The 115343-nt window shown below is 69.3% G+C and carries 105 protein-coding genes (2 of these 105 running past the window's edge); 51 read left to right on the forward strand and 54 right to left on the reverse strand.

Translation table 11 applies throughout. The features are described 5' to 3' along the window. From LSF15_RS08630 to LSF15_RS08680, 11 genes are all read right to left on the reverse strand, one after another. On the reverse strand, window positions 1–904 hold the 5' portion of the coding sequence (locus tag LSF15_RS08630; protein ID WP_372459954.1) for a sugar ABC transporter ATP-binding protein. The gene continues 719 nt to the left of window position 1, outside the view; 904 of the gene's 1623 nt are visible here — the first part of the coding sequence; its start codon is at window positions 902–904; its stop codon lies off the left edge, out of view. A gap of 104 nt (window positions 905–1008) precedes the next feature. Further along, complete coding sequence (locus tag LSF15_RS08635; protein WP_232498119.1) at window positions 1009–1995, reverse strand: ABC transporter substrate-binding protein; 987 nt, start codon at window positions 1993–1995, stop codon at window positions 1009–1011. 231 nt (window positions 1996–2226) lie between these two features. Further along, on the reverse strand, window positions 2227–3378 hold the full coding sequence (locus tag LSF15_RS08640; RefSeq protein WP_232498120.1) for a LacI family DNA-binding transcriptional regulator: 1152 nt from the start codon (window positions 3376–3378) through the stop codon (window positions 2227–2229). A 26-nt stretch (window positions 3379–3404) separates the two neighbouring features. Continuing rightward, on the reverse strand, window positions 3405–4928 hold the full coding sequence (gene araA, locus LSF15_RS08645) for an L-arabinose isomerase (protein WP_232498121.1): 1524 nt from the start codon (window positions 4926–4928) through the stop codon (window positions 3405–3407). 131 nt (window positions 4929–5059) lie between these two features. Beyond that, on the reverse strand, window positions 5060–6670 hold the full coding sequence (locus LSF15_RS08650; RefSeq protein ID WP_232498122.1) for a xylulokinase: 1611 nt from the start codon (window positions 6668–6670) through the stop codon (window positions 5060–5062). After that, complete coding sequence (locus tag LSF15_RS08655) at window positions 6667–7413, reverse strand: L-ribulose-5-phosphate 4-epimerase (RefSeq protein ID WP_308188452.1); 747 nt, start codon at window positions 7411–7413, stop codon at window positions 6667–6669. The genes LSF15_RS08650 and LSF15_RS08655 overlap by 4 nt, the downstream gene beginning before the upstream one ends. Before the next feature lie 301 nt (window positions 7414–7714). After that, window positions 7715–8959: a multiple monosaccharide ABC transporter permease gene (mmsB, locus tag LSF15_RS08660; RefSeq protein WP_232498123.1), complete on the reverse strand. Its 1245-nt coding sequence runs from the start codon at window positions 8957–8959 to the stop codon at window positions 7715–7717. A gap of 26 nt (window positions 8960–8985) precedes the next feature. Next, the gene (gene mmsA / locus LSF15_RS08665; RefSeq protein ID WP_232498124.1) at window positions 8986–10515 is read right to left on the reverse strand and encodes a multiple monosaccharide ABC transporter ATP-binding protein; all 1530 of its coding nucleotides are present in this window, start codon (window positions 10513–10515) and stop codon (window positions 8986–8988) included. Between the two features lie 170 nt (window positions 10516–10685). Then, window positions 10686–11759: a multiple monosaccharide ABC transporter substrate-binding protein gene (gene chvE / locus LSF15_RS08670; RefSeq protein WP_232498267.1), complete on the reverse strand. Its 1074-nt coding sequence runs from the start codon at window positions 11757–11759 to the stop codon at window positions 10686–10688. 164 nt (window positions 11760–11923) lie between these two features. Then, window positions 11924–12649 carry an L-ribulose-5-phosphate 4-epimerase gene (locus LSF15_RS08675; RefSeq protein WP_232498125.1) on the reverse strand — a complete coding sequence of 242 codons (726 nt, stop codon included), beginning with the start codon at window positions 12647–12649 and terminating at the stop codon, window positions 11924–11926. Between the two features lie 258 nt (window positions 12650–12907). Continuing rightward, a complete protein-coding gene (locus LSF15_RS08680; RefSeq protein ID WP_372459956.1) occupies window positions 12908–13882 on the reverse strand; it encodes a LacI family DNA-binding transcriptional regulator in 975 nt (324 codons plus the stop codon). Between the two features lie 259 nt (window positions 13883–14141). Here LSF15_RS08680 and LSF15_RS08685 point away from each other — a divergent pair, with 259 nt between their 5' ends. Then, window positions 14142–14813 carry a hypothetical protein gene (locus LSF15_RS08685; protein ID WP_232498127.1) on the forward strand — a complete coding sequence of 224 codons (672 nt, stop codon included), beginning with the start codon at window positions 14142–14144 and terminating at the stop codon, window positions 14811–14813. An 84-nt stretch (window positions 14814–14897) separates the two neighbouring features. On the opposite strand, the gene LSF15_RS08690 is transcribed toward LSF15_RS08685, so the two are convergent. Together LSF15_RS08690 and LSF15_RS08695 are read right to left on the reverse strand one after the other, a co-directional pair. Next, the gene (locus LSF15_RS08690; protein WP_232498128.1) at window positions 14898–16340 is read right to left on the reverse strand and encodes an MFS transporter; all 1443 of its coding nucleotides are present in this window, start codon (window positions 16338–16340) and stop codon (window positions 14898–14900) included. Window positions 16341–16389: 49 nt separating this feature from the next. Then, the gene (locus LSF15_RS08695; protein WP_232498129.1) at window positions 16390–17220 is read right to left on the reverse strand and encodes an aldo/keto reductase; all 831 of its coding nucleotides are present in this window, start codon (window positions 17218–17220) and stop codon (window positions 16390–16392) included. 187 nt (window positions 17221–17407) lie between these two features. Here LSF15_RS08695 and LSF15_RS08700 point away from each other — a divergent pair, with 187 nt between their 5' ends. Beyond that, complete coding sequence (locus LSF15_RS08700) at window positions 17408–18178, forward strand: SDR family NAD(P)-dependent oxidoreductase (protein WP_232498130.1); 771 nt, start codon at window positions 17408–17410, stop codon at window positions 18176–18178. A 74-nt stretch (window positions 18179–18252) separates the two neighbouring features. Here LSF15_RS08700 and LSF15_RS08705 read toward each other — a convergent pair whose 3' ends face one another. The 4 genes from LSF15_RS08705 to LSF15_RS08720 all read right to left on the reverse strand — a co-directional run bounded on the left by LSF15_RS08705 (window position 18253) and on the right by LSF15_RS08720 (window position 23309). Continuing rightward, a complete protein-coding gene (locus tag LSF15_RS08705) occupies window positions 18253–19233 on the reverse strand; it encodes a cyclase family protein (protein ID WP_232498131.1) in 981 nt (326 codons plus the stop codon). Next, window positions 19230–20564 carry an APC family permease gene (locus LSF15_RS08710; RefSeq protein WP_232498132.1) on the reverse strand — a complete coding sequence of 445 codons (1335 nt, stop codon included), beginning with the start codon at window positions 20562–20564 and terminating at the stop codon, window positions 19230–19232. Before LSF15_RS08710 ends, LSF15_RS08705 begins: the two co-directional genes overlap by 4 nt. Before the next feature lie 185 nt (window positions 20565–20749). After that, on the reverse strand, window positions 20750–21919 hold the full coding sequence (locus LSF15_RS08715; protein WP_232498133.1) for a cystathionine gamma-synthase: 1170 nt from the start codon (window positions 21917–21919) through the stop codon (window positions 20750–20752). Between the two features lie 22 nt (window positions 21920–21941). Further along, entirely contained in the window at window positions 21942–23309 is a 1368-nt protein-coding gene (locus LSF15_RS08720; RefSeq protein ID WP_232498134.1) for a cystathionine beta-synthase, read from the reverse strand. A 324-nt stretch (window positions 23310–23633) separates the two neighbouring features. Between LSF15_RS08720 and LSF15_RS08725 the strand changes: the two genes are divergently transcribed. The 3 genes from LSF15_RS08725 (at window position 23634) to LSF15_RS08735 (ending at window position 25581) form a co-directional block, all read left to right on the forward strand. After that, window positions 23634–24314: a thioredoxin-like domain-containing protein gene (locus LSF15_RS08725; RefSeq protein ID WP_232498135.1), complete on the forward strand. Its 681-nt coding sequence runs from the start codon at window positions 23634–23636 to the stop codon at window positions 24312–24314. Then, the gene (locus tag LSF15_RS08730) at window positions 24311–25069 is read left to right on the forward strand and encodes a DUF305 domain-containing protein (protein ID WP_232498136.1); all 759 of its coding nucleotides are present in this window, start codon (window positions 24311–24313) and stop codon (window positions 25067–25069) included. The genes LSF15_RS08725 and LSF15_RS08730 overlap by 4 nt, the downstream gene beginning before the upstream one ends. Window positions 25070–25215: 146 nt before the next feature. Beyond that, a complete protein-coding gene (locus LSF15_RS08735; protein WP_232498137.1) occupies window positions 25216–25581 on the forward strand; it encodes a putative antibiotic biosynthesis monooxygenase in 366 nt (121 codons plus the stop codon). A 7-nt stretch (window positions 25582–25588) separates the two neighbouring features. On the opposite strand, the gene LSF15_RS08740 is transcribed toward LSF15_RS08735, so the two are convergent. The 5 genes from LSF15_RS08740 to LSF15_RS08760 all read right to left on the reverse strand — a co-directional run bounded on the left by LSF15_RS08740 (window position 25589) and on the right by LSF15_RS08760 (window position 32837). Further along, window positions 25589–27508 carry an ABC transporter ATP-binding protein gene (locus LSF15_RS08740; protein ID WP_372459964.1) on the reverse strand — a complete coding sequence of 640 codons (1920 nt, stop codon included), beginning with the start codon at window positions 27506–27508 and terminating at the stop codon, window positions 25589–25591. A 72-nt stretch (window positions 27509–27580) separates the two neighbouring features. After that, a complete protein-coding gene (locus LSF15_RS08745; protein ID WP_232498139.1) occupies window positions 27581–29305 on the reverse strand; it encodes an alkaline phosphatase D family protein in 1725 nt (574 codons plus the stop codon). Window positions 29306–29406: 101 nt separating this feature from the next. Further along, window positions 29407–30402, reverse strand: coding sequence for a carbohydrate ABC transporter permease (locus LSF15_RS08750; protein WP_232498140.1), 996 nt, complete (start codon window positions 30400–30402; stop codon window positions 29407–29409). Then, entirely contained in the window at window positions 30399–31364 is a 966-nt protein-coding gene (locus LSF15_RS08755) for a carbohydrate ABC transporter permease (protein ID WP_232498141.1), read from the reverse strand. The genes LSF15_RS08750 and LSF15_RS08755 overlap by 4 nt, the downstream gene beginning before the upstream one ends. 114 nt (window positions 31365–31478) lie before the next feature. Next, window positions 31479–32837, reverse strand: coding sequence for an ABC transporter substrate-binding protein (locus tag LSF15_RS08760; RefSeq protein WP_232498142.1), 1359 nt, complete (start codon window positions 32835–32837; stop codon window positions 31479–31481). Window positions 32838–33132: 295 nt separating this feature from the next. Between LSF15_RS08760 and LSF15_RS08765 the strand changes: the two genes are divergently transcribed. The 3 genes from LSF15_RS08765 to LSF15_RS08770 all read left to right on the forward strand — a co-directional run bounded on the left by LSF15_RS08765 (window position 33133) and on the right by LSF15_RS08770 (window position 35099). After that, window positions 33133–34155: a LacI family DNA-binding transcriptional regulator gene (locus LSF15_RS08765; RefSeq protein WP_232498143.1), complete on the forward strand. Its 1023-nt coding sequence runs from the start codon at window positions 33133–33135 to the stop codon at window positions 34153–34155. Window positions 34156–34263: 108 nt separating this feature from the next. Next, on the forward strand, window positions 34264–34386 hold the full coding sequence (locus tag LSF15_RS19190) for a hypothetical protein (RefSeq protein WP_372459965.1): 123 nt from the start codon (window positions 34264–34266) through the stop codon (window positions 34384–34386). Between the two features lie 92 nt (window positions 34387–34478). Continuing rightward, entirely contained in the window at window positions 34479–35099 is a 621-nt protein-coding gene (locus tag LSF15_RS08770; protein ID WP_232498144.1) for a hypothetical protein, read from the forward strand. A gap of 161 nt (window positions 35100–35260) precedes the next feature. Here LSF15_RS08770 and rplL read toward each other — a convergent pair whose 3' ends face one another. Beyond that, window positions 35261–35650 (reverse strand): 50S ribosomal protein L7/L12, encoded by a 390-nt coding sequence (rplL, locus tag LSF15_RS08775; RefSeq protein ID WP_153686067.1) that lies wholly within the window; start codon window positions 35648–35650, stop codon window positions 35261–35263. Window positions 35651–35700: 50 nt separating this feature from the next. After that, window positions 35701–36216 (reverse strand): 50S ribosomal protein L10, encoded by a 516-nt coding sequence (rplJ, locus tag LSF15_RS08780; protein WP_232498145.1) that lies wholly within the window; start codon window positions 36214–36216, stop codon window positions 35701–35703. A 278-nt stretch (window positions 36217–36494) separates the two neighbouring features. On the opposite strand from rplJ, the gene LSF15_RS08785 reads away from it, so the two are divergent. From LSF15_RS08785 to LSF15_RS08810, 6 genes are all read left to right on the forward strand, one after another. Next, on the forward strand, window positions 36495–36881 hold the full coding sequence (locus LSF15_RS08785) for a RidA family protein (RefSeq protein ID WP_232498146.1): 387 nt from the start codon (window positions 36495–36497) through the stop codon (window positions 36879–36881). Between the two features lie 205 nt (window positions 36882–37086). Next, window positions 37087–37560, forward strand: coding sequence for a hypothetical protein (locus LSF15_RS08790; RefSeq protein ID WP_232498147.1), 474 nt, complete (start codon window positions 37087–37089; stop codon window positions 37558–37560). Window positions 37561–37674: 114 nt separating this feature from the next. Further along, window positions 37675–38268 carry an RNA polymerase sigma factor gene (locus LSF15_RS08795; protein WP_232498148.1) on the forward strand — a complete coding sequence of 198 codons (594 nt, stop codon included), beginning with the start codon at window positions 37675–37677 and terminating at the stop codon, window positions 38266–38268. After that, window positions 38265–38789, forward strand: a complete 525-nt coding sequence (locus LSF15_RS08800; RefSeq protein ID WP_232498149.1) for a hypothetical protein — start codon at window positions 38265–38267, stop codon at window positions 38787–38789. Before LSF15_RS08795 ends, LSF15_RS08800 begins: the two co-directional genes overlap by 4 nt. A gap of 131 nt (window positions 38790–38920) precedes the next feature. Then, window positions 38921–39388 (forward strand): hypothetical protein, encoded by a 468-nt coding sequence (locus LSF15_RS08805; RefSeq protein ID WP_232498150.1) that lies wholly within the window; start codon window positions 38921–38923, stop codon window positions 39386–39388. Between the two features lie 147 nt (window positions 39389–39535). Next, on the forward strand, window positions 39536–40171 hold the full coding sequence (locus LSF15_RS08810; RefSeq protein WP_232498151.1) for an HAD family hydrolase: 636 nt from the start codon (window positions 39536–39538) through the stop codon (window positions 40169–40171). A gap of 54 nt (window positions 40172–40225) precedes the next feature. On the opposite strand, the gene LSF15_RS08815 is transcribed toward LSF15_RS08810, so the two are convergent. Further along, a complete protein-coding gene (locus LSF15_RS08815; protein ID WP_232498152.1) occupies window positions 40226–40798 on the reverse strand; it encodes a TetR/AcrR family transcriptional regulator in 573 nt (190 codons plus the stop codon). A gap of 132 nt (window positions 40799–40930) precedes the next feature. Between LSF15_RS08815 and LSF15_RS08820 the strand changes: the two genes are divergently transcribed. Next, a complete protein-coding gene (locus tag LSF15_RS08820; protein ID WP_232498153.1) occupies window positions 40931–41338 on the forward strand; it encodes an anthrone oxygenase family protein in 408 nt (135 codons plus the stop codon). A gap of 391 nt (window positions 41339–41729) precedes the next feature. Here LSF15_RS08820 and LSF15_RS08825 read toward each other — a convergent pair whose 3' ends face one another. Then, the gene (locus tag LSF15_RS08825) at window positions 41730–42506 is read right to left on the reverse strand and encodes an alpha/beta fold hydrolase (RefSeq protein ID WP_232498154.1); all 777 of its coding nucleotides are present in this window, start codon (window positions 42504–42506) and stop codon (window positions 41730–41732) included. Window positions 42507–42996: 490 nt separating this feature from the next. Between LSF15_RS08825 and LSF15_RS08830 the strand changes: the two genes are divergently transcribed. The 7 genes from LSF15_RS08830 (at window position 42997) to LSF15_RS08860 (ending at window position 48955) form a co-directional block, all read left to right on the forward strand. Then, window positions 42997–44037 (forward strand): hypothetical protein, encoded by a 1041-nt coding sequence (locus LSF15_RS08830; protein WP_232498155.1) that lies wholly within the window; start codon window positions 42997–42999, stop codon window positions 44035–44037. Further along, a complete protein-coding gene (locus LSF15_RS08835; protein WP_232498156.1) occupies window positions 44034–44459 on the forward strand; it encodes a GntR family transcriptional regulator in 426 nt (141 codons plus the stop codon). Before LSF15_RS08830 ends, LSF15_RS08835 begins: the two co-directional genes overlap by 4 nt. Before the next feature lie 368 nt (window positions 44460–44827). Beyond that, window positions 44828–45433: a hypothetical protein gene (locus tag LSF15_RS08840; protein WP_232498157.1), complete on the forward strand. Its 606-nt coding sequence runs from the start codon at window positions 44828–44830 to the stop codon at window positions 45431–45433. Further along, entirely contained in the window at window positions 45430–45972 is a 543-nt protein-coding gene (locus LSF15_RS08845; protein WP_232498158.1) for an RNA polymerase sigma factor, read from the forward strand. Before LSF15_RS08840 ends, LSF15_RS08845 begins: the two co-directional genes overlap by 4 nt. A 213-nt stretch (window positions 45973–46185) precedes the next feature. After that, on the forward strand, window positions 46186–46710 hold the full coding sequence (locus LSF15_RS08850; protein WP_232498159.1) for a methyltransferase family protein: 525 nt from the start codon (window positions 46186–46188) through the stop codon (window positions 46708–46710). 78 nt (window positions 46711–46788) lie between these two features. After that, window positions 46789–48510, forward strand: a complete 1722-nt coding sequence (locus LSF15_RS08855) for a DHA2 family efflux MFS transporter permease subunit (protein ID WP_232498160.1) — start codon at window positions 46789–46791, stop codon at window positions 48508–48510. Window positions 48511–48520: 10 nt separating this feature from the next. After that, the gene (locus LSF15_RS08860) at window positions 48521–48955 is read left to right on the forward strand and encodes a MarR family winged helix-turn-helix transcriptional regulator (RefSeq protein WP_232498161.1); all 435 of its coding nucleotides are present in this window, start codon (window positions 48521–48523) and stop codon (window positions 48953–48955) included. Between the two features lie 90 nt (window positions 48956–49045). On the opposite strand, the gene LSF15_RS08865 is transcribed toward LSF15_RS08860, so the two are convergent. The 5 genes from LSF15_RS08865 to LSF15_RS08885 form a co-directional block, all read right to left on the reverse strand. After that, entirely contained in the window at window positions 49046–50665 is a 1620-nt protein-coding gene (locus tag LSF15_RS08865; protein ID WP_232498162.1) for a sensor histidine kinase, read from the reverse strand. After that, entirely contained in the window at window positions 50662–51411 is a 750-nt protein-coding gene (locus tag LSF15_RS08870; protein ID WP_269756300.1) for a response regulator transcription factor, read from the reverse strand. The genes LSF15_RS08865 and LSF15_RS08870 overlap by 4 nt, the downstream gene beginning before the upstream one ends. 297 nt (window positions 51412–51708) lie before the next feature. Continuing rightward, window positions 51709–52896: a class I SAM-dependent methyltransferase gene (locus LSF15_RS08875; RefSeq protein WP_232498163.1), complete on the reverse strand. Its 1188-nt coding sequence runs from the start codon at window positions 52894–52896 to the stop codon at window positions 51709–51711. Window positions 52897–53111: 215 nt separating this feature from the next. Continuing rightward, window positions 53112–54200 carry an alpha/beta fold hydrolase gene (locus LSF15_RS08880; protein WP_232498164.1) on the reverse strand — a complete coding sequence of 363 codons (1089 nt, stop codon included), beginning with the start codon at window positions 54198–54200 and terminating at the stop codon, window positions 53112–53114. Window positions 54201–54232: 32 nt separating this feature from the next. Further along, complete coding sequence (locus LSF15_RS08885) at window positions 54233–54607, reverse strand: hypothetical protein (RefSeq protein WP_232498165.1); 375 nt, start codon at window positions 54605–54607, stop codon at window positions 54233–54235. A 225-nt stretch (window positions 54608–54832) separates the two neighbouring features. On the opposite strand from LSF15_RS08885, the gene LSF15_RS08890 reads away from it, so the two are divergent. Beyond that, a complete protein-coding gene (locus LSF15_RS08890; protein ID WP_372459958.1) occupies window positions 54833–55531 on the forward strand; it encodes a YqaJ viral recombinase family protein in 699 nt (232 codons plus the stop codon). Beyond that, complete coding sequence (locus LSF15_RS08895; RefSeq protein WP_232498166.1) at window positions 55528–56331, forward strand: alpha/beta fold hydrolase; 804 nt, start codon at window positions 55528–55530, stop codon at window positions 56329–56331. Before LSF15_RS08890 ends, LSF15_RS08895 begins: the two co-directional genes overlap by 4 nt. Before the next feature lie 59 nt (window positions 56332–56390). Here the strand turns inward: LSF15_RS08895 and LSF15_RS08900 are convergent, their stop codons facing one another. Then, window positions 56391–57083, reverse strand: a complete 693-nt coding sequence (locus tag LSF15_RS08900; RefSeq protein WP_232498167.1) for a Pr6Pr family membrane protein — start codon at window positions 57081–57083, stop codon at window positions 56391–56393. Between the two features lie 122 nt (window positions 57084–57205). Here LSF15_RS08900 and LSF15_RS08905 point away from each other — a divergent pair, with 122 nt between their 5' ends. Continuing rightward, entirely contained in the window at window positions 57206–58195 is a 990-nt protein-coding gene (locus LSF15_RS08905) for an NADP-dependent oxidoreductase (protein WP_232498168.1), read from the forward strand. A 36-nt stretch (window positions 58196–58231) separates the two neighbouring features. Here LSF15_RS08905 and LSF15_RS08910 read toward each other — a convergent pair whose 3' ends face one another. Further along, window positions 58232–59197: an ArsR/SmtB family transcription factor gene (locus LSF15_RS08910; protein ID WP_232498169.1), complete on the reverse strand. Its 966-nt coding sequence runs from the start codon at window positions 59195–59197 to the stop codon at window positions 58232–58234. Window positions 59198–59253: 56 nt separating this feature from the next. Between LSF15_RS08910 and LSF15_RS08915 the strand changes: the two genes are divergently transcribed. Further along, window positions 59254–60657, forward strand: a complete 1404-nt coding sequence (locus LSF15_RS08915) for an MFS transporter (protein ID WP_232498170.1) — start codon at window positions 59254–59256, stop codon at window positions 60655–60657. Window positions 60658–60703: 46 nt separating this feature from the next. After that, window positions 60704–62068 (forward strand): cryptochrome/photolyase family protein, encoded by a 1365-nt coding sequence (locus LSF15_RS08920; RefSeq protein WP_232498171.1) that lies wholly within the window; start codon window positions 60704–60706, stop codon window positions 62066–62068. 53 nt (window positions 62069–62121) lie between these two features. On the opposite strand, the gene LSF15_RS08925 is transcribed toward LSF15_RS08920, so the two are convergent. After that, on the reverse strand, window positions 62122–62673 hold the full coding sequence (locus LSF15_RS08925; RefSeq protein ID WP_232498172.1) for a GNAT family N-acetyltransferase: 552 nt from the start codon (window positions 62671–62673) through the stop codon (window positions 62122–62124). 198 nt (window positions 62674–62871) lie between these two features. Here LSF15_RS08925 and LSF15_RS08930 point away from each other — a divergent pair, with 198 nt between their 5' ends. The 3 genes from LSF15_RS08930 (at window position 62872) to LSF15_RS08940 (ending at window position 68277) form a co-directional block, all read left to right on the forward strand. Beyond that, entirely contained in the window at window positions 62872–63237 is a 366-nt protein-coding gene (locus tag LSF15_RS08930; protein ID WP_232498173.1) for a hypothetical protein, read from the forward strand. Between the two features lie 66 nt (window positions 63238–63303). Next, a complete protein-coding gene (locus LSF15_RS08935; RefSeq protein ID WP_232498174.1) occupies window positions 63304–64683 on the forward strand; it encodes an ATP-binding protein in 1380 nt (459 codons plus the stop codon). Window positions 64684–64968: 285 nt separating this feature from the next. Further along, the gene (locus tag LSF15_RS08940; RefSeq protein WP_232498175.1) at window positions 64969–68277 is read left to right on the forward strand and encodes a 3-keto-alpha-glucoside-1,2-lyase-like domain-containing protein; all 3309 of its coding nucleotides are present in this window, start codon (window positions 64969–64971) and stop codon (window positions 68275–68277) included. 138 nt (window positions 68278–68415) lie between these two features. Here LSF15_RS08940 and aceB read toward each other — a convergent pair whose 3' ends face one another. Together aceB and aceA are read right to left on the reverse strand one after the other, a co-directional pair. Beyond that, on the reverse strand, window positions 68416–70119 hold the full coding sequence (aceB, locus tag LSF15_RS08945) for a malate synthase A (RefSeq protein ID WP_232498176.1): 1704 nt from the start codon (window positions 70117–70119) through the stop codon (window positions 68416–68418). Window positions 70120–70272: 153 nt separating this feature from the next. After that, window positions 70273–71628, reverse strand: a complete 1356-nt coding sequence (aceA, locus tag LSF15_RS08950; protein ID WP_232498177.1) for an isocitrate lyase — start codon at window positions 71626–71628, stop codon at window positions 70273–70275. A gap of 237 nt (window positions 71629–71865) precedes the next feature. Here aceA and LSF15_RS08955 point away from each other — a divergent pair, with 237 nt between their 5' ends. The 7 genes from LSF15_RS08955 (at window position 71866) to LSF15_RS08985 (ending at window position 79844) form a co-directional block, all read left to right on the forward strand. Further along, window positions 71866–72234, forward strand: a complete 369-nt coding sequence (locus LSF15_RS08955) for a PadR family transcriptional regulator (protein ID WP_232498178.1) — start codon at window positions 71866–71868, stop codon at window positions 72232–72234. Between the two features lie 3 nt (window positions 72235–72237). Then, window positions 72238–73650 (forward strand): permease prefix domain 1-containing protein, encoded by a 1413-nt coding sequence (locus LSF15_RS08960; RefSeq protein ID WP_232498179.1) that lies wholly within the window; start codon window positions 72238–72240, stop codon window positions 73648–73650. A 193-nt stretch (window positions 73651–73843) separates the two neighbouring features. Continuing rightward, complete coding sequence (locus tag LSF15_RS08965; RefSeq protein ID WP_308188454.1) at window positions 73844–75013, forward strand: ABC transporter ATP-binding protein; 1170 nt, start codon at window positions 73844–73846, stop codon at window positions 75011–75013. A gap of 62 nt (window positions 75014–75075) precedes the next feature. Beyond that, on the forward strand, window positions 75076–76260 hold the full coding sequence (locus LSF15_RS08970) for a polyamine ABC transporter substrate-binding protein (RefSeq protein ID WP_232498180.1): 1185 nt from the start codon (window positions 75076–75078) through the stop codon (window positions 76258–76260). Window positions 76261–76267: 7 nt separating this feature from the next. Beyond that, window positions 76268–77251, forward strand: a complete 984-nt coding sequence (locus tag LSF15_RS08975) for an ABC transporter permease (RefSeq protein WP_232498181.1) — start codon at window positions 76268–76270, stop codon at window positions 77249–77251. Beyond that, window positions 77248–78087 carry an ABC transporter permease gene (locus tag LSF15_RS08980; protein WP_232498182.1) on the forward strand — a complete coding sequence of 280 codons (840 nt, stop codon included), beginning with the start codon at window positions 77248–77250 and terminating at the stop codon, window positions 78085–78087. The genes LSF15_RS08975 and LSF15_RS08980 overlap by 4 nt, the downstream gene beginning before the upstream one ends. 101 nt (window positions 78088–78188) lie before the next feature. Further along, the gene (locus tag LSF15_RS08985; protein WP_232498183.1) at window positions 78189–79844 is read left to right on the forward strand and encodes an amidohydrolase; all 1656 of its coding nucleotides are present in this window, start codon (window positions 78189–78191) and stop codon (window positions 79842–79844) included. Here the strand turns inward: LSF15_RS08985 and LSF15_RS08990 are convergent. Further along, a complete protein-coding gene (locus LSF15_RS08990; protein WP_232498184.1) occupies window positions 79823–80815 on the reverse strand; it encodes a helix-turn-helix transcriptional regulator in 993 nt (330 codons plus the stop codon). The two genes, LSF15_RS08985 and LSF15_RS08990, sit on opposite strands and share 22 nt — an antisense overlap. A gap of 103 nt (window positions 80816–80918) precedes the next feature. On the opposite strand from LSF15_RS08990, the gene LSF15_RS08995 reads away from it, so the two are divergent. Continuing rightward, entirely contained in the window at window positions 80919–81344 is a 426-nt protein-coding gene (locus tag LSF15_RS08995; protein WP_232498185.1) for a VOC family protein, read from the forward strand. 12 nt (window positions 81345–81356) lie between these two features. On the opposite strand, the gene LSF15_RS09000 is transcribed toward LSF15_RS08995, so the two are convergent. Next, complete coding sequence (locus tag LSF15_RS09000; protein ID WP_232498186.1) at window positions 81357–82181, reverse strand: dienelactone hydrolase family protein; 825 nt, start codon at window positions 82179–82181, stop codon at window positions 81357–81359. 295 nt (window positions 82182–82476) lie between these two features. On the opposite strand from LSF15_RS09000, the gene LSF15_RS09005 reads away from it, so the two are divergent. Further along, the gene (locus LSF15_RS09005) at window positions 82477–83964 is read left to right on the forward strand and encodes a helix-turn-helix transcriptional regulator (RefSeq protein ID WP_232498187.1); all 1488 of its coding nucleotides are present in this window, start codon (window positions 82477–82479) and stop codon (window positions 83962–83964) included. A gap of 63 nt (window positions 83965–84027) precedes the next feature. Here LSF15_RS09005 and LSF15_RS09010 read toward each other — a convergent pair whose 3' ends face one another. Beyond that, the gene (locus LSF15_RS09010; protein ID WP_232498188.1) at window positions 84028–86382 is read right to left on the reverse strand and encodes an arylsulfatase; all 2355 of its coding nucleotides are present in this window, start codon (window positions 86380–86382) and stop codon (window positions 84028–84030) included. 218 nt (window positions 86383–86600) lie between these two features. Between LSF15_RS09010 and LSF15_RS09015 the strand changes: the two genes are divergently transcribed. From LSF15_RS09015 to LSF15_RS09025, 3 genes are all read left to right on the forward strand, one after another. Further along, entirely contained in the window at window positions 86601–88052 is a 1452-nt protein-coding gene (locus LSF15_RS09015; protein ID WP_232498189.1) for an NAD(P)/FAD-dependent oxidoreductase, read from the forward strand. Next, a complete protein-coding gene (locus LSF15_RS09020; protein ID WP_232498190.1) occupies window positions 88049–88408 on the forward strand; it encodes a cupin domain-containing protein in 360 nt (119 codons plus the stop codon). The genes LSF15_RS09015 and LSF15_RS09020 overlap by 4 nt, the downstream gene beginning before the upstream one ends. A gap of 200 nt (window positions 88409–88608) precedes the next feature. Next, window positions 88609–90084 carry an HNH endonuclease signature motif containing protein gene (locus LSF15_RS09025; RefSeq protein ID WP_232498191.1) on the forward strand — a complete coding sequence of 492 codons (1476 nt, stop codon included), beginning with the start codon at window positions 88609–88611 and terminating at the stop codon, window positions 90082–90084. Window positions 90085–90126: 42 nt separating this feature from the next. Here LSF15_RS09025 and LSF15_RS09030 read toward each other — a convergent pair whose 3' ends face one another. The 3 genes from LSF15_RS09030 to LSF15_RS09040 form a co-directional block, all read right to left on the reverse strand. Next, window positions 90127–90879 (reverse strand): winged helix-turn-helix transcriptional regulator, encoded by a 753-nt coding sequence (locus tag LSF15_RS09030; RefSeq protein ID WP_232498192.1) that lies wholly within the window; start codon window positions 90877–90879, stop codon window positions 90127–90129. Window positions 90880–90892: 13 nt separating this feature from the next. Beyond that, entirely contained in the window at window positions 90893–91351 is a 459-nt protein-coding gene (locus tag LSF15_RS09035) for a VOC family protein (RefSeq protein ID WP_232498193.1), read from the reverse strand. Window positions 91352–91545: 194 nt separating this feature from the next. Further along, on the reverse strand, window positions 91546–93267 hold the full coding sequence (locus LSF15_RS09040; RefSeq protein ID WP_232498194.1) for a PucR family transcriptional regulator: 1722 nt from the start codon (window positions 93265–93267) through the stop codon (window positions 91546–91548). 110 nt (window positions 93268–93377) lie between these two features. On the opposite strand from LSF15_RS09040, the gene LSF15_RS09045 reads away from it, so the two are divergent. The 4 genes from LSF15_RS09045 to LSF15_RS18800 all read left to right on the forward strand — a co-directional run bounded on the left by LSF15_RS09045 (window position 93378) and on the right by LSF15_RS18800 (window position 99449). Further along, the gene (locus LSF15_RS09045) at window positions 93378–94952 is read left to right on the forward strand and encodes a CoA-acylating methylmalonate-semialdehyde dehydrogenase (protein WP_232498195.1); all 1575 of its coding nucleotides are present in this window, start codon (window positions 93378–93380) and stop codon (window positions 94950–94952) included. 116 nt (window positions 94953–95068) lie between these two features. Then, window positions 95069–96493, forward strand: a complete 1425-nt coding sequence (locus LSF15_RS09050) for an aspartate aminotransferase family protein (RefSeq protein ID WP_232498196.1) — start codon at window positions 95069–95071, stop codon at window positions 96491–96493. Between the two features lie 165 nt (window positions 96494–96658). Then, window positions 96659–97894: an aminotransferase class I/II-fold pyridoxal phosphate-dependent enzyme gene (locus LSF15_RS09055; RefSeq protein WP_232498197.1), complete on the forward strand. Its 1236-nt coding sequence runs from the start codon at window positions 96659–96661 to the stop codon at window positions 97892–97894. A 31-nt stretch (window positions 97895–97925) separates the two neighbouring features. Beyond that, window positions 97926–99449 (forward strand): flavin monoamine oxidase family protein, encoded by a 1524-nt coding sequence (locus LSF15_RS18800; protein ID WP_372459959.1) that lies wholly within the window; start codon window positions 97926–97928, stop codon window positions 99447–99449. On the opposite strand, the gene LSF15_RS09070 is transcribed toward LSF15_RS18800, so the two are convergent. From LSF15_RS09070 to LSF15_RS09100, 7 genes are all read right to left on the reverse strand, one after another. Next, window positions 99337–100095: a Pr6Pr family membrane protein gene (locus LSF15_RS09070; RefSeq protein WP_232498198.1), complete on the reverse strand. Its 759-nt coding sequence runs from the start codon at window positions 100093–100095 to the stop codon at window positions 99337–99339. The genes LSF15_RS18800 and LSF15_RS09070 overlap by 113 nt on opposite strands. Window positions 100096–100249: 154 nt before the next feature. Then, window positions 100250–101377: an NAD(P)/FAD-dependent oxidoreductase gene (locus LSF15_RS09075; protein WP_232498199.1), complete on the reverse strand. Its 1128-nt coding sequence runs from the start codon at window positions 101375–101377 to the stop codon at window positions 100250–100252. Window positions 101378–101464: 87 nt separating this feature from the next. After that, window positions 101465–102313, reverse strand: a complete 849-nt coding sequence (locus LSF15_RS09080; protein ID WP_269756301.1) for an amino acid ABC transporter ATP-binding protein — start codon at window positions 102311–102313, stop codon at window positions 101465–101467. After that, window positions 102300–102965, reverse strand: a complete 666-nt coding sequence (locus tag LSF15_RS09085; RefSeq protein ID WP_232498200.1) for an amino acid ABC transporter permease — start codon at window positions 102963–102965, stop codon at window positions 102300–102302. The genes LSF15_RS09080 and LSF15_RS09085 overlap by 14 nt, the downstream gene beginning before the upstream one ends. Window positions 102966–103039: 74 nt before the next feature. Beyond that, the gene (locus LSF15_RS09090) at window positions 103040–103864 is read right to left on the reverse strand and encodes a transporter substrate-binding domain-containing protein (protein WP_232498201.1); all 825 of its coding nucleotides are present in this window, start codon (window positions 103862–103864) and stop codon (window positions 103040–103042) included. Between the two features lie 149 nt (window positions 103865–104013). Continuing rightward, window positions 104014–105210 (reverse strand): acyl-CoA dehydrogenase family protein, encoded by a 1197-nt coding sequence (locus tag LSF15_RS09095; protein ID WP_232498202.1) that lies wholly within the window; start codon window positions 105208–105210, stop codon window positions 104014–104016. Then, window positions 105207–106463 carry a CaiB/BaiF CoA transferase family protein gene (locus LSF15_RS09100; protein ID WP_232498203.1) on the reverse strand — a complete coding sequence of 419 codons (1257 nt, stop codon included), beginning with the start codon at window positions 106461–106463 and terminating at the stop codon, window positions 105207–105209. Before LSF15_RS09100 ends, LSF15_RS09095 begins: the two co-directional genes overlap by 4 nt. Before the next feature lie 169 nt (window positions 106464–106632). Here LSF15_RS09100 and LSF15_RS09105 point away from each other — a divergent pair, with 169 nt between their 5' ends. Further along, a complete protein-coding gene (locus tag LSF15_RS09105) occupies window positions 106633–107997 on the forward strand; it encodes an NAD-dependent succinate-semialdehyde dehydrogenase (protein ID WP_232498204.1) in 1365 nt (454 codons plus the stop codon). 230 nt (window positions 107998–108227) lie between these two features. Here the strand turns inward: LSF15_RS09105 and LSF15_RS09110 are convergent, their stop codons facing one another. Continuing rightward, the gene (locus LSF15_RS09110) at window positions 108228–109721 is read right to left on the reverse strand and encodes a flotillin family protein (RefSeq protein WP_232498205.1); all 1494 of its coding nucleotides are present in this window, start codon (window positions 109719–109721) and stop codon (window positions 108228–108230) included. A 181-nt stretch (window positions 109722–109902) separates the two neighbouring features. Between LSF15_RS09110 and LSF15_RS09115 the strand changes: the two genes are divergently transcribed. Continuing rightward, window positions 109903–110262: an SPW repeat domain-containing protein gene (locus LSF15_RS09115; RefSeq protein WP_231047772.1), complete on the forward strand. Its 360-nt coding sequence runs from the start codon at window positions 109903–109905 to the stop codon at window positions 110260–110262. Between the two features lie 82 nt (window positions 110263–110344). Next, on the forward strand, window positions 110345–110926 hold the full coding sequence (locus tag LSF15_RS09120) for a TetR/AcrR family transcriptional regulator (RefSeq protein WP_232498206.1): 582 nt from the start codon (window positions 110345–110347) through the stop codon (window positions 110924–110926). Here the strand turns inward: LSF15_RS09120 and LSF15_RS09125 are convergent. Further along, window positions 110843–111205, reverse strand: a complete 363-nt coding sequence (locus tag LSF15_RS09125) for a hypothetical protein (RefSeq protein ID WP_232498207.1) — start codon at window positions 111203–111205, stop codon at window positions 110843–110845. The genes LSF15_RS09120 and LSF15_RS09125 overlap by 84 nt on opposite strands. Window positions 111206–111307: 102 nt before the next feature. Next, entirely contained in the window at window positions 111308–111673 is a 366-nt protein-coding gene (locus LSF15_RS09130) for an iron chaperone (protein ID WP_232498208.1), read from the reverse strand. A gap of 35 nt (window positions 111674–111708) precedes the next feature. On the opposite strand from LSF15_RS09130, the gene LSF15_RS09135 reads away from it, so the two are divergent. After that, entirely contained in the window at window positions 111709–111981 is a 273-nt protein-coding gene (locus LSF15_RS09135) for an acylphosphatase (protein WP_232498209.1), read from the forward strand. Between the two features lie 6 nt (window positions 111982–111987). Here the strand turns inward: LSF15_RS09135 and LSF15_RS09140 are convergent, their stop codons facing one another. After that, window positions 111988–113610 (reverse strand): LuxR family transcriptional regulator, encoded by a 1623-nt coding sequence (locus LSF15_RS09140; RefSeq protein ID WP_232498210.1) that lies wholly within the window; start codon window positions 113608–113610, stop codon window positions 111988–111990. Window positions 113611–113783: 173 nt separating this feature from the next. On the opposite strand from LSF15_RS09140, the gene LSF15_RS09145 reads away from it, so the two are divergent. Next, entirely contained in the window at window positions 113784–114575 is a 792-nt protein-coding gene (locus LSF15_RS09145; protein WP_232498211.1) for an alpha/beta fold hydrolase, read from the forward strand. A gap of 94 nt (window positions 114576–114669) precedes the next feature. Here LSF15_RS09145 and rplA read toward each other — a convergent pair whose 3' ends face one another. Continuing rightward, a protein-coding gene (gene rplA, locus LSF15_RS09150) for a 50S ribosomal protein L1 (RefSeq protein WP_232498212.1) crosses the window boundary here: on the reverse strand, window positions 114670–115343 show its 3' portion. 16 nt of this gene lie beyond the right edge of the window; the window shows 674 of its 690 coding nt (coding positions 17–690); the start codon falls outside the window, past its right edge — the gene reads right to left on this strand; it ends in the stop codon at window positions 114670–114672.

Raw genomic sequence — 115343 nt, forward strand, 5'->3', positions numbered from 1 at the left:
CGGCGGCGATCGGGAGGTCGGCCGGGTTGATCGCGCCGCGACGGCCGAGCTTCGACGCCGAGACGAAGGTCGCGGCATCCGATTCGTCGACGACCACCGCGTGGGCGCGCTGCTCGAGATCGTCGAGGGTGGTGAGCTCCTTGCCGATCATCTTTTGCACGAGGTCGATGCGGAGGAGCTCCTCGACGAGGTACTCCCCCACGAGCGTGCCGTTGCGCAGCACCGTGAGCCGATCGCAGATCTCGTACACCTGGTCGAGGAAGTGCGAGACGAACAGGATGGCGACATCTTGGTCTCTGAGCGAGCGAATGACACGGAACAGCTCGGCGACCTCGTCGGCGTCGAGCGACGACGTGGGCTCGTCGAGGATCAGGACCTTCGCGTTCACGTCGATCGCGCGCGCGATCGCGATGAGCTGCTGCACCGCGAGCGAGTGGTCGCCGAGCAGCGAGCCCGGGTCGACATCGAGGCCCAGGCCGGCGAGCAGCTCGGCGGACCGGCGGCGCATCGCGCGCCAGCCGATGCCGCCGAACCGGCGCGGTTCGCGGCCGAGCATGATGTTCTCGGCCACCGAGAGGTTCGGCAGGAGGTTCACCTCTTGATACACGGTGGAGATGCCCGCGGCCTGCGCCTGCGCGGGCCCGCTGAACGAGACCTGCGCGCCCGAGAGCGTGATGGTGCCGGCGTCGATGCCGTACACGCCCGTCAGGGCCTTGATGAGCGTCGACTTGCCGGCGCCGTTCTCGCCCATGAGCGAGTGCACCTCGCCGGGGAACATGCGGAAGTCGACGCCGTCGAGCGCCTTCACGCCCGGGAAGCCGATCGAGATGCCACGCATCTCCACGACGGGCGATCGCGGTACGGCCGTGTTCTCTGAGGTCACGTTGCTCACGGTGCTCTCCATCGAGTCGGGTTGTCGGTCTGCGGGTCGAGGAGCCGCGAAGCGGCGTCTCGAGATCTGTGCGGGTCGAGGAGCCGGTGTCGCGACTCCTCGACCCGCGGATCGGATCAGTACTGGCGGTCGGGCAGCGCCTCGATCGCCTGCTCCTGCGTGAAGGTGGTCTCTTCGGTGACGATGCGCTTCTCAGGCGTCTCGCCGTCGTTGACCTGCGTGATGATCTCGATGAGCTGAGCGCCGAGCAGGGGCGAGCACTCGACGATGAAGTTGATCTTGCCGTCGGCGAGGGCCTGCATGCCGTCCTTGACCGCGTCGACCGTGACGATCTTGATGTCTTCGCCGGGCACGAGCCCCGCCGCCTCGATCGCCTCGATCGCGCCGAGACCCATGTCGTCGTTGTGCGCGTAGATCAGGTCGACGCCGGGGTTCGACTTGAGCAGCGCCTCGGTGACCTGCTTGCCGCCCGCGCGGGTGAAGTCGCCGGTCTGGCTGGCGACGACCTCGAGGTTCGGGTTCTCGGCGATGACCTCGGCGAAGCCCTCGGCGCGGTCGATCGCCGGCGCGGCGCCCGTCGTGCCCTCGAGCTGGATGATCTCGACGGGCTCGGTCGTGTCGGCGTACTCGTCGAGCACCCACTGGCCGGCCTTCTCGCCCTCGAGGACGAAGTCCGAGCCGAGGAACGACACGTACAGTGACTCGTCCTTCGAGTCGACCGCACGGTCGGTGAGCACGACGGGGATGCCGGCGGCCTTCGCTTCGTTGAGCACGGCGTCCCAGCCGGTCTCGACCACGGGTGAGAACGCGATCACGTCGACCTGCTGCTGGATGTACGAGCGGATCGCCTTGATCTGGTTCTCCTGCTTCTGCTGTGCGTCGGAGAACTTGAGCTCGATGCCCGCCTCCTCGAAGGCGGCCTGGATGTCCTTGGTGTTGGCAGTGCGCCATCCCGACTCGGCGCCGACCTGGGCGAACCCGACGACGAGTTCGTCGAGGGGCTTGGGGCCGCCTTCCGCGGCGCTGCCGCCGTCGGCGCCCGCGCAACCCGAGAGTGCGAGGAGCATGGCTCCCGCGGCCGCGATTCCGATGAGCTTCTTCATCAGGTGAACCTCCTTGTTCGTCTGCCGGCGGTGAACGTGCTGCGCTCCCGGTGCGCCGGGCGGCGAGATCCATTCGCGCCGCATTCGTGATGTTAGCGCTCACTTGTGAGCGCTCACAAGTGGCAGCTTGATCACGAAATGGTTACGAGAGCCCGCCTACCATTGGGGGATCCAGATGGAGGCCTCGACGAAGCGGCCGAGAATGTGAGCGCTCCAAAGGAGCGTGGCAGTTCAGGCGCGCGGCGGTGCGGTGGTGGCGCGAACGATGAGCTCGGGCACCCGGGTCGTGCGCTCATGCGCCGGGTGCTCACCATTCACGCCAGCCGCGCCCCGGTGGCCGGGCACGCCGCCGTCGCCAGCCGCGCCCCGGTCGCCGGGCACGCCGAGCACGTCGAGCACCGTCGACATGACGTCGCGGCCGAGCGCGTCGAAGTCCTGCCGCACGGTCGTGAGCGCGGGCGTGAAGTATGCCGCTTCGGGAATGTCGTCGAAGCCGACGATGCTGAGGTTGCCGGGCACGTCGACTCCTGCGGCGTGACAGGCGTGCAGCACCCCCAGCGCCATCTGGTCGTTCGCGACGAACACGGCCGTCGCGTCGGGGTCGGCGATGAGCGCCTGCCCGGCCGCGTGGCCCGACGACGCGAGCCAGTCGCCCTCGATCGGGTCGCGAACCTCGAGTCCGTGCTCGGCCATGGCGTCGCCCCAGCCGCGCCGGCGCTCGGCGGCATCCATCGAGTCGGCCGGCCCGGTGACGTGCCGGATGGCGCGATGCCCGAGCCCGATGAGGTGCTCGGTCGCGAGCCGGGCGCCGGCGTACTGGTCGATCGCCACCCGGTGCGGCCCGGGGCGGCCAGCAGCCGCAGGCTCCGGCGGCGGAGCCGGCTCCGACGCCACCGCAACGATCGGAACTCCGGCGTCGATGCCCGACACCACCGCCACCCCGTCACGCTCACCCGAGATGAGCACGATCGCCTCGACCCGCTGCAGCACGAGCCGGTGCACCGCCTGCGTGAGCGTGTCGGCGTCGATCGACCGCATGCTCGCCTGGCTCACCGTGTAGCCCGAGTCGCGCGCGGCCTCGTTGAACCCGAGCGCCGCGTTCGACGGCCCGTAGTCGGGACGGCCGGCGAGGATCAGCCCGATCGACCCCGAACGCCGCTTCGCCATGGCCCGCGCCGCCGGCGAGGGTGTGTAGTTCAGGTCGGCGATCGCCTGCTCGACGCGCTCTTTCGTCGACGCCGCGACGCCCGTGAGTCCGTTGAGCACACGCGACACGGTCTGATGCGAGACCCCGGCTCGACGAGCCACGTCGAACATGGTCGGCACGCCGGAGGGTTCAGCCGGGACATCCGCCTCGACCGGCCCGCCCGCCTGCCTGCTCACGCGTCCCCTGCCCGGCACCCGTCGACTCAGAGGCCCTGTGCCAGTCGGAAGTAGGCCTGGTTCCAGCGTACTTCGCGCTGGAAATCGGGCAGCGTCGTCTGCTCGTCGATGACGAGCAACTCGGTCTTCGCCATCTCGGCGAAGTCGCGGAACACGTCGACGCCCACCGCGGTCGACATCACCGTGTGGTGCGCGGCGCCGGCCGTGAGCCAGGCCGCGGCCGACGTGCGGAAGTCGGGCGCCGGCTTCCAGACGGCGCGTCCGACGGGCAGGTTGGGCAGCGGATGCCGCGGCTCGACGTTCTCGACCACGTTGGCCGTGAGTCGGAACCGGTCGCGCATGTCGCTGAGCGCGACGACGACCGCCGGGCCGGGGTCGGCCGTGAAGACGAGCCGCACGGGGTCGTCCTTGCCGCCGATGCCGAGCGGGTGCACCTCGAGCGACGGGCGCGACGTCGTGAGCGACGGCGACACCTCGAGCATGTGCGCCCCGAGGATGAGCTCGTCGCCGGGCGTGAGGTCGTAGGTGTAGTCCTCCATGAGCGACGCGCCGCCGGGCAGGCCCGCGCCCATGACGTTCGCGATGCGCACGAGCACGGCGGTCTTCCAATCGCCCTCGGCGCCGAAGCCGTAGCCCTCGGCCATGAGCCGCTGCACCGCGAGGCCCGGCAGCTGCTTCAACGCGCCGAGGTCTTCGAACGACGTGGTGAAGGCGCCGAAGCCGCCCTCTTCGAGGAACGAACGCAGGCCCGACTCGATCGCCGCGCCGTACCGCAGCGAGGCATGGCGGTCGCCGCCCGTGCGGAGCGACGGAACCACGTCGTACAGCTCCTCGTACTCGGCGACGAGGGCGTCGATGTCGGCATCGGCCGTCGCATGCACCGCCTCGGCGAGCTCGTTCACGCCCCACGTGTTCACCTGCACGCCGAACCGCAGCTCGGCCTCGGTCTTGTCGCCCTCGGTGACGGCGACGTAGCGCATGTTGTCGCCGAAGCGGGCGAGCTTCAGGTTGCGCGACGCCGCGAGCCCGGCCGCCGCGCGCTGCCACGTGCCGAGCTCGGCCTGCATGCGCGGGTCGGAGGCGTGCCCCACGATCGTCTTACGCGGCACGCCGAGGCGGGTCTGGATGTACCCGAACTCGCGGTCGCCGTGCGCGGCCTGGTTGAGGTTCATGAAGTCGAAGTCGATCTCGCCCCAGGGCAGCTCGACGTTCGCCTGCGTGTGCAGGTGCGCGAGCGGCTTCTGCAGGGCGTCGAGTCCGGCGATCCACATCTTCGCGGGGCTGAATGTGTGCATCCACGCGGTCACGCCGATCACGCGGTCGTCGGCGTTGGCCTCGAGCGCGACCCGCTTGATCGCGGCCGAGTCGGTGAGCACCGGCTTCCAAACGAGTCGCACCGGCACATCGGATGACCCGCCGAGCGTCTCGGCGATGACCCTCGACTGCTCGGCGACCTGACGCAGGGTGTCCTCGCCGTAGAGCCCCTGGCTGCCGGTGAGGAACCAGACCTCGTACGCGTCGAGCGAGGTGGCGAGCGGGGTGCGGGTCATCGGTGTCTCCTGGGGTTCATGGCGGTGCGAGGTTCGGTGGTGGCGAGGTCGGTGGTGAGGTTCGGTGGCGAGGTTCGCGGTGGTGCCGGGGTTCGCACTGGGTGCGAGCCGGCCGGTGACGGTGCGGGCGGTCAGAGCGCGTCGACGGCGGCGGCCTCGGCGGCGAGCCCGGCCCGGTAGCGGTCGAGGTAGGCGGCGAAGCCGGCGATATCCGCCGGATCGGGGTCGACGGTGTCGACAGCGGCGTTCGCGAAGACGCGGTCGCGCAGGTACGCGCCGAGGTCGAGCTCGTCGGCCGTGGACAGGTACGACGCGAGCACGGCGATGCCCCAGGCGCCGCCCTCCGACGCGGTTTCGCCGACCGCGACGGGCGCCTCGAGCGCGCCCGCGAGGAACCGCTGGGCGACCCCGGCGGTGCGGAAGATACCGCCGTGGGCGAACATCCGGTCGAGTTCGACGCCCTCGCCGGCGAGCACCCGCATGCCGAGCGCCAGGGTGCCGTACACGCCGTACAACTGGGCGCGCATGAAGTTCGCGAGGGTGAGCGTGCTGTCTGGGGTGCGGACGATCAGGGGCCGACCCTCGGCGAGCCCCGCGATCGGCTCGCCGGCGAGGTGGTTGTAGGCGAGCAGCCCGCCCGCGTCGGCCTCGCCGTCGAGGGCCTCGCGGAAGAGCGCCTCGAACACGGCGTCGGTGTCGACCGAGAGCCCGGCGACCGCGGCGAACCGCCCGAACACGCCCGCCCAGGCGGCGAGTTCGCTCGCCCCGTTGTTGCAGTGCACCATCGCCACGGGATCGCCCGCGGGCGTCGTGACGACGTCGAGTTCGTGGTGGGCGTGCTCGAGCGGCCGTTCGAGCACGACCATCGCGAAGATGCTCGTTCCGGCACTGACGTTGCCCGTGCGCGGCGCGACCGAGTTCGTGGCGACCATGCCCGTGCCGGCGTCGCCCTCGGGCGGGCACAGCGCGGCCCCCGGCCGCAGTGCGCCCGTGGGGTCGAGGAGCGCGGCGCCCTCGGCGGTGAGCGCCCCGGCCGGCCGACCCGCGGGCAGTACCTCTGGAAGCAGCTCTGCGACGTGCGGCCCGAGCGCGCGGTCGGCGACGAGCCCGTCGTAGACGCCCAGCAGCCGAGCGTCGTAGTCGTTGGTCGAGGAGTCGATCGGGAACATCCCCGAGGCATCGCCGACGCCGAGCACCTTGCGTCCCGTGAGCTTCCAGTGCACGTACCCGGCGAGCGTCGTGGAGAATCGGATGTCCCGCACGTGCGGCTCCCCGTCGAGGATCGCCTGGTGCAGGTGGGCGATCGACCACCGCAGCGGGATGTTCAGGCCGAACCGCTCGCTGAGCTCGGCGGCGGCGGCGCCCGTCGACGTGTTGCGCCACGTTCGGAACGGCACGAGCAGTTCATCGTCCGCGTCGAACACGAGGTAGCCGTGCATCATCGCCGAGACGCCGATCGCGCCGAACGTCTGCGGCTCCACGTCGTAGCGCCGTCGCACGTCGGCGACGAGGTCGGCGTAGGCCGCCTGCAGGCCCGACCAGACGGCCTCGAGCGAGTAGGTCCAGCGGCGGTCGACGAACTCGTTCTCCCACTCGTGGCTGCCGACCGCGAGCACGTCGGTCGCATCGTCGCCGACCAGGCACGCCTTGATGCGGGTCGAACCGAGTTCGATGCCGAGCGAGGTGCGCCCCTCGAGGATCGCCGTTCTCGCGTCATCCGTCGACTTGGCGGTGTCGGTCATCGGCGTGCATCCCCACTCTGGCCATAGGCGTTCTGGTAGCGGTCGTAGAGGCGGTCGATCGCCTGCTGCGGGATCGGAATGAGCGGGCCCGCCTCGCGGGCGAGGTGCACGCTGCGGGCGACGTCCTCGACCATGACGGCCGCCTTCACGGCGTCCTTCGCGTTCGCGCCGATCGTGAACGGACCGTGGTTCTGCATGAGCACCGCGCGGGACCGGTGGCCCCTCAGCGTCTCGACGATGCCGCGGCCGATCGAGTCGTCCCCGATGATCGCGAACGGGCCGATCGGGATCGGCCCGCCGAACTCGTCGGCCATCGCCGTGATGACGCACGGGATCTCTTCACCGCGCGCCGCCCAGGCGACGGCGAAGGCCGAGTGGGTGTGCACGACGCCGCCGACCTCGGGCATGTGCCGGTACACGTAGGCGTGCGCGGCCGTGTCGCTCGACGGACTGCGGTCGGAGCCGGGCGTGCCCGGGATCACGTTGCCTTGGAGGTCGCAGAGGATCATGTTCTCGGGCGTGAGCTCGTCGTACGAGACGCCCGAAGGCTTGATCACGAACAGGTCGGCGCCGGGCACGCGGCCCGAGACGTTGCCGCCCGTCCAGACGACGAGCCCGTAGCGCACCAGTTCGCCGTGCAGCTTCGCGACGTCGTCGCGCACCTGCGCGATCGCCGCCTCGAACTCGGGAGCGAGCTCGGGGGCGAGCTCGGGTGCGAGCTCGGGTGCTGGGCTGGTCGTCACGCGGGGGCTCCTTCGTCACTGATTCGTTAGCGCTAGCAACGATCAATGTTAGCGCTAACGGAATGCCGCTGCAAGGGACATCCGTCGCCCGCCGGCCAACTCACCCGCGGTCCCTCCCCGCCCAGCGGGAACCTCGTGCCGAAGCCCAGTGCAGGAACTTCCGGCCCCTCGTCGGCGTGCCGCCGTGCCCCGCTCGGCGTGTCGGCCGGTGCTTCCTTCATTCGCGCCGACACGCCGACGTGTCCCCAGACGACGAGGGCCCCCGCCGGATGGCGGGGGCTCTCGGTCGTAGCGGGTGCGGTCAGTTGCCGCCCGACCGGCGCTTGTTGTACACGTCGAACGCGACCGCGAGCAGCAGCACGAGGCCCTTCACGGCCTGCTGCCACTCGATGCCGATGCCCATGATCGACATGCCGTTGTTGAGCACGCCGATGATGAGGCCACCGATGATCGCGCCGCCGATCGTGCCGACGCCGCCCTGCACGGCCGCGCCGCCGATGAACGCCGCCGAGATCGCCTCGAGCTCGAACCCGTCACCGGCCTTCGGCCCGGCGAGGTTCAGTCGGGCTGTGAAGATGAGGCCCGCGAGCGCGGCGAGCACGCCCATGTTGACGAACAGCCAGAAGTCGACCCGGCGGGTCTTGATGCCCGACAGCTCGGCTGCGTGACGGTTGCCGCCGATCGCGTAGATGTGGCGGCCGAACACCGTGCGGTTCATCACGACGCCATACACGAGCACGAGCACCGCGAGGATGATGAGCGTGATCGGGATGCCCTTGTACGACGCGAGCGAGTAGGCGAAGAAGCCGATCGCGACCGAGACGAGCACGAGCTTCGTGATGAACCACGCCATCGGCTCGACGTCCTGGCTGTACTTCTGGCGTCCGCGGCGGGTGCGCACCTGCTGCACGACGAGCGCGATGATCGCGAGCGCGCCGACTCCCAGGGTCAACGGATCGATCTCGAACTCGCCGAACACATCCGTGAGGAATCCGTTGCCGAGGGCGCGGTACTCGGCGGGGAACGAGCCGATGTTCGCGTTGCCGAGTACGACGAGGGCGAGACCGCGGAAAATGAGCATGCCGGCCAGGGTCACGATGAACGCGGGAATGCCCACGTAGGCGATCCAGAAGCCCTGCCACACGCCGACCAGCGCGCCGATGCCGAGCGAGAGGATGACCGCGAGCCACCACGGCAGGCCCCATTGCACGGCGAACACGCCAGAGCAGGCACCGACGAAGGCCGCGACCGATCCGACCGAGAGGTCGATGTGGCCGGCGATGATCACCATCACCATGCCGATCGCGAGCACGAGGATGTACCCGTTCTGCACGACGAGGTTCGAGATGTTCTGCGGGCGAAGCAGGATGCCGTCGGTGAGGATCGCGAACAGCACGACGACCGCGATGAGCGCGATGAAGATGCCGTTCTTGCCGAGGTCGGCCAGGATGTGGCTCAGGCGGTCGGTGAGCTTGTTCTCGGTCGGGTTGACGTTGCCACCGCCGACGCGGGCTTCCTCGATGGTGGGGGGATTGGGGTTCGACATGGGGTTCTCCTGGTGGTCCGCCGGGGTCAGCGGGGCTTTTCCATGGTCATGAGCTTGAGCATCGCCTCGGGTGTCGCCTCGGCGACGGGGAGCTCGCCGGTGATGCGGCCCTCGGAGAGCGCGTAGACGCGGTCCGAGATGCCGAGGAGCTCGGGCAGCTCCGACGAGATGACGATGATGCCCTTGCCCTGGGCTGCGAGCCGATTGATGATCGAGTAGATCTCGTACTTCGCACCCACGTCGATGCCGCGGGTGGGCTCATCGAGGATGAGCACGTCGGGGTCGGAGTAGATCCACTTCGACAGGACGACCTTCTGTTGGTTGCCCCCCGAGAGCTTGCCGGTCTTCACGAGCACGTTCGGCGCCTTGATGTTCATCGAGGTGCGGTACTCGTTGGCGACCTTGTACTCCTCGTTGTCGTGCACGAGACCGTACTTCTCGAGCTTCTTCAGCGATGCCATCGAGATGTTGCGCTTGATGTCCTCGATCAGGTTGAGACCGTAGGTCTTGCGATCCTCGGTCGCGTAGGCGATGCCGTGCTGGATGGCCTCGGCGACGGTGCGCGTTCGGATCTCGTTGCCGCGCAGGAACACGCGGCCCGAGATCTTCGATCCGTACGACTGGCCGAACAGGCTCATCGCGAACTCGGTGCGCCCCGCGCCCATGAGCCCGGCGATGCCGACGATCTCGCCGGCGCGCACGTTGAGATTGACCTTGTCGACGACGACGCGCGACGTGTCCTGCGGGTGGTGCGCCGTCCAGTCCTCCACGCGCAGCAGCTCTTCGCCGATGTGGGGCGTGTGGTCGGGGTACCGGTGCTCGAGGTCGCGACCCACCATGTCCTTGATGATGCGGTCTTCGGTGACATCGGTCTTCGCGATGGTCTCGATGGTCTTGCCGTCGCGGATGACGGTGACCGAGTCGGCGACCTTCTTGATCTCGTTCAGCTTGTGGCTGATGATGATCGACGTGATGCCCTGCCCCTTGAGGTGCAGGATCAGGTTCAGCAGGTGATCGGAGTCCTCGTCGTTGAGGGCTGCGGTCGGCTCGTCGAGAATGAGCAGCTTGACCTCTTTCGAGAGCGCCTTGGCGATCTCGACCAGCTGCTGCTTGCCGACGCCGATGTCCATGATCTTCGTCGTGGGGTTCTCGCGCAGGCCGACTCGGGCGAGCAGCTTCGACGCCTCGAAGTTCGTCTTGTTCCAGTCGATGAGCCCGCCGCGCCCGCGCAGCTCGTTGTTCAGGAAGATGTTCTCGGCGATCGAGAGGTAGGGGCTGAGCGCCAGCTCCTGGTGGATGATGACGATGCCCTTGGCCTCACTGTCGGTGAGGTCCTTGAACTCGACCGTCTCGTTCTCGAAGACGATGTCGCCGTTGTAGGTGCCGTGCGGGTAGACACCCGAGAGCACCTTCATGAGGGTCGACTTTCCGGCCCCGTTCTCGCCGCAGATCGCGTGCACCTCGCCGCGCGCGACCGAGAGATTGACGTTCGCGAGGGCCTTCACGCCCGGGAACGTCTTCGTGATGCCGCGCATCTCGAGAATGTCAGTGGTCATCGTTGCTCCTGCTGCTCCTGCTTGATCACCGGGACCGCCGGTCGAGTAGCGGGCGGAACCCGCGTATCGAGACCTGCCCAGAGAGATTAGCCTGCTGGGGCTCGATGCGCGGGGTTTCGAGACGCGCCTTCGGCGCTGCTCAACCCGCTACTCGACCGACGAATCACTCATCAGCCGTTGATTTCCTCTTCGGTCCAGTAGCCGCTTTCGACCAGGACCTCGGTGATGTTGTCCTTGACGACGATCTGCGACTCGAGCAGGTACGACGGCACGGTCTTCACGCCGTTGTCGTAGTCCTCGGTGTTGTTGACCTCGGGCTCTTCGCCGTTCAGGATCGCCGCGGCCATGTCGACGGCGACGGCCGCGAGCTCACGGGTGTCCTTGAAGATGGTGGCGAACTGCTCGCCCGAGTTGATCGCCTTGACCGAGTCGAGCTCGGCGTCCTGGCCCGAGATGATCGGCCAGCCCTCGCCGACCGAGTAGCCCGCGTCGGTGAGCGCCGAGATGATGCCGCGCGACAGGCCGTCGTAGGGCGAGAGCACCGCGTTGACCGTGGAGCCGTCGGAGTACGTCGAGGTGAGGATGTTCTCCATGCGCTCCTGCGCGACCTCGCCGTCCCAGCGGAGGATGGCGGCCTGCTCGAAGTCGGTCTGGCCCGACTTCACGACGAGGGTGCCCTCGTCGATGTACGGCTGCAGGGTGTCGATCGCGCCGTTCCAGAAGAACGTGGCGTTGTTGTCGTCGGGCGAACCGGCGAACAGCTCGACGTTGAAGGGCCCGGCAGGCGCATCGGCCGCCGGCTCGCCCTCGAGGTCGGTCAGGCCGAGGCCGTTGAGCAGCGAGGTCGCCTGCTGGACGCCGACGATGTAGTTGTCGAACGACGCGTAGTAGTCGACGTTCTCGGAGTCGCGGATGAGGCGGTCGTACGCGATCACGGGGATCTCGGCGTCGGCCGCGTCCTGCAGCACCTGCGTCAGGGTGGTGCCGTCGATCGAGGCGATGATGAGCGCCTCGGCGCCCTTCGTGATCATGTTCTCGATCTGCGAGACCTGCGTGGGGATGTCGTCCTCTGCATACTGCAGGTCGACCTTGAAGCCCTGCTCCTCGAGCTGCTCCTTGACGGCGTCGCCGTCCTGGATCCAGCGCTCGGAGCTCTTGGTGGGCATCGCGACGCCGATGAGGCCGCCGTCGCTGCCGCCATCGCCGCCGCCGGCGTTGCCCGAGCACGCCGCGAGCGCCAGCATCGAGCCGGCCGCAAGCGTCGCGAGAAGCACCTTCTTCGTGTTCTTCACGGTGTTTCCTTTCACTGTGTCAATCAATTGGACGTCGTTGTCTTGGTGACTGTCGGAGTCGGCTGCGTCCATGCCAGCCGCCTCCCCTCGCCGACCGCCGTTGGCGATCGCAAGTCTCATGTGGGTCTCTTCGCCGTTCGGCTGGGTTCGGTGACCTGCCCGTAGACGTTCTGGTAGCGCTCGTGGAGCGCATCGATCGCCTCCTGCGGGATCGGCACCAGCGGGCCCGCCTCGCGAGCCAGGTGCACGGTGCGGGCGACGTCTTCGACCATGACCGCCGCCTTGACGGCGTCCTTCGGGGATGCACCGACCGTGAACGGGCCGTGGTTCTGCATGAGCACGGCTCGGCTGCGATGCCCAGCGAGGGTCTCGACGATGCCGCGCCCGATCGAGTCGTCCCCGATGATCGCGAACGGCCCGACCGGAATGGAACCGCCGAACTCGTCGGCCATCGCCGTGATCACGCATGGGATCGCTTCGCCCCGCGCAGCCCAGGCCGTCGCGTAGGTCGAGTGCGTGTGCACCACGCCACCGACCTCGGGCATGTTGCGGTACACGTAGGCGTGCGTCGCGGTGTCGGATGACGGGCTGAGTGCGGCGCCGGGAGTGCCCTCGATGACGTTCCCGTCGAGGTCGCACAGGATCATGTTCTCGGGAGCCAGCTCATCGTACGAGATGCCCGACGGCTTGATCACGAACAGGTCGGCGCCGGGCACACGACCTGAGATGTTGCCGCCCGTCCAGACGACGAGGCCGTAGCGCGTCAGCTCGGCGTGCAGCCGCGCCACCTCGGCGCGGACTCGCGCCACTGCGACCTCGACCTGCGGTCCGAACGTGCTCATGCGACTGCCGCCACCGCGGTGATGCCCGCTCCTCGACCGGCGCACGGGTGTTCGTGCGGCAACGGTGCAGCGGTGGTCGGCACGGTCGGGACTCCTTCGTCGAGGGGGGATGTCGCGTCATGTTCCGGGTCAATGTGACCGTTCACATGGCGACACTCATGTTAGCCACATCGCGGAACCCTCTGTCAACTCGCAAAAGTAACGGAACGGTAACGGCCACGTGAACGGCCACGTGAACGGCCGAAGGATGCCCGGCGGTCAGAACGAGGGCCGGCCGGTCGATCCACGCACGATGAGCTCGGGCACGATGGTGCTGTGGTGCTCGACCACCGCCGGGTCGATATCGCCCAGCAGCAGGGCGACGCACCGCCGGCCGAGCTCGGCGAAGTCCTGGCGCACCGTCGTGAGCGGCGGCCAGAAGTGCGCCGCCTCGGGCACATCGTCGAACCCGATGATCGACACGTCGCCGGGCACGTCGAGCCCGGCGTCGCGCACGGCATGCATGAGCCCGAGCGCCATCTGGTCGTTCGACGCGAAGATCGCCGTGAAGTCGCGCACGGTGAGCAGCTCTCGACCCGCGTAGTACCCGAAGTCCGCGGTCCAGTCGCCGAGGATCGGCGCGGTCGTCGGCACGTCCTGCGCGCTCATCTCGTCGAGGAACCCGCGCATCCGCGCCTCTGCCTCGATCCAGTCCTGGGGGCCGGCGAGGTGATAGATGTTCCGGTGCCCCAGTTCGATCAGGTGCCGGGTGGCCAGGCGCGCGCCTGCGATCTGGTCGACCGACAGGGTGCGCACCGGCTCGTCACCGGTCGACTGCAGGGTGACGAACGGCACGTCGATCGACATCTTCGCGAGCGTCTCGAGCACCCGCACCTGCGGGGCGATCACGACGAGGCCCTCGATGCTCTGCGCGGCGAGATGGGCGAGCGCGTCGGCGATCGATGCGGCGTCGGTCGACTCGAGGTTCGCCGTGCTGATCCAGTATCCCGATGCGCGCGCCGCCGTCTCGATCGCGGCGATGCTCGATGCGGGGCCGTACTGGGTGCTCGACGCCGACAGGATTCCGATGATGCGCGAGCGGCTCGTGACGAGTGCCCGCGCGGCCCGGTTGGGCTTGTACTGGAGCTCGGCCATCACGTCGAGCACGCGCTGCTTCGTCTCGGGTCGAATGCTCGGGTGATGGTTCAGGACCCGAGACACCGTCTGGTGCGAGACCCCGGCGAGGCGCGCCACATCGCGAATGCTCGGCGCGCGAGTGCGCTGCGCTTCCCCCGACACTGGACCTCGATCACGATTTCGGCATGTTCACGGTCACACACGCCGCCGAGTCCATTATGCACACGGCATGAGGGAATGTGACAGTCACACATGTGACGGTCACATGACCGTCACATGACGTGAACGACGACGGATGACCCCACGAGGGAGCCGTCGCGGTATCGTGCTGCCATCGCACCGCCCGGTGCGATGGCGCCGACCTCGAAAGGCCCCGATGGCCGACTTCATGCACGAGCTCCCCCTCAGCTGGCGGCCCCGGCGCGACGAGTCCGACGTCACGGGCGACTGGCGCGACGCCGTCGCCGAGGTCATCGACGTCGCGGCGACGCAGCTCGACGCCGCCGAGGTCGGCGACACCACACGCGATTGGCTCGCGACCGACTTCCTGCGGGCGGCGAGCTCGCGCCGGCTGACGTTCGCCGAATCCGAACCGCAGGCCGAACCCGACGCCGACGCCCACGCCGACGTTGCATCCGCCGCCGACGCCGACGCCCACCCCGGCTCGTCTGCTCACACACCGGCCGATCGGCTCCGTGTGGCCGCCATCTTCGCGCGCAACGCTCATGCCGTGCCGGTGCGCGTGCTCGCACGCACGGTCGCCGCCTACCTGTCCCTCGCCCACGAGATCGGCGCGGCGCCGACCATCGCCCCGCGCACGAGCGGGGCCGTCGCCCTCTACCTCGCGGCGAAGGCGCCGACGCCGATTCGCGCGGTCATCAAGGGGCATACGCTGCGCGCCCGTGACGCCGACTGGGACTTCGGGCGCGGCCCGGTGCTCGAGACCGACGCCGTGCCGATGCTCGAGTTCCTGCTCGGCCGCAGCGACTCGGCGCCGCGATCCGCGCCGCCGCCCGCACCGCCGTCGGCCCCGGGTGCTCCATGGTGAGCGGGCGGCGCCGCTCGTCGTCCCTCGCCGAGCCCCGCTGACGGCGATCCGAACGCAGACGCCCGCCCACGCGGCATCGGGGATTCAGGCGTCGACGGATGCCTCGACGGGCGGCCGCACTCGCGGCGCGAGCACCACCGCGACGAACGCGATGACGACGCACACGGCGAATTCGGCCGTGAACGCGCCGCCGGCGATCGTGCTCGCCACGAGCGCCGTCACGGCGAGGGCGAACGCGGCGCCGAGCGATTCGCCGATCGAGAGCGCCGCGCTGTTGAACCCCTGCGCCGACACGGCCGAGAGGCCCAGCACCGCAACCGAGAACCTCGGGTACATGAATCCCATCGCGGCACCCGCGAGCGTCCATGCGACGAACGCGATGACGGGGTTGAGTGTGAACGCCGCGACGGCGAGCACGACGATGAGCGCCGCGGCGAGCGTGCCGGCACCGATCTGCACGGCCTGCGTGTTCGACACCCGGTCGCCGAGCCGACCCTGCAGCCATGACGCGACCGCCCACGAGACGCCTGCGCCCGTGAGCACCGCGCCCGCGAGGCTCGGTGAGAACTCGTAGCGTTCGATGAACAGGTACGGCAGGTAGATCTCACTGCCGAAGAACGCGCCCGCGACGATGAGCCGCAGGAGTACGGTCGCCGGCAGGCCGCGCGTGGCGCGGAGCGTGCCCGACGGCATGAGCGGCCGCACCGCCACGACGACGAGCACGATCGACACGACGGCGATGATCCATCGCCAGGGCTCGGCGAACTCCTTCGAGAGCGACAGCGTCAGCGCTGCGGTCGCGGTGAGCAGCGCCCAGCCGACCCGGCCGAGGCTCCACTGCACCGACCCGTCGCCCTGCACCTGGTCGCGCACCCGCAGGATTGGCGGCAGCATCATGCCGGCCGCGGGCACGAGCAGGCCGATGACGCCGAGGAACACCCAGTGCCAGCTGAACGCCTCTGCGACCACCCCGGCGAGCGCGGGCCCGATGATCGATGGGATGACCCACGCCGCAGCGAATCCCGCGAACACGCGAGCGCGCAACTGCTCGGGATATACCCGCGCGACGATGACGTAGAGCGGCACGATGACCGCCGCGCCCGAGAGCCCGTGCACGAAGCGACCGACGATGAACACGACCATGTCGGTCGCCGTGCCCGCGATGACGAGCCCGACGACGAACAGCACCGCCGAGGTGACGAGCGACGGCAGGGGGCCCGCGCGGTCGGTCCAGTTGCCCGCGATGACCATGCCGATGATGCCCGCGGCGAGCGGCACCGCGAACGCGAGCGCGAACAGCGCCTCGCCGTCGAGGTCGTCGGCGACGAGCGGCATGATCGTGGTCACCGCCATCGCCTCGAAGGCGGCGAGGAAGATCAGCGAGAACATGCCGATCGAGAGCCACCGGTAGGGCGGCGAGAGCACGCCCGTCGCGTGCGGCGGCGAGACGTGCCCATCGGGCCGTGCCGTGACGAGCTCGTCGGCTGCGGTCTGGTTCGCGGGAGTCTCGGCGGTCGGCTCGGTCACCCGATCGACCCTACGACGTCATGTGCGAACATGGGCAATTCGGGGCGCCTCAGAACTCCTCGTGCGTGTCGGGGTCGCCGCCCCACAGACGACCGCGCGACAGCGCGGAGATCGCGTCGACCTCTTCGCTCGCGAGCGCGAAGCCGAACACGTCGAGGTTCGCGCGCCGGCGCGCGGCATCGGACGACTTCGGAATCGGCACGGCACCGAGCTCGACGTGCCAGCGCAGCACCACCTGCGCCGGCGTGACGCCGTGTGCATCGGCGAGCTCGACGATCACCGGCTCCTGCATGAGGTCGCTGCGCTTGGCCAGCGGGCTCCAGCTCTCGGTACGGATCTCGTGCTCGTCGTGGAACGCCCGCAGTTGCGCCTGCGGGAAGTACGGATGCAGCTCCACCTGGTTCACGACCGGCGCCACGCTCGTCTCGTCGATGAGCCGTGTGAGCATGTCGGCGGTGAAGTTCGACACCCCGATCGAGCGCACGAGGCCCTTCTCGCGCAGCGAGATCATCGCGCGCCAGCTGTCGAGGTACTTGTCGACACGCGGCAACGGCCAGTGGATGAGGTAGAGGTCGACCCAGTCGAGGTCGAGGTTCTTGCGGGACTGCTCGAAGCTCGCGAGCGTCTCGTCGAAACCGTGGTGCCGGCCGGGCAGCTTCGTGGTGATGACGAGGTCGCTGCGATCGACGTGGGTGCGCCGGATCGCCTCGCCGACCGCCTCTTCGTTGCCATAGTTGTACGCAGTGTCGATGAGCCGATACCCGTCGGCGATCGCCGTCGTGATCGCATCGATCCCCGCCTGGTCGTCGAGCCCGGACGTGCCGAGCCCGATCGCCGGAATCGAGTTGCCGTCGCGGAGGGCATAGGCGGGAGTGGTCATCTGTCCATCCTCACGTACGCAGGCGACGGATGCCACTGCGCCGCGCAGCTCGCACGGCCGGGTCGCTCAACGCGGGCGCATGATCCGGAAGAGTATTCGTTTGCATGGAATACGGTTGCCAAATGGACGTTGAACCAAGTGGGGCCACTCGGGTTCGAGACCGCCCCGCAGATGAAAGGAACACGTCATGACATTCCCCGTTCTCCAAGACAAGGTCGCCATCGTCACCGGCGCCGCACAGGGCATGGGCGAAGCCACGGCCCGCCTCTTCGCCCAGGCGGGCGCGAAGGTCGTCGTCGCCGACTTCAACCAGGAGAAGGGCCAGTCGGTCGTCGATGACATCGTCGCCAACGGAGGCGAAGCCGCGTTCGTCAAGGTCGACGTCTCGAAGGGCGAGCAGGTCAAGGCCATGGTCGCCGCCGCGGTCGAGAAGTACGGCCGCCTCGACGTCGCCGTGAACAACGCCGCACTCACGCCCGACCAGGCACCCATCCACGAGTTCGACGAGCAGTACTGGGACCGCATCATGTCGGTCGACCTCAAGGGCGTCGCCCTCAGCCTCAAGTACGAGATCCAGCAGCTGCGCGCCCAGGGCGGCGGCGGCTCGCTCATCAACATCTCGTCGGTGAGCGGCTTCCGCCCGCAGCCCGGCAACCCCGCCTACATCGCCGCGAAGCACGGCGTCGTCGGGCTGACCAAGGCTGCTGCGCTCGAGAACGGCGCCGAGAACATCCGCGTCAACTCGGTCGCGCCCGGAGCGATCGACACGCCCATGCTGCGCGGTGCGCTCGAGGAGATGGGCATCAACCCCGACGAGTACGCGCCCCAGCTCAGCCTGCTCAACCGGTTCGGTTCGGCCGACGAGATCGCCCAGGCGAGCCTCTGGCTCGCGTCCGACGCGTCGTCGTACGTCACCGGCACCACGATCCACGCCGACGCGGGCTACACCTCGCGCTGACCGCGTCCGCACGACTCCGGGCCCCCGATCCTCGTGATCGGGGGCCCGCGTCGTCGACCCGGACGCGTCGGAGCCTAGCCTTCGGGCAGCCGCGCGAACGCCCGCACGGGGAACGTGCCGAACCCGGCGACCCGTGGCGGCACCGCGGTGAACCGCGCGCCGCGCACGGGAACACGATCGAGCGCGGTCAGGTGCTCGACGACGTGGATGCCCGCGGCGAGCAGGATCGAATGCGCCGGCCGTGTGCCGCCCGACTCGGTGTCGTCGATGTTGAGGGCGTCGATGCCGACGATCACGACGCCGGTGCCGGCGAGATGCTGCGCCCCGGCCTCGGTGAGGAACGGCGAACCATGGGCGTATTCGGGTCGCCCGAAGTGACGGCTCCATCCGGTGTGCAGCAGCACGGCGGTGCCTGAGAGGTCGCGATCGAAGAACACCTCGGCGGGAATGCCGCGCCCCGCGGCATCCGTCAATCGGAACACCTCGGCGGGCACGTCGACGAGCGTGTCGAGCGACAGGCTCGCGAGGTCGCCGCCGTCGGCGTAGCGGTGGAACGGACTGTCGAGGTAGGTGCCCGTGTTGCCCGCCATCGTGATGAGGTCGATCTCGAACTCGGTGCCCGGCGCATAGTGCGCTCGCGACGCCTCGCGGGTGAGGTGCGGCGTGATGGTCGGCACGGGAATGCCCGGGTAGGTGACGAGCCCGGCACCGATCTCGTGGCTGAGGTCGACGAGCTCGCCCCGCTCGGCAGTATGCCCGATTCGGGGATTCGCCTGACTCGCCGCTGCAGCGGGGGCACCAGACGGCGTGTCGCCCGGAATCCCCGAATCCGGCAACACACCGCGCGACCCCTTGTGCGCCTCTTCGAGGATCTCGAGGTTCGTGAGCGCCACCGTGCCGACCAGGGCGAGCCCGAGGTGCCGCACGAGCAGCTCGCCGATCTCACCCTCGCTGAGCGAAGCCGACGGCAGGTCGAGGCGGAACGACTCCGCTCGCAACGACCCTCCGTTGACGAACGCGATCTCGGCGTCGAAATGGGCGCGGTACTCGGTCACTCGGCAGTTCGCAATGCTCGTCGGGACCGCAGCCGGCGCACCACGGTGACCGCGACGGCGGCGGCGGCGAGCACGAGCGGCACGATGAGGTTCGCCCAGGCGAGCACGAGCAGGCCGGCTGTGAGCACCGTCGCGACGACGGCGAGCCACCACCCGAACGACCAGCGGCGCAGCAGCAGCGTCGCGGCGAGCATGCCGACGGCGTAGATCGCCACCATGTTGCTCGTGTGGATGAGGATGAAGCCCGTGAGGTCGAGGTCGTTCAGCAGCATGAGGCCGAAGTACACGATGACGAGCAGGCCGGTGAGCGCGAGCGCCCGGCGAGGGACCTCGCCGTCGGCGGCGCCCTTGGCGAAGAAGCGCGGCAGGTCGCCGTCGCGACCGAGGGCCGCGCCGAGCTTGCCGAACGCAGGCAGGTAGGCGTTCATCACGCCGAGCGTCACGATCGCGGCGATGATCGCCACGAACACCGGCCCGACTCCGGGCGCGGTGGTCTCGACGAGGTCGAGCAGCGGCACCTGCCCCTCACCCGCACGATCGCCGAGGACCGCGACGGTGACGAACTGCAGCGCCAGGTAACCCGCGCCGACGACCACGACGGCGATCGCCGTCGCGAGCGGGATGGTGCGCCGCGGATTGCGGAACTCGCCGGCGATGTGGGTGCCGACCTCCCAGCCGGCGAACGCCCAGACGAACAGGCTGATCGCGACCCCGACTCCTGCCCAGCCGTTCGGCAGGAACGGTTGGAAGTTCGACGCCTCGACTGCCGGGAACGTCACGGCGACCACGCTGACGACCACGGTGATGAGCAACCCGGTGAGCACGAACTGCACCCAGCCGGCGACGCGCACCCCGAACCAGTTGGCGATGAACGGCGGCACGAAGACCGCGAAGCCGATGATCGGCACCGCCGCGCGGTCGACGCCGAGCACGGCGACCACGTACTCGCCGCCGAGCACGGCGAGCACGGGCGCGCCGACGCACACCCCGAAGTAGAACCAGTAGCCCGCCATGCGAGCGGCGGTGCCGCCGAGCGCGCGGCGCACGTAGCTCGCGACCCCGCCCGCGTCGGGATAGCGCGCGGCGAGCGCCGCGAAGGTGCCGGCGAGCGGGATCGAGAGCACGAGCACGGCGGCCACCGCGACGATCGATGCCGGGCCGGCGGCTGCGGCCGCGAGCCCGGGGAGCACGAGGATGCCGGTGCCGAGCACGCTCGCGATGTAGAGCGCCGTTCCCTGCCCGAGCCCGAGCGTGCCGTGGTGGGCGCCGTCTGCGGTCGTCGCCGCGACCTCGGCGGTTGCGGTGTCGGGAGCGGGCCTGATCGAAGTCACCCGCTCATTCTGCGGCATCCCACCGTCATCTACCGATGGCAGTAGTGACACTGTCCATCAAGATCCTGCCAGCTTTGTTGCCCAACGCACCTGTGCGGCCGCCGCCTCGCGATCGATCAACCCCACGAACCTCGCCGATCGAGTCGAGCAGCGGCCCTGGGAACACGACGGGCGAGCGGATGCCGCTACAGGCGCTCGAGCGTCTGGTCGATGTCGGCCAGCAGGTCGTCGACGTCTTCGATGCCGACCGAGAGGCGCACGATCGACTCGGGCACCTCGGCTTCGGTTCCCTTCACCGACGCGTGGGTCATCTCGGACGGGTAGTTCACGAGCGACTCGACCCCGCCGAGCGACTCGGCGAGCTGGAACAGCTCGGTCGACTCCGCGAACCGGCGCGCCGCCTCGCCGCCGCCCGTGAGCGCGATCGAGAGCATGCCGCCGAAGCCCGACATCTGCCGGCCCGCGAGCTCGTGGCCGGGGTGCGACTCGAGACCGGGATAGTAGACGCGCTCGATGCCGTCGTGCTCCTCGAGCCGCCGGGCGATCGCGAGCGCGTTCTGGCTGTGCCGCTGCATGCGGATGCCGAGGGTCTTGATGCCTCGCGACGTGAGGAACGCGTCGAACGGACCCGAGACCGCACCTGCGGCGAACTGGGTGAACGTCACGCGCTCGGCGACCTCGGCGCGCTCATCGCCGGCGCCGAACACGAGGGCGCCGCCGATGACGTCGGAGTGTCCGCCGAGGTACTTCGTCGTCGAGTGCACGATGACGTCGGCACCGAGCTCGAGGGGCTGCTGCAGGGCAGGCGACGCGAACGTGTTGTCGACGACCACGAGCGCCCCGGCCTCGTTGCCGAGCTCGGCGAGGGCTGCGATGTCGCTGATCTTCATGAGCGGGTTCGACGGCGTCTCGACCCAGAGCACTTTCGTGGTGCCGAGCTCGATCGCCGCGCGCACGGCGTCGAGGTCGCTCGTGTCGACGGTCGTGTGCCGCACGCCCCAGTCGCCGAAGATGCGGCGGATGAGCCGGTGCGTGCCGCCGTAGACGTCGTTGCCGATGACGACGTGGTCGCCCGGCACCAGTACGGTGCGCAGCAGCGCGTCTTCGGCCGCGAGGCCCGACGCGAACGAGAGTGCGTGCGCGCCGCCTTCGAGCGCCGCGAGTTGCGTCTCGAGGGCGGTGCGGGTGGGGTTGCCGCCGCGCGAGTACTCGTAGCCGCCGCGCAGGCCTCCGATGCCGTCCTGCACGTACGTCGAGGTCGCGTAGATCGGCGGGATGACCGCGCCGGTCGTCGGGTCGAACTGCTGCCCGGCGTGGATCGCGCGGGTGTCGAAACGTCGGTTGTCCGTGTTCATGGTGTCGTTCTCTTCTGAATCGTCAGGCCGACAGGTAGGTGAGCAGGTCGGTTCGGGTGATGACGCCGAGCGCCTTGCCGCCGTCGGTGACGAGCATCGCGGGCGCGTCGGCGAACGCGGTGCGAGCGGCTGCCACGGGCTCGGTGACCCCGATGAGCGGAAGCGATTCGCCGACCACGCCGGCGACCTCGTCGGTGAGCTTGGCCTGACCCGAGAACACCTGGTCGAGCAGGGCGGCCTCGTGAAGCGCGCCGACGACCTCGCCGAGCACGACGGGCGGCTCGGCCGAGAGCACGAGCAGCTGCGACACGCCCGTCTCGTTCATGCGGTCGATCGCCTCGCGAATGGTCGCGGTGGGGTGCACGTAGACGAGCGGCTCGGTGCGGCCGGCCTTCGCCGCGAGGATGTCGGCGATCGTGTGGCCGGCGGGCGCGTTGCCGAACCCGTACGCGCGCATCCACTTGTCGTTGAAGATCTTGCCGAGGTAGCCGCGGCCGCCGTCGGGCAGCAGCACCACGAACACGTCGTCAGGCCCGGCGGATGCCGCTGCCTTGAGTGCTGCCACGACGGCCATGCCGCTCGACCCGCCGACGAGGATGCCCTCTTCGCGGGCGAGGCGGCGCGTCATCGCGAACGACTCGGCATCGGAGACCTCGATGATCTCGTGCGGCACCTTCGGGTCGTAGGCGCCGGGCCAGAAGTCCTCGCCGACGCCCTCGACGAAGTAGGGGCGACCCGTGCCGCCCGAGTAGACCGAGCCTTCAGGGTCGGCGCCGATGATGCGCACGGTGTCGCCCGAGACCTCGCGCAGGTAGCGGCCCGTGCCCGAGATGGTGCCGCCCGTGCCGACGCCGGCGACGAAGTGGGTGATCTTGCCCTCGGTGTCGCGCCAGATCTCGGGGCCGGTGGTCTCATAGTGCGAGCGGGGGCCGTTGGGGTTCTCGTACTGGTTCGGCTTGAAGGCGCCGGGCGTCTCGCGCACGAGCCGATCGCTGACGGAGTAGTAGGAGTCGGGGCTGTCGGGCGCGACCGCGGTGGGCGTCACGACGACCTCGGCACCGTATGCCGTGAGCACGTTGATCTTGTCTTCGCCCACCTTGTCGGGCAGCACGAAGATGCAGCGATAGCCGCGCTGCTGCGCGACGAGCGCCAGCCCGACGCCCGTGTTGCCCGAGGTCGGCTCGACGATCGTGCCGCCCGGCTTCAAGAGCCCGTCGCGCTCGGCGGCATCGATGATGCGGCCGGCGATGCGGTCTTTCGACGAGCCGCCCGGGTTCAGGTATTCGAGCTTCACGAGCACCGTGGCATCCGTCACGCCCTCGGTCACTCGATTCAGCTTGACCAGCGGGGTGTTGCCCACGAGATCGACGATGTTCTCTGCGTACTTCATGCCGTGTTCATTCCTTGTGTCAGTGCGTCTGCTGCGCCGGATGCGGTGCGCGACGCTGTAGAGAGGGTCGTCTGTCTCAGCGACGACAACACAGCAGGGAGGAGTTCACGCGCCCAGCCTAGCCCGAACGTGCACGGCGTTGCCGGACTGTCGGAGGCCGGCGCGGGCACCCGATTCGTGCCGAGGGTACCCGCGAGGGACCGTCGTGCCGCAGAATCGTAGGAACGGATGCGGACGCGCGACTGAGCGTTCTCCCAGCTGCATACGTTCGTATTGAACGAAGACGTCGTTCGATCGACCCCGTCCACCGAAAGAGGCCCACGCGTGAGCGCGACCCCGCCCGTCCCCCCGAAGGCGAAGAAGCTGTCCGTCAAAGAGCAGCGCGCTGCCGAGCGCCAGCGCAAGCTCGAGGAGTTCCGCCGGCGTGAGGCGAAGTCGCGGCGCAACCGTCGCATCGCGATCTGGAGCGGATCGATCGCCGCCGCCGTCGTCGTCGGCTTGCTCATCACCTCGATCGTGCTCACCCCCCAGGCGGCCAGGTACACCGCGGGCGGCGAAGGCGCGACGGTCGAGGGCGTCGAGACGTTCGAGAACACGTCGAACCACGTCGAAGGCGTCGTCGACTACCCGCAGACCCCGCCCGCCGGCGGCGAGCACAACCCCGCGTGGCTCAATTGCGGCGTGTACACCGAGCCAGTGCCCAACGAGAACGCGGTGCACTCGCTCGAGCACGGGGCCATCTGGGTCACCTACGACCCGAGCCTCAGCGACGCCGACCTCGAGACCCTGAAGTCGAAGCTGCCCTCGACCTACATCGTGCTCTCGCCCTTCGACGACCTTCCCTCACCCATCGTGCTGAGCGGCTGGAACACCCAGCTGCAGGTCGACGAGGCCGACGACCCCCGCATCGCCGAGTTCCTCGAGGAGTACTGGCAGAGCCAGAATGTGCCCGAGCCCGGAGCGCTGTGCACGGGCGCAATCGACGCGCCCGGCAAGGTCTCGTGACCGACGGGCACGAACACGATCCCGAGGGCGTCGCGCGCGACGCTTCCGCGGCGAGTGACGAGCACCCCGACGAGCACGAGCACCACCGCATGAACCGCGGCGCTCGCATCGCGATCATCGTGGCGGCGGCCGTGGCTCTCGTCCTCGTCGCGGTCGCGGCATACTCGATCGGCCGCCTGTCGACCCTCGCCGAACCCACGCCGACCGCCACGAGCGCCGAGGCGGGCTTCGCCCGCGACATGCAGGTTCACCACCAGCAGGGTGTCGAGCTCGCGATGATCATCCGCGACCGCACCGACGATCCCGACGTGCGACTGCTCGGCTACGACATCGCGACGACGCAGGCCCAGCAGGCCGGGCAGATGTACGGATGGCTCGCCGAGTGGGACCTCTCGCAGGCCGGTTCCGAGCCGTCGATGACCTGGATGACCCGTCCCGCCGAGGGTGGTGCCGGGCATGCCACGCACGACTCCGAGGGCTCGACGCATTCGCCCGGCGAACCGATGCCGGGGCTGGCGACGCCCGAGCAGATCGCCGAGCTGCAGGGCCTCGAGGGCCGGGCCGCCGAGGTGATGTTCCTCGAGCTGATGATCGCGCACCACCAGGGCGCGGTCGAGATGGCCGAGGCCGCGCTCGAGCGCTCGTCGAACGATGTCGTCGTCGACCTCTCGAACTCGATCGTCGCCAGCCAGCAGGCCGAGATCGACCTCATGAACGACATGCTCGCCGAGCGCGGCGCCGATCGGGTCGAGTAGCGAGCGGAGCCGACCGCACCGGCCGATCGACGTCCGGTGAAGATCGCCGATGTCCAGGTCGCTTCCCTGGTGCAGAATGGAGGGGATCCCGTTGCGGACGCAGGTCGCGTCCGCGGTGGGTGCGTCTCCCGATCGCGGAGCCGAAGATGACCGAGAAGCCCACTGAGCACGGCCCACCCGCCCAGAACGCCGATACGCGCCCGACTGAGGCGCTCCCCGATGCGGCCGCTGCCGCCGGTGCGCCCGATCCCGGGGAGGCGCCCGGGCCGCCGAAGCCGAACATCCACGTCAGCGCGCTGATCGTGTGGCTGACGATCTTCCCACTCGTCGCCATCTTCGGCACACTGCTCGCCCCCATGATGCCGGACTGGCACCCCGTGCTCAGAGCGTTCGTGCTCACGCTCATCGTCGTTCCGATCGCGGCGTACTGGCTCATGCCGCAGATGTTCCGGTGGTACGCGGCGTTCGCGCGGCATCGCGTGGCGCGGCGCGCGAATGGGAGCGCGCGGTAGCGCGGGTCTATTCGACCGACGGCGTCTCGAGCACGGGCCGCTGCTCCTGCTGGCGGTAGAGCGAGGCGTACACCCCGTCGACCCCCACGAGCTCGGCGTGCGTGCCCTGCTCGACGACGCGACCGGCGACGATGACGAAGATGACGTCGGCCGCGACCACGGTCGAGAGCCGGTGCGCGATCGCGATCGTGGTGCGCCCTCGCGCGGCGTCGTCGAGCGCCTCCTGCACCACTCGCTCCGAGATCGTGTCGAGCGCGCTCGTCGCCTCGTCGAGCACGAGCACCGCGGGATCCTTCAACAGCACCCGCGCGATGGCGATGCGCTGCTTCTCACCGCCCGAGAGCCGGTAGCCCCGCTCGCCGACCACCGTGGCGTAGCCCTCGGGGAACGACGCGATCGTCTCGTGGATGTTCGCCGCCCGCGCGGCCGCCTCGAGCTCGGCGTCGGTCGCGTCGGGGCGGGCGTAGCGCAGGTTCTCGGCGATCGTCGCGTGGAAGAGGTACGTCTCCTGACTCACGATTCCGATGTGCGTCATGAGCGACTCCTGGCTGAGCTCGCGAACGTCGTCGCCGGCGAAGCGCACCTCGCCCGATGACGCCTCGTAGAGGCGCGGCACGAGGTACGAGACCGTGGTCTTGCCGGCCCCGCTCGGCCCCACGAAGGCTGCGAACTGGCCGGGCTCGATCGTGAAGCTCACGTCGTCGAGGGTCGGACGCGATTCGCCGTCGGCGTCGGGGTACCGGAACGAGACCCGATCGAACTCCACCCGCCCGAGCGCGCCGTCGGTGGGCACAGGGCGCGCGCCCGCGGCATCCGATATCGCGGGCTTCAGGTCGAGGTACTCGAAGATCCGCGCGAACAGCGCACTCGAGGTCTGCAGGTCGAGCGCCACCCGCATGAGCCCCATCAGCGGGAACAGCAGGCGCGCCTGCACCGTCGTGAACGCCACGATCGTTCCGGCCGTGATGTCGGCGACCCCGCCGGTGACGAGCCAGCCCGCGACGAGGTAGACGATCGCGGGGATCGACGACATGAAGATGTTCACCATCGCGAAGAACCACTGGCCCGTCATCTGCTGGCGCACCTGCAGGCTGATCTGGTTCCGGTTCTCGTCGGCGTAGCGCTCGATCTCGCTGCGCTGCCGGGTGAAGCTCTTCGACAGCAGGATGCCCGAGACGCTCAGCGTCTCCTGCGTGATCGCCGTCATCTCCGACAGCGACTCCTGCGTCTTGCCCGCGATGCGCGCACGCACCTGGCCGACGCGCCGCTGCGCGATGACCATGAACGGCATGAGCACGAGCGCGATGATCGTGAGCTGCCAGTTAAGGATCAGCATCGCGATGAACGCCGAGATCACCGTCACCGTGTTGCCGAGCACGCTCGACACCGTGTTCGTGAGCACGCTCGCGACACCGCCGACGTCGTTCTGCAGGCGCGACTGGATGACGCCCGTCTTCGTTCGGGTGAAGAAGCTGAGCTCCATCGCCTGCAGGTGGGTGAACAGCCGCACCCGCAGCGTGCCCATGACCTTGTTGCCGATGTTCGCCGTGAGCCACGTCTGCCACACGCCGAGCAGCGCCGACACGATGAACACGCCGATCATCGCGAGCACGAGCGTCGTCAGCACCGGGATGTTCGGGCCGGATGCCGCGCCACTCGCATCGACCGGGAAGAGCCCGTCGTCGAACGCCCGCTGGGTGAGCAGCGGCGGGATGATGGCGAGCGCCGCACCGACGAGCACGAGCACGACCGTGGTGATGAGCGCGACCTTGTGTGCGGCGAACAGCTCGACGATGCGCCCCAGCAGGTGCGGGATCTTCGGCGCCTCGGCGTTCTCGGCGCGCTGCGCCGCCTCATCGGCCGACGCGATGCGGGTGCGCCCCTTGCCGTATCGGCCCGTCTGCCCGCCGGGCGCGCCCCCATGCATGCTCATGGATTCACCCTACGTCGCCCCCGAGCGCCGCCTCCCGCCGACGAGGGCGTGGTCGTTCGCGTTCGCTCAGCGCGTGATCGGCCGGCGCGGCGGTCGGGGCCGGCGCGACGACGCGCCGTGCGACACCAGTGCGGCCTCGCGCCTCGTCGGCACGACGACGGATGCCACCTCCGCGAGTCGGGGGCGCGCCTCGTCGCCGTCGACGATCACACCCGTGTGCCAGGTGATCGTCAGCCCGTCGGAACCGTCGCGGAGCAGCGCCAGGTTGTTGTCGAACCAGGGGCCCTTCACGGTGTGCCAACGGAACGGCGGATCGGGCACCTTCACCGAGCGTGCAACCGCCGCGCCGATCGGGGTCGCCACCCCGTACGACATGACGACGGCGAACCAGCGCAGCAGCCTCGGAAGCGGATTGCGCACCGGCGAGCAGACCGCTTGAAGGATGCGGCCCCCCGTCTGGCGTTCCACCTCCGCCAGGAAGGAGTAGTGCACGTCACCCGAGAGGAACGTCACCGTCTGCGGTGCTGGGCCGCGCTCACCGTCGGCGACCGCCGTCGCGATCCCGGCCACGGCCTGAAAGCTGTTCTGGAAGGCCGCCCAGTGCTCGAGGTCGACCGCCTGTCGCAGGCGTTCGCCGATCCATGCGGCGAATCGGCCCCACGCGCCCTCAGCGACCGCCTCATCCCAGGCCTCGACGTGGTGCAGGCCGAGAGGCAACAGGAACGGCAGCGAACTTGCCACGAGGAGGTGCCGGAGTCCACCGCGCATGCGCTCATCGAGCCATTCGAGCTCCTGGGCATCGAGAAGCCCGCGAGCCGACGGGGTCAGGTCCCTCGCCACGCGCGAGTCGACGACGATCAGCCGGACGTCGTCGAAATCCCGGCAGTAGCTCCAGCCGTAGCCGTCGGGCTCTGCGTCGCAGCGCTCCGCGAACTCGTCGATGACGTCGGTGAGGTCGAGTTCGGCGACCGCGTCGTGGCCGATGATGCGACGCCACACCTCGTCGGCCGATCGCGCTCGGGGCGACAGGTTGCCGAGGTGCTGGTACACCCAGTACGACGCCAGGCCGGCGACGATGCGACCGTGCCACCACGAGGTGGCCTCCATCTTCTGCTTCCAGTCGAGTGAGGCGTTCCAGTCGTCGCGGATGTCGTGGTCGTCGAAGATCATGGCGCTGGGAAGGGTCGACAGGAGCCAGCGATTGGCCGGGTCGGACCACGCGAGCTCGTAGAGATGCCCGTACTCCTCGTAGTCCTTGAGCTCCTTCCCCGGCTCCTCGCGGATGTCGCGCCGGCTCCGGATGAAGTCCTGCATCTCCTTCGAGGTCGAGTCCGCGTACACCTGGTCGCCGAGGAAGAGGAGCAGGTCGGGACGGTCGGCCCGGCCTTCGGCTACGGCGAGGGCGAACGCGCGCAGCGCGTCGACGCCGTGCCTGCGGTTCCCCTGCCGATCGTGGGAGACGCTGGTGCGGCACGACCCGAACGCGATGTGCACCGGGCGCCCGGGCGTGCGCGTCTCGATCACGGGCGGCGGGTATTCGGAATCCGCCTCGGGCCAGACCCGTCGGCCGTCGATCTGCACGTCGTACGGTCGCGCCGCGCCCGGCTCGAGGCCGTCGACCTCGACGAGTGCGTAGTGGTGGCCGTGCACCGCGAACGTGCGGGCGTGCCACGACCGCCCTTCGGCGGTGACGGTCACGCGGCAGCCGCCTCGCGTCTCGACCCAGATGCTCGCGGAGGTCTCGTCGACGAACCGCAGCATCGGTCCGAGCACCAGTGGGGAGGTCGCCATGCATCCCGTTCTACCGCGTTGCGCCCAACACTGCCACGGGTTGCATGGCGGATGCCGCGGCTCCCGCCCGCGGCATCCGTATCGCCCGGCCCGTCGTGGAGCTACCCCTTCGTGGCACCCGCCAGCAGTCCGCGCACGAAGTATCTCTGCAGGCTGAAGAACACGATCAGCGGGATCACGATCGAGACGAATGCCGCGGCCGTCAGCAACTGCCAGTCCTGGCCCCTCGTGCCGACCAGCTCCGCCAGCCGCTGGGTGATCGGCGCGACGTCTTGCGTGCCTCCCGAGAAGATGAGCGCGACGAGCAGGTCGTTCCAGACCCAGATGAACTGGAAGATCGCGAACGACGCGAGCGCGGGGGTCGCGAGCGGCAGCACGATGCGGAAGAAGATCTGCCCGTGCGTCGCACCGTCGACCTTCGCCGCTTCGATGACGTCGGCGGGGATATCGGAGATGAAGTTGTGCAGCAGGAAGATGGCGAGCGGCAGGCCGAACATCGCGTGTGCGAGCCAGAGCGGAAGGTAGTTCTGCTCGGGAATGATCGGCACGATGTCGTGCAGCCACGCCTGCATCGGCCGCAGCCACGTTGAGAAGATCTGCAGCAAGGGCACGAGCGACATCTGCAGGGGGATGATCTGCAGTGCGAACACGAAGATGAACAACCAGTTCACCCACTTGAACTTGATCCACGCGAACGCGTAGGCCGCCATCGCTGCGAACACCAACGTGATCAGCGTGCCGAGCAGGGTGATCGCGATCGAGTTCACGATGTAGGAGCCGAGCTGCGGTGACGACGACGACGTCGAGAAGAGCACGGTGGCGTAATTCTCGAGCGTGAAGCCGGGGTTCTGGAAGATCGTCCACCAGCCCGTCGTGCGGATGAGCTCGGCGGGGCGGAACGACGAGATCAGCAGGCCGAACGTCGGGATCGTCCAGACCACGGCGATGACGAGCGACGCGATCGTCGCGGTGCGCGAGGTGAGGCGCTGCTTGACGCGCGCCGCCTTCGTGCCGGGCTCTCTCTCGGCGAGCTCGGCGGCCTCGCCATCGGCGAGCTCCTTGTCGATCGGGAGGTCGGCGGGGGCGACGCTGCTCATCGGATCTCCCTCTGCTTGCGAAGCACATTGACGTTGTAGATGACGATCGGCAACACGAAGACGAACAGGATGAGCGCGAGGGCCGACCCTCGCCCGATCTCGCTCGCGCGGAAGGCCTGGGTGTACATCTCGTTGGCGACCACGCTGGTGTTGAAGTTGCCCGCCGTCATCGTCCGGACGATGTCGAAGACCTTCAGGGTGGCGATCGAGATGGTCGTGAACACCACCACGAGTGCGCCTCGGATGCCCGGCACGGTGACGTTCCTGAACCGTTGCCAGGCGTTCGTGCCGTCGAGTTGCGCCGCCTCGATCTGCTCGGTGGGGACGCCCTTGATGGCGGCGCTGAGCAGCACCATCGCGAATCCGGTCTGAATCCAGATCATGATGACGATCAGCAGGATGGTGTTGATCGGGTCGGTCTGCAGCCATTGCACCGGGTCGCCGCCGAATGCGACGACGAGCGCGTTCAGCACGCCGATCTGATCGCCGACGCCGTTGTAGTCGTACACGAAGCCCCAGATGACGCCCGCCCCGACGAACGAGATGGCGATCGGCATGAAGAGGATCACCTTGTAGTACTTCTCACCGCGCGACTTGTCGATGAACACCGCGTAGGCCAGGCCGATCACCGTCGAGATGATCGGGGCGAGCGCCACCCAGAGGATCGTGTTGATGAGCGTACGGATGGCGGCCGGCTGGGTGAACATCCACACGAAGTTGTCGAGCGTCCACTCGCCGGCATTGTTCTGGAACGCGAGGAAGCTCGTGCGAATGGCGGGATAGACCAGGCCGATCGCGATGAAGAGCATCGCCGGAAGCAGGAACAACGCGAGTTGCCAGTAGTCGCGGCCCTTCTTGGGCGCCTTGTCGATGAAGAAGATGAGCAGGCCGACGACCGCCGCCAGCACGGCGAGGCCCATCACCACCTGCAGGATCTTGCCGAGGAGATCGGCCGTGGTCATCGTGCCTCCCGATGTTCTTCATTGAACGCAGTCTTCGTTGAAACTGGGGTGACGAGGGGCGGGGTTTCGAAGCCCCGCCCCTCGATCATGCCGCGTACGGCGTGACGCGCGCTACTAACTCGCCGGCCAACTGGCTTCGATGGTGTCGAGCACCTGGGTGGTGTCCTCACCGCCGACCCAGGCGACGATGCCCTTCCAGAAGGAATCGGCGCCGACGGCGCCCGGCATCAGGTCGGACCCGTCGAAGCGGAACGTCGTCTCGGGATCCTGCAGGATCTCGATCGACTGCACGAGCAGCTCACTCGATGCATTCTGGGGGTCGACGCCCTTGTTGGCGCTGATGACGCCGCCGAGGCTCACGCGGTTGTTCGCCCAGGTGTCGCTCGAAAGGTAGGCACGGAACGCCTCGACCTCTTCGGCTTCGCGGAAGGCCACGACGATCTCGCCGCCACCGGTCACCGACAGCGGGTCATCGGCGTTGGCCGGCGGAAGCAGGAAGCCGAACACCGTGCCGTCGGAGGCCACCGTGTTGGCGTCACCGCCCTCGGGGTTCCAGAAGGTCTCGTAGAACGAAGCCTGATGGTGCAGCGAGCACTCGCCGTCGAGGATGGGGAGGCCGCCCGTCTGGAATGCCTCGGTGACCAGCGTCGAAACATCGCCGATGCCGCCGTTGACCATCTCGTCGCTCTTGAGGTATTCGCCGACGGCGTCGAACGCCTCGGCGACCATCGGGTCGTTGAACGGAATCTCGTGCGTGACCCACTGGTCGTACACGTCGGCGCCGTGCAGGCGCAGCATGTAGTCCTCGACCCAGTCGGTGCCGGGCCATCCGGTGGCGTCGCCGGACTCGAGGCCGACGCACCAGGGCTGACGTCCGCTGTCGGCCGCGATCTGATCGGAGAGGGCGGTGAGGTCGTCGAGCGTTGCCGGGATCTCGTAACCGTTCTCTTCGAACTCGGCCGGCGAGTACCAGACGTAGCCCTTGATGCTCGCCATGAGCGGGGCCCCGTAGAAGGTGTCTTCGAAGGTGCCGTACTGCTTCCAGTCCTCCGACCAGAACTCGTCGGTGTTCGCCTCGACGGCCTCGGATGCCGGGATGAGCCAGCCGCCTGCGGCGAGGCGGTTCATCAGGCCGGGCTGCGGCACGAAGCCGACGTCGGGCGCGTTGCCGCCCTCGGCGAGCACCGCGATCTGCGCCTCGAACTCGCTCGAGCCCTGGTAGTCGACCGAGATGCCCGTGCAGGCTTCGAAATCGGCCCACGACTCGTTGAGCCGGTCGGCCTCGATGTCGAGGATGGTGCTGGCGGCGGTGACCTCGGCGCCGTCGAAGGTGCCGTACTGCTCGTAGTCAGCGCAATCGGTGTCGGCCGCGTCTTGTTCGGCGATGTCGCCGGTACACGCCGTGAGTGCGAGGCCTGCCGCCGCGGCCAACGCCACGGGGCCGATCCAACGGCGATGCCGTGTGAGTCTCATGTCCATCTCCTCGTCGAGTGTGGTGCAGGTGGTGGTGCCGGTGTGCTGCCCAGTGTGCAAGAGGTCCGGGAACCGGTTCCAGACTCCACGCTAGGACAGGTGCACTGGCGACCACAAGGGAACACAGATCACGAATCGAGCACCAAACCGGAGTGGCTCCCCTGCTCGCAGAGAGCGCTCCCAGGACGGGAGAGGCCCACCACGAGGCATCCGATACGCCGTCTGGAATCGGTTCCACGCCGTGGTCGCAGCCATTATGCTCAGCACCGGAACTGCCCGATGGAGGGGGTTGCTGATGGCCGCGATCGGCGACGTCGCACGGCTGGCCGGGGTCTCGAAGGCGACGGCGTCGCGCGCCCTCTCGGGCCGCGGGCACGTCGCCGAGTCGACCCGCCACCGGGTCGAGGTCGCGGCCGCCGAGATCGGCTACATCGCGTCCCCTGCCGCCGCAAGCCTCGTCACGGGGCGAACGATGAACGTCGGTGTCGTGATCCCGTTCGTCAACCGCTGGTTCTTCGGCGAGGTGCTCGAGGGCATCGAGCGCGCGCTGCTCGGGGCCGGTTACGACCTCACGCTCTACAACGTCGGTTCCGCCGGGCAGGACCGCGATCGGGTCTTCGACTTCTTCCTCGCCCGCAAGCGCGTCGATGCGGTGATCGCCGTGGGGGTCGACCTCACCGAGCGCGAGACGGCCTCGCTCGATCGCCGTGAGAAGCCGCTCGTGAGCCTCGGTGGCAGCGGCGCCGGCGGCGCGCGCCTCTCGATCGACGACCGCGCGGCCGGCGCGCTCGCGACCGAGCACCTGCTGCATCTCGGCCACACCCGCATCGCCCATCTCGCCGGCGAGGGCGCGCTGTCGAACCCCGAGAGCGTGCACGGATGTCGCCGCGAGGGCTTCCTCGAGGCGATGGCGGCCGCGGGCCACGCGTCTGAGGCCGACGCGCACATCGTGGAGGCCGAGATGACCATGCCGGGCGGGTACACGGGTGCGCTGCAGTTGCTCGGCCACCCCGGTCGACGGCCGTCTGCGGTGTTCGCGGTCTCCGACGAGATGGCGTTCGGCGCCATCCGGGCTGCCGAACGACTCGGCCTCACGGTGCCCGGCGACCTGTCGATCATCGGCGTCGACGGCCACGAGTACGCCGAGATGTTCGGGCTCACGACGATCGAGCAGTACCCCGGCGCGCAGGGCCGTCTCGCCGTCGACGTGGTGCTGCACCTGCTCGGCGAGGATCTGGCCGACCCCCTGCCCGACTCGGGCGCGCCGCTGCCCACCCGCCTGGTGGTGCGCTCGAGCACGACCGCCGCACCGCGCTGAGGCGCCCCGCTCGTCTCGCGCCTCGACCTGCCGTTCCAGATGGAAGGGTCGAGTCATGGCCGATTCGACGCATGACGTGCACGTCACCCGCGAGTTCAACGCGCGCCGATCGAGCGCGTGTGGACCGCGTGGACGCAACCCGACGACCTCCGCGCGTGGTGGGGTCTCGTGGCCGTGACCGGCCACGGGGCATCCGCACGTCGCCGTGGCGTCTCAGTGGCAGCCCGGTGACGGTCCCGCGACCGCCGTCGTAGCCTCCGCATCGGGCGACCCTGCGGTACCGATCGGACCGCAAGCCGTCCGCACCGATGAAGGAGGGCGCTATGACCACCGAAACCGCTGCCGCCTCGAGCGCGGCGATCACCCCCGCCGATGGACTCACACTGCAGAGAGTGGCCCGCGCGGGCGGATACCGAGGTCCCAACGACGGACTACCGGGCGTGAACACTTGGAAGGGCCTCCAGCAGACCGTCAAGGGCTACGGCTACGCCGGACACCTCGACGGCCATCCGGGCCCGGCCACGTGGGATGCGCTGCAGCGGCTCGCCGCGAAGGGCGGATACACGGGTCCCAACGACGGCGTCATGGGCATCGCATCGTGGAAGGGCGTCCAGACCGTTCTCGCGGGATTCGGCTACGCCGGCCCTGTGGACGGCATCCCGGGACCGCTCACGAACACGGCGCTCCAGGTTCTGGCCCGCATCGGCGGCTACTTCGGCCCCTATGACGGCGTCCTCGGGCCGAATTCCTGGCGAGGCGTGCAGACGGTGCTCACCGGCACCGGGTACGCGGGCCCGATCGACGGCGTGCCCGGGATGAACACGTGGAAGGGCCTGCAGCGCATCGCCAAGCGGGGCGGCTACACCGGGCCGATCGATGGCGTCCCCGGCCCGAACACCTATGCCGGACTCGCCAGGCTGCTCCTGAGGAGCGAGCACGACTGAGCAGGACGAACGACGGATGCCCCGTGGCCGATGATCGGCCACGGGGCATCCGTGTGTTCAGGTGACGCAGGTCACCTCAAGCCGGTGCGCTCTCGCGAGCGCACGCGATTCCTCGAGGGTGACGATTGCACCCAGTGTGCTGCCCTCTTCGAGGGCGGCGACTACTTGAGGGTGACGGTCGCGCCGGCCTCTTCGAGAGCAGCCTTGGCCTTCTCGGCGGTCTCCTTGTTCGCGCCCTCGAGCACGGCCTTGGGAGCACCGTCGACGACGGCCTTGGCCTCGCCGAGGCCGAGCGAGGTGAGCTCGCGGACGACCTTGATGACCTGGATCTTCTTGTCGCCGGCAGCCTCGAGGACGACGTCGAAGGAGTCCTTCTCCTCGACCTCTTCAGCAGCAGCGCCGCCGCCTGCGGCAGCGGGGCCGGCAACGGCGACGGGGGCGGCCGCGGTGACCTCGAAGGTCTCCTCGAACGCCTTGACGAACTCCGAGAGCTCGATGAGGGTCAGGCCCTTGAACTGCTCGAGCAGCTCTTCAGTGGACAGCTTCGCCATGATTCTTCTCCTTAGATTCTTTGGTTACTCACCGCTTGAGAGGCTCGCGCCTACGCAGCGGACTCCTGCTTCTCACGCAGCGCGTCGACCGTGCGAACGGCCTTCGACAGCGGTGCGTTGAACAGATATGCGGCTCCGAACAGCGAGGCCTTGAAGGCACCGGCGAGCTTCGCCAGCAGCACTTCGCGGGACTCGAGGTCGGCGAGCTTGCCTACCTCTGCTGCGGTCAGGGGCTTGCCATCGAAATAGCCGCCCTTGACCACGAGGAGAGGGTTCGCCTTGGCGAAGTCACGCAGCGCCTTCGCGACGGCGACCGGGTCACCGTGCACGAACGCGATCGCCGACGGCCCCTTGAGGTCGTCGTCGAACGAGCTGATCCCGACGTTGTTGGCCGCGATCTTGGTCAGCGTGTTCTTCACCACGGCGTAGCTCGCGTCCCCACTGATGGACTTGCGCAGCGTCTTGAGCTGGGCAACAGTGAGGCCGCGGTATTCGGTCAGCAGAACGGCGGTCGAGCTCTCGAACAGGTTCGTGAGTTCGGCAACCGAGGCTTCCTTGTTCGCCATGGCCACTCCTTGTGTCTTCTACGTGCATCGCGGAGGCGGTGCACGGCCTGGGAGCGCTGGAAGAGTATGGAGAAAGAAAAAAGCTCCGGCGCAGTTGCGCGGAGCTCGGCCCGATTGCTCGGAAGTCTTCGTCACACCTGCGCGGGCCCTTGCTTTCGCAAGACTTCGGTCGGCATTCATTTCGGAACGCGCGACAACCAGCGGTCTTCGGCTCCGTAAAGACTAACGGATGCCGCGTGCGCGGCCAAATCGTCGGTGGCTGACGGTAGACCGGAGACATGGAGATCACACACCTCAACCCCGGCACGCTCCACACGAATCCGGCGTTCAGCCAGGGAGTGCTCGTGCGCGGCGCTCATGACACGCTGTACGTCGGCGGCCAGAACGGCACCGATGCCTCGGGCGCCATCGTTGCGGGCGGCCTCGGGCCGCAGACCGAGCAGGCGCTCCGCAACGTGCTCGCCGTGCTCGCCGAGGCGGGCGCCGACCAGTCGAATGTCGTGCGCATGGCGGTCTACGTTGGCGCCGGGCAGTCGGTCGACGAGGGCTTCGCCGCGTCGATGCGGATCTGGGGTCCCAAGCCGACCGCCATCACGGTGCTGTTCGTGGCGGGCCTCGGCCGCCCCGACGCGCTCGTCGAGATCGAGGCGACCGCGGCGATGTAGCGCCCAGACGAACATCCCTCTTGCGGTTGACGTGCCGCTTCGGGCGTGGTCACCGGGTGAGGTAGACGGGCGACACAGGGTGTGCACGACGGGCGTGCGGCCCCGCCCTGAGCCATTTTCGTGGTCAGTATGTCGCCAGGCCGATTGGGGACCAACGGCTATCGGACGGTCCGGCCATGACGTTCCGAGCAGGTACGTTGCTCAAGTGTCGATGAAGTGGCTTACCCGCGAATGGGCATCCGGCACGCTCGACGACTCTGAATGGGATTCGCATTGGCGGGACTACCAGGTGCATTGCACCGCGGTGATGCCGCGGCTACGTGACGGCGCTGAGAGGTTGGTTCAGGGGGTGAATCTGCACGATGGGCAGATCCAATCCTTCGAGTACCGACCCGACGGTGCGCTGGTCGTGCGTGCGCTCGTAGGCGATCTTCAGGTTGGCTACGAGTTCGTCGAGCTGAGCTTCGTCGACGCGGAACTGCGCTTGGAACCTGGGGCGACCATCGATTCACTGCGTTTCCATGACGCCGAGAGCGAGATCGTCTATGACGAGGTCGACGTTGAAGCTGACGGGCGCTTCGTGCATCGCGTTCTGCTTTGGCCGCAGGGCGAGTACGAGGTGGTCTTCACCGCGCTCAGCGAGCGTCGCGAGGAAGCGACATCCCGCGATCGCCGCTGAAGGAAACCGGCCACGTGAGCGCTGAGGGACCGGCTTGCGTGTCCGCGGCTCGGTTGGCATCGCACCCAGGGTGTGACGGAATGGGTTGGCCGGACATTCCTTAGTGTGGGCGATATGGATGAGGCAGGCGATGAGCAGGCGCTGTGGGCTCGGGTGCTCATCGGCGACGACATCGCATTCACGGCCATCTTCGATCTCCATGCTGCGCGCGTGCATCGGCAGGCTCGACGCCTTGTGAAGGACGAGCGCGACGCTGAGGATGTCACGGCGATGGTCTTCTTCGAAGCATGGCGCCGGCGCGGCAGCGTTCGTTTCGTGAACGACTCGCTTGCCGGGTGGCTGCTGGTGACGACCACGAACGTGGTGCGTAATCGCGAGCGTTCCCGCGTCCGCTACGAGGCATTGCTCCGGAAGGTGCGTGTCGAGACGGTTCCGGACCACGCTGATGCCGTGCTCGAATCCGTCGAGCGACCCGCGATGCAGGCACAGGTGCGAGGAGCCTTCGACCGGTTGAGTGCCCGCGACCAGGAGATCCTCACGCTGTGCGTGATCGAGGAACTCGCACCCGTCGATGTCGCCCGGGTGCTTCGGGTTCCGGCGGGAACGGTTCGGATGCGGCTGAGCCGCGCGAAGGCCCGCTTGCGCGCAGCCGTGCACGACGCGCAGCAACTGGCCGTGATGACCGAGATCGGAGGAACCGCCCCATGATCGACGACGACGATCGGATCCTCGACGGGCAGTACCGTGATCGGCTGCGGTCGACACTGCAGACCATGGTCAAGGACGAGGCGACTCCGAAACGACGGCATCTGAATCGCCCGGCGATCATCCTGGCGGTGAGCGCGACCGCCGCGGCTGCGATCGTTACGGTCGCATTGCCGATGATGGGCGATCGAGCGGCGGCTTCGCTGGAGGTCGCCTGTCTTGACAGTGCCGATCCTGTCGCGGTGGCTGGCGCCGCGACCGCTGAGACCGTCACACTCACGCCCGGGCCAGACGGGCTGACTGTGCGGGACGTGGAGGCGGCGTGCACGGCGTTGTGGGTGGCGAAGACTCGGCAACAGGGCTCTGTTGACTTCCAGTCCGGAGCACAGCCGTCGACCGGGCCAATCACCACCAAGCCCACACTCGTCGTCTGCACGCTCCCCGATGGCCGGCCCGGGGTGCTCCCGGGGCAGACGACGACGTGCACCGTGCTGGGCATGGAGTTGTGGAGGTTCGAACCGTGATCGACCTGCGACCGATCCGAGCGCTCGCCGTCATGGCGGCGGTATTGATGACCGCCGGGTGCGCGACGACCGCGCTCCCCCGCGCGACGGATGCGACGGCCCCCAGTGTCGTCGAGTACGAGGTGTCGGGCATGCTCCATATCGCGCAACAAGAAGCGGCCATCTGCACACTTCACATGCAGAGCATGCCGCCACGGTGCGGGGGCGGCGTTCCGGTAGCCGGACTCGACACGGTCGTCATCCCCTCGGGACTGCTCGCGACATACTACGGCGTGACTTGGGGAGACGCACGGCTCGTCGGCACTTTCGAGGACGGAACCCTCACACTCACGCGCGATCCACTGCCGCCCCTCAAGCTGGATGCTTCCCCGGCCGAGGTCATCCCCACCGAACCCGCCAACGCGGCCGAACTCGCGAAGATCGCCGAAACCATCGCCCACAGCAACCGATCAGACGTCCTCGTTGTCGAGTCCAGCGACGGTCAGGTCCACGTGCTCGTCCCGCTCGAGATCGGCGACGAGCTCCAAGCATCGTTCGACGCAGAATTCGGCACCGGCGTGGTCGTCGTCAACTCTTGGCTGCAACCCTGGAAAGGCTGACGCTCGCGCCATCCCCGATAGGTGTCAGCAGTGCTCGCTCAGGGATCCGCTGTCGGATGTCCGTTGGCGGACCGGTCTGCGGGCGTGCGTCCGGCGAGCATACGTGGCTGTGGGGCGAGTGACTCGAGGGGCGGCTACCGTGGGGTGGTGACTGCTGCTGCTGCGTTCGTCCTGCTGGATGTCGACGGGACGTTGATCGACGCGGTCGCGAACCAGCGACGTGTCTGGCATGAATGGGCAAGGATCTTCCACCTGAATCCGGCCCAGGTGTACGCCGTCGCGCTCAGAACGAGACCTATGGACACGGTCGCCGAAGTCGCCCCCGATCTGAACCATGACGAGTGTCTCTCGACGCTCCACCGCCTCGAGGATCACGATGCGCGGCACGGGACCTATTCCGCGTTCGAGGGCGCTGCCGAACTGCTTGCGGGGTTGGTCGCGGGTCGCTGGGCGGTGGTGACCTCGAACTACGCGCATCGCGTGCGAGAGCGGTTCTCGCGTACCGGCCTGCGGGCCCCGGAGGTGATCGTAGATGCGCGGTTCTCGGGACCGGGGAAGCCGGCGCCGGATCCATATCTCTACGCCGCAGAGGTGCTGGGACCTGCGCCGGAACAGTGTCTCGTTCTGGAGGACTCGCCCAGCGGAGTCGAGTCGGCCAAGGGCGCCGAGATGATCGTGTGGGCGGTGAACACCTCGGTGCGCATCGAACGAGCGGACCGGACGTTCAACACGCTCGCCAAGGCTGTGCCTCACGTGCTCAGGATGCACCGCGCGGACCAGTAGCGCCCGCACCTTCCCGATAAGTCCGAGCGGGCGATCACGATCGCAACCGGAGATCTACGCGAGAGCCTCCGCCGCGAAGCGGACACCGAGTTCGGCTACCCGATGGGAGCGGTGTTCCGGGCGCATACGGCCAGCACGTTCCAGCAGGCTGACGCCGTGCAGGGCGCCCCAGAACACTTCGGTCACCGTGCCGTCGCTATTGTCTCCGATCGCGTCCGCGAGAACCTCGAACCCTGCGCGAAGGTCGGATTCGGTGTCGTCACCGGCGAATCGTATGTCGATCGGCAGTTGGAACATGGCTTCGTACACAGCGGGGTGCTCACTGCTGAAATCCAAGTAGGCGACGGCGACGGCCTCGATCGCACGCCGCCCGCGCTTGCGGCCGAGCGCAGCGCGACACCGCCGCGTCAGGTCGACGAAGCCTTCGAGAGCGATGGCCAGCATGATCTCGGACTTGCCTCCCGGAAAGTGGCCATAGAGCACGGGCTGCGTGTATCCGATGGCGTCGGCGAGATGTCGAGTCGTCACGGCCTCCCAGCCAGCGGCGTCCGCGCGCTCCCGAGCGGCAGCGAGGATCCGACGGCGTCGCTCGTCGCTGCGCTGCTGGCGTGCCGTCTGTTCAGCCATCAGTCCTCCTCTTGCGGTCACGTCGTCGATCACCTACTGTAGCAACGCTAGAAATTCTAGCGGCGCTAGAATTGAAGGGCATTCTCTGTGGAACCTGTTCTCGCCATCATCACCGCGTCCGTCGTCGGCCTCATGGTCGGCGTCGAGTTCGCGGTCGCTTTCGTCATCAACCCGATCCTGTTGCGACTGCCGGTCGGCGCGTCACTGACAGCACAGGCGGACGGTGCGCGCATGTTGGGACGCGCGATGCCGTTCTGGTACGTCGGTTCCCTGATCCTCGTCGCCGCCCTTACGGCTCTCACGTGGGGCGCACCGGCCGCGGCACCCGCTCTCGTCGCCGGAGTGTTGCTGGCCATCAGCGTCATCCTGTCCATCGCCCTGCTGGTGCCGATCGCCAATCGCGCGGCAACCTGGACCCCCGACAGTCATCCCGACGACTGGCGCGAGCAGCAGCAGCGCTGGGACCGCCTGCACTACGCCCGCGTCGCTCTCATCGTCGCGGCCTTCGTCCTCGTCGTGACCGCGACGACGATGATCTGACGCGATAGCGACCGCATCCCGCGCACCCTGCGTCCGAGCCGGCGACTGGGGCGTGTCGTAAGCACCTCGGCGCGTGCGGAGGTGTGAGAGCAGGCCACGGTTTCAGGTGATTTCGGACGCTCATCCGCCAAGTCGCCCGCGCCCGATAGCCGGTCCGTCACGGGACTTCCGTAGGCGGATCCGCTTGTGCGACTGGGCTGTGTCGCTGGCGGACCCCTTACCCACAAGACTGGGCCCGATCGCGGAGCGGACGCATCCGTCGCATTTGACAGGGCAGACGAGTGCTGACGGGGAAAGCAGCCCGTACCCGTCAAGGCCGGTCACCCTCGGGTGACCGGCCGCCAGGGTGGCTCCGCCCCCAGGGGCCGGACCGTGAACCAGGCGGGGTCCTTCAACCAGCCGCGCTCCTAACGAACGCGGTGATGGCTGCGGCCACCTCGCGGTGCACCGTCTCGTTGAGGATGTCGTGCTTCATGCCCTCGAACACCAGGGTGCGGATCTGCGCGGACCGAGCGGCGACGGCGGCAACGTCCGCAACGGGCGCGACGGCGTCCTCCGAACCGTTGAGGGCGAGGACCGGAATCCTCAGGTCGCCGACCGTCTCGGCGACCTCGGCCCATGCGGGTGGCAGGACCCTGCGGAGCACATCGACGATGTCGGCCTCTGTGAAGGCGAGCGGATCGTTCTCCAGGGAGTCCCGGTAGAACGGGTCCCCGGAGAGCTCGTCCAGGTCGAGGGCAAACGCGTCGCCCGCATCCTCGAGTTCGGCGAACCACTGCGGCATGCTCAGAGTGGCGCCGGTCAGCACGGCCGCGCGGTAGCGGTCAGGGTGCCGCAGGGTAGTGATCATGGCCGCCACCGCTCCCAGCGAGTGCCCCGCGATGACCAGCGGCAGGCCGGCCTGTGCGGCGAGGTCGGTGAGTCGCTGGCCGTTGGAGACCAGCGCATCGATGCTCTCGATCTCACCACGCTGGCCTTCGGTAAGGCCGTGCCCGATCTCGTCCAGCGCCCACAGATCGATGTCCGCCTGGTTCAAGGCCGCGCCGAACCGGTGGTAGACCCCGGTGTGCTCGCCGAAGCCGTGCAGGAAGACCACCGCGGCCATGGGCGAGGCCGCGTCCCAGTGCCGGTAGTACACGGGGCCTGAGAGCCCATCGAAGAAGGGCACCGTTACTCCACGGCTGGGCGGACGTCGGTCGTTACCATCCTGCCCGACGGTTCGCTGCGATGCGATCCCTCAAGTCTGTGACTGTTGAACGTGCATGAGGGATCGGTGAGTGCGCAGGCCCCCGGCGATGACTCCCTTCGGTGAAGATGGCTGTGCGAGGCGAGTCGGTGGGCTGTTTGTCGTCGCGATAGCGAATTGCAGTCGGTGTGTCGGGCTGCGTAGCGGCGAGGGGATGCACGGAGATCGGCTGAACCAACGAGCTCACCGTGGACATCACCGGCATGCAACCAGCCGAGATTGCCGCGATCGAGCTCTGCGGTGGCTACGCCTGTCGTCATCACAACGACCACGCTGTCGCCGTCGCAGTGATCGAAGGCCCCGCGGGCGGCCGGGATACTGCTCGCCGATGCAATGTCCGCCGTCGACTTGTACTTATGAGGCGTCACAACTTTGTGTTAGACATGTGACACAACCTTGGACTGGAGACGATATGACGTGGGGCAACATCTTTTCGATTGGCCTGAGCGAGCTGGTGGCTTTCGCCTTCTCGCTGCCGTTCTTTTCGCTGGTGGTGGCCTCGCTGATCGTTGCGGGCGGGCTTCTCGTGGTTCGTCTGCGCGAAGGGCGGGGTCGAACACCTCGGCCTTCCGCAGCCGACGCGGCTTCGGTGGCGGCGCGGTACCTGCCTGAGCGCCGTGCGCTCGGTTTCGGCGCGATCGGGGTCGTCGTCGTGTTCGGGATCGAGAACGTCGTCCGGGGATACCTCCTGAACCTCGTCGACATCGTGGAGTGGTGGCAGTACGCGACCCCGGTGTTCGCGGCGTTCCTCAGCCTCTCCGTGGTGCTGGCCATGATCGCGTTCCGAGGCACCACCCCGCCCGAGCAGCCGGTCGTGTCGGGCGCACGCCGCTCCTGGACGACCTACGGGTCCCGGATCTCCATGCTCAGCGCCGGCGCGGCGCTGGTCGGGCTGCTCGGCACGACCATCGCTGCCGGCCTGGCATCGTCAGCTGATGAAAGGGGGCGGTACATCTATCTCGCGATCCCCGTACCGAATACGGCGATCGACCCGATCCGTCCGTGGTTCTACGGGTGGGGCTTCGGCGTACCGGTCCTCGTCTGTGTCGCAGCGCTGGCCGTGGTGACGTGGGCGACACTCCGCGGCAACGCGATCAGGCCCTTCATCCGCCCGGAGACGGTCGGGGCAGAGCAGATCGCGCGCACTGAGGTCGCGTCCGCGGTCCTCCGGATCGCAACCGCAGGCATGCTCCTCGCACTCGCCGGCGCCTGGCGGTTCATCGCCCGGGCCGGATCCGCGTCCAGTTTGGGGGTCGGGGATGAGTCGGGGGGCCGTACCGAGTACGACCTGGCCTGGCAGTGGGCGGAATTCGCCATCGCAGCCGGCTGGCTCGCGCCCGCCATCGAGATCACGGCGTTCGCCCTCCTGATCCTGGTCGCGAGCCGACTCCGTCGCGAGCACACACTCGAGCGGTCGCCCGAGCGCACACCCGACAGGGAAACCGTGCGATGAGCGCTCAACCGATCCTGCCGCCGGACGAGACCAGCCCGGCGCTCGACATCTACCACCAGTTCCGCGGCCTCATCGCCTCAGGCCAACTCGGCGCAGGCGAACGGCTCCCGACCGTCCGGCAGACCGCGAGCGACCTCGGCGTTGCCCCCGGCACCGCGGCGAAGGCGTACAAGCTGCTCGAACGCGACGGGCTCGTCGTCACCCGCACCGCCGCCGGCACCCGAGTCGCCGAGACCGCGGCGATACTCCCCATGCCCGTGGTACGACGCATCCGCGACCTCATCGCCGCGGCGCAGACGGCCGGCGCCGACCCCGAGGATGTCATCGACGTTCTCCGCATCACCTGGCAACCGCGACCACAGCAGGCCGACAACCAGCCAACCGACACCCCATCCGACGCTCGAACGCAACCTCACAGCTGACCCAAATGACTCGACGAAGGGAACACACCATGACCGCAGCGCCCATCGACCCCGCCGGGATCGCACTACCTCCGACCGTGCCGATCGACATCACGGCCTACCTCCCTGATCCCCGCGACGAAGCGACCGCCTAAGAACGGATTCGGCGACTCAGGCGGTCCGGCGAAGGGCCGCAATCTACAACGGTGCAGCGGCGCCGGTCAGGGTAAGGCGCCCGCAAGCCCGACCGACTTGCGGGCGCTGATCATCGGCCTCGGGGCGTTGCTCCGCCGAACCGCGACGGATATCCCGAGACCTCCACCGATCTGCTGGACGTTTCTTCGCTCTGCGGACATGTACCTAGTGAGACCATCAAGCGGGGAGAAGACATGGAACATGTCAACCTGGACGAGCGTCTATCGGCAGCGGCACCGTCGGTCATGGCCCTCGACCGCGAATTGGACACTGCACTCGACAGAGTTCTCGAGCAGCGAGTGCGGACCACGCCGCGACGGCATAGACGGACGCTGCTGGTGACCGCGGCAGCGTCCGTGCTGGTGTTCGGCGGGGCATCCGCCGCACTGGCCAGCCCGTCGTTCCAAGAGTTGCTCAAGGGTATGAGCCTTGATCGCTCCACGGCGCTCGTCGGTGAGTCAGGTCAGGACTGCGCCACCGGTTGGGTGATCAAGGCAGAGCCAGGAGTCCCAGCTGATGATCCCGTCGTGCTCGAGGCGCAGAAGATTCTGCAGGCGATGGACATCGACTCCATCCCGATCGACCCCGTCACGTTGCAGGAACAGCGAGAGCTTTCGGACCGGTTCGCAAAGGCAGCGGCCGCCCGAGGCGAAGACCCGGCAGACCTCACCTGGAACGACCCTGAGCTGAGCGCGCTCCACAGTGCCGTCACATTCGCCGTGTTCGACCGTTTGACGGCCGAAGGGTACGACGCCAGCAGGATCCACATCGAGGGCGTCGCCGATTGCGTGGCACCGTGAACGACGCCCAGGCACGTTCACACTACGAATCGGCCGTCCGAAGCAACATGAGAGATCTGCTCGCCTACCTTGAGCGGCGAGTCGAGGTCAGGGCCGATGCCGCCGAGTATCTCAACTATGCGCTCCTCGCGGCGTGGAGGAAGCGCCGGCACATTCCCGTGGGCTACGAACGGCCGTGGCTGTTCGTCTTCGCACGGAACACGCTCCTCAACGCCCGGAGGACCGCCCGACGACGTAGCGCGCCAACGGATCAGCTACGAAACGTCCTCGCCCGCGACAGCGGCCACGAGAGCCTCTCCACCCCAGAGATCGTCGAGATCCGCACCGCTGTGGCCCTACTGCCCGATGAGCTGCGCGAACTCGTCGAGCTCGTGCATTGGGAGGGGCTGACGATCGTCGACAGCGCGCGCGTGCTCGGCGTGCATCCTTCGACGGCTCGTTCACGGTACGCCAGCGCGAAGCAACTGCTCCGTCGTCAGCTCGGCGACGAGGAGGAACCGACGACAGCCGTCACAGCCCTCATCGCAATGAGCGCTTGAACCCGAGGAGGATGAGATGAATCAACCACCCATGCGGATCGACCCCGCAAGCATCGAACTCCCACCAACACAACCCATCGACATCACCGCGTTCCTTCCGGACCCGGCCGACGAGACGCCTGGGTAGCGCGGTGTCCCGCCGAGGGATCCTCGACAGGGCTGGAACGCTACGCCTCCTCGCGCGGTCGAAGGAAGAGAGCTAACCTGACGCGCATGGCCCGGGTAGCCTCGCCTGCACGCGCGTGGATGGGGACGATCGCCTTCCTCTTCCTCGCTCCCGGCATCGTCGCCGGCCTCCTCCCCTGGCTCATCTCCGGCTGGCAGCAGCACGACTGGAGCGGTGCTGCCTGGATCGTCGTGCCGATCGCCTGGATCGCGATCGCGACTGGAGTGGTCTTCCTCCTGCACGCGTTCGCGCTGTTCGCCCAGCACCGCGGAACACCCGCTCCGGTCGCCCCGACTGAGACGCTCGTCGTCACGGGGGTCTACCGCTTCGTGCGGAACCCGATGTATCTCGCGGTGCTCGCGATCATCCTCGGCCAGGCGCTGCTGTTCGGCAATTGGTGGCTCGTGCTCTACGCCGGGATCGCCCTCGCCGCTGTCGTCACGTTCGTGAAGGGATACGAGGAGCCGACCCTGTTCCGCACCTTTGGCGAGCAGTACCTCGACTACCGGCGCAACGTGCCCGGGTGGTGGCCGCGGCTCACGCCGTGGCGCGAGGGTAGGCCGGATAGTTGACCGACGGCAATAGTTGACATCGATCATCTAATTCTCTAGAGTTGATCGAAGTCAACTACTTTCTGGAGTCCTCACCGAATGTCACGTACCTCCTCGGCGCCCGACGCCGGCGCACTCACCGAGGGCGGCATGACGCATCGCCAGGTGCTCGCCGCCCTTTCGGGCCTCCTGCTCGGCATGTTCGTGTCGATGATCGCGTCGACCGTGGTCGGCACGTCACTGCCGCTCATCATCGCCGACCTCGACGGCGACCAGAGCGCCTTCACGTGGGTCGTCACCGCGACCCTGCTCGCCACGACCGTCTCGACCCCGATCTGGGGAAAGCTGGCCGACCTCTTCAACCGCAAGCTGCTGCTGCAGCTCGCCCTCGTCATCTTCGTCGCGTCATCGGCGATCGCGGGCTTCGCACAAGACCCGGCCATGCTCATCACGATGCGCGTGTTCCAGGGCCTCGGCGCGGGCGGGCTCGCCGCACTCAGCCAGATCGTCATGGCCGACATCCTCAGCCCGCGTGAGCGCGGCCGCTACGCCGGCCTCTTCGGCGCGGTCATGGCCGTCGCCACGATCGGCGGCCCGCTGCTCGGCGGCGTCATCACCGACACGCTCGGGTGGCGCTGGAACTTCTTCGTCGGCCTGCCGATCGCGATCGTCGCCCTCGTGCTGCTGCAACGCACCCTGCACCTGCCGAAGCTCCCGAAGAAGAAGGTGTCGATCGACTACCTCGGCATCATCCTCATCTCGGCCGGCATCTCGCTGCTCCTCATCTGGGTCTCGCTCGGCGGCAGCCAGTTCGAGTGGAACTCGCTCGAGTCGTGGCTCATGATCGGCGGCGCCGTGGCGTTGCTCGCGATCGCCGTCGTCGTCGAACTGCGGTCGAAGGAACCCCTCATCCCCCTCGGGCTCTTCACGAACCGCACCTTCACGCTCTCGGTCGTCGCGAGCCTGAGCGTCGGCGTCGCGATGTTCGGCACCGCGGTGTTCCTCAGCCAGTACATGCAGCTCGCGCGAGGCGCGACCCCCACCGAGTCGGGGCTGCTCACCATCCCGATGATGGCGGGCGTGCTCATCTCGTCGACCATCGTGGGCGGGCTCATCTCGCGCCGCGGCAAGTGGAAGGCGTACGTCATCATCGGCGCCGTGCTCGCGGTCGTGGGCACGCTGCTGCTCAGCAGGCTCGAGTACGACACCGACTTCACCTACGTCGGTTTCTCGATGTTCGTGCTCGGCGCCGGCATCGGCATGGTCATGCAGAACCTCGTGCTCGTCGTGCAGAACACGAGCGAAGTGAAGAACCTCGGCGTCGCCACGAGCGCCGTCACGTTCTTCCGCAGCCTCGGCGGCACCGCGGGCGTGGCGGTCATGGGCTCCATCCTCGGAACGGTCGTCGCCGACCAGATCAAGAGCGGCATCCAGGGCCTCGAGCCCGAGCAGCAGGCGGTGGCCGCGCAGACGCTCGGCGGCGGCAGTATTCCACACGTCGCCGAGCTGCCCGACTTCCTGCGCATCGTCGTCGAGTCGGCCTACGGGCTCGGCGTGGGCAGCGTGTTCCTCGCGGCGCTGCCGCTCACCGTGATCACGCTTATCGCCGTGATCTTCCTACCCAACGTACAGCTCGGCACCCTCACCGCGGTGCAGCGTGCGAAGCAGGAGGCGGCCGACGACGCGCCCGACTCGCTCGAGGCCGAGCTCGAGCACGTCGGCGAAGAGTTGCTCGAGGTGTCCGAGGCATCGGTCGGGGTGCCCGTCACCGCATCGACTGCCGTGGTCGACGCGGCCCCGCGCGGGAACGGCCGAGCATAAGATGTCGCCTGTGACCACCGACCCCGACCTCGAAGCGTCGATCGCGGCCGTCGAAGAGGAGTTCGGCCGCCTCTTCCACCGGGCGCGCACGATATGGCGGATCTCCGCGGCACAGGTGCACCCCGACCTGCAGCCCACGGGCTACAAGGTCGTCGCGACGCTCGTGTCGAGAGGGCCCGCGCACGCGGGCTCCCTCGCCGAAGAGCTGCAGATCGACAAGAGCCTGCTGAGCCGTCAGCTGCGCCAGCTCGAGGAGCTCGGGCTCACCGAATCCCGGGTCGACGAGCACGACGCCCGCTCGCGGGTGATCGCCGCCACGCCCCTCGCGATCGAGCAGGTCGGCAGGGTGAAGGCGGCGAACCAGGCCCAGATGCGAGAGCGCCTGCGGGAGTGGGAGCCGGGCGAGATCGAGCTGTTCGCCGAGCTGCTCGGCCGTCTGCTCTGAGCCGACGGGTCTCGAGACGCTCGCTGCGCTCGCTCCTCGACCAACGGGGAGAGAGCGCTCGCTCCTCGACCAACGGGGAGAGCGCGCTCGCTACGCGACCGACGGCTTCGACAACGGCAGTTCGACGGTGAACACCGTCGAGCGCGGCGTGCTCGAAACCCCGACCGAGCCGTGGTGCGCCTCGACCACGCCCTTGACGATCGCGAGCCCGAGGCCCGTGCTGCCCGCCAGACGCGAGCGCGACGAGTCACCGCGTGCGAACCGCTCGAACAGCGACCCCACGAGCTCCTCGGGAATGCCGGGCCCGTCGTCGGTGACCGTGAGCACGACGTCGTCGCCCTCTCGTTCGAGCGCGGCGACGACGCTCGTGCCGTCGGGCGTGTGCACCCGGGCGTTCGCCAGCAGGTTCGTGACGACCTGTCGAAGCCTCGGCTCATCGCCCGTGACGACGGTCGCGCCATCGGGCAGGCGCACCTCCCAGTCGTGGCCGGGTCCGGCCGCCTGCGCATCGCCGATGGCCTCCACGAGCACCCGGCCCAGATCGACGGGCTGGGCGGCGAGTTCTCGGCCCTCGTCGAGTCGTGCGAGCAGCAGCAGGTCCTCGACGAGCTCGGTCATGCGCACCGACTCGGACTCGATACGGCCGATCGCGTGCATCACGTCGGGTGGCAGCTCACCGCCGTGCATGCGCGTGAGCTCGGCGTAACCGCGAATCGCCGCGAGCGGGGTGCGCAGTTCGTGCGAGGCGTCGGCGACGAAGCGGCGCACCTTCTGCTCACTCTGCTCGCGGGCCGAGAGCGCGGACGCCACGTGGCCGAGCATGCGGTTGAACGCGGCCCCCAGCCGACCGACCTCGGTCACGCCGTCGGCCTCGGCCACCCGCTCGGTGAGGTCGACATCGCCCCGATCGAGCGGGAGCTCTGAGACCGCCTGCGCCGTCGCCGTCACGCGGGCGAGCGGAGCGAGCGCCCGGCCGACGACGAGCCAACCGACGAGGAGCGCGAGAACGAGCCCGGTCGCCGCGACGATCGCGACGGTCCATGCGAGTTGCATGGACTGGGCGTTGACGTCGGCGAGGGGCAGTGCCAGCACGCTGCGCACCTGAGGCTGGATCTCCACGGCGAGCGCTCGATAGTCGCCGAGCGAACCGGCCGAGACCGTGCGCGGCTCGCCGTCGGTCGGCACCCTCGTGAGCGCCTCCATCGCACTGTCGTCGGGCTGAAGCAGGTCGCCGGTCTCGGAGATGTACGCTCCGCCGACCGCATCGCCTGCGACGATCACGCCGAGCGTGCCGACCGGTTGGCCCGGCACACTCAGGAACTCGAAGACGCTCGCCCGTGGATCGGTGGGGAAGTCCGGCGGGGTCGCCTCGGTCGCCCGCGAGGCGGTCGCGCGCAGGCTGGCATCGAGACGCTCGACCGAGGTGGAGTGGAACACGAGCACGGTCGCGACGCCGATGACGGCGCTCACGGCCACGAGGAGCGCCGCGACGATGACGAGGAGCCGCTGCCGCAGAGTCCACGGGCGACGCCTCGACGGGGCATCCGTCGCCTCGGTGTCATCGTCGTCATCGGTGGAGTAGACGGCGTCCACTCCCAGCGGCTCGTCGTCGAGACCCTTGGCCGTGCCGCCGGCGGCGACCACGGCGACCGACGCTGTGTGCGCCTCGCGCGACGCCGCGGCGTGACCCGGATCGCCCGGGCGGGTCATCCGACGGCCTTCAGCATGTAGCCGGCGCCGCGCACGGTGTGGATCATCGGCTCGCGGCCGGCGTCGATCTTCTTGCGCAGGTACGAGATGTAGAGCTCGACCACCGACTCCTTGCCGCCGAAGTCGTACGACCACACGCGGTCGAGGATCTGGGCCTTCGAAAGCACCCGGCGCGGGTTGCGCATGAGGAAGCGCAGCAACTCGAATTCGGTCGCGGTGAGCTCGATGGCCGTTCCGGCGCGGGCCACCTCGTAGGAGTCCTCGTCGAGCGTGAGGTCGCCGACCGTGAGCACGGGGTCCTTCGCCTGGGCGAGGGTGAGCGTCGAGCGGCGGATGAGTCCGCGCAGGCGCGCCACGACCTCTTCGAGGCTGAACGGCTTGGTGACGTAGTCGTCGCCGCCCGCGGTGAGGCCGGCGATGCGGTCGTCGAGCGAGTCCTTCGCGGTGAGGAAGAGCACCGGCGTCTCGGTGCCGTCGGCGCGCACGCGCGCCAGCACCTCGAGACCGTCGATGTCAGGGAGCATGATGTCGAGCACGATGGCGTCGGGCCGGAACTCGCGCGCGACCTTGACCGCGCTGAAGCCGTCGGCGGCGGTGCGCACGTCCCAGCCCTCGTAGCGCAGGGCCATCTTCAGCAGCTCGGTGAGCGAGTGCTCGTCGTCGACCACGAGCACGCGCACCATCGAACCGTCGCCCTTCGCGATGGCGGGGGCGCGGTGGGGCGTGGCGGCGGGTGACGTGCTCATGTTCCCAGTATCCGCGCGGACCTATGCGCTCGCTATGGGTTCGATGAACGGATGCCCCGCGCATCGGTCGGCGGCAGCATAGGCAGCCCGTTGGACGGGCATCGGGCGCGCAGAGCGGGCGTCCATAGCGTCGCGATCGATACTCCGCCCGCCGGGCGGACCAGTCGCCTGCACATCGCGCACGGAACCGTCACCGAGCGCTGACGGCGGGATGCGAACGGCGGATGCCGCGGCGAGGGGCTCTCGCCGCGGCATCCGCCGCTCTGCTGTGTGCTCGTTCAAGTGCTGCGCCGACGCTCACCCGATGCGGTAGAAGCGCCAGAACGGGTTCTCGATGTCGAGCACGTCGACCCGGCCGAAGCCGGCCTCGGCGGCCCAGCGTCGCAGCGTCGGCGCGCGCAGCACCGTGCCGTTGGCGAGATCGCCCGACTCCGCCGTCGTCGCGGGCAGGCAGTGCAGCACGCTCATCGCGTAGAGCATGCGCTCGACCGGCTCGGCACCGGCGTGGAACGCGTCGGCGACGCGCTCGTCGGCGACGAGCAGCGCGCCGCCCGTGCGCAGCAGCGCCCGGAACCAGGCGAGCGCGTCGACCGGCCGGCCCATGTCGTGCAGCGCCTCGAACACCGTGACGAGATCGAATCCGGATGCCTCGACGCCGGTCTCGCCCGTCGTCTCCGCGGTCCCGGTGCTCGCGGCTGCGGCCGCGGCGCGAACCGTCGCCTTATCGCCGGCGTTGCCGTGCAGGAACGAGATCCGGTCGGCGACCCCCGCATCGCGGGCGTTGCGCCGCGCCTCGATGATCGACGCCTCGTCGAGATCGAGCCCGACGATGCGTGCGTTCGGGAAGGCGTGGGCGAGCGCAATCGTCGACCAGCCGACACCGCAGCCGGCATCGAGCACGGCACCACCGGCGTCGAGGGCTGCGGCCCGGTCCGGCATCGCGTCGACCCAGTTGCGCAGTTCATGCGTGAAGCCCGGACGGTTCAGCGAGCCGAGGCCGCCGCGCAGTTCGGCGCCGTACTCGTCGAACGCGACACCGCGGCCTCGTCGATAGTCGGCGACGAGCTCGGGGAAGGCGAGGGCGACGCCGGCGAACAGGCTCGCCGCCGGCGCGACATGCGCGGGGTGCGTCTCGTCGACGAGCACCGGGACGTGCAGGTCGGGCAGCACGAAGCGTCGCTCGTGCCCGAACACCCCGGGCTCCACGACCGTGAGGTATCCGGCGGCCGCCTGCTGTTCGAGCCACTCGCGGGCGTAGCGCGGCGCGACACGGGTGGCCTCGGCGAACGCGGTCGCGGTCATCGGGCCGGACTCGTGCAGCGTTCGGTAGAGACCGAAGCGGCGGCCGAGCTCGATCGTGAGCAGCTCGGTGGCCGAGCCGAGCATACCGACGATCTGCTCGGCGAGCGCGCCGACCTGCTCGGCCGCGCGCTCCTCGTCGGACGCGACGACTTCGGTGGTCGTGGTGGTGAGGGTCTCGGACATCAGTGGTTTCCTTGCGTTGGGTTCGGCCGGCAGATGCTCGGCACGAGAGGCAAGTCAACGCCTGTGGCGCCGCGACCGAATCGCCGGATCCGGCCAACCTGTGTGGCCGGAACGGGCCAGCACGCGACATCCGTTCGCCGCGGCTCACTCAGAGTGCGGTTGCGGCGGCCCTCCCGAGGGCGCGTAGTGTACGTCGGGCGGGCGGCCCGCAGCCGTCAGATGAGCTCGTTGCGCAGCGCCCAGGCGGCCGCGGCCGTGCGCGAGGGAACGCCGAGCTTCGTGCGGATGTTCGCGATGTGGCGGTGCACCGTGTGCGTCGAGAGCACGAGGTGCGCGGCGATCTCGGCGTCGGTCTCGCCGTGCGCGACAAGTCGCAGCACTTCGCGCTCGCGTTCGGTGAGCCGGGCGGTGACGCCGGCCGAGCCGGAGAATCCGACCGCGCCGGCCGCGCCCGACGCGGCGGATGCGGGCGCCCGCTCGACGGGCGCGCCGAGGAACGCGAGGGTCTCGAGCACGACCGCATCGGAGTCGCCCCGCCACGGGAAGTGGTCGTCGCCCTCGAGCGCAACGAAGCGGGCATTGCGAATACGCCCCGCGAGCTCCTTGCCGAGGGCGAACGGGATCGCCCGGTCGTCGCGTCGGTGCAGCACGAGCGTGGGAGCCAGCACGTCGCCGAGGTGACCCGTGGCATCGAAGTCGTAGACCGCGCGCAACGACGCGAGTGCGACCTCGCGCGAGGCGGAGCGCCGCTGGAGCTCCGCGAACTCGGCACGCTCGTCGGCGGTCGCGTCGGGCAGGAACAGGTCGGCGAGCACCCGGGAGCCGAGCCCCCAGTGCTGGTCGACGATCGAGAGCATCGTCTCGCGCGCTGCGGGCGGGGCGAGGTCGATGCCGCGCGCATACGTTCCGTAGAGGACGAGCCGTTCGACGCGCTCGGGGTGCCGCGCCGCGTACAGCGAGGCGACCCCGCCTCCCGAGGACGCCCCGAACAGCGAGATCGTGCCGGGCGCCGGCGCCGCCTCGTCGATGAGCGCCTCGAGCGTCGCGAGCTCCTCGTCGAGCGTGCGCGCCGGCATCGCGCCCCGATCGGAGACCCCCGCGCCGGGGCGGTCGTATCGGATGACCGTGCGGTACTCGGCCAGTGCGCCCGCGAATCGGCGAAACTTCGGGCTGCGCCAGTCGAGGTCGAGATGGCTCGACCACCAGCCGCCGATGACGAGCGGCGGGCCCTCTCCGACCGCCGACCAGGCGATCGAGGCGCCGTCGTGCTCCGCGTAGCGGATCACCTGGTCCTCTGGCTGCACGCCCCAAGTCTAGGAACGCGGGGGTCGCCTGACTACAGTCCGGCGAGCGCGGGCGGCACCTGATCGCGGTGCGCGTCGAGCAGCTCGCGGGCGCTCTCGAACTCCGGCTCGTCGTGGTCGTCGAGCAGGATCGGCACGTATTCGCCCGGAAGCAGCAGTTCCTCGTGCTCTCCGTCGGGCGAGTCGACGACCCGCAGCACGCCCGCGGCGAGCTGTTCATCGAGCCAGGCGCGCCCGAGGCGCTCGGTCACACCGGCGAGCTCGGCGAAGGTCGCGGCATCGACCGGGCCCGCATCGAACAGGAGGCGGAAGTAGCCGCGCTTTCGGCCGAAGGCGATCGACGCGCGGGCGATCCGCTCGGCGGCGGCGTCGACGACCGGCTGGGTGGATGCGACGGTGATGAACATTTCGGCTCCTCGGTGCGTGATGTGGTGGCGACGTGGTGATTGACGTGACCGGTGATGACACCGATTCCACTCCGAAGCACCGCACGGGTCATCGCGTGTTCGGGCCACCTTGGGATGGCCCGAACGGGCCATGAGCCGTCGTGAACCGCGCATCGGCCGACCTGCCGCGCGACACCGGTGCACGAACCCTGCCCGATGACCGCGGCGGCGAGTACGCTCGAAGCCGTGCCCGATACTCCGTTCGCCCTCTTCGACCTCGAGGGCGCATGGTCGGCCGCTCCGGCAGAGCCGCGGCCGAGACTTCCGCATGAGACCCGCGTGGTCGCCGACTCGGGCGACCGGGTCGCATGGCTGCGGGCACGGGCCCGGGGCGTGACCGCGACCGATGCCGCGAAGCTCGCCACGCGCGAGTCGGTGCGCACCGCAGCGTATGAGAAGCTCCACGGCAGCCGCACGAGCTTCGGCGGCAGCCGCTTCACCGACCACGGCCGCGAGCGTGAGCCCGTCATCGCCGAGTGGGCGCGCCGCATGCACGGCATCGACCCCTCGACGCTGCTCTTCCACGCCGAGTTCGAGCGACGCCACCTCGCGACCCCCGACGGCCTGCGCGTCGCGCCGAGCGGCGCACTCGAGCTGTGCGAGATCAAGACCACGTCGAAGCCGTGGCGGGGCATCCCGCGTGGCTACCTGCGTCAGGTCTGGTGGCAGCAGTACGTGCTCGGCGCCGAGCGCACGCTCGTCGTCTGGGAGCAGCACGACGACTTCGTGCCGGTCAGTGACGAGCCCAGGTGCCGCTGGGTCGACCGCGACGACGACCAGATCGCGATCCTCGTGCGCCTCGCCGACGAGCTGCTCGTCGCAATCCGCCCGACCGCCCCGGTCGAAGACCCGCGCGCGGTGTATCGCCCGGGTGCACTCGCGTGACGACACTGCTGCTGCACGGCCTCGGTGCCGACCGCCGACAGCCGATCGACCTGCTCAGTTCGCCGGTGCGCGCCTCGTGCGGCGACGACGAGCTCATCATCGCGCCCGACGTTCGGGCCCATGGCGGTTTCCTCGAGGTCGGCAGCCCGTCCGACTTCGAGATCGACCGGCTCGCCGCCGAGGTTGCCGTCACGGTGCGCGATCAGGTGACGGATGCCACAGGCGCGGCGCTCGACGCGTCGAACCCGCTCACCGTCATCGGCATCTCGATGGGTTCGGCGATCGCGCTCCGGCTGATCCTCGACGACCTGCTGCCGATCGAGCGGGCGGTCTTCATCCGTCCGGCGTTCGACGACCGGTCCCTGCCCGACAACCTGCGCCCGTACCCCGTGATCGGGCAGTTGCTCATCGACGCCGGTCCCGCGGGCGTCGATGAGTTCCGCGAGCGATCGGTCTTCCAGCGGGTCGCCGCCGAGTCCCCCGCCGGGGCGAAGGGCCTGCTCAGCCAGTTCACGGCCCCCGACGCCGCGCGCCGGGCGATGCGGCTCGTCGAGATCCCCCGCAACCGCGCGTTCCACGGCGACGCCGAGCTCGCGGGGCTCGAGGCACGGGGCATCCGCTCGCTCGTGGTGGGCGCTCCTCGCGATCCCGTGCATCCGACCGCGATCGCCGAGCGCTGGGCGGGTGCCCTCGGCGCTCCGCTCGGCATGGTGTCGGCGCGCGACGAGGGCCAGGCGCACCAGAACATGATGGTCGGCCAGCTGGTCGGGCGCTGGCTGCATCACGCCCGTCAGGTCTGAACGCGCCCGACCGCTTTCCGGCTTCGAGGCGCCTCTTCGTCGTGCCCCTCTCCGCGATCTCAGGCGACGACGCGCTCGCCGCGCTCCTCTGCCTCGTCGTCGACCGGCGGGTCGACGGCACGGTACGGCCAGCTCACCTGGCTGAGGCCGACGATCGCCGAGCCGACGAGCAGGATGAACGAGGCGATCGCGATGACGTACAGTGTGACGCCGCGATAGCCGACCCCGGGCTCGATCGCGGGGTCGAGGAACGGATACGGGTACCAGCCCACGATCGCGCCGCGGACGATCGTGTAGACGACCCAGGCGATCGGGAACGCGGCGATCCACCAGAACCGGCTCCACGGCACGCGCCCACGGCCGGGGGCGAGGATCCAGTCGAGCAGCAGGTACAGCGGCGCCCAGACGTGCAGGATCTCGTTCGACCACGGAACGGTGGTGGCCTGGTCGAGCGAGATGTCGCGCAGCAGCAGGTTGTAGACGACGAGCGTCGTGGTCATGTACGTCACGATCGCGGCACGCGCGAACGTGTACCAGTCGGGCTCGGACACCCCCCGAAGGCCGTACCACGCGCCGATGAGCAGCACGATCGCGGCGAGCGCGTTCGACAGGATCGTGAAGAAGCTGAAGAAGTTCACGACGAACGCCGCCGGGTCGGGCACCATCGAGAGGCTGTTGGCGAACTGGCCGACGATCGCCACGATGATCGCGGCAGCTGCGAGCAACCGCAGGACTCCGAACAGTCGACGCACGTTTCCCGCCCCTCTCGGTCGCCGCTCGGCGACGCTGAGTGCAGCCTAGTGGTGCACGAGAATGGAGCACATCACCGGATGCCGCGACACGCGGCCGGCTGAGAGCGGAGGCGATACCACCCATGACCGAGACGATGCGCGCGCTCGTGATCGACCGCACGGGCGGGCCCGACGAACTCCACATCGCCGAGGTTCCCGCGGCGCGACGCGTGATCGACGAGGTGCTCGTGCGGGTCATCGCCGCGGGCGTGAATCCGATCGACGTGAAGACCCGTGCCGGACGAGGAGTCTCGGGCTCGCTGGGCGCGTTCCCCGCGGTGCTCGGATTCGACTTCGCCGGCGTGGTCGAGGCGAGCCCGTACGCCGCGCACCCGCTGCAGCCGGGCGACCGCGTGTACGGCATGGCCAAGGTGCCGCGCGCCGCCGGCAGCTATGCCGAGCTGGTCGCGGCGACGTCGCTCAGCGTCACGCCGATGCCGACCTCGCTCGACTTCGTCCAGGCCGCGGCGGTGCCGCTCGCCGCGCTCACCGCGTGGGGCGCCGTCGTCGACACGGCGCGCGTGCACGACGGGCAGCGGGTGCTGATCCACGCAGGTGCGGGCGGGGTGGGCCATTTCGCGGTGCAGCTCGCCGCGTACTTCGGCGCGACGGTGACGACGACCGGGTCGCCCCGCAATGCCGAGTTCCTGCGCGAGCTCGGCGCCCACCGCGTCGTCGACTACACGAGCGAGCGGTTCGAGGAGGTCGCGGGCGAGCAGGACGTGGTCATCGATCTCATCGGCAACGTGCACGACGAGACCGGCACCCGCTCGCTCGACGTGCTGCGCCGCGGCGGCCTCATCGTCAACATCCCGACGGCGTCATGGCCGACCATGGCCGCCGAGGCCGAGGCACGGGGCATCCGCGCCACCGGGTACTCGGTCGTCCCCGACGCGCGCACCCTCGCGGTGATGACGCGGCTGATCGACGACGGCGCGGTCCGCGTGCACGTCGACCGCGAGCTGCCGCTCGAGCAGGGCGCCGAGGCGCACCGCCTGCTCGAGGCCGGCCACGTGCGCGGCAAGGTCGTGCTGCGCATCGCGTCCGATCCCGCTCCTCCGCCGGTCGAGTAGTCCCCACTGGCGCGAATCGGCACTCCCCCATCAGGATCAGCGGGTCAGCGGCCGCGCGTCGAGCAGGGCGCTGCCGAGCTCGCTGCGCAGGTAGAGCACGCTGTGCCCATACCGAGTCGAGACGAGCAGGCCGGCGTCGCGCAGCACTCGCAGGTGCTGGTTCACCGCCGACGCCGTGACGCCGAAGCGCACGCCGAGTTCGGTCGATGATGCCGGGTCGCCGAGGGCGGAGAGCAGGCTCGCCCGGGTTCGGCCGAGGATCGCCGCGAGTCCCGCGGGGTTCGCGACCTGCTCCGCCTCCCAGAGCGCGCCCTGCCCGCGGGCCGGGTACATGATGAGCGGCGGCCCGTCGCCGACGGGCGCCGATCCGCGGCGCGTGAACATCGTCGGCACGAGCGTGAGGCCGTGTCCGTCGATGCGCTGCACGCGGTCGTTCGGGTCCTTGAGCCGCACCGACACGATGCCGTCGGCGTAGTCGACCGTCGACGAGATGCCGTTCAGCATGACTGAGAGGCCGCCCTGTGCGATCTGGCGGCCGCGGTAGACGACGTCGGCCTCGAGTACCGCCCGCATGCGCGGCCAGTGGGGCTCGAATGTCGCCGTCCAGAGCTCGCGCAACGCCTGCACGATGCGCCGCACCGCGACCCGCGGTGAGCCGGCGAACACCTCGGGCACGTGGCCGTGCACCGCCACGAGGTCGCGCACGAACTCGTCGGGCGGCGTCGCGGCGAGCACCTCGAACTCGTCGTCGAGGCGCGTCAGGGGCGAGACAGGGCGCGGGTTCAGGAAGTCGGGAGTCCACAGCCGGTCGTCGATGAGGGCGAACAGCGCATCGAGGTCGAGGCCTGCGCGCGACGCCTCGGTGCGACGCAGCCAGGGAAGCTGCAGCGGGAAGCGCGAGGGGTCGCGGATGGCACGCAACGAGAGCCCCAGTTCGCACAGCGGTGAGATGCCGAAGCGCACGGTCGCGACATCCGCCTCGTTCAGCACGTAACGCAACATGAAGCGTCACGCTACATCAATTTCGTCGGTCGGATGTCTCTGCCAGAACTGTATGCGTGAGCCCTACCTCCACACCCGAATCCGATACCGGCACGATCGACGTTCCCGAACACCCGCGACCGGGACTGTTCGCCCGGCTCGCCGCCTCCGTCTCCGACCCGGTGCTGCGCATCCTGGTCGGCGCCACGCTCATCTCGCGGGTCGGCCGCGGCATCTTCCTCACTGTCACGGTGCTGTACTTCACGTTCATCGTGGGCCTCGCCCCGCACGAGGTCGCGATCGTGCTCGCCGCGGCGAGCGGGGCAGGCGTCGTGGCGTCGCTCGCGGGCGGGTGGCTCGCCGACCGATTCAGTGCGAAGCGCCTCGTGATCGTCTTCACGGCGATCGAGGGCGTCGCACTGATCAGCTACGTGTTCGCGGGCGACTTCATCTCGGCGCTCGTCATCGCGGTGATCTGCGGCGCGTTCGAGATGGGCGCGAACTCGACCAGGTCGGCGATCATCGCGCGGGCGTTCGAGGGCGAGAGCCGGGTGCACGCGCGTGCCGTGCTGCGCAGCATCACGAACGTGGCCATCGCGGCAGGGTCGGGGCTCGGCGCCCTCGCGCTGGCGCTCGGCACCGCCGAGGCGTATCGCTCGCTCATCGTCGGCGCGGGCGCGCTCTACCTGCTCGGGCTGTTCCAGCTCGTGAAACTGCCCGCCAGCGTCGATGCGCCGGCTCGCCCGGCCGTCGCCTCGGTGACGACCGCAACCGGATCGGTCGATGCCGCGGCCACCGCTGACGCGGCTGTGGCGTCACGCCGCGACTGGGCGCGACGCTCACCGTGGCGCGACCCGCGCTACCTCGTGTTCACGGCCCTCAGCGCGGTGTTCGGCATGCAGTTCGGGGTCGCCGAACTCGGCGTGCCGCTCTGGATTGCGCGCGAGACCGCGGCGCCCGAGGTGCTCGTCGCGCTGCTGCTCATCCTGAACACGGTGATCGTCGTCATCTTCCAGGTGCCGCTGTCGAAGGGCACGCACGACTTCAGGGTGGCCGCTCGGGTGTCGGCGATCAGCGCCTGGCTGATGGCCGGCGCGTGCCTCGTGTATGCGGCCGCGGCCGGCCTGCCCGTCGGGTTCGCGATCGCCGTGCTCGTGGTCGCCGCGCTCGCGCACGCGTTCGCGGAGGTGCTCTCGCAGGCGGGCGGCTGGGGGCTCAGCTTCGAGCTCGCCGACCCGCTGCGGGCCGGCGCCTACCAGGGCGTGTTCGGAATGGGGTACGCAGTCGGTGCGCTCGCGGCACCGCTCGTGGTGAACGCGACCGCGATCGCGCACGGCTTCGCCGGTTGGGCGATCCTCGCGGTGGTGTTCCTCGCCTCGGGGCTCGGCACCTGGGCGATCGCGCGGGCCGCGGCGCGCACCGCAGATCACACGCGGCACGCGGGCGCGGCAGCGGACGCGGGCGCGGGCGCGGCATCCTGATCGGATTCGCAGGCGGCCCGTCAGGGGAGTCGACTATCGTCGCCGCATGAGCGTCGCACCGTCGATCGTCTGGTTCCGCGACGACCTGCGCGTCGCCGATCACCCGGCGCTCGCAGCCGCCGTCGAACGCGGCGCGCCCGTCGTGTGCGTGTACGTGCTCGACGAGGAGTCCCCCGGCATCCGCCCGCTCGGCGGCGCCGCGAAGTGGTGGCTGAACGGCTCGCTCACGGCGCTCGGCGCGGCGCTCGACGGTCTCGGCGCGCGGCTCGTGCTGCGACGAGGGCCCGCCGCCCGCGTCATCCGCTCGCTCGTCGACGAGACGGGGGCGGGCGCCGTGTTCTGGAACCGCCGCTACGGCGGACCCGAGCGCCGGCTCGACGCCGAGCTCAAGCAGGCGTTTCGCGACGACGGTCTCATCGTTCAGAGCTTCGCCGCGAACCTGTTGTTCGAGCCTTGGACCATCCGCACCGGACAGGGCACGCCGTTCTCGGTGTTCACCCCGTTCTGGCGTGCGTGCATGCACGCGCCCGAGCCGCGGCATCCGCTGCCCGCGCCCGAGAAGATCGAGCCGACGGATGTCGCGACCGAACGCCTCGACGACTGGAGCCTGCTGCCCACCCGCCCCGATTGGGCCGCCGGCCTGCGCGAGGCCTGGAGCCCGGGCGCGGTCGCCGCGCACGAGCGCCTGCGCGGGTTCCTCGCCGACGACCTCGCCGACTACGCCGACGGGCGCGACCGTCCTGCCCGCTCGGCGACCTCGCGGCTCTCGCCGCACCTGCGCTGGGGCGAGCTCAGCCCCCACGAGGTGTGGCACGCGATGCGCCAGCGGCGAGTGCACGGCGAGGGCGCGAACCGGTTCCGCACCGAACTCGGCTGGCGCGAGTTCGCCTGGCACGTGCTGTTCCACGCACCCGAGTTGGCGACGACGAACTGGCGCGGCGAATTCGACGCGTTCCCGTGGCCGCGCCTGCATCCCGCCGCGTTGCGCGCATGGGAGGAGGGGCGCACCGGTGTGCCCCTCGTCGACGCCGGCATGCGCGAGCTCTGGGCCACCGGCACCATGCACAACCGCGTGCGCATGGTCGTGGCCTCGTTCCTCACCAAGAACCTGCTCATCGACTGGCGCCGCGGCGAGCAGTGGTTCTGGGACACGCTCGTCGATGCCGACGCGGCATCGAACCCGTTCAACTGGCAGTGGGTCGCCGGGTCGGGCGCAGATGCCGCGCCGTACTTCCGCGTGTTCAACCCCGAGCTGCAGGCGACGAAGTTCGACCCCGACGGCGAGTACGTACGGCGATGGGTGGCCGAGATCGGCACCGACGAGTACCCTGAGCCGATCGTCGACCTGAAGCAGACCCGCGCGGCGGCGCTCGCGGCGTACGAGCACGTGAAGGCGGCGGCGCGCGGGTAGGCGCGCTGAGCCGACGACCGTCACGAGGCGCTCGCGCTCGAGCGAGCGCGTGATCAGGCAATGGGCGCGAGCGGCCGCTCGAGCACCCAATCGTCCTCGTCACGGTCTCCGAGGCGGAAATGCTTTCGTCCGACCTTCGCGAAGCCGTGCTTCTCATAGAAGCGGATGGCGCGCGCGTTCTCCTCGTTCACGCCGAGCCACGCGCTCGCCGCACCTGTCGCCGCTGCCGCCTCGAGCGTCGCAGACATCAACGGGCCGGCCACCACGCCCGAGCCGTGGGCGAGCGCCCGCGTGTAGAACTTGCTGAGCTCGATCGCGGGCCGCGCCGACACTGCTGCAGCTGCATCCGTGTCGCCGGGTTCACCGGCGATGAGCATCGTGTAACCGACGAAATGGCCATCGGGCTCGTGCGCTACGAGGAGGGTGCGGTCGACGTCGGCGAGGTACCCGGCCATGCGCTCGGCGGTGAGGTTCACGGCGATGAACGCGGTGATGGCCTCGGCCGTCGTCGACGGCGGGCAGGCGAGTGGGAATGTGTCGGCGGCGAGCTCGGCGAGGGCCGCGGCATCGCCCGGGCTCGCGAGGCGGATCAGGAGGTCTGGCACGGTCACGATCCTTCCAGAGCCGGTGCCGGTGAGAACACGGCGCTCCCGCACGGGTCGTCGGCAGCGGGTCGTCAGGGTCCCAGGTGTCGCGCGAACAGATATTGACAAATCCTCGGTGCTGAGTAACGTCTGTGAACGGGCCTCACCCTGCTGCGGGTCTCATCCTTCTCCTGGATCCAACGCAACGACGGAGGAAACATGTTCAAGAAGTCACTCGCGGCGATCGGCCTGACCGCGGCATTCGTGTTCATTCCCACCGCGGCGAATGCACTCGACTGCGTCAACGTGTCGAAGCCGCCGGCGGCGTGCGGCGCTGTCTGCACCGACGGCCCCATCATCAACGGCAACTGGGCCTGGCTGCCCAGTGTCTTCCCGGGCGCACCGCAGGTCTGGGCGTTCGTCCCGCCGGGCACGGTTCAGGACTTCGGTCTGCCGGGCGAGAACGGCAACTTCCAAGGCGGAGAGGGGTTCGCCCTCCTCGTCAACGCCATCTGCAATTCGAACGGAGCGGTGCTCGACAAGCGCCAGACCGGACACGGCATCCAGCTCATGGAGGTGTGCTAGCAGCCGGCGGTCGCTTCTGAAGCGGCATTGCCCGAGGCATTGCCGCAGGAGTGGGATGATCGGCGCATGGATGCAGCGACTTCGCCCATCGCCCGCTCCGACGACGGACGTTCGTTCCTCGTCGGCGACGCCTCGGGCTCGAACCTCACCGCCGGTTCGCTCGTCATCGTCTCGGGCGGTGGCGAGCGGCAGCTCGCGCTCGTCGAGGAGCGCACCGAATCGCAGCCCGCGCTGCTCCGCGGGCGACTCATCGGCGTGCTCAGCGACGGCGGGCTCGACACCGCTCGCAGCCACCCGTTCGAACAGGGCACGGTCGAGGAGGTCGACGCCGCGACCATCGAGATGCTGCACGCCACCACAGGTGCGCTGCTCGAGGTCGGCACGAACCTGACCGACCCGGGCGGTGCGGCGAAGCTGCTGCCCCACCGATTCAACCGGCACACGTTCTGGTGCGGGCAGAGCGGCTCGGGCAAGACGTACGCGCTCGGCGTCGTGCTCGAGCAGCTGGTCGCGCACACCGCGCTGCCGGTCGTGATCTTCGACCCCAACTCGGACTTCGTGCGGCTCGGCGAGCTCAACCCCGACGCGAGCGGGCCCGCCGCCGAAGCACTCGCGCAACGCGACATCCGCGTGCTTCGCCCACGCGGCGAAGGCGACGCCGGCCTGCGAGCACGATTCCTCGACATGAACCTGCCGTCGAAGGCTGCCGTGCTGCGGCTCGACCCCATCGCCGACCGCGACGAGTACAACACGCTCATCCACCTGCAGGAGGTCGTGCGAGTCGGCGACATCGGCCAGATGCTGCCGATGATCCAGGCTGCGCAGGGGTCGGGTGACACGCATCCGCTCGCCGACCGCATCGAGAACCTGCGCGTGCTCGACTGGGAGGTGTGGGCCGGCGACCAGACGGCCGTCACCGACGTCGTCGCGCAGCGACCCGACGCCACCGTGCTCGACCTGGGCGGATTCTCGACGCCCGAGCAACAACTCGTGGTCGCCCTCTCGCTGCTCGACGACCTCTGGGAGCGCCGCGAGGAGCGACGCCCCGTTCTGCTCGTGATCGACGAGGCCCACAACCTCTGCTCGCCTCGTCTCGACTCACCCCTCGCGATCGCGGTGCGCGAGCGGATCGTGCAGATCGCCGCCGAGGGGCGCAAGTTCGGCCTGTGGCTGCTGTTGTCGACCCAGCGTCCCTCGAAGGTGCATCCCGGCATCCTGTCGCAGTGCGACAACCTCGCGCTCATGAAAATGACCTCACCGGTCGACCTCGGCGAGGTCGGCACGTACTTCGGGTATGCGCCGGCGTCGCTGCTCGCCCGGTCGCCGTGGTTCCGCCAGGGCGAGGCGCTGTTCGCCGGCGGCTTCGTGCCGACGCCGTCGCTCGTGAAGATGAACGCCCGGCTCACGCCCGAGGGCGGCAGCGACGTGAAGGTGCCGCTGCGCTGAGCCACCCACCGCCCTTCAGCGGCGACGCACGCGGTGGGTCGAGTCGACGCTCAGGAGAATGGCCGCCATCCCCCTCACGGGGTGTTGGCGGCCATTCTCCTGAGCTCCGCGCGAATTGACATTGGACAAACATAAGTCGCATATCTGCCGACAATTTTTGGATGGTATCGGTCGGAACCTGTAGACACACCGTGAGAAAGCCGCCTAAGCTCTGGACGTTTGTTGTTGGCGAAGGTGGCAGTGACGCGCTTCGTCGACTCGTCTTGATCGACCAAAGGAGCGATGATGCCTGTAACTGCAAGTCCGCCGGTACGACGCCGGTTCGGTTCCCGCCTCGGCGCTGGAGCGCTCGCCCTCGCAACGATCGCCAGCGCGCTGACGATCGCGGGAGCGGCCGCACCTGCTTCGGCTGAGCTGCCGGAGCAGGAACCGGGTGTCACGCTCCGCACCTTCAACGTGCCGCCCGGAATGACCGAGCTGTGCACGCTGAAGTCGGGAACGACGCCGAACGTCGACAAGCTGATGCCGACGATCGACTTCGTCGCGGACGCGGACTTCGGCGGCACCGACTACTTCGTCACGCACGTGATCGCGAACCTGAACGTGCCGGCCGACGGTGACTACACGTTCCGCCTGACGAGCGACGACGGCTCGAGGCTCATCCTCGACGGGGAGCGCATCATCGACAACGACGGGCTTCAGGGCCCGACTGCGGTGGACGCCACGACAACGCTGACCGCAGGCAGCCACGCGCTCTTCGTCGAGCATTTCGAAGACAAGTACGGCCAGATGCTGAAGCTCGAGTGGCGTCCGCCAGGTGCAGCCGGATTCGAGGTCGTGCCGAACAGCGTGCTGAGCACCGACGCGAACGTCGTGCGTGTGACCGCGCCGGGGACCAAGTACTGCGAGGGCGCCGCGGATACCGCGGGCGACGGTCTCCGGCTGGACACCGTCAATCCGAACTACGACCTCATCGACCTGCGTCCCGCCGGGTTCGAACCAAAGGTCTCGGGCCTCGACTTCACGGACGACAATCGTCTTGTCGTGTCCACCACCGGTTCCGTGAGTTCCGGCGGATGGGTGCCGGGCGCGGAGCCCGGAGAGGTGTTCCTGCTCGACAACGTGCTCGACGCCACGGGGCCCGAGGAGGTGGAGGTCACGAAGGTCGCGACCGACCTGCTCAACCCGATGGGCGTCGACGTCATCGGCGACAAGATCTACGTCTCCGAGCGACACCAGCTCACCGAACTCAGCGACCCCGACGGCGACGGCTTCTACGATGTGCACACGAAGCTGGCTGAGTGGCCCTATGGCGGCAACTTCCACGAGTTCGCCTTCGGCCTCGTCCACGATGACCAGAACTTCTACGTGAACCTCTCGGTCGCGATCAACAACGGCGGGGCGACCACCAATCCGCAGCCCGCTCCGAACCGCGGAACCACTCTCAAAGTCGACCGTGCAACCGGCGAGGTGAGCTACGTCGCCGGCGGCCTGCGCACTCCGAACGGCATCGCCTTCGGTCCCGATGACGAGCTGTTCGCCATGGACAATCAGGGTGCTTGGCTGCCGGCCTCCAAGCTCGTGCACGTCGAGCAGGACCGGTTCTTCAACCACTTCACCAACCCTGCGGGTCCGTTCGATGCCAAGCCGGTGACCCAGCCGGTGGTGTGGATCCCCCAGAACGAGATCGGAAACTCGCCGAGCACGCCGATCCTCCTCGAGGAGGGACCCTTCGCCGGCCAGATGCTGTTCGGTGACGTGACCTATGGCGGGCTGCAGCGCGCGTTCATCGAAGAAGTCGACGGGGAGTACCAGGGTGCGGTCTTCCGTCACACCGCCGGCCTCGAGTCGGGCGTCAACCGGGTGATCGTCGGACCGGACGGTGCGCTCTACGTCGGCGGGACCGGCGAGGGCGGCAACTGGGGCGAATCGGGCAAGCTCCGGTTCGGGCTGCAGAAACTCTCCCCGGTGAGCGAGAGCACCTTCGACATGACGTCCGTTCGTGTCGTCGAAGGCGGGTTCGAGATCGCATACACCGAGCCGATCTCCGAGGACACCGCGGCGAACATCGCGAAGGCCTATCGTGCCGAGCAATGGCGATACGTGCCGACGACCAGCTACGGCGGGCCGAAGATCGACGAGGAGCCGCTGCGTGTCACCGGGGCTGACGTGTCCGAGGATCGGAAGACCGTCACGGTGAGCCTCGACGGCCTCAAGCCGAACCGCGTCGTGCACCTGCGTTCGCCGCGTCCGTTCGTGTCGGAGACCGGCCAGGAACTGTGGAACACCGAGGCGTGGTACACACTGAACACCCTCCCGGGGTACGTGCCTCCCGCCGACCGAGGCTGGTATGAAGCTGAGGAGGCGGCACTCCTCGGCACCGCGGGCATCGACATCGAGCACAACGGCTTCTCCGGCTCCGGGTTCGTCGACGGGCTCGGGAACGTCGGGTCCGGGGCATCCTTCTCGGTCACCGCCGACGAGGAAGGGACCCACCCGGTCAACCTGCGCTACGCGAATGGGCCGAACCCGTTCCAAGGCACGAAGGAGCTCTCGCTCTACGTGAACGGGACGAAGGTCGGTCCATGGGCTCTGCCGAGCACGGGTGACTGGAAGACGTGGAAGACGGTCACTCGCGATATCGACCTCCCTGCGGGCAGAAGCACCATCGCGCTCAAGTACGACACCGGCGACGACGGTCACGTCAACATCGACATGCTCTCCGTCGGCGGAGGCGCCGACATCTGCGCGCCCGCCGAGGCGGAGGCGGGATACACCGGCCTCTTCGACGGAACGCTCGCCAGCTTCGAGAACTGGCGGCTTGCCGGCTCGGGCGGGTTCGGTCGAACTGCCGATTGCACCCTGCAGACCCACGGTGGTATGGGGCTGCTCTGGTACACGGCTCAGGAGCTCGGGGAGTACAGTCTCAAGCTCGACTGGAAGCTCACGCAGGATCACAACGGCGGCGTGTTCGTCGGCTTCCCCAACCCTGGAACCGACCCGTGGGTCGCCGTGAACAAGGGCTATGAGATCCAGATCGACGCGAGCGACGCGCCTGACCGCACGACTGGTGCGATCTACACCTTCCAGGGCGCCGATGCCGATGCAGTGGCAGAGGCTCTCAACCCGGTTGGCGAGTGGAACGCGTACGAGATCGTCGTCAAGGGGCAGACCATCACGGTGGTCCTGAACGGCACGGTCGTGAACGAGTTCACGAGTACCGATCCTGCGCGGGACCTGGCACAGGGCTTCATCGGCGTCCAGAACCACGGAGGCGGCGAGACGGTCCACTACCGCAACATCCGCGTGAAGGAGGAACTCGAGGTCAGTGCGACCGCGGAGGTTCGCTGCTCCGTCCACAAGGCGTATCTCGCGGTTCGTGCAACGAACGACGACACCGTCCCCGTCGACATCACTCTGTCGACCGCGTTCGGCAAGCGTACGGTGACGGACGTTCAGCCGGGCGACTCCATCCTCGAGACGTTCACCAGGCGTGCCACCGCGCTCGATGCGGGGACCGTGGACGTCGCGGCAGCCGGAGACGAACGGACGGGAGGAGTGAGCGCCGACTATGCCGCGAAGAGCTGCGGCTGATCCGAACCTCCGGGGGCGAGTGGCGAATGCCATTCGCCCCCGGGCGATCGGGCGAGCCCGCCCAGGCCGTGCACCTCCGGGGTCTCCGGAATCGGCCTGAACGGGCCCGCCCAGTCGGCGGAGCCGCGGATCAGCAGCTCACAGGTGCCGCGCGTACGCCCCCACGGTCAGGAACGTCGGGAACTCGGGCTCGAGCGCCACGGTGCGGAACACCGAGATCGCGTCGTCGAACCGGTCGCCCTCGAAGCGCGGCAGGTCGGCGACGGCGGCCGCCATGATGCGCACGATCGACGTCTGGTCGATGCGGGTGCCCTCCGCCGTGACGGTGTTCTCATTGAGCCACTGCCAGATCTGCGAACGCGAGATCTCGGCGGTCGCGGCATCCTCCATCAGGTTGTCGATGGCCGCCGCACCCGTCCCGCGCAGCCACGACTCGATGTAGCGGATCGCGATCGAGACGTTGTCGTGCACACCCGCCTCGGTGACCTCGCCGCCGACCGACGGGATGTCGAGCAGCCGCGCCGCCGTCACCTCGACGTCGTCGCGCAGGCGATCGACCTGGTTCGGGCGGTCGCCGAGCACCGCGTCGAACTCGGCGCGCGCCGTCGGGATGAGGTCGGGGTGCGCCACCCACGTGCCGTCGAAGCCGTCGCCGGCCTCGCGACGCTTGTCGGCGGCGACCGCCTCGAGCGCCCGTTCGGTCACGAGCGCATCGCGACGGTTCGGGATGAATGCGCTCATGCCGCCGATGGCATGCGCCCCCCGTTTGTGGCAGGTCTGCACGAGCAGTTCGGTGTACGCGCGCATGAACGGCACGGTCATGGTGATCGACTTGCGGTCGGGCAGCACCCACCGGCGTCCGCGCGACCGGAACGTCTTCACGATCGAGAAGATGTAGTCCCACCGGCCGGCGTTGAGGCCCGCGCAGTGGTCGCGCAGCTCGTAGAGGATCTCGTCCATCTGGAACGCGGCCTGGATCGTCTCGATGAGCACCGTCGCTCGCACGGTGCCCTGCGGGATGCCGAGCGCGTTCTGCGCGTAGACGAAGATGTCGTTCCACAGCTTCGCCTCGCGGTGGCTCTCGAGCTTCGGCAGGTAGAAGTACGGGCCGCGGCCGGCGTCGATCAGCCGCTGCGCGTTGTGGAAGAAGTACAGCCCGAAGTCGACGAGCGAGCCCGACGCGTGCATCGCACGCCCCGCACGGTCGTGGAACTTCAGGTGCTTCTCGACGAGGTGCCAGCCGCGCGGCCGCATCACGATCGTCGGCGTCTCGGCGAGCGGGCGCTCGACCCGGTACTCCTTGCCCTCGGGGCTCGTGTACCCGAGGTCGCCGCGCAGGAAGTCGCGCAGCGTCAGCTGCCCCTCGATGACGTTCGTCCAGGTGGGGCTCGTGGCGTCCTCCTGGTCGGCGAGCCACACCTTCGCGCCCGAGTTCAGCGCGTTGATCGCCATCTTGCGGTCGGTCGGCCCGGTGATCTCGACGCGACGGTCCTCGAGGCCCGGCGCGGCGCCGGCGACCCGCCACGATGCGTCCTCGCGGATCCACTCGGTCTCGGGCAGGAACTTCGGGTCGCGGCCGTTCGCCGCGTCGACCCGCGACTGCAGGCGGACTGCGAGCAGCTCGTGCCGGGTGTGCGCGAAACGGTCGTGAAGCTCGGCGAGGAACGCGAGCGCCTCGGGCGTCAGGATCTCGTCGTAGCGCTCCCCGAGGGGCGCGGTGATCTCGATCCACGGGTCGACGGTCCGGAAGCTGCCGGTCGTCGGCTGCGGTTCGATGCGACGAGCGGATGTCGCGGCATCCGTTCGCTCGCGCTCGAGCGTCATGGCGGGTGTGGTGTTCATGGTCGTGTCTCCTTGCATTTCTCGCGGATTGAGGAGGCCCGCCAGGGCCGTCTCGAAATCTGAGGAGGCCCGCCAGGGCCGTCTCGAAACCTGGTCGTTGGGCGAATGGGTTTCGAGACGGCGGTGAACCGCCTCCTCAACCCGCGGATGCGGTCAGTGGTTGAACTGTTCTTCCTCGGTCGATCCGACGAGGGCGAGGGTGGCGCTGTTGGGGTTCAGCGCCGTGGCGATCTGGTCGAAGTAGCCGGTGCCGACCTCGCGCTGGTGGCGCGTGGCGGTGTAGCCGGATGCCTCCGAGGCGAATTCGGCCTCCTGGAGTTCGACGTAGGCCGACATGTGGCGCTCGTTGTAGTCCTTGGCGAGCGTGAACATGCCATGGTTCAGGGAGTGGAAGCCCGCGAGGGTGATGAACTGGAAGGCGTAGCCCATCGACGCGAGCTCGCGCTGGAACTTCGCGATCTGGTCGTCGTCGAGGTGACGCTTCCAGTTGAACGACGGCGAGCAGTTGTAGCTCAGGCGCTTGCCCGGGAACTTCGCGTGCACGGCCTCGGCGAAGCGGCGGGCCAGGTCGAGGTCGGGCTCGGCCGACTCGACCCAGAGCAGGTCGGCGTACTCGGCGTAGGCGAGGCCGCGGGCGATGACCGGCTCGATGCCGTTCTGCACCTCGTAGAAGCCCTCGGCGGTGCGCTCGCCCGTCACGAAGGGGCGGTCGCGCTCGTCGTGGTCGCTCGTGAGCAGGGTCGCGGCGAGCGCGTCGGTGCGGGCGATGATGATCGACGGGACCCCCGCGACGTCCGCCGCCAGGCGCGCCGCGTTGATCGTGCGGATGTGCTGGCCCGTCGGGATCAGCACCTTGCCGCCCATGTGGCCGCACTTCTTCTCGCTCGCGAGCTGGTCCTCCCAGTGCACGCCGGCGGCGCCGGCCTCGATCATCTGGTGCATGAGCTCGTAGGCGTTGAGGGGTCCGCCGAAGCCGGCCTCGGCGTCGGCGACGATCGGCGCCATCCAGTCCTTCACGCCGGTTGAGCCTGTCGAAACCGAGCCTGTCGAAACCGCATCCTGCTCGATCTGGCCGGCGCGCAGCAGCGCATTGTTGATGCGGCGCACGACGGCGGGCACCGAGTTCGCGGGGTAGAGCGACTGGTCGGGGTAGGTCTGGCCGCTGAGGTTCGCGTCGGCCGCGACCTGCCAGCCCGACAGGTAGATCGCCTTCAGGCCCGCGCGCACCTGCTGCACGGCCTGGTTGCCGGTGAGGGCGCCGAGCGCGGCCGACCACTGCGGGTCCTCCTGCGGCGCGAAGGCCGTGCCGGTGTTCTGCTGGATGTCGTTCCACAGCTTCTCGGCGCCTCGCTTGGCGAGCGTGCGCTCTTCGCGGACCGGGCCACGCAGGGCGACGACGTCGGCGGCGGTGTAGTCGCGGCGGATGTCGCTCCAGCGGGGGTTCGCGTCCCACTCGAGCTGCAGCTCGGCTGCGGTCTGGGTCTGGTCGCCGGGGCGGTCGGTGCTCATCGTCGTGCTCCTTCGGTGGTTCGTGCGGTGGCTGTGAACCCACTCTGCGCCCGGTGCGACACCCGACTCCGACGAATCCGGGGGTGAACTTTCCCGGTTCTTCTGCGCGGCGGAAGAACCCTCGTGCCGTGGGCTCTGGCGCGAAACCCGATGCAGGTGATACCTTGCAGTTCTATGTACCTTGCAGATCTAGGTATCCGGATCTGCGATGTCCGCAATGACACGATCGGAGCACGCATGCGGCTCGGCAAAGACCTGGTGGCGGCGGCGGCCACGCCTGTGGTGCTCGGCATCCTCGCCGAGGGCGAGTCGTACGGCTACGCCATCCTGCAGCGCATCGCCGACCTCTCGGGCGGCGAGCTCGAGTGGAGCGACGGCATGCTCTACCCCCTGCTGCACCGGCTCGAACGACTCGGCCACGTCGACTCCGAGTGGCGACAGTCGCCGGGCGGACGGGCGCGCAAGCACTACCGCCTCAGCGTGCAGGGCGCCTCGACGCTCGCCGACCAGCGCAGGCAGTGGTCGGTCATCGGCGGGGTGCTCGATCAGGTCTGGCCGGGCGGTCCCGACGACCGGCAGCCGCGGCTCGCGCTCGGGCTGGGCTGAGCGATGACGACCGAACAGGCCCACACGCTCGACGAGCTCGTCGCGTCCTGGCGCAGCTGGATGGAGCGTCGCGACGCCCTCAGCGTCCGCGACGTCGATGAGCTCGAATCCCACCTCCGCGACCGGGTCGACTCCCTCACGGCCGCAGGGTTCGCCGACGACGAGGCGTTCCTCATCGCGGTGAAGCGGCTCGGCGGCATCGATGACCTCTCGCGCGAGTACGCCGCCGAGCACTCCGGCCGGCTCTGGAAGCAGCTCGTGCTCGACGACTCGGCGCGGAGCGGCGATGGCGAGGCCGCGACCAGTGCAGTCCCCTTCCTGCACCGAGCGAACGGGTTGGCCGTCGCACTCGCGCTCGGCGTCGGCGCGGGCATCGCCGTGAAGGCGACAGAGCTCCTCACCGGTGAACCAGAACTCGTCGTCCGGAACATCGCGGTGCTCGTGCTGCCGTTCCTCGCGGCGTGGTTCGCGTGGCTGCGACGACCTCCGGTCGCCACCCTCATCGGCGTCGCCGCGGCGTTCGCGGTCGTCACGCTCGCGCTGAACCTCTACCCGTTCGACGGAGGATCGTCGACGGTCACGTTCGCGACGCAGAACTCGGCGACCGCGGTGCTCGCGACGATCGGCTCGATCGTCGCGCTCTGGCTCGTCACGGGCATCGTCGAGGCGGGCGGAGTCTGGCAGAGCGATCGCACTCGCATGGACTTCCTGCGATTCAGCGGCGAGTGGCTCGTCTACTTCGTGCTCATCGCAATCGTCGGCGGCGCACTGAGCGGACTCACGATCGCGGTGTTCGCCTCGATCCAGGTGGAGATCATGCCGTTCATCGGCGAGTGGGTGCTGCCGTGCGGTGCGGCGGGCGCGGTGCTCGTGGCGGCCTGGCTCGTGGGCGCGAAGCAGCGCGTCATCGAGAACATCGCCCCGGTGCTCACGAAGGTGTTCACGCCGCTCTTCACGCTCATGATGCTGGCGCTCATCGTCGCCGCCGTCATGCAGTGGAACCTCGTCGACGGCAGCCGCGACCTGCTCATCGCCTTCGACCTCGTGCTCGTCGTGGTCGTGGCACTCCTCGTGTACTCGATCTCGGCCCGCGACCCCGCGATCCCCCCGGGTTGGTTCGACCGACTGCAGGTGCTCATGCTCGCGGCCGCGCTCGTCGTCGACGGCATCGTGCTCGTCGCGATGGTCGCCCGCACGGGTGAGTTCGGGTGGAGCGCGAACAAGACCGCCTCGCTCGGGCTGAATCTCATCCTGCTGACGAACCTCGCGTGGGCCGCATGGCTGCAGGTCGGCTTCGTGCGTCGGCGCGTGCCGTTCGGCACCATCGAACGCTGGCAGACCGGATTCCTCCCGATCTACCTCGGCTGGGCTGGGATCATCGTTCTCGCCTTCCCGCCGGTGTTCGGCTTCGTCTGATCGCGGCGTCGCCGAGCACCCCTGTAGGCGCACATGCTTCGGATGCGCAGCAAGTCGCCGGACGAAGTGTCGTGGTGGGGGCGCTTGCCCGATGGTTCGTCCGGTTCTCGGTGCGGCCATTGCCTTCGAAGCGCCGTCGCGGATTGAATGGCCGGACGCGACGACGCGCAGGCGAACCGGGAGGTGCCATCAGGTGACAACGGCGACGACCGAGGCCCGGGCGGCCTCAACCATGAACCAGGCCGAATCCGAGGGCACCGTCGTGCTCGACGGCGTGACCAAGCGCTACGGCCAGGCCACCGCGGTCGACGGCATGTCGCTCACGATCGAGGCGGGCGAGTTCATCTCGCTGCTCGGGCCGTCGGGCTGCGGCAAGACCACGACGCTGCGCATGATCGCCGGGTTCGAGCAGCCCGACGCCGGAGACATCCGCATCTCCGGACGATCTGTGCTGGGCACCCCGCCCTACCATCGCAACGTCAACACGGTGTTCCAGGCCTACGCGCTCTTCCCGCACATGTCGGTCGCCGAGAACGTGGCCTACGGGCTGCAGCAGCGACGCACGCCGAAGTCCGCGATCCGCGAGCAGGTCTCCGAGGCGCTCGATCTCGTGCAGATGCGCAGGTTCGCCGACCGCAAGCCCACCCAGCTCTCGGGCGGGCAGCAGCAGCGCGTCGCGCTCGCGCGAGCCCTCGTGAACCGCCCGGCGGTGCTGCTGCTCGACGAGCCGCTCGGTGCGCTCGACCGGCAGCTGCGCGAAGAGATGCAACTCGAGCTGAAACTCCTGCAGTTGCGACTCGGCATCACGTTCGTGTTCGTCACGCACGACCAGGGCGAGGCCCTCTCGATGAGCGACCGCATCGCGATCATGCGCGACGGCCGCATCGACCAGCTCGCCGACGCCGACACCGTCTATGCACGGCCTGCCTCGGCGTACGTGGCCGCGTTCGTCGGGCAGCAGAACTTCTTCCGCGGCACCGCCGTCGAGGGCGGCGCCGCCGTCGAATCACCTCACGCAGTGGTGCGCGGCACCCGCGCAGACCTCGTCGACGGGCAGGGCGGCCAGGCTGCGGTCCGCCCCGAGAACGTCCGCATCGAAGCGGATGTCGCGGGCGCTGCATCCGACGCCGTGAATGCCGCACGAGGACAGCTGATCGGCATTTCGCACCTCGGCGAGACCATGCAGTTCCTGGTGCGCCTCGGCGACGACCAGAGCCTCATCGTGCGCCGCCCCACCCCCGAGGCTCCCGGCATCGCTGTCGGCGACACGGTCGTCTGCACGTGGAGTGCCGAGAGCGTGCTGCTCTTCCCGGGCGACGACGCCGCGGCCGCGGGCGGCTACGTCGCCCCGCCCACACTCTGAACGATCACACCGACCCACCGACTCACCGATCCCACCCCAACCCCGTCCCGAGGGAGACCGAGATGACCCACACCCGCACGCCTGTCCGCATCCTCGCCAGTGAGAGCGCCGCGAAGGTCATTCGCAGCGAGCTCTCGCGACGACGCTTCCTCAGCTTCGCGGCGGCGGCGAGCGCCACCGGCCTCCTCGCCGCGTGCAGCACGGGCGGCGGAACCTCGAGCGCACCCCAGGCCGTCGGCGCCGAGCTCGAGGACGCGCTCTCGATCTACACCTGGGGCGACTACGACAACCCCGACGTGCTGAGCGCGTTCACCGACGAGCTCGGCCCGGCCATCACCCTCGACTCGTTCGGCTCGAACGAGGAGCTCATCTCGAAACTCGTCGCGGCGAAGGGCACGTCGGGCTACGACCTCGTCGTGCCGACGGGCGTGTTCATCCCGCAGATGATCGAGAACGGACTGCTGCAGGAACTCAACCTCGACCTCATCCCGAACCTCGAGTTCATGGACCCGGCGTTCCTCGGTCGCGCGTGGGACCCCGACAACGCCTACTCGATCTGCAAGGCGTGGGGCACGACGGGCTTCGTCTACGACAAGACCGTCATCTCGCGCGAGCTCACATCGTGGGCCGACTTCCTCGACGCCGCGCAGAACGAGGCGAGCGGCAAGACGAGCGTCCTCGACGACCCGGGCGACCTGACGGGCATGTACTTCTGGGCCAACGGCATCGATTGGAACACGACCGACGCGGGCGAACTCGCCGCCGCCGAGGACTTCCTCGTGAACACGCTGGCGCCGAACATCTCGGCATTCGACTCGTACCCGGGCGGCGCGGCGATCCCGCAGGGCACGCACGTGCTCATGCAGTCGTGGAACGGCGATGCACGCATCGGCATCCTCGAGAGCCCCGACCCCGACCGCTGGCAGTGGGTGTTCCCCGGCCCCGAGACCGAGATCTGGATGGACAACTGGGCGATCGCGACGGGCGCACCGAACCCCGAGGCCGCGCACGCGTTCATCAACTACGTGCTCACCCCTGAGAACCAGTTGATGCAGCTCGACTACATCGGCTACCACACGGGCGCGACGGGCATCGAAGCGGCGGCAGCCGAGGCCGAGCTGCCGATGCTCGACCTCGTGTTCTTCACGCCCGAGCAGATCGCGACCATGCGCGAGGGCGAGGTGAACGACGCGCAACAGGCTCGCGTGGACATCTGGAACACGACGAAGGCCGCCGCCGGTGCGTAGTCCGCGAATGCCGCGCTTCGCCCTCGCCATACCGGCATGGGCGTGGCTCGTCGTCTTCTTCGTCGCCCCTGTGGCGATGGTGGTCTGGTTCAGCTTCGGCTACAAGCCCGGCATCTTCGGTACGCACGCGAACGACGTGCTCTCGTTCGACCGCTACGTCGAGGCCCTCTCGCCGACGTTCTTCACGACGTTCATGAACACGCTCTGGATCGGCCTCGCGGGCACGGCGCTGTGCCTCGTGATCGGGCTGCCGGTGGCCTACTGGATGGCGGTGAAGGCGCCGCCGTCGCGTCGCGGGCTGCTGATCGCGCTGGTCATGGTGCCGTTCTGGACGAACTTCCTCGTGCGCACGATCGGCTGGCAGGTGATCCTCGCCCCCGAGGGCTGGCTCTCGACGCTGCTGCAGGGGGTGGGCGTCATCGACGGCCCGCTCGACCTCCTGTACACGCGCACGGCGGTGCTCATCGGCGTGGTCTACAACTACCTGCCGCTCATGATCCTGCCCCTCTACGTCGCGTTCGACCGCGTCGGAACCCCATTGCGGGAGGCGTCGAAAGACCTGGGTGCCGGCAAGTGGCGAACCTTCGCGCGGGTGACGTTGCCGCTCTCGCGGCCGGGCGTCATCGCCGGGGTCCTCCTCGTCTTCATCCCCCTCATGGGCGACTACATCACCGCCACCGTGCTCGGCGGCGCGAAGGGCAATATGGTCGGCCAGCTCGTGGCGAGCCAGTTCCAGACCGCACAGAACTGGGCTCTCGGATCGGCGATGGCCGTGCTGCTCATCCTTGTCATCATGGTCACCGTCGCGCTCGGCGGGCTCGTCGTGTGGCTCGTGACCCTGCCGTTCCGAACCCGCAATCGGCTCGTGCTCGGCGAGCCGCCGTCGTCGGAGGCGGCCGACACACCGTCGGCGTCGTCCGTCTCCGGCTCCGGCTTGGCCGACGACGGCGCCGCGTCCGCCGACCGAGTCCCCGAGGAGGTCGCATCGTGAAGCGTTCGTGGTCGGATGTCGCACTCAGTGTGTGGGGCGTCCTCGTGTTCCTCTTCCTGTTCGCCCCGATCATCGTCATCATCGTCTCGGCGTTCAACACGGGGCGGCTGCTCGTCGCCTGGGACGGCTTCGGGTTCGACGGGTTCATCGCACTGCTCGAGAAGCCGGCGATCCGCGATGCGGTGTGGGTCTCGGTGCAGACGGGCGCCATCGCCGCCCTCGTCGCCACGGTGCTCGGCACGCTCGCGGGAATCGCGATGGCGCGGCATCCGGGCAAATGGGTGTTCTGGTTCATCGGCCTGTTGCTGCTTGTGTCGGTGACGCCCGAGATCGTCGATGCGGTGGCGCTGCTGCCGTGGCTCGTCTTCCTCGGTCAGGACGCCGGCCTCGCGCTCTTCAACGACGGCGTCGTGCGACTCGTCGTGGGTCACTCGCTGTTCGCGACCGCGGTGGTCTCGTACATCGTGCGCGCCCGGCTGGTGGGGCTCGACGCGCAACTCGAGGAGGCGTCGTCGGACCTCTATGCGAAGCCGCTCACCACGTTCCGCCGGGTGACGCTGCCCCTCGCGATGCCGGCCGTGCTCGCCGGATTCCTGCTGTCGTTCACGCTGAGTCTCGACAACACCGTCATCGCCGCGTTCGTGCAGGTGTCGGGCACGACGCCGTGGCCCGTCTATGTGCTGAGCGCGCTGCGCAGCGGCCTGCGACCCGAGATCGCCTCGGTGTCGACGATCATGCTCGTGCTCACCCTGGTCGCGCTCGGGCTCGTCGCGTTCGTACTGCGGCGTGCAGGCGATTCGGCGACGCAGATCGCCCGCACCATGACCGGCAACTGATCACCCGCCGATCGAGTAGGCCGCCAGGCCGCATCGAGATCCAAGGTCTCGATACGCGCTCCGCGCCACTCGACCGACGGACGTACGAAAGGACCTCCCCCATGCCCCACGCCGACCTCGTCTTCACCGGCGGCCCCGTCTTCACCGCGAACGCGGTCCGCTCGCGGGCGAGCGCCGTCGCCGTCACCGGCGGGCGAATCGTCGCGGTCGGTTCCGACGACGACGTGCGCGAGCTCATCGGCTCGCGGACCGAGGTCGTCGATCTCGCCGGCCGGATGCTCCTGCCGGGGTTCCAGGACGCGCACGTGCATCCCGTCTGGGGCGGCCTCGACCTGATGCGCTGCGACCTTGCCCAGTTGGGCACCGAGCCCGAGTACCTCGCGCGCATCGGCGAATACGCGGTCGAGCACTCCGACGACGAGTGGGTGCTCGGCGGCGGATGGCAGATGTCGGCGTTCCCCGGAGGCACGCCCACGGCGGCGGCGCTCGACCGGGTCGTGCCCGATCGGCCTGCGTTCCTTCCGAACCGCGATGGACACGGTGCCTGGGTCAACTCGGCGGCACTGCGGCTGGCGGGTATCGACCGCAACACGCCAGACCCGGCCGACGGTCGCATCGAGCGCGACGACGACGGCAACCCGACCGGCACCCTCCATGAGGGCGCGATGTCGCTCGTGAACCGGCACCTTCCCGAGACGAGCCTCGAGACGCTCACCGAGGCACTCCTGCTCGGCCAGGAGTACCTGCACTCCCACGGGGTGACGGCGTGGCAGGACGCGATCGTCGGCAGCTACGGTGACGCGGGCGACCCGGGTCCCGCGTACCTCGCCGCCGCGGCAGCGGGCACGCTCACCGCCCGCGTCGTCGGCGCACTCTGGTGGGATCGAACGGCGGGGCTCGAGCAGATCGACTCGCTCGTCGAACGACGTGAGCGCTATCGCGGGGGCCGGTTCGCCGCCACGAGCATCAAGATCATGCAAGACGGGGTGGCCGAGAACTTCACCGCCTCGATGCTCGAGCCGTACTGCGACGGGCATGGGCACTTCACCGACAATTCGGGCATCTCGTTCGTGCCGCCCGAGATCTTGAACGAGGCCGCGCCGAGACTCGACGCCCTCGGCTTCCAGCTGCACTTCCATGCGATCGGCGACCGCGCGGTCCGCGAGTGCCTCGACGCCGTGCAGCATGCGATCGCCGCCAACGGCCGCAACGACCTCAGGCACCACGTCGCACACATCCAGGTCGTGCATCCCGAGGACATCCCACGGTTCCGCGAGCTCGGCGTCGTGGCGAACATGCAGTCGCTGTGGGCGGCACTCGAACCGCAGATGGTCGACCTCACGCTGCCGTTCCTCGGCTCGCCGCGCGACGCCTGGCAGTACCCGTTCGGCGACCTGTCGCGCTCGGGCGCCGTGCTCGCCGCGGGCAGCGACTGGTCGGTGTCGACTCCCGATCCGCTCGCCGCGATCCACGTGGCGGTGAACCGCAGGGCGGCCCCGGGCCACGAAGAGGGCGAGTTCGACGCGTTCCTCCCCGAGCAGGCGATCGACCTCGCGACGTCGCTCACCGCCTACACGGCCGGCTCGGCGTTCGTGAACCACCTCGACGACACCGGCACGATCACCGAGGGAAAGCTGGCCGACCTCGTGGTGCTCGATCGCGATCCGTTCGCGGGGCCCGCCTCGGAGATCGGCGCCACGCGGGTGCTGCAGACGTTCGTCGAGGGAGATCGGGTCTACGCGTCTCCCGGCGCGTAGCCGCTGGCGTCGTCGGCACCGCTCGACGCATCGGTGTCGCCGTACCTGGACGTGAGCGCGGCTCCGAGCGTGGCCAGCAGCCGCCGGACCGCCGGCGGGTCGACGACCTCGGTCCGGGCGCCCCACGCCGCTAGGCGCCGGGCGAGCACCAGGTCGGTCTGGCCGGCGACTCGCACGATCGCGCGACCGTCGTCGGCCACGCCCATTACCTCGGTCTGCCCGACCCAGCCACGGAACTCGTCTTCGACCGCCGGGTCGACGAGCACCGTCGCGGTCGTGCGCGCCCGGGTCTGCTCGATCTCGGCCGCGAGGGTCGTCCACGCGGCATCGAGGTCGAATCCGGCGGGCGGCTCGAACCGATCCTCACGGGCTTCGACATCGGTCATGCGGTCGACGCGGTAGCTGCGAAGCCCCCGGTCGGTGTCGGCGACGAGGTACCAGCGGCCCGCCTTGTCGACCAGACCGAGGGGGCGCACGACGCGGTCGACGGGCTCCCGCCCCCACGCCGCGTAGCTGAACCCGACGAGCCGGCGCTCGACGACCGCGAGCTGGAGGGCGTGCACGGCGCCCGGCGTCGATGCCGGTGCACCCCAACCGCCTGCCTCGACGACGACCGCATCGGCTGCAGCCTCGGCATCGGCACGGAAGGTCGGCGGCAGCGCCCGCATCACCTTGCGCAGCGCCGACGCGGCCGAGGCGGACTCGCCCGCGCGAGGGCCGAGCAGCAGGAAGAGGGCCCGCGCCTCGGACGCGGTGAACCCGCTCAGGTCGGTTCGCCCGTCGCCGAGCAGCGACCACCCGCCGCCACGTCCCGGCTGCGGATACACCGGCACGCCCGCCGCCGAGAGTGCTTCGAGATCTCGACGAGCGGTTGCGACCGAGATCTCGAGCTCGTCGGCGAGCTGGCGCGCGGTGACCCGGCCCCGTGCCTGCATCAGCAGCAGGGTGGCGACGAGTCGATCTGCGCGCATGCTCTCATTCTCGTCGAGAAAGTAGTCAGAAGGTGAGCACTTCTGTGGAGCATCCTGAATTCAACGACGACATCGGGTCGCCGAATGACAGGAAGAAGAGATCATGCTTCGAGGCATCGCCACCGTGAACTGCTACGTCGACGACCCGGCCGCGGCCGCGGCCTGGTACACCCGGGTGCTCGGCATCGAGCCGTACTTCGATCGCCCCGGCCCCGACGGGCGCGCCGCCTACGTGGAGTTCCGCATCGGCGACCACCAGCAGGAGCTCGGCTTCATCGACCGGCGGTTCGCCCCGAGCGAGCTGGCCGCGGGCGGCGCCGGGCCGATCGTGCACTGGCACGTCGACGACCTCGAGGCGACCGTCGCACGGCTGGTCGAACTCGGCGCGACCCCGCTCCTGCCCATCACCGAGCATGGCCCCGGCTTCGTCACCGCGTCGGTCGTCGACCCCTTCGGCAACGTGCTCGGGGTCATGACGAACGTGCACTACCTCGACATGCTCGGCGAGGAGCACGCCGCGATCGGCTGACGTCACGTGCGGTCAGGTGAGTCGGTCCTTCAGGAACCGAACGACCTTCTTCCGCGCCTCGTGCGCCTCGTTCCGCGACTCCTCGCGCACCTCGACGGTCAGCACGGAGTGCGCCCGCGGCCTGAATCCGCCGGCGTTGCCCCAGGACGAATCGAGCTCGATGACCTCGAACGCGCCCCCGAGACGCTGCTGCAACGCCGCGAACCGGTGCTTCGGCGCGATGCGATCATCGCTGAAGCGCAGCCCGAGCACGCAGAGCCCGTCGTCGCGCGTACGACGGGTGATCTCGGTCATCTCCGCTCGGCCGACCGGCACTGCGCGACTCCACGGCCCGGGCAACGCATACGGCAGCGAGGGCTGGCTGAGCACCGGCGCGACGACGACCTCGCTCATCGCGGCCGCGAGGGCGAACCCTCCCGTGAAGCACATGCCGATGACGCCGACGCCGCGTGGCGAGTCATCGGTCTTGAGGGCCTCGGCGAGCGCACGCAGCTTCACGCTGAATCCCCGTTGCGACCGCAGTCCGAGCGCCCGGAACTCGCGCGTGATGCAGATACGCGCCTGCGCGAGCGGCATGAGCGCCTGACGGGCATCATGGTGCGGCGCCCCGAACAGGTACGGAATCGCCACCGAGAAGCCCTGCGCGACGAGGTGGTCGCCGAGGCCGACGACCGTCGGCGTGATGCCGAAGAGCTCCTGCAGGAGGATCACGACGGGACCAGGGCCCGCGTCGGGATCGCGCCGGTAGACCGGATAGTCGAACTCGCACGCGATCGCCCCCGCCGAGACGGGCTCGCCCCAGTCGGCGATGTCCCCGATCGGTGCCTGCGTCTTCATCGGACGACCCCCAACGTCGATGACGGGCGTGTCGTCGGCCAGCCTATGCCCGCGACGCGCGGCCGCGGAAGGTCACGGTGCAGCGACCGCGCAGCAGTGCCGCGCCGAACCTCGACGCGCTGACCGCGCCTGCACCTGCACCTGCATTTGGACGCGCCATGCGCCAGACAGAAGCCGATTCTTCTGCGTCAGATCTCGTCGCATCGGACGATTTCACGCAACGGATGCCCCTGCTCGCGGAACTCTCGCGAGAGTTCCGTTTGCGACATCCGCTCGCTCGTGTGACCATCGAGAGATGATCACCGCGGATCGAAGCGCAACGCTCACCCCCGTCGAACCGGCCGAACCCGCCGATGGAGTCGACGCGCTCACGCTCGGCCGCCGCATTCGCGAACGTCGTACCGCCCGCGGCATGACCCTCGGCGCGCTCGCCGCGGCGATCGACCGGGCGCCGTCGCAGGTCAGCGCGATCGAGAACGGCAAGCGCGAGCCACGCCTCTCGATGCTGCGCACGATCGCGCTGGCGCTCGGCACGACCGTCGACGAGCTCCTCCGTGCCGATGCGCCGAGTGAGCGCGCCGCCCTCGAGATCGCCGTCGAGCGGGCGCAGCGCGGCCCCGTCTTCCAGGCGCTGGGGCTCGAGCCGTTCCGCGTGGCCAAGACGATGAGCGACCAGACGCTGCAGACGATCCTCGCGCTGCACCACGAGATCGACCGCCTGCACCGCGAGCGCGCCGCGACGCCCGAGGAGGCGCGGCGGGCGAACGCCGAGCTGCGCGCCGAGATGCGTGCCCGCGACAACTTCTACCCCGAGCTCGAGGCGAAGGCCGCCGAGCTGCTCGAGGCCGTCGGGCACACCGGCGGACCGGTGTCGCACCAGCTCGTCGCCGACATGGCGAGCCACCTCGGCTACTCGCTGCACTACGTCGGCGACCTGCCCCACTCGACCCGCTCGGTGACCGACAAGCGCAACGGCCGCATCTACCTGCCGACGCAGCAGTCGCCGTCGCGCGACTCGCGCTCCCCCATCCTGCAGGCGCTCGCCAGCCACCTGCTCGACCACGACGAGCCCGCGAGCTACGCCGACTTCCTGCGCCAGCGCATCGAGACGAACTACCTGACCGCGGCGATCCTGCTGCCCGAGCAGGCTGCGGTGCGGTTCCTCACCGAGGCGAAGAACCTGCGCCGCATCTCGATGGAGGAGCTTCGCGACGCGTTCGCCGTCTCGTACGAGACCGCCGCCCACCGCTTCACGAACCTCGCGACGGCGCGCCTCGACATTCCGGTGCACTTCACGAAGGTGCATGAGTCGGGCACGATCATCAAGGCGTACGAGAACGACCGGGTGCGCTTCCCCTCCGACGCACTCGGCGCGATCGAGGGCACGACGATGTGCCGCAACTGGACGGCGCGAACCGTCTTCGACGTCGAAGACCGCTTCAGCCCCTGGTACCAGTACACCGACACCTCGTCGGGCACCTTCTGGTGCACGTCGCGCATCGAGAAGGCGAAAGAGGGCGAGTACTCGGTTTCGGTGGGCGTGCCGTTCGAGCACGTGAAGTGGTTCCGCGGGCGCGAGACACCGCACCGTGCGGTGTCGCGATGCCCCGACGAATCCTGCTGCCGCCAGGCGCCGGGTGCGCTGGCCGAGAAGTGGGCGGATGCCTCGTGGCCGGCCGCTCGCACCCCGACGAGCCTGCTCGCGGCGCTGCCGACGGGCACGTTCCCGGGCGTCGACCAGACCGAGGTGTACCAGTTCCTCGAGGCGCACGCGCCGCGCTGACCCACCGGTCGAGCACCGCGCAGCGCGCAACGAGACCGCCCGGCGGTCACTCGATTCCGGCGGTCACCCCGCAGGTGGCATCACATATGCGATGTGCACGTCATCGATCTCCCCGTTGAACGCGAACGGCATCCTGTCGGCGTACTCCCGTGAGACCGCGCCGCCGTACGCCCGGCCGATGTCGAGGCAGTCGTTCGCGCTGAACAGCAGCGGCGCACTGACCGGCACGGTGCCCGAGCCCACCGGCGTGCCATCGACCGACAGCACGACCTCGAGCGGGCCGCCGGGCCGCGGCTCGACGTAGCGCGTGGCGATCTCGATCGTCGCCTCGCCGGCGGCCAGCGGCGCCGACGAGGTGATCGTCGTTCGCTGGATGAGGAAGAGGTTGTACTCGTAGGTCAGCACGCCATCGACGAGGAACAGCGTGAGCCCTCCGCCGACGCCGCCCAGCTTGTAGAGCACGCCGTTGGCACGTTCGGGCAGGCGCACCTTCATGGTGACCGTGTTCGGCTTGTTGCCGAGCGCCGGGGCGCAGAACTCCGGAATGCGCACGGTGTCGCCGCTCAGCCGCCACTCGGTGTACGGCGGGCCCAGGCGCATCTCCGGGTGGTAGACCACGATCCAGAGGCCGCCGCCGATCGGCAGCACCTCGTTCCTGGCGGCCTCGATGGCGAACACCTCCTTGAGCTCGGCGAGCTTCTCAGGATGCTCGGCGGCGAGGTCGTTCGCCTGCGTCCAGTCCTCGTCGAGGTGGTACAGCTCCCACCGATCCGCGTCCGGCGTCCACGTCTTGATCCCGGCCGGCAGGCCGGGCACCCACGGCAGGCGCGGCCCCATCGCCGACGCCATCCATCCGTCGGAGTAGATCGAGCGGCTCGCCATGATCTCGAAGTACTGCGTGCGGCGCCGACCCTCGGCTGCGGCGTCGTCGATCGAGTACGCCATGCTGATCCCGTCGATCGGGTCCTGCGGGATGCCGTTGACCGTGTCGGGGTGCGAGATGCCGATGATGTCGTAGATCGTCGGCACCAGGTCGATGACGTGGTGGAACTGCGTGCGCGGCACCGGGTCGTGCGTGATGCGGTTCGGCCACTGCACGAACATCGGGTTCCTCGTGCCGCCCAGGTGCGAGGCGAGGAGCTTCATACCCTGGTAGGGCGCGGAGCCCGCCCACGCCCATCCGGCGTGGTACATGTTGTCGGTCGTCGGCGTGCCGAGTGCGTCGAGGCCCCCGAGCTCCTCGAGCGCCGCGATGTGCTGCTCGACGGTCGATGGGATGCCGTTCTGGGCGAGCAGTTCGCTGATGGTGCCGTTCTGCCCCTCGCCCGACGACCCGTTGTCGCCCCAGATGTAGACGACGATCGTGTTGTCGCCGTAGCCGAGTCGTTCGATCTCATCGACCACGCGTCCCGCCTGCACGTCGGCGTGTTCGCCGAACCCGGCGCAGACCTCCATCAGGCGTCGCTGGAACGGCTTCTGGTCGTCGGGGATGTCGTCCCAAGCGGCGAGCGTCTCGTGCCGCGGGGTGAGTTCGGCGTCCTGCGGGATCCAGCCCGCGGCCTTCGCACCCTCGTGGGCGCGCTCGCGGTACACATCCCAGCCGTCGTCGAACTTGCCCGCGTACTTGTCGGCCCACTCCCTCGGCACCTGATGGGGCCCGTGGATCGCGCCGGGCGCCCAGTACATGAAGAACGGTTGGTCGGGCGCGGTCGCCCGGTGCTCGCGCAGCCACTTCATCGCGTCGTCGGCGATGTCCTCGCTGAGGTGATACCCCTCTTCGGGCGTCTTCGGCGGCAGTACCGACGTGGTGTTCCGCACCAGGTTCGGCTCGTACTGCGACGCTTCGCCGGCGAGGAAGCCGTAGAAGTACTCGAAGCCGTATCCCGTCGGCCAGCGGTCGTACGGTCCCGACGAGGTGGTCTCCTCGGCCGGCGTGTTGTGCCACTTGCCCCACGCCCCGGTGGCGTACCCGTACTGGCGCAGCACCTCGGCGATCGTCGCACTGCTCTTCGGGATGTGGCCCGAGTAGCCGTCCCAGTCGTTGGCGAGTTCCGCGATCTGGCCGCTGCCCACCCGGTGGTGGTTGCGCCCGGTGAGCAGCGATGCCCGCGTCGGCGAGCACATCGCCGTCGTGTGGAACCGGTTGTAGCCGACCCCGTTCGACCGGACCCGCTCCATCGTGGGCGTCTCGACCATGCCGCCCAGCGGCTTCGGCAGCGCGGGTCCGGCGTCGTCGATGAGGATGACGAGCACGTTGGGCGCGTCGGCGGGCAGGTGCGATTCCCGCGGCTTCGGCGAATACGTCGACTCCGCGAGCGTGCGCCCCGCGACGCTGCCGGATGCCGGCGGTGGGAACGGCAGTACGCGGGTCGGCGCGAGCGGTGCTCCGCTCACTGACGGTCGTCGTGCATCAGTCATGGGCTCGTTCCCCTCCGCAACGGTTCTCTCAGGGTCTCCACTGCTTCGGCGGGATGCATCACGCAGATGAGGTGATACGGCCGCGACGCGTCGCGAACGCAGCATCGCGACATCCGTGCGCTCTGTACGACGGCGAGCGGATGTCGGGACACTGCGCGCTGGCGCCCGGCGGGTGCCGCGCGGGAGGATGGGAACACAGACCGCATCGGAGTGATCTCGTGGCAACCACCGTCTTCGAACGACGCCGGCCGCCGGCATCCGTCGTGCAGCACTCGCTCGCCGACACCCGCCAATCGGTGTTCTGGCTCGACGACCTCGCCGCGTCGGGCGGGCAACCGACTCGCCGTGTGCTCACCCACAACCACGTCGCCGACCTCGCCGTCGTCGGCGGCGGCTACACCGGCCTGTGGACCGCGATCCTTGCGAAGCAGCGCAACCCCGGCACGCGCGTCATCGTGGTCGAGGCGAAGTCGATCGGGTGGGCGGCGTCGGGCCGCAACGGCGGATTCTGCGAGGCGAGCCTCACGCACGGGCGCGAGAACGGCCTCGCCCGCTGGCCCGACGAGCTCGACACGCTCGACCGCCTCGGGCTCGAGAACCTCGACGCGATCGAGGCGGCCGAGGCCGAGCTGGACATGTCGTTCGAGTTCGAGCGCAACGGCTCGCTCGACGTCGCGGTCGAACCGCACCAACTCGAGTGGCTCGAGGAGTCACTGGCCGACGCCGCGGGGCGCGGCGACGACTCGGTGATCTACCTCGACGAGGCGGCCGTGCAGGCCGAGGTGGCGTCGCCCACCTATCTCGGAGCGGTGTGGAACACGCGCACGAGCGCGATCCTGCACCCCGCGAAGCTCGCGTCCGAGCTCGCGCGGGTCGCCGAAGACCTCGGGGTCGAGATCTTCGAGCGGTCACGGGTGCTCCGCCTCGAGACCCCCGGTTCCACGGGCGCGGCCAGCGTCGTCACCGACGTGGGCCGCATCGATTCGGCCCGCGTGGTGCTCGCGACGAACGTGTTCCCGTCGCTGCTGAAGCGCAACCGGCTCATGACGGTGCCCGTCTACGACTACGCGCTCATGACCGAACCGCTTACGGCCGAGCAGCTCGCCTCGATCGGCTGGTCGCGCCGGCAGGGCATCGGCGACATGGCGAACCAGTTCCACTACTACCGCATGACGCGCGACAACCGCATCCTCTTCGGCGGCTACGACGCGGTGTACCACTACGGTCGCCGCATGCGTGATCGGTACGAGCAGCGCCCCGCCGCGTTCGAGATGCTCGCAGGCCACTTCTTCACGACCTTCCCGCAGCTCGAGGGCATGCGTTTCTCGCACAAGTGGGCGGGCGCGGTCGACACTTCGACCCAGTTCACGGCCTTCTTCGGCACCGCCCGCGACAATCGCGTCGCATATGCGGCCGGATTCACGGGCCTCGGTGTCGCGTCGACGCGATTCGCCGCCGAGGTCATGCTCGACCTGCTCGAGCATCGCGACAACGAGCGCACCTCGCTCGAGATGGTGCGCAAGCGTCCGCTTCCGTTCCCGCCCGAGCCGGCCGCCGCGATCGGCATCAACGCCACCCGATGGTCGCTCGACCGGGCCGACCACAACCAGGGACGGCGCAATCTGCTGTTGAAGACGCTCGATGCGCTGGGATTGGGGTTCGATTCATGAGTGACGTCATGCGCCTGCTTGCCGCGACGGTGACGGATGCCGCATCCGCCGCCCTCTCGTATGAACCGGTGCCGGCCGACCAGGTCGTCGCGGGGTCGCCCACCACCGGCTACGTCGTGCTCGACGAGGGCCCGTCGGGCACCGTCGGCGTGTGGGAGATGACGCCCGGCGCGATGCGCGACGTCGAGGCCGACGAGGTGTTCATGGTGCTCGCTGGCGCCGCGACGGTCGAGTTCGAGCACCCCCACTCATCGCCGATCGTGCTCGCGCCCGGTTCGGTCGTGCGCCTCGAGGCCGGCATGAAGACGATCTGGACGGTGCGCGAAACGCTGCGCAAGGTGTACGTCGCGCCCTGAGGGCGGTCGCGGCGTGATGGCCCTCCTCCCGCCCCGAGCGGGCCTGGCCTGTCACCCCGACTCGTCCTCAACAGGGCGTCGCGCCCCGGAGTTCTCCACAGATTTATCGCCTCTGATCGGTGATTTCAGCCTCGAACCCGATGTCGGTGGGTCGTGATCGAATGGACTCATGACGCAGTTCGGCGGTGCCGCTGACGACGATGCCTCCCGGGCACCGGGCACCGGGCGGCGGTCCGAAGCGCGCCGCCGAGGCTGCGCTCGACGCCGAACTCGAGGCGATCGTCGAGCTCGAGCGGTCCATCCGCGCCGCGCAGGCCGAGCAGTTGCGGCGCATCGAGCGCGCGCACGGCTGGGCGCACGCGGTCGAACGGGTGCATGAGGGCAGCAGCTCGACCGATCGCGAACTCGCGACGCGCGCGTTCGTCGCAGAACTCGCGACGGCGCTGCGGGTGCACGAGCGGCACTCGGGTGCGATGGTCGCCGACGCTACGCAGCTTCGGTCGCTGCCCTCGACGCTCGACGCGCTCGCACGTGGCGCGATCGGGCTCGCCCACACCCGCACGATCATCGATGCGACCCAGGGCATGCCGCAGCCGCTCCTCGCCGAGTTCGAGGTCACGGCGCTCGATCGTGCAGCGCGCCTGACCAATGCGTCGCTGCGGCGCAGCCTGCGGGGGTTGCGCGAGCGCTTGCTCGCCGAGCCCCTCGAGCAGCGACAGGCGCGCAGTGCCCTCGACCGGCGGGTGTGTCTCGAGCCCGAGCCCGACGGCATGGCCTGGCTCAGCCTCTACCTCCAAGGCGAACGTGCCACGGCCATCCGGGCTCGGCTCGATGCCCTCGCCGGAGCATCCGTCGACGACCGCACGGCGGCGCAGCGGGCGCTCGACATCGCGGCCGACCTGTTGCTCGGAAACCCGGTCGCGCACGACGGCAGCGAGCGCGGCGGCGATTCCTGCGGCGAAGGCCCCGGTGCGTCGAACGGCTCCAGTGGCGATTCGGCCGCCCGGCGTCGACCACTCGGCGCCGTGATCCCGCGGGTGTACGTGACCGTGCCGGTGATGACGCTGCTCGGGCATTCCGACGAGCCCGCCGAACTCGACGGCTACGGGCCGATCGATGCCGAGACGGCTCGCGAGCTCGCGGCGCATGCGCCCTCGTTCCAACGCATCCTCACGCATCCCGAGACCGGCGCCTACCTCTCGTACGGCCGCGAGAGCTACCGGGTGCCGGCCGATCTCGCCGGCTACCTGCGGGTGCGCGACGGTGGGTGCCGATTCCCGGGATGCGGTCGTCGCGCCGTCGCGAGCGATATCGACCACACCACAGACTGGGCGTTCGACGGGCGCACCGAACACGAAAATCTCGCGCACCTCTGTCGCAAGCACCATCGACTCAAGCACCGAACCGGATGGCGAATTGCGCACGAGCCCGGCGGCGTCATTCGTTGGAAGTCACCGGCCGGTCGCATCTACCGAAGTCGACCCGAGCATCCGTTCGCGCCTGCGCGATCGTCGGTCGACCCCGACGCATCGCCCGGTACTGCGTCGCCGCCAGACGCTCCACCCGAACCCGATCGACCCGCTTCACGGCCACCAGCATCTGACTCACTCGGATCCAATCCGGCTGTCAACGAGGAACCCGGCTGGGAAGAGCCGCCGTGGGCGGTGGGGTTCTGAGCTGATTCGTCCGCAGAGGTGTGTCTGGTGAGGTGGTGGCTGTCAGGCGACCGACACCTCGGCCGCGCCCGACCCGACCGCGGCGTCGGGTGCCGGGCCGACCGGGTCGATGTGGAACATGCGGGTGAAGCGCACGACGGCGTCCTGCTCACCGGCGAGCAACTGCACCCCGGCCGGGTCGAGCGCCCCCGAAATGAGATCACGGAACTCCGCTGCGCTGAGCACGAACTCGGCGCTCGCCTCGAACGCGACCTCGGGTGCGTCGCCGTGACGCGGCTGCGGCAGTGCGCCCGGTCCGATGGGCGTCACCTCGAGCGTCGCGTTCACGACGACCACGACGACCGAGACCGCGCCATCTGAAGCCCCACCCACGTGCAGCACGTACTCGGTCGGGGGTGCGCCGGCCGCGACATCCGACCGGAAGGCCGCGCGCAACGCCACGGCGAGCGCATCGGCGGTGACGATCTCGCCCTCGGCAGGGTCGCCGAGGGTCGACCACCCCCAACGTTCGAGCGCGACGACGACGGGTTCGAGCGCACGGCCGAACGCCGTGAGCTCGTACCCGCCGCGCACGGTCGGCACGCGCCTGATGACTCCCGATTCCTGCAGTTCCTTGAGCCGGTCGCTCAAGATGTTCGTGGGGATGCGCGGGAGTCCCGCCTTCAGGTCGCCGTACCGGCGCGCGCCGACGAGCAGGTCGCGGACGATGAGCAGCGCCCACCGGTCCCCGACCCGCTCGAGGGCCCGAGCCGCGCCGCTGTACTGGCCGAAGCCGCGCGCGGCGCGTGTGGCCATGTGCCCGACCCGGTCAGGCCGACGCCGAAGGCGCCGAGGCTCCCTGCTCGGCCAGGTACGCCTCGGGGCCCTGCGCGGCGGCCGCCGGGTCCATGTAGAGGAAGCCGAGGATGTTGCCGTCGGGGTCTTCGAGGTCGCGCGAGTACATGAACCCGTAGTCCTGCGCCTCGCGCGGCTCGACACCTCCGGCGGCGAGGCCCTTGGCGAGCACCTCGTCGACCTCGTCGCGGGAGTCGCGGCTGAACGCGACACTCGTCTGCGCGTGCGTCTTCGGGTCGATGATCTGCTTGTCGGTGAACGTGCCGAGGTACTCGCGGGTCAGCACCATGAAGTAGATGTTGTCGCCGAAGACGATGCAGGCGGCGTTCTCATCGGTGAAGGCCGGGTTGATGCTGAACCCGAGCGCCTCGTAGAACGCCTTCGAGCGGTCGAGGTCGGTGGTGGGCAGGTTCACGAAGATGCTCGTGGTCATCGTTGCTCCAAGGTCGTGTCGTTCGAATTGCTCTGTCGTCGTCCAGCTTGCTCTTTGCAAGTGCACTTGTCAATAGCAAGTAAAGATCCTGCTCCCCGTCGCCTCCAGTTGAGGTTCACAGGACATCTCGCGATTCACAGGACGAGTTCGGGCGCGACCTGTCCTGTCGAGCGCGAGATGTCCTGTCAACCGCGTCACGACGAGGCGCTGCGCCGCACGAGTAGGGCGAGATGCAGCGCGGTCAGCGTCTCGCCGTCGTCGAGGTCGACACCCAGCAGGTCGCCGATGAGCGCGAGCCGCTGGTAGAACACCGACCGGGAGAGATGCGATGCGGATGCCGCAGCCGTGCGATTGCCCGGATGCGCGAGCATCGCCCCCAGCACGTCGAGCAGGTCGCCGCCACGGGCGAGGTCGTATTCGATGAGCGGCGCGAGCATCAGCTCGCTGTGCCGCAGCAGCCGATGGTCGTCACGCAGCGAGGTGACCAGGCGCATGAGGGGCCGGTCCTCGCTGCGCCGCAACGTCGGTCCGTGAGCGACCCGTCCGCCGGCCGCCCGCGCCAGATCGAGCGCCTCCTGCACCGAGGCGAGCAGCCCGTCGAGATCGGCCGCGGCCGCACCGATCGAGAGCACGAGCCGGTCGGCGGATGCCGCATCACGCGCGATCCCGCGCGCGAAGGCCCGCGAGGGGCGATCGCCGAACGTGCTGCCCGCGGGCAGCGAGAGCAGCACCACCGTTGCCTGGTCCGACGACCGGATCCCAGGGGCGTCGCCGGCGATCGCCCGCCCGCCCAGGGCGCGGGCCGCGACATCCGCAGCCCTTCCGGTGATCGGCGCACCCGTGGCGACGAGTCCGTGCAGGACGGATCCGTCGACCGGCAGCCCGGCCGCGGCGAGGCGGGCGGATGCCGCGGCGAGACCAGCGAACCGGCCTGCCAGCAGGCTGTCGATGAGTCGCTGCCGTCCGGCACGCACCCACTCGTCGGCGTCGGCATCACCCTCGGCGAGACGACCCAGCGCGAGCGCGATGGCTCCCTGTTCGAGCACCGCGGTGCGGCCGGCCGGATGGGCAGGTCCTGGGAGCGCGATGAGGGAGCCCCACCGGGTGCCCCGCGCCTCGACGGGCACGATGAGCCAATCGTCGGACCGACGTGATGCGGCCTGCTCAGGCGCCGTCGTCGCGGGCTCCGTCGTCGCGGGCGGTTCCGTCGCGAGCCGGTGCGCGCGGCGAGACCGCGACTCCCACTCGGCGAGCACCTCGCCGTCGCCACCGAACGTGCCCTCGGCCGCGACCACCTCGTGCGCGAGGTTCTCGAGCACGACCGGCGAGCCGAGTGTGTCGGCCAACTGGCGCACGACATAGTCGGCGGGCGCCCCACGCAGGCTCAGCGCAGTGAACCGCTCGCGCACCTCGTCACGGGCACGGAGCGCCGCGGTCTGCTCGCTGATGATGCGGCGGTGCACCGCCTCGGTGAGCGTGACGAACTTGACCTCGTGGTGCAGGGCCACCAGCGCGAGCCCGCGCTCACGAGCGGCCGACTCGACGATCGCGGGCACGTAGCGGTAGTGCACGCCGAGCTCGAGCACGAGGCCCGAGAGCCCGGCGTCGACGAGTCCCGCGATGAAGTCGGCGAGCTCGGTCGGCTCGGTCGGCCAGCCCGAACCCGTCGAGAGCAGCAACTCGCCGCCGTTCAGCAGTCGGGCGACGCCTGCACTGTCGGAGACGTGCACCCACCGCACGCGAGCGTCGAGCGCCCCGTCGCTCGACAGCACCTCGGGAACACCCGCGGCGACCGGGGGGAGCGTCAGGATCTCCCGGACGGTCGGCAGCCCGCCGTCGGCCGAAGGCTCGCTCGGCGCGCTCCGTGCACCCGGACGATCCGTTCGGTTGACGGCATCTTCGCGACGATCTGGCATCTGGCGCAGCTCACATCCTCTGTCATGCTGGGAATCGAAAGCCTAGTCGACCCCGGTCAATCTGTCCGATTCAACGCCGGACGCATCACCGCCTTCAGTTGGGAACTGCAATGAGCATCACCGAAACCGCCCCCTCACCGACCTCGACCCCCGAGGTGGCGGTGATCGGCCACTGGATCGACGGCGCACTGCGCGCGTCCACCTCGGGCCGAACCGCCCCGGTGTACAACCCCGCCACCGGTGCCGTGCGGGCCGAGGTCGCGCTGGCCGATCAGGCGGAGGTCGATGCGGCGATCGCATCGGCGCAGGCTGGGTTCGAGCAGTGGAGCCGCTACTCGATCGCGAAGCGACAGACGGTGCTGTTCGCTTTCCGCGAGTTGCTCAACGCCCGCAAGGGCGAGCTCGCCGCCCTCATCACCGCCGAGCACGGCAAGGTCCTCTCCGACGCGATGGGCGAGATCCTGCGCGGCCAGGAGGTCGTCGAACTCGCCACCGGCTTCCCGCACCTGATCAAGGGCGCCTATTCCGAGAACGCCTCGAGCGGCATCGACGTGTACTCGTTGAAGCAACCGCTCGGCGTGGTCGGCATCATCAGCCCGTTCAACTTCCCGGCCATGGTGCCGATGTGGTTCTTCCCCATCGCGATCGCCGCCGGCAACGCCGTCGTCCTGAAGCCGAGCGAGAAGGACCCCTCGGCCGCGCTCTGGCTCGCCGAGCTCTGGAAGGAGGCAGGCCTGCCCGACGGCGTCTTCACGGTGCTGCAGGGCGACAAGCTCGCCGTCGACGGACTGCTCACCTCACCGGTCGTGCAGTCGATCTCGTTCGTCGGGTCGACCCCGATCGCGCAGTACATCTACGAGACCGCGTCGAAGCACGGCAAGCGGGTGCAGGCGCTCGGCGGCGCGAAGAACCACATGCTCGTGCTGCCCGACGCCGACCTCGACCTCGTCGCCGACCAGGCCGTGAACGCCGGGTACGGCGCGGCCGGCGAGCGGTGCATGGCCATCTCGGTCGTGCTCGCCGTCGAGCCGGTCGCCGACGAGCTCATCGGCAAGATCACCGAACGCATCGCGAAGCTCAAGATCGGCAACGGCGCGGGCGTCGACGGCGTCGACGGCGTCGAGCCCGACATGGGCCCGCTCATCACCGACGTGCACCGCGACAAGGTGTCGTCGTACGTCGACATCGCCGAGGCCGACGGCGCGAAGATCATCGTCGACGGCCGCGACTTCACGGTCGACGGTCACGAGGACGGCTTCTTCTTCGGACCGACCCTGCTCGACCGGGTGCCCACCACGTCGCGGGCGTACACCGAGGAGATCTTCGGCCCGGTGCTCTCGATCGTTCGCGTGGAGAGCTACGACGAGGGCCTCGACCTCATCAACTCCGGCCGGTTCGGCAACGGCACCGCGATCTTCACCAACGACGGCGGTGCCGCCCGCCGCTTCCAGAACGAGGTGCAGGTCGGCATGATCGGCATCAACGTGCCGATCCCGGTGCCCGTCGCGTACCACTCGTTCGGCGGGTGGAAGCAGTCGCTGTTCGGCGACGCGAAGGCCTATGGCGTTCACGGTTTCGACTTCTTCACCCGTGAGAAGGCGATCACGAGCCGCTGGCTCGACCCGGCTACGCGGGGCGACTCCGCCCACGGCGGCATCAACCTGGGCTTCCCCCAGAACCACTGACCGATTCTGCGGGTTGGGGAGGCGCGCCAGCGCCGTCTCGAAACCCATACCCGAGCAACCGGGTTTCGAGACCGGCGCACGCGCCCTCCTCAACCCACGGATTCCGAGAGGAAGACATGACTGACACGATCGAGCTGACGGATGTCGCAACCGCGACGTTCGCCGACCGCTCCGGCACGCGGCATCCGCTGCCCGACTCGGCCGCCGATGCGCAGGTGCGCGCCGACGACCGCGCCCACGTGTTCCACTCCTGGAGCGCGCAGGCCCTCATCGACCCGCTGCCCATCGCGGCCGGCGAGGGCTCGACGTTCTGGGACTACCGGGGCAACGCGTACCTCGACTTCTCGAGTCAGCTCGTGAACCTGAACCTCGGGCACCAGCACCCCGACCTCGTCGCCGCGATCCAGCAGCAGGCGGGGCGGCTCGCGACGATCCAGCCCTCGATCGCGAACGACGTGCGCGGCGAGCTCGCCCGCCGCATCGCCGAGGTCGCGCCCGGCGACCTCGACAAGGTGTTCTTCACCAACGGCGGCGCCGACGCCAACGAATACGCCGTGCGGATGGCCCGCGCCGTGACCGGGCGCCGCAAGGTGCTGTCGATGTACCGCAGCTACCACGGCGGCACCGCGACGGCGATCTCGCTCACGGGCGACCCGCGCCGCTGGGCGAACGAACCGTCCGACGGCAGCGTCGCGCACTTCCTCGGGCCGTACCCGTTCCGCTCGTCGTTCCACGCCGACAGCCCCGAGCAGGAGACCGAACGGGCGCTCGCGCACCTCGAGCAAGTCATCACCCTCGAGGGCGCGTCGACGATCGCGGCGATCATCCTCGAGACGATCGTCGGCACCAACGGCGTGCTCGTGCCGCCGCCGGGCTACCTGCAGGGCGTGCGCGAGCTCTGCGACCGGTACGGCATCGTCTACATCGCCGACGAGGTCATGGTGGGCTTCGGCCGCGTCGGCGAGTGGTTCGCGGTGAACCGCTTCGGCGTCGTGCCCGACCTCATCACCTTCGCGAAGGGCGTGAACTCGGGATACGTGCCGCTCGGCGGCGTGGTCATCTCGCAGCGCATCGCGTCGCACTTCGACACCGTGGCGTTCCAGGGCGGCCTCACCTATTCGGGACATCCGCTCGCCTGCGCCGCCGGCGTCGCGACGTTCGAGGTGTTCGAGCGCGACGGCATCCTCGAGCGCGTGCGCGATCTCGGCTCGCGGGTCGTCGAGCCGCGCCTTCGGGCGATGGCCGCCGCGCACCCGAGCGTCGGCGAGGTGCGCGGGCTCGGCCTTTTCTGGGCGATCGAGCTCGTGAAGGATGCCGCGACGCGCGAGCCGCTCGTGCCGTTCAATGCGAGCGGTGCGGATGCCGCTCCGATGGGTGCGGTCGCCGCGGCCTGCAAGCAGGCGGGCCTGTGGCCGTTCATCCACTTCAACCGCATGCACGTGGCCCCTCCGCTCATCATCACCGAAGCAGAGCTGCACCGCGGCCTCGACATCATCGACGAGGCGCTCACCGTCGCCGACGGGTACGTCGCCGTGGGTTGAGGAGCGAAGCGTCTCGAAACCCGACTGCCGAACCCGCGGTCGGCCGGGTTCGAGACGGGCGCTGCCCGCCACTCCTCAACCCGCGGGAGCCTCGTCGCGGAGTACCATGGGCGGAGTCCGCGGGACCTCCGCGTCCGGAGGCCCCCAGTTCCCTGGGGAGGGCTCATGGACGACCGCCTCACCTCCGATCGCGTCGCGACCATCGCCGCTGCGACGCCGTTCCAGCTGCTCTACGAGTTCTACCGGCTCTCGGGCTACGAGCAGCGACGACATGAGCCGGGCGTGCTCGACTTCACGTTCGGCGACCCGCACGACCCGCCCTCCGAGGCCTACGTCGAGATCCTGCGCGAGGCGCTGATCCCGCAGCACGAGTTGTGGTTCGCATACAACTTCGGCGACGCGAAGGCGATCGAAGCCGCGACCGAATCACTGCGGCGCCACATCGACCTCCCGTTCGAGCCCGACGACGTGCACCTCACGACGGGCGGCTTCGCGGCGATCTCGATCGCGCTCAAGATCGTCGGCGATCTGGGCGACGAGGTCGTCTACAGCCTGCCGCCCTGGTTCCTGTACGAGCCGCTCGTGCTCGAGGCCGGCCTCGTGCCGGTGAAGGTGTCGATCGACCGGCAGACGCTCGATCTCGACCTCGATGCCATCGCGGCCGCGATCACGCCGCGCACGCGCATCGTGATCGTGAACAGCCCCAACAACCCGACCGGCCGCATCTATCCGCCGGCGACGCTCGAGCGCCTGGCGAAGATCCTCGACGAGGCATCCGAACGGAACGGACGCCGCATCTTCCTGATCTCCGACGAGCCGTACAACCGAATCATCTTCGACGACGCCCGCTTCCGCAGCCCGCTCGAGTTCTACCCGTGGAGCTTCCTCGCCTACAGCTACGGCAAGACCCTGCTGTCGCCGGGTGAGCGTCTCGGGTACCTCGCCGTGTCGCCGACGATGCCCGGCCGCGAGCAGTTCCGCGACGCGATCGAGGCCGTGCAGATCAGCGGCGGATGGCTCTTCCCCAACTCCTCGATGCAGTACGGGCTTCCGCGCCTCGAGCAGCTCGCGTTCGACATCGAGCTGTTCCAGCGTAAGCGCGACACCATGGTCGCCGCACTCCGCGAGATCGGCTACACGCTCTCGGTGCCCGAGGGCACGTTCTACCTGTTCCCCCAGTCGCCGCTCGCCGACGACGTCGCGTTCACCCAGGCACTCGATCGCGAGGGCGTGCTCGTGCTGCCGGGGCGCATGTTCGAGACGCCCGGGTTCTTCCGCATCTCGCTGACCGCCACCATGGAGACCATCGAGGCCGGCATTCCGCGGTTCGCCGCCGCGTTCCGGGCGGTCGCGGCCGCCCAGCCCGAGGCAGCGAAGGCCGCGGCCGCGCCGACCGGCTGACGACCGACACCCGTCGGCTAGCCTGAAGCACATGGACTCACGGGCGGCGCCCGGCGGCATGGCCCGGCGAACGTTTCTCGCCGCCTCGCTGTCGGGCATCGCGGGCGTCGTGCTCGCGAGCTGCACGGCACCGCAGCCGGTACCGACGCCCCCGCCGACCGACACGACCACCCCGACGCCCAGTCCCACGCCGACCGCCTCGGTCGACGGCGTCCCGCAGCCCACTGCGATGAGCCGCTCCCGGTGGGGGGCCGACCCCTTCGCGCGCGGCTCGTTCACCTTCGACGCCGCGGGCGCCGCGCCCGAGCTGCGCGAGGCGCTCGCCGAACCGGTCGCCGACCGCGTCTTCTTCGCGGGCGAGGCGTGCGACCCCGATGCGCCGGGAACGCTCCAAGGCGCTCGCAACTCGGGCCTGCGCGCCGCGACGAGCATCGCCGACGTCGCCGAGCAGGGTGAACGCGTCGCCGTGATCGGCGCGGGCCTCGCCGGCCTGACCGCCGCCCGCGAACTCGCCGACGGCGGCTTCGAGGTCGTCGTGCTCGAGGCGCGCGACCGCATCGGCGGCCGCATCGACACCGTCGAGGCCTCAGGCTTCGACCAGCCGATCGAACTCGGCGCCATGTTCGTGCGGGGTGGCACGCTGACCATGCAGCTCGCCGATGCATCCGTCGCCCTGTATCCGGTCGCGCCGCCGACCGTCGCGCGCACGCCCGACGGACTCGCCGTGACCATCCCGTCGACCGGGCCCGAGGCGATCGCCGCGGCGCAGGCATGGGCGTCAGCCCAGCCCGGCGTGCGTACCCGCGACCTCTCGCTCGCCACCGCGATCGTCGAGTCGGGTACCGCCGCATCGCTGTCGAAGACACCCGACACCACTGGGGTCTCGCCCGCCGACTGGCTCGCGCACACGATTGCGAGCGGCGTCGCGACGGTGACGGGTACGACCGCGAACCGGGTCTCGGCACTGGCCCCGCTGTCCGGCCGGTCGGCCGTCGACCTCATCGAACTGGGCGCCGCACCCCAGGGCGACCTTGCGAGGGGCATCGACGCTGCGCTCGAACCGTACGCGGCCGAGCTCGACATCGCCGTGACGAGCGTCGTCACCCGCATCGTCTACGACGAGCGCCGGGTGAGCCTTCGACTCGACTCGGGCGAGTCGCTCAACGTCGACCGGGTGGTCGTGACCGTGCCGCTCGGCGTGCTCAAGACCGACACGCTGCGCTTCTCACCCAGCCTGCCGCTCCTGCACCAGCGGGCGATCGACCGGCTCGGCGTCGGCGTCGTCGACACCGTCTGGCTGCGGTTCGATTCGGCATTCTGGCGAACGGATGTCCCGGGCCCCGGGTCATCCGTCGACGTGCTGACCGTCGTCGGCGAGACCCCGACCGTCGCCGCCTGGGTCGACGTCGGCCGACCCGACGACGAGCCCGTGCTCGTCGGGCTCATCGCCGCGACGCAGGCTCAACGACTCGAGGCGCTCGACGATCAGCAGTTCGAGGCGGCGGTGCTGGCCGATCTCGCACCCTTCGCGCCTGCCGCCACAGCAGGCGGTTGATCGCGACGAGCCCAGCCGTCAGCCCCACGAAGATCGCGAGCACGAGTGCGCAGTAGAACGCGACCCCGACGGCGCCGCCGACCTGCGCGTCGTCGAGGAAGAAGTACGGGTACCAGCCCACGTCGGCGCCGCGCGCGAGCGTGTAGGCGAGCCAGATCGACGGGTACACGAGCACCCACCCCACCGTCGTCCACGGCACTCGCGGGTTGACCGCGATGATGCTGTCGGCGGTCCACGCGACGACGGCGAGCGCGGGCACGACGAAGTGCAGCAGGGTGTCCGACCACGGAACGTCGACCCGATAGTCGCGTGTCGAGGCCTGAGCCACGATGATGCCGAACACGATGCCGGAGACGAGCACGTACACCGTCACCATCGTGCGCACGATGCCGAGCCATGGCGGGTCGCGTGGCGCGGCGAGCGCGTAGACGCCCGCGACGATCAGCGTGATGACGGCCGCGAACGCCGACTGCACCGTGAAGTAGCTGAAGAAGTTCACGGTTGCGAAGAAGCGGAACCCGAGCACGTACTGGAAGTTGCCGACCAGCGCGACGACTTCGAGCACGGCCACGAGCAGCCGGAAGACGCCGAGCACCCGCCTCGCACGCACCTCACCCGGGGCGCTGCGGGAACGCGGGCCGGGCATGGCTCCACGCTAGCCCCACCCCGGCGGTCGAGTCGCGACGAGGGCGTTGCGTCGAGTGGGCGCGCCGGCGCCGTATCGAGACCGAGTCCCGAGACCCACACCGACCGACCGGGTCCCGATGCGCTCCGCTACTCGACCGACGTCGGGTGAGCAGTCACGCTCCGAACCATCGTGCCCGCCGTGACGCGCCGAACTCCGCCTTCTCGGCCACGTAGTCCGATGAGGGCCCGAGGAGTGGCGCGGTCGGGCCGCCCTCGGCGTAGAAGTCCACGTCGACGCGCCCGATCTGGCCGCTGCCGAACTCCAGGTAGCAGAGTCCGGTGCCTCCGGGCGCGAGTCCACCGCTGCCCCGGACAGTGCGAACGATGTCATCGGCGGCGACGTGCGCGGCGCTCTCGGCGAACGTGCCGGCCTTGGGGATCCCCGTCTCGGTGCAGTCGCCGATCGCGTAGACGCCCGGAAACCCGGTTCGCATCGTGCTCGGGTCGACCGCGACCCAACCGTCGTCGGCCAGCCCCGCGTCGCTGAGCACGCCAGGGACCTTGTGCACCGGAATGCCGATGAACAGGTCGAACGGCTCGTCATGATCCTTGAACCGGGCGACCCGCGTGCCGGGGTCGATGCCGTAGACGCGGCGGCGCGTGGTGTATTCGATCCCCCGCTCGCCCATCGCCCGCTCGAGGGCTGCCGAAGCCTGGGGCGAAACGGGGATCGGCGCCGGCTGGGGCGTGACCACGTGCAGGTCGGTGACGTCGCGGATACCGCGCCCGACGAGTCGGTCATGCAGCAGCAGGATCGCCTCGTACGGCGCGGGCGGGCACTTGAACGGAATGGAGAGGACCGCGAGCATCACCCTGCCCCCGCGGAACGCCTCGAGTTCGTCGCGCAGCCGTTCCGCGCCCGCGACGGTGTAGTACTCGAATCCGCCGTCGATGAACCCCGGGGTCGCGGCGACGTCGTAGTCGGCGCCGAGTGCCACCACGACGACGTCGGGGTCATAGGCGCCGGCGTCGGTGACCACGTGCCGGGTCGCCGGGTCGAGCGCGAGCACCCGCTCCTGCCGGAACTCCACGCCCGGCGTTCGCATGGTGCGGTACGGCACCTTCACCTGCTCCGCGGTGCGGCGCCCGAAGAGGACCTCAAGCTTGGAGAACCCGAACACGAACGCGTCGCGCTGGTCGACCAGGGTGATGTCGACATCGCCGGCGAGCCGTTCCGACAGCAGGCTCGCCAGTTCGAGCCCGCCGAAGCCGGCGCCGAGGATCATGACGTTCGTCGTCATGCCCCCATCCTGTGCCGCGAGCGACCCGGCGTCCAGACCGAATCGAACGGGGTCTCGATGCGCTCCGCTATTCGACCGGCGATGTCATCAGTCGAGCGGGCGCAGGATGCGGTCGAGGAACCGCCGCGTGCGCTCCTCGGTCGGGTTCGTGAAGATCTGCGCGGGGGCACCGCGCTCGACGACGACGCCGCCGTCCATGAACAGCACCTCGTCGGCCGCCTGCCGCGCGAAGCTCAGCTCGTGGGTGACGACGACCATGGTCCATCCCTCGTCGGCGAGCTCCTTGATCACCTGCAGCACCTCGCCGACGAGCTCGGGGTCGAGCGCACTCGTCGGCTCGTCGAAGAGCAGCAGCCGGGGCTTCAGCGCGAGCGCGCGCACGATGCCGACGCGCTGCTGCTGCCCGCCCGACAGCTCGAACGGGTAGGCGTCGCGCTTGTCGGCCAGGCCCACGCGATCGAGCAGGGCGGATGCCTCGGCGATCGCCCGCGCCTTCGGTACGCGTTGCACCCGCACGGGGCCTTCGATGACGTTCTCGATGACGGTCATGTGCGGGAACAGGTTGTGCTGCTGGAACACCATCGCCGACCGGTCGCGCAGTGCGAACCGCGACGCCTTCGGAATCGGGGCGGCGAAGTCGAGCGACGGGCCGCCCGCGAAGTCGATCGTGCCGGCGTCGGGCGTCTCGAGGCCGTTCAGCGAGCGCAGCACCGTCGTCTTGCCCGAGCCGCTCGGGCCGATGAGCACGACGACCTCGCCTCGACGCACCTCGAGATCGATCGAGCGCAGCACCTCGTTGTCGCCGAACGACTTGCGGATGCCCCGTGCCTGAAGCAGCACCGAATCGTCGGGCGTCTCGGAGGGTGCGAGGGGGTCGCCGCCCGGGACATCCGCTCGATGTTCGTCGTCTCGCCTGCCTGGTTCACGTTGCGACATAGCGGTCCAATCGCTTCTCGAGCCTGCTCTGCCCACCCGAGAGCACGAGGCAGAACAGCCAGTAGATGAGTGCCGCCTCGAGGTAGATCAGCATGAACTGGCCACTGAACGCGGCGATCTCCTGCGAGACGCGGAACAGCTCGGTGACGAGGATGAGCGAGGCGAGCGACGTGTCCTTCACGAGCGAGATGAACGTGTTCGACAGCGGCGGCACCGAGACGCGTGCGGCCTGCGGCAGAATGATGCGCCGCAGCGCGGTGCCGTTCGACATGCCGATCGTGTATCCCGCCTCCCATTGGCCCTTCGGCACCGAGAGGATCGCCGCGCGGATGACCTCGGCCGCGTACCCGCCGACGTTGAGCGAGAACGCGATGATCGCGCTCGGCCACGGGTCGAGCACGATCCCGACCGTGGGCATGCCGTAGAAGATCACGAACAGCTGCACCAGCAGCGGCGTGCCGCGGATCACCGAGATGTAGAACCGGGCGATGCCCGACACGACCCGGTTCTTCGAGAGGCGCATGAGGGCCACGGCGAGCGCGAGCACGAGCCCGATCGCGAACGACGCGAGCGCCAGCGGGATCGTGCCCGTGAGCCCGCCGAGCACGATCGGCCAGAACGAATCGAGGAACAGTTGCAGGTTCTCGTTCACAGCTCACCGCCTTCCCGTCAGGAAAACACCGTCGGCCCCGCACCTGGCGAGGCCGACGGTTGTGAAACCAGAGACTACTCGGAGACGTCGGCGCCGAAGTACTTCTCGCCCAGTTCGGCGAGCACGCCCTCGGCGCGCAGTTCCTCGAGCGCGGCATCGACCGCGGCGACGAGGTCGGCCTTGTCCTTCGTGAATGTGAGCGCGCTCAGCGACGAGTCGTCGGTGGTCGCGGCCACCTCGATGCCCGACTGGCCGTTGGTGTTGACGAAGTCGAGGTAGGTGAGCTCGTCGTTGATGGTCGCGTCGACACGTCCTTGCTGCAGCAGTGCGACGGCCTGCGCCCAGCCCTCGACGGCCTCGACGTTCGCGCCCGACTCGGTGGCGAGCTCGTACCAGTTGCTCGTGAGCGACTGCGCGGTGGTCTTGCCCGCGAGGTCGTCGAAGCTCGAGATCGAGGTGTCGCCCTCGTTGACGACGATGACGCCCGACGACACCGTGTATGGCGCGCTGAACAGGTACTGCTCCTCACGCTCGGGGTTGATCGACACCTGGTTCGCGATCACGTCGAACCGGCCGGCGTCGAGGCCCGCGAAGATCGCGTCCCACTGGGTCTCTTGGAAGTCGATCTCGAGGCCGAGCTTGTCGGCGACCGCTTCGGCCACCTCGACGTCGTAGCCGACGAGGTCACCCGCGCCGTCCTCGTGGAAGCTGAAGGGGCGGTAGGTGCCCTCGGTCGCGACGGTGAGCGTACCGGCCTTCACGAGTCCGAAGTCGTCACCGGCGGCGGATGCTCCGCCCGAAGCCTCAGGCGCACCGCTCGAGCATGCGGCGAGCGCGACGACGGCAGCAGAGGCCGCGGCGAGGCCGAGCAGGGTGCGGACGCGAGAGGCGCGGGTCATGGAGGCTCCGTTCATGGGGAGGTGTGCGGCCGCGGATGCGCGGCGTTCGATGGCGTCGAGTCCATCACGGATGGACCCCCAGAGTGAAACGGGATTAACCCGCGTTTCATTCCGTCGGTCGAGCAGCCCCGATGAGGGAGTAGGCGTACTCAGAACGCATTCAGCCCGGTGAGCTCACGGCCGAGGATGAGCTGGTGGATCTCGTCGGTGCCCTCGTAGGTGCGCACCGACTCGAGGTTGGCGGCGTGCCGCATCACCGGGAACTCGTTCGTGATGCCGTCGCCGGCGAGGATCGCCCGCGCTTCGTGCGCGATGTGCAGGGCCTCGCGCACGCTGTTGAGCTTGCCGACCGAGATCTGCGCGGGTGTGAGCGAGCCGTGTTCTTTCAGCCGCCCGAGGTGCAGGGCCAGCAGGATGCCCTTCTCGACCTCGAGGAACATGTCGGCGAGCTTCGCCTGGATGAGCTGGTTCGCGCCGATCGGCCTGCCGAACACCTCACGGTCGACCGAGCGTGAGATCGCCGCCTCGAGGCACGCGCGCGCCGCGCCCATCGCGCCCCAGACGATGCCGTAGCGCGCCTCGTTGAGACATCCGAACGGGCCCGAGAGCCCCTTGGCGCTCGGCAGGATCGCGTCGTCGTCGACCCGCACCCCGTCGAAGGCGAGGTCGCACTGCACCGACGCGCGCATCGAGAGCTTGCCGTCGATCGGCGTCGCGGTGAACCCGGGCGTCGAGGTCGGCACGAGGAACCCGCGCACCGCATGCCCGCCCGAGCCCCCACCGAACGACGGGTCTTCGACCTTCGCCCAGACGACGGCGACGTCGGCGAACGATGCCAGCCCGATCCAGCGCTTCGCCCCGTCGATGACCCAGCCGTCGCCGTCACGACGTGCCGTCGTGGTCATTCCGGCCGGGTCGGAGCCGCCCTGCGGCTCGGTGAGCGCGAAGCAGCCGATGAGGTCGCCGGCGGCCATTCCGGGCAGCCACCGCTGCTTCTGCTCCTCGGAGCCGTACTTGTGGATCGCGCTCATCGCGAGCGACCCCTGCACCGACACGAAGGTGCGCCACCCCGAGTCGGCCGCCTCGAGTTCGAGGCACACGAGTCCATACGCGACGGCGCCGGCCCCGGCGCATCCGTACCCCTTCAGGTGCATGCCGAGGAAGCCGAGCTCGCCGAGCTCCTTCACGAACTCGCGGCGGAAGTGCATGCGCTCGAAGTCGTCCTCGATCACGGGCATGATGCGCTCCTGCGCGAATCGGCGCGCGCGCTGCTGCCACTCGCGCTCGTCTTCGCTGAGCAGGGCGTCGAGGTCGAACACGGCGTCGATGCGCGGTGCAGTGGTCATCGTGGTTCCTTCCGGGGTGCGGATGTCTCGAGCCAGACCGCGCCTGCGTGCTCGTCGAGCGCGGGCGGAGCGGTTCGGTAGACGGCGGGGTTCGCCGTGAGTCCGATCGGGTTCGCGACGGTGCGGCTGGTGTGCGTGTCGCCGGCGGGCACGCCCCTCGCGATCTCGGCGACCGGATCGAGCCCGAGCCCCTCGGCGAACGCGATCGCCTCGCCGACGTCGTTCACGAGCCCGGCGGGAACGCCCGCCGTCGCGAGCGCGGCGATCCAGTGATCGGCGGATGCCCCGGCCAGCCGTTGCTCGATGAGCTCGGTGAGCTCGGGGCGATGCGCGACGCGATCGGCGTTCGTCGCGAACCGCGGGTCGTCGAACCCCGCCGATCGAGGAGCACCCGACGAAGAAGGACCCGCCCCCGCCGATCGAGGAGCGCCCGACGAAGGAGGACGCGTCTCGAGATCCGGAGCCTCGAGCACCCCCGCCAGCGCGCGGAACTGCTTGTCGTTGCCGACCGCGATCACGAGCTCGCGGTCGGCGGCGTGGAACACGGCGTACGGCGCGATGCTCGGGTGCGCGTTGCCGAGCCGCGGCGGAGCGGTGCCGGTGGCGAGCGTCGACGCTGCCTGGTTCGTGAGCGCCGACAGCAGGCTCTGCAGCAGGTTCACCTGGATGAGTTGGCCGACACCGGTGCGGTCGCGCTCGCGCAGCGCGAGCAGGATCCCGGCGAACGCGTTCTGGCCCGTGAGCACGTCGACGAGGGCGACCCCCGCCTTGGCCGGATCACCGTCGGGCGCACCCGTGATCGACATGAGCCCGCCGACGGCCTGCACGAGCAGGTCGTACCCGGCGAGCGCGGCGCCCTCGCCGGTGCCGAACCCGGTGATCGAGCAGTACACCACGCCGGGGTTCGCCTCGCGCACCTCCTCGAACGAGAGCCCGAACCGCGCCATGACGCCGGGCCTGAAGTTCTCGATCACGACGTCGGCCGAGGCCGCGATCCGGTGCGCTTCGGCGCGCGCCGCGACATCCGTCAGATCGATCGCGACCGAGCGCTTGTTGCGGTTCACGCTGCCGAAGTAGGTGGCCTGGCCGGTCGCGTCGACGGGCGGCGCCCAATGCCGCGTGTCGTCGCCGGAAGGCGGCTCGATCTTCACGACGTCGGCGCCGAAGTCGGCGAGCATCATGGTCGCATACGGCCCGGCGAGCACGCGTGAGAAGTCGGCGACGCGGATGCCGCGGAGCACGCCGTCTGCCATTGCGCCACCTCCGCCTTCGCCGGCTCGACCACACGCCACGATACCGAGCGGCCGGCCCGGGCGCCTGTACGCGTTGTCCATCCGATCCGGGCAATCCGCCACCGCGTCGAATTCCAGCTGCCTCGCTCTCGGCATAGGCTTGGCGGAGGCCCAACGACAGAGGAGTCCCATGAGCTACGCCGTTGTCAATCCGGCTACCGGAGAGACGATCAAGACCTTCCCCACGATCACCGACACCGAACTGACCGCGGCGATCGCCTCGGCCGACGAGGCGCACCGCACGTGGTCGAAGTCGTCGAGCGTCGAAGAGCGCGCCGCGCTCATTCGCCGCGTCAGTGAACTGCACACCGAGCGCCGTCAAGAGCTCGCCGAGATCATCGTGCGCGAGATGGGCAAGCCCATCGAGCAGGCGCTCGGCGAGGTCGACTTCGCCGCCGACATCTTCGGCTACTACGCCGACCACGCGGCCGACTTCCTGAAGGACGAGCCCATCACGCTGCTCGCGGGCGAGGGATCTGCGGTCGTGCGCCGTTCGTCGCTCGGCGTGCTGCTCGGCGTCATGCCGTGGAACTTCCCGTACTACCAGGTCGCCCGGTTCGCCGGCCCGAACCTCATCATCGGCAACACCATCGTGCTGAAGCACGCCGAGCAGTGCCCCGAGTCGGCCGCGGCGATCCAGCAGATCTTCCTCGACGCAGGCTTCCCCGAGGGCGCGTACGTGAACATCTACGCCACGCACGACCAGATCGCGACCGTCATCGCCGACCCGCGCGTGCAGGGCGTCTCGCTCACCGGCTCCGAGCGGGCCGGTGCCGCCGTCGCCGAGGTCGCCGGGCGCCACCTCAAGAAGGTCGTGCTCGAGCTGGGCGGTTCCGACCCCTTCATCCTGCTCTCGACCGACGACCTCGACACCGCCGTGCAGAACGCGGTCGATGCGCGCCTCGACAACAACGGCCAGTCGTGCAACGCGGCCAAGCGCTTCATCGTCGCCGACGAGTACTACGAGCCGTTCCTCGAGAAGTTCACGGCGAAGCTCGCCGAGATCGAGACGGGCGACCCGACCTCGGCCGACACCGCGCTCGGCCCGCTCTCGTCGCTGAAGGCCGCCGAGGGCCTCGACGCGCAGGTGAAGCGCGCGGTCGAACACGGCGCGACCCTCGTGCATGGCGGCGCTCGCGACGGCGCGTTCTTCCAGACGACGGTCCTCACCGACGTCACGCCCGAGAACCCCGCCTCGAAGGAGGAGTTCTTCGGACCGGTCGCGCAGGTCTACCGCGCGAAGGACGAGGCCGAAGCCGTTCGCCTGGCGAACGACATCCCGTTCGGCCTCGGCTCGTACGTCTACACGACCGACGAGCAGCAGGCGCAGCGCGTGGCCGACGGCATCGAGGCCGGCATGGTGTTCGTCAACGTCGTGCTCGCCGACGGCGCCGAGCTGCCGTTCGGCGGCGTCAAGCGCTCGGGCACCGGCCGCGAGATGGGCCGGCTGGGTGCCGACGAGTTCGTGAACAAGAAGCTCATCCGCATCGGCTGACGCTCGCGCACACCGAAACAGGAACGGATGACCCGACTCGGGTCATCCGTTCCTGTTTTCGCGTCGACGACGACCCAGCGGCTCACCGAGGACCAGCGCAGGAAGAATCGAACGACATGCCGTCCGCGGGGCGGCCCGTCGGCGCGTGGCGAGCGATTCTTCCTGCCGAGGCGCGGCGTTGGCCGGGCCGTCGGCCGCGTTACTCCGTGACGGCCGGGGCCTCGGCCGCGTTACTCCGTGACGGCCGGGGCCTCGCGGTCGGTCGACTCGTCGAGCGCGTCGCCGGCGACACCCTCGAAGCGCGTGCCGTCGTCGAGTCCGATGAGCTCGCCGGCGACGGGCTCGGCGTGACGGGCGATCGCCGAGCCGGCAGCGGCACCGGCGGCCGTGCCGCCCACGAGCGACCCGATGAGCTCGCGGATGCCGACGCCCATCGTCGAGCTCAGCATCGCGTCGACCTCGGTGATGCCCGACACGGCGTTCTTCGCGAGCTGCGACGCGCCGTCGGTCGACACGACGGTGAGCTGGTCGATGTTCGACATCGGCGCGGCGAGCTCGCGCGCGATGAGCGGCAGTGCATCGATGAGGCGCATCTGCAGCAGCGCCTCGGACTGCTGCGCGACGGCCTCGGCTGCGGCCTTGGTGGCCGATGCTTCGGCGGCGCCCTTCGCGTGGATGGCGTCGGCCTCGGCGAGACCCTCGGCCTTCAACGCCTCGGCCGACGCGGTGCGGGCGACTCGGTCGGCATCGGCCGCGATGCGCACCGCTTCGGCCGCGGCATTCGCCTCGACCTTGACCTTGTAGGCCTCGGCATCGGCGACGGCCTTGACTTCGGAGTCGAGCTCGGCCGCGCGCAGGGCCGCCCGCTTCTGGGCGGTGATCTCCTGCTGGGCGACGACCTCCTGCTGCGACAGCGCCTCGGCCAGCGGGCGGGCTGCGGCGGCCTCGGCGGTCGCCTTATCGGTCTCGCGCTGCAGGGCCGCCTTACGCTGGGCGAGCTCGGCCTCACGTTCGGCGACGGCCTGCTCGGCGGAGATGACCGCCTCGCGGGCCTCGCGCTGTGCCACGGCCTCGGCGATCTCGGCCTGCTTGCGCACCTTCGCCTGCTCGGCACGGCCGAGGTCGTCGATGTAGCCGTTGGTGTCGGAGATGCCCTTGATCTCGAACGAGTCGACGTCGAGGCCCTGGTTGACGAGCGACTCTCGGGCGACGCCGAGCACCGCGGCCGAGAGCTCGTCGCGGCGGTTGATGATCGTGAGCACGTCGGTGGCGCCGATCGACGCGCGCAGCGAACCCGAGAGCACCTCCTGCGCGAAGATGTCGATGTTCTTGTCTTGACCGAGGAAGCGCTGCGCGGCAGCGCGGATGGACGCGGCGCTGTCGCCGACCTTCACGATCGCCACGGCGTCGACGTGCACGGTGATGCCGTTGTTGGTCTGCGCCTCGGCGCGGATCTCGATGGCACGCGAGCGCAGCGAGATCTTGTGCGCCTTCTGGAAGAAGGGCATGATCCAGACGCCCTGACCGTGCACGACACGCTGCCCCGACTCCTCGGTGTCGACACCGTCGACCATCTTGCGACGCGAGCGCTTGCCGGTGACGACGATCGCCTCGTCGGGCGACACGTTGCGGTAGAGCACCTTCGCCCAGACCCACACGATGATGAGCGCGACGATGACGAGGGCGATGACGGCGAAGACGGGACTGAAGAGCAGGTCGGGCACCGGGGTTCCTTCTGTGGGGGGTGGAGTAGGGCTCCGTCAAGAATGGATGCCCCGCGCTCCGCGCGCAATGGATACCACTGCAGGGGCCGAGTCAGATTTGGATCTTGACCGGGCGGTCAATCAGTTCTACCGTGGAATTGACCCCCGGATGGGGGCGACCGACTCGGAGGAGGTTGGTTCGATGAAGAAATGGACACGCTGGGAGGACTGGGTGGCGATCGCCGTCGGCATCGTCGTGGCCGTGTCCGCGCTGCTCATGCCCCCGATGGGGTCATCGCTCGCGCTCATGCTCACGCTCGGCGCTCTGTTGATCGTCTCAGGTGTCGTGAACCTCGCGATGCCGGGCATGGTCGCCATGGAGTACGTGCAGGGTGCCCTCGGCCTGCTGCTGATCGTCTCGCCGTGGATCGGCGGATACGCAGACCCGATGACCTTCGGTCCCGCCTGGATGTCGTGGATCGGTGGAGCCGTCGTCGTCATCGTCGCCGCCCTCGCCATCCGCCCGAGCATGAAGGCGCATCACGACGCGATCACGCACTGAGCCGATCACGCACTGAACACCTATTCGAAACCGGGGACGGCGCGCACGCGTCCGTCCCCCTTACCGTTCGAGAGAGCAGACCATGACCGAACCGCCCGGTACGCGTGAGCGCATCCTCGACGCCGCAGAGCGGCTCTTCGCCGAGCGCGGCTTCGATGCGACGCCGACGTCGATCATCGCTGGAGCGGCGGGGGTGCCGAAGGGGCTGTTGTTCTACTACTTCCCGACGAAGCACGACCTGCTGCGGGCGCTGGTGTCAGAGCGGCTCGACCTCGGACCCATCGACCCCGGCGCACTGGTCGAACCCGGTGATCCGGTCGGCGCCCTGCTGAACCTGTCGAAGGCCCTCTCCGACATCCAGGCCGAGTCGGCGGTGCTCGGCGTCATCGTCTGGCGCGAGCAGCGTACCCATCCCGACGTGCGGGCGAAACTGCGCGAGTACCGGCATCAGGTGCAGGGCATCGTCGAGCGGGTGCTGCGCGGCAGCGTGCTCGCCCCGATCACGACGCGCGCCCTGCACGCCGCTGCTGCTGCCTGGGTGGCGATTCTGTCGATCCGGCCGCACGCCGACCACGGGGAGTCAGGCGAGGACGCCGGAATCGACCTGCGCGCGCTCGCTGAGCTCATCTGCGCCGGGCTCGACGCCTCGCCCGCCCCCGCGTGACCTCGAACCGCTGCCCGTCGCGGCACGACGCGCACGCACGCACAGCACGAGCATGATGCCGCACGACACGAGGTAGAACGTGTGCAGCGCCCAGATCGGCCCGAACGGCAGGCTGAACACGTACCACGAGTAGGCCACGTTCGCCGCGTTGATCATCAGCATGCTCGACAGACTGTACGACGTGACATCCCGGGTGCGCAGCGCCTTGCGCAGCATCGGCAGATTGCTGACCGCGAAGACCACGGTCGAGATCGTGCCGGCGAGGATCGGGATGTCCATGACCAGAACGCTAGGCGCGACATCCGCTCGCCGCGTCGGCCGAACCACGCATCTTGATCTGCCGGCCGTATGGGTAGATCTATGTAGGCCGACGCTCAGCGGTCAGCGTGGCTTCCCGTCGAGTCGGGCGTCGATCTGCGCCTTCCGCTCGGCGAGGATGCGTCGCAGCAGGTCATCGGGAACCGGGTGTGCGGCGGTGAATTGGAGTGCACCCGGCGACCAGGTGAACTCGCCGAGTTCGGCGGCGAGGCCGGGCAGCACCTGCCCGCTGAACGGGTAGAGGCCGAGGTGCGCCTTCGCCTCCAGCACGGCAACGAACCCCTTGCCGCGATAGAGCAGCGCCGGCATGCCGTAGCTCTCGCCCTCGGTGACGTCGGGCGCGAGCTCGCGGGCCACGGCGATGACGTGCTCGAGTGCCGTGCGGTTCTCGCCCTCGCGCGCGGCCAGGTAGTCGGTGACGGTGCCCATGGCGGGCATCCTACTCGCGGGGCTATTCTCGCCACATGGTCGTCCGAGTGCGCGTGACCGTGCAGGGTGCAGTGCACGGTGTGGGGTTCAGGTTCGGCACCCGTGTCGAGGCGCAGCGGCTCGGCGTCGCCGGCTGGGTGCGCAACCGATCCGATGGCGCGGTCGAGGCCGAACTCGAAGGCGAGGCCTCGGCCGTGAATTCGATGCTGGCGTGGTTCGACGAGGGGCCGCCCGGCGCCAGTGTCACGATGCTCACGACCACCGATCTCACGCCGACGGGCGAACAGGGGTTCCAGATCAGGTCGTGAACCAGCTCACACGAGCCCGTTCTCGTACGCGTACGCGGTGGCCGCCGCCCGAGTCGAGAGGCTGAGCTTGCCGAAGATGTTGCTGACGTGACGCGCGACGGTCTTCTCGCTGAGTGAGAGCCGCTCGCCGATCGCGCGATTGGTGAGCCCCGTCGACACGAGGCGCAGCACCTCGACCTCGCGCGGCGTGAGCACCCCGGCGCGACGATCTCCGACCAGGTCGTCGAGCTCGGCGAGCGCGGGGTTCGCGCCGAGCGCGACGAACACCTCGCGTGCGCCCCTGAGCTGCACGAGTGCGGCGTCGCGATCGCCGAGCTCGAGCAGGGCGCGTGCTGCCGAGACCCTGCTTCTCGCGCGTTCGTACCGGGCGCCGAGCCCTTCCCAGGCATCGACGGCGGCGCGCGCGGCGACGAGCGACCCCGACGGATCGCCCTCAGCGAGCAGCACCCGCGCCTCGGCGGCGGCGACGGTTGCGGCGAGCAGCGCGGTGGGCGTCGAGCGGCTCGCCTCGTGGAGCTCGTCGACGGCGCGGCGAGCCGCTTCGGCATCACCCGACGCGACCTCGATCTCGATGACGGCAGGCAACAGGAATCGCCGGGTGAACGGGTCGGCACCCGCGACGGTGCGCCGGATCTCGTCCTGCGCGACGCTCGTACGCCCGAGGGTGAGATGCAGCAGGGCGAGACCCGGTTGGGGCTCCCACCCCGATTCGCCGGCACGCCGATACGACTCCTCGGCGGTGTGGAAGGCGCCGCGCAGCCGCGCGAGCTCGGCCAACTGGTAGGGCGCACCGTAGACGGCCCGATAGTCGCCCGCGCGGAAGCGTGACAGCGCGTGCTCCGCCGCGGTGGCCGCCTCGGCCCAGGCGCCGCGCAGCAGCAGCAGCCCGGCTTCGAGCGCATGGCGCTGGCCGCTGAACGTGATCAACTCGGGCTGCTCACGGCACCATCGATCGAGCACGCTCAACCATTCGGTGGCCCGTGCCACGTCGAACGCCATGACCGCGTCCGAGATCATGGCGCAGGACATGACGCCGGTCGGCACCGGTGCGATCTCGCCGGCCGCGATCGCGGTCATCGCACGGTCGAAGCATCCGAATCCGTCGGCGATCGCCCCGAGTTCGATCAGCGACTTGCCGAGTCCGAGCGAGGCGAACGATGCGAGTTCGCCGTCGCCGTGGCGCTCGGCGATCGCGATCACCTCCTCGAACGCCTGCCTCGCCTCGACCGGATTCCCGCTGCCGAGCTGCGCAACCGCCGGCGCCAATCGCGCGAACCCGGCGAGCGAGCCCGGCTCCGCCATCGCGCTCGCGAGCCGCATCGCGCGCGCGCCCCACGCAACCGAGCGCGTGAAGTCCCCGAGTTCGATCAGGTTGAGCGCGAGCCAGCCGGCCGTGCGCACCGCACCCACGGCGTCGTCATCGGCGAGATGCGCCTCGTACGCCCGCGAGAGCGCGTCGACCGACGCGGGCGGCTCGCCCCGGAGGAGCGCGACCGTTCCGAGCAGCTCGAGATCGGATGCTCCGAGCCCGCCGGTCGCGTCGACGCCCGCCAGCCGCTCATACGCGTCGGCCCAGCGCCGATCGGCCGCGGCCGCGCGGCCCGCATCGAGTGCGCTGGACGAGGTCATGTCGCTCCCCCGCCGGCTGCGACACGCTCGGGCCGACGCCGGCGCCCGTCGGTCGTGCGGGAACCGTACCGCCGAATCGTCGGGCTCCGCAAGGCCTCGCACCTGCTGTTCCCAACGGCCTCGAGCATGTACGGGCCCGCGCATGGCGGGCCATGCGGGAGTACGATCACGCCATGGAGACGGTGCGCGTCGACGGCATCGACATCGCGTACCGGCACAGCGGGGCCGGCACCCCGATCGTGCTGCTGCACGGCGCGTTCGGCGACTCGGGCGATTGGGCGAGCGACCTCGCGACGCTCTCGACCGACCACGAGGTCGTCGCCTGGGACGCGCCGGGCTGCGGCGGGTCGAGCGACGTGCCGGCCGACTGGTCGGATCGGGATTGGTCGGCTGCGCTCGCCGGGTTCATCACCGAACTCGGGCTCGATCGCCCGGTCGTATGCGGCCTCTCGCTCGGGTCGGTGCTGACATTGCTGCTCGCCCGCGATCACCCCGGTGTTCCTCGTGCGCTCGTCCTCGCGGGTGCGTACGCCGGCTGGGTCGGGTCGCTCTCGGCTGCCGAGCTCGATCGCCGCGTGGCCGCGGTCGAGGCGACCATCGACCTGCCGCCCGAGGACTGGGCCGATGCGTTCCTCGAGTCGGTGTACCCACCCGATGCTCCGGCCGATCGCGTCGCGAGCGCCCGAGCGGCGCTGCTCGCGTGGCGACCGGCGACCACGAGGGCGCTGCTCTCCTCGCTCGTCCTCCTCGATCTCCGACCCGCGCTGCCGCACATCGAAGTGCCGACGCTCGTGGTGCGCGGCGAGGCGGATCAGCGAAGCCCGTGGCGCGCCGCGCTCGCGATCGCGCGAGCGATCCCCGATGCCCGCTTCGTCGAATTGCGCGGCCTGGGCCACGACTGCGCGGGGCCGGAGTTCGACGCGCTCGTCCGCGACTTCGTCGCCCGGCTTCAGGCAACGGCCTGAGGCCCGAGCACGACGAAGGGCCCACCGGCGAACCGGCGAGCCCTTCGTGCTGGTCTCGATACGGCGCTGGCGCGCCCACTCGACCGGTGAAACGCTAGATGGCGTTGACGTCCAGCGGGATGCCGGGGCCGAACGTGGTCGACACGGCACCCTTCTGGATGTAACGGCCCTTGGAGCTCGACGGCTTGAGACGCACGACCTCTTCGAGCGCGGCCTTGGCGTTCTCCTCGAGCTGCTCGACCGAGAACGACGCCTTGCCGACGACGAAGTGCACGTTGGCGTGCTTGTCGACGCGGAACTCGATCTTGCCGCCCTTGATGTCGGAGACGGCCTGGCCCACGTTCGGGGTCACGGTGCCGGTCTTCGGGTTGGGCATGAGGCCGCGGGGGCCGAGCACCTTGCCGAGACGACCGACCTGGCCCATGAGCTCGGGGGTCGAGACGGCGGAGTCGAACGCGGTGTAGCCACCGGCGACCTTCTCGATGAGCTCGGCGCCGCCGACCTCGTCGGCGCCGGCTGCGATCGCCGCCTCGGCCGCGGGGCCGGTCGCGAACACGATGACGCGGGCGGTCTTGCCGGTGCCGTGCGGAAGGATGACGGTGCCGCGCACCATCTGGTCGGCCTTGCGGGGGTCGACGCCGAGCTTCAGCGCGACCTCGACGGTGGAGTCGAACTTCGCCGAGCCGGTCTGCTTGGCGAGGGCGACGGCCTCGTTCGGGGTGTAGTACTTGCCGGCCTCGATCTTCTCGACCGCGGCCCGGTAGGCCT

The sequence above is a fragment of the Agromyces humatus genome, assembly GCF_021228295.1.
In the GTDB taxonomy this organism is placed as follows: domain Bacteria; phylum Actinomycetota; class Actinomycetes; order Actinomycetales; family Microbacteriaceae; genus Agromyces; species Agromyces humatus.

Bases quoted from the DNA above. Each gene is read 5' to 3' on its own strand.
- LSF15_RS09030 (WP_232498192.1), bottom strand. From the start codon at position 90,879: ATGGCCACACGCGCCGCGCGCGGCTTCGGCCAGTACAGCGGCGCGGCT.
- LSF15_RS08855 (WP_232498160.1), top strand. From the start codon at position 46,789: ATGTCACGTACCTCCTCGGCGCCCGACGCCGGCGCACTCACCGAGGGC.
- mmsA (WP_232498124.1), bottom strand. From the start codon at position 10,515: ATGACCACTGACATTCTCGAGATGCGCGGCATCACGAAGACGTTCCCG.
- LSF15_RS09100 (WP_232498203.1), bottom strand. From the start codon at position 106,463: ATGGCAGACGGCGTGCTCCGCGGCATCCGCGTCGCCGACTTCTCACGC.
- LSF15_RS09070 (WP_232498198.1), bottom strand. From the start codon at position 100,095: ATGCCCGGCCCGCGTTCCCGCAGCGCCCCGGGTGAGGTGCGTGCGAGG.
- LSF15_RS08720 (WP_232498134.1), bottom strand. From the start codon at position 23,309: ATGAAGTACGCAGAGAACATCGTCGATCTCGTGGGCAACACCCCGCTG.
- LSF15_RS08820 (WP_232498153.1), top strand. From the start codon at position 40,931: ATGGTCGGCGTCGAGTTCGCGGTCGCTTTCGTCATCAACCCGATCCTG.
- LSF15_RS09020 (WP_232498190.1), top strand. From the start codon at position 88,049: ATGAGTGACGTCATGCGCCTGCTTGCCGCGACGGTGACGGATGCCGCA.
- LSF15_RS09130 (WP_232498208.1), bottom strand. From the start codon at position 111,673: ATGGGCACCGTCACCGACTACCTGGCCGCGCGCGAGGGCGAGAACCGC.
- LSF15_RS08695 (WP_232498129.1), bottom strand. From the start codon at position 17,220: ATGACCACTCCCGCCTATGCCCTCCGCGACGGCAACTCGATTCCGGCG.
- aceA (WP_232498177.1), bottom strand. From the start codon at position 71,628: ATGAGCACCGACCGCCCCGGCGACCAGACCCAGACCGCAGCCGAGCTG.
- LSF15_RS08740 (WP_372459964.1), bottom strand. From the start codon at position 27,508: ATGCATGGGGGCGCGCCCGGCGGGCAGACGGGCCGATACGGCAAGGGG.
- LSF15_RS08635 (WP_232498119.1), bottom strand. From the start codon at position 1,995: ATGAAGAAGCTCATCGGAATCGCGGCCGCGGGAGCCATGCTCCTCGCA.
- LSF15_RS08975 (WP_232498181.1), top strand. From the start codon at position 76,268: ATGCCGCGCTTCGCCCTCGCCATACCGGCATGGGCGTGGCTCGTCGTC.
- LSF15_RS09050 (WP_232498196.1), top strand. From the start codon at position 95,069: ATGACTGACACGATCGAGCTGACGGATGTCGCAACCGCGACGTTCGCC.
- LSF15_RS08760 (WP_232498142.1), bottom strand. From the start codon at position 32,837: ATGAGACTCACACGGCATCGCCGTTGGATCGGCCCCGTGGCGTTGGCC.
- LSF15_RS09135 (WP_232498209.1), top strand. From the start codon at position 111,709: ATGGTCGTCCGAGTGCGCGTGACCGTGCAGGGTGCAGTGCACGGTGTG.
- LSF15_RS09105 (WP_232498204.1), top strand. From the start codon at position 106,633: ATGAGCTACGCCGTTGTCAATCCGGCTACCGGAGAGACGATCAAGACC.
- LSF15_RS08765 (WP_232498143.1), top strand. From the start codon at position 33,133: ATGGCCGCGATCGGCGACGTCGCACGGCTGGCCGGGGTCTCGAAGGCG.
- rplL (WP_153686067.1), bottom strand. From the start codon at position 35,650: ATGGCGAAGCTGTCCACTGAAGAGCTGCTCGAGCAGTTCAAGGGCCTG.
- LSF15_RS08905 (WP_232498168.1), top strand. From the start codon at position 57,206: ATGACCGAGACGATGCGCGCGCTCGTGATCGACCGCACGGGCGGGCCC.
- LSF15_RS09010 (WP_232498188.1), bottom strand. From the start codon at position 86,382: ATGACTGATGCACGACGACCGTCAGTGAGCGGAGCACCGCTCGCGCCG.
- LSF15_RS08995 (WP_232498185.1), top strand. From the start codon at position 80,919: ATGCTTCGAGGCATCGCCACCGTGAACTGCTACGTCGACGACCCGGCC.
- LSF15_RS08840 (WP_232498157.1), top strand. From the start codon at position 44,828: ATGGAACATGTCAACCTGGACGAGCGTCTATCGGCAGCGGCACCGTCG.
- LSF15_RS09000 (WP_232498186.1), bottom strand. From the start codon at position 82,181: ATGAAGACGCAGGCACCGATCGGGGACATCGCCGACTGGGGCGAGCCC.
- araA (WP_232498121.1), bottom strand. From the start codon at position 4,928: ATGACCCGCACCCCGCTCGCCACCTCGCTCGACGCGTACGAGGTCTGG.
- LSF15_RS09055 (WP_232498197.1), top strand. From the start codon at position 96,659: ATGGACGACCGCCTCACCTCCGATCGCGTCGCGACCATCGCCGCTGCG.
- LSF15_RS09005 (WP_232498187.1), top strand. From the start codon at position 82,477: ATGATCACCGCGGATCGAAGCGCAACGCTCACCCCCGTCGAACCGGCC.
- aceB (WP_232498176.1), bottom strand. From the start codon at position 70,119: ATGAACACCACACCCGCCATGACGCTCGAGCGCGAGCGAACGGATGCC.
- LSF15_RS08805 (WP_232498150.1), top strand. From the start codon at position 38,921: ATGCTCCATATCGCGCAACAAGAAGCGGCCATCTGCACACTTCACATG.
- LSF15_RS09125 (WP_232498207.1), bottom strand. From the start codon at position 111,205: ATGGACATCCCGATCCTCGCCGGCACGATCTCGACCGTGGTCTTCGCG.
- LSF15_RS09115 (WP_231047772.1), top strand. From the start codon at position 109,903: ATGAAGAAATGGACACGCTGGGAGGACTGGGTGGCGATCGCCGTCGGC.
- LSF15_RS08650 (WP_232498122.1), bottom strand. From the start codon at position 6,670: ATGACCGACACCGCCAAGTCGACGGATGACGCGAGAACGGCGATCCTC.
- LSF15_RS09045 (WP_232498195.1), top strand. From the start codon at position 93,378: ATGAGCATCACCGAAACCGCCCCCTCACCGACCTCGACCCCCGAGGTG.
- LSF15_RS08700 (WP_232498130.1), top strand. From the start codon at position 17,408: ATGACATTCCCCGTTCTCCAAGACAAGGTCGCCATCGTCACCGGCGCC.
- rplJ (WP_232498145.1), bottom strand. From the start codon at position 36,216: ATGGCGAACAAGGAAGCCTCGGTTGCCGAACTCACGAACCTGTTCGAG.
- LSF15_RS08930 (WP_232498173.1), top strand. From the start codon at position 62,872: ATGTTCAAGAAGTCACTCGCGGCGATCGGCCTGACCGCGGCATTCGTG.
- LSF15_RS08990 (WP_232498184.1), bottom strand. From the start codon at position 80,815: ATGCGCGCAGATCGACTCGTCGCCACCCTGCTGCTGATGCAGGCACGG.
- LSF15_RS08970 (WP_232498180.1), top strand. From the start codon at position 75,076: ATGACCCACACCCGCACGCCTGTCCGCATCCTCGCCAGTGAGAGCGCC.
- LSF15_RS08940 (WP_232498175.1), top strand. From the start codon at position 64,969: ATGCCTGTAACTGCAAGTCCGCCGGTACGACGCCGGTTCGGTTCCCGC.
- LSF15_RS08885 (WP_232498165.1), bottom strand. From the start codon at position 54,607: ATGTTCATCACCGTCGCATCCACCCAGCCGGTCGTCGACGCCGCCGCC.
- LSF15_RS08715 (WP_232498133.1), bottom strand. From the start codon at position 21,919: ATGAACACGGACAACCGACGTTTCGACACCCGCGCGATCCACGCCGGG.
- LSF15_RS09090 (WP_232498201.1), bottom strand. From the start codon at position 103,864: ATGACCCGCGCCTCTCGCGTCCGCACCCTGCTCGGCCTCGCCGCGGCC.
- LSF15_RS09140 (WP_232498210.1), bottom strand. From the start codon at position 113,610: ATGACCTCGTCCAGCGCACTCGATGCGGGCCGCGCGGCCGCGGCCGAT.
- LSF15_RS08935 (WP_232498174.1), top strand. From the start codon at position 63,304: ATGGATGCAGCGACTTCGCCCATCGCCCGCTCCGACGACGGACGTTCG.
- LSF15_RS08835 (WP_232498156.1), top strand. From the start codon at position 44,034: ATGAGCGCTCAACCGATCCTGCCGCCGGACGAGACCAGCCCGGCGCTC.
- LSF15_RS08785 (WP_232498146.1), top strand. From the start codon at position 36,495: ATGGAGATCACACACCTCAACCCCGGCACGCTCCACACGAATCCGGCG.
- LSF15_RS08745 (WP_232498139.1), bottom strand. From the start codon at position 29,305: ATGGCGACCTCCCCACTGGTGCTCGGACCGATGCTGCGGTTCGTCGAC.
- LSF15_RS09040 (WP_232498194.1), bottom strand. From the start codon at position 93,267: ATGCCAGATCGTCGCGAAGATGCCGTCAACCGAACGGATCGTCCGGGT.
- LSF15_RS09120 (WP_232498206.1), top strand. From the start codon at position 110,345: ATGACCGAACCGCCCGGTACGCGTGAGCGCATCCTCGACGCCGCAGAG.
- chvE (WP_232498267.1), bottom strand. From the start codon at position 11,759: ATGCTGGCGCTCGCGGCGTGCTCGGGCAACGCCGGCGGCGGCGATGGC.
- LSF15_RS09075 (WP_232498199.1), bottom strand. From the start codon at position 101,377: ATGACGACGAACGTCATGATCCTCGGCGCCGGCTTCGGCGGGCTCGAA.
- LSF15_RS08955 (WP_232498178.1), top strand. From the start codon at position 71,866: ATGCGGCTCGGCAAAGACCTGGTGGCGGCGGCGGCCACGCCTGTGGTG.
- LSF15_RS08675 (WP_232498125.1), bottom strand. From the start codon at position 12,649: ATGAGCACGTTCGGACCGCAGGTCGAGGTCGCAGTGGCGCGAGTCCGC.
- LSF15_RS08800 (WP_232498149.1), top strand. From the start codon at position 38,265: ATGATCGACGACGACGATCGGATCCTCGACGGGCAGTACCGTGATCGG.
- LSF15_RS08910 (WP_232498169.1), bottom strand. From the start codon at position 59,197: ATGTTGCGTTACGTGCTGAACGAGGCGGATGTCGCGACCGTGCGCTTC.
- LSF15_RS09035 (WP_232498193.1), bottom strand. From the start codon at position 91,351: ATGACCACGAGCATCTTCGTGAACCTGCCCACCACCGACCTCGACCGC.
- LSF15_RS08830 (WP_232498155.1), top strand. From the start codon at position 42,997: ATGACGTGGGGCAACATCTTTTCGATTGGCCTGAGCGAGCTGGTGGCT.
- LSF15_RS09095 (WP_232498202.1), bottom strand. From the start codon at position 105,210: ATGACCACTGCACCGCGCATCGACGCCGTGTTCGACCTCGACGCCCTG.
- LSF15_RS18800 (WP_372459959.1), top strand. From the start codon at position 97,926: ATGGACTCACGGGCGGCGCCCGGCGGCATGGCCCGGCGAACGTTTCTC.
- LSF15_RS08960 (WP_232498179.1), top strand. From the start codon at position 72,238: ATGACGACCGAACAGGCCCACACGCTCGACGAGCTCGTCGCGTCCTGG.
- LSF15_RS09080 (WP_269756301.1), bottom strand. From the start codon at position 102,313: ATGTCGCAACGTGAACCAGGCAGGCGAGACGACGAACATCGAGCGGAT.
- LSF15_RS09025 (WP_232498191.1), top strand. From the start codon at position 88,609: ATGCCTCCCGGGCACCGGGCACCGGGCGGCGGTCCGAAGCGCGCCGCC.
- LSF15_RS08815 (WP_232498152.1), bottom strand. From the start codon at position 40,798: ATGGCTGAACAGACGGCACGCCAGCAGCGCAGCGACGAGCGACGCCGT.
- LSF15_RS08795 (WP_232498148.1), top strand. From the start codon at position 37,675: ATGGATGAGGCAGGCGATGAGCAGGCGCTGTGGGCTCGGGTGCTCATC.
- LSF15_RS08865 (WP_232498162.1), bottom strand. From the start codon at position 50,665: ATGACCCGCCCGGGCGATCCGGGTCACGCCGCGGCGTCGCGCGAGGCG.
- LSF15_RS09145 (WP_232498211.1), top strand. From the start codon at position 113,784: ATGGAGACGGTGCGCGTCGACGGCATCGACATCGCGTACCGGCACAGC.
- LSF15_RS08875 (WP_232498163.1), bottom strand. From the start codon at position 52,896: ATGTCCGAGACCCTCACCACCACGACCACCGAAGTCGTCGCGTCCGAC.
- LSF15_RS08755 (WP_232498141.1), bottom strand. From the start codon at position 31,364: ATGACCACGGCCGATCTCCTCGGCAAGATCCTGCAGGTGGTGATGGGC.
- LSF15_RS08770 (WP_232498144.1), top strand. From the start codon at position 34,479: ATGACCACCGAAACCGCTGCCGCCTCGAGCGCGGCGATCACCCCCGCC.
- LSF15_RS08870 (WP_269756300.1), bottom strand. From the start codon at position 51,411: ATGAGCACGTCACCCGCCGCCACGCCCCACCGCGCCCCCGCCATCGCG.
- LSF15_RS08850 (WP_232498159.1), top strand. From the start codon at position 46,186: ATGGCCCGGGTAGCCTCGCCTGCACGCGCGTGGATGGGGACGATCGCC.
- LSF15_RS08750 (WP_232498140.1), bottom strand. From the start codon at position 30,402: ATGAGCAGCGTCGCCCCCGCCGACCTCCCGATCGACAAGGAGCTCGCC.
- LSF15_RS08985 (WP_232498183.1), top strand. From the start codon at position 78,189: ATGCCCCACGCCGACCTCGTCTTCACCGGCGGCCCCGTCTTCACCGCG.
- LSF15_RS08920 (WP_232498171.1), top strand. From the start codon at position 60,704: ATGAGCGTCGCACCGTCGATCGTCTGGTTCCGCGACGACCTGCGCGTC.
- LSF15_RS08735 (WP_232498137.1), top strand. From the start codon at position 25,216: ATGACCGAGAAGCCCACTGAGCACGGCCCACCCGCCCAGAACGCCGAT.
- mmsB (WP_232498123.1), bottom strand. From the start codon at position 8,959: ATGTCGAACCCCAATCCCCCCACCATCGAGGAAGCCCGCGTCGGCGGT.
- LSF15_RS08685 (WP_232498127.1), top strand. From the start codon at position 14,142: ATGGCCGACTTCATGCACGAGCTCCCCCTCAGCTGGCGGCCCCGGCGC.